This is a genomic window from Sulfitobacter sp. PR48 (genome assembly GCF_028807335.1).
GTDB lineage: Bacteria > Pseudomonadota > Alphaproteobacteria > Rhodobacterales > Rhodobacteraceae > Sulfitobacter.
Genome location: NZ_JARAMM010000001.1, coordinates 111,033 through 225,259, shown reverse-complemented (window position 1 = coordinate 225,259; position 114,227 = coordinate 111,033). Strand labels below are relative to the sequence as shown.

The 114,227-nt window shown below is 62.9% G+C and carries 96 protein-coding genes, 4 tRNA genes and 3 rRNA genes (1 of these 103 only partly in view); 67 read left to right on the top strand and 36 right to left on the bottom strand.

Annotated elements, in window-relative coordinates; genetic code table 11:
• Positions 1 to 85 precede the first annotated feature (85 nt).
• A complete protein-coding gene (locus PVW51_RS01080) occupies positions 86 to 838 on the bottom strand; it encodes a phosphate/phosphite/phosphonate ABC transporter substrate-binding protein (protein ID WP_274573261.1) in 753 nt (250 codons plus the stop codon).
• Between the two features lie 253 nt (positions 839 to 1,091).
• Here PVW51_RS01080 and PVW51_RS01075 point away from each other — a divergent pair, with 253 nt between their 5' ends.
• From PVW51_RS01075 to PVW51_RS01050, 6 genes are all read left to right on the top strand, one after another.
• On the top strand, positions 1,092 to 2,855 hold the full coding sequence (locus PVW51_RS01075) for a heparinase II/III family protein (RefSeq protein WP_274573260.1): 1,764 nt from the start codon (positions 1,092 to 1,094) through the stop codon (positions 2,853 to 2,855).
• Positions 2,856 to 2,866: 11 nt separating this feature from the next.
• Positions 2,867 to 4,453, top strand: a complete 1,587-nt coding sequence (gene purH / locus PVW51_RS01070; protein ID WP_274573259.1) for a bifunctional phosphoribosylaminoimidazolecarboxamide formyltransferase/IMP cyclohydrolase — start codon at positions 2,867 to 2,869, stop codon at positions 4,451 to 4,453.
• 13 nt (positions 4,454 to 4,466) lie between these two features.
• Positions 4,467 to 4,964 (top strand): signal peptidase II, encoded by a 498-nt coding sequence (gene lspA / locus PVW51_RS01065; protein WP_274573258.1) that lies wholly within the window; start codon positions 4,467 to 4,469, stop codon positions 4,962 to 4,964.
• Positions 4,965 to 5,014: 50 nt separating this feature from the next.
• Positions 5,015 to 5,536: a DUF3035 domain-containing protein gene (locus PVW51_RS01060; protein WP_269363533.1), complete on the top strand. Its 522-nt coding sequence runs from the start codon at positions 5,015 to 5,017 to the stop codon at positions 5,534 to 5,536.
• Between the two features lie 89 nt (positions 5,537 to 5,625).
• Complete coding sequence (locus PVW51_RS01055) at positions 5,626 to 6,966, top strand: M16 family metallopeptidase (RefSeq protein ID WP_274573257.1); 1,341 nt, start codon at positions 5,626 to 5,628, stop codon at positions 6,964 to 6,966.
• Positions 6,963 to 8,279 (top strand): M16 family metallopeptidase, encoded by a 1,317-nt coding sequence (locus tag PVW51_RS01050; protein ID WP_274573256.1) that lies wholly within the window; start codon positions 6,963 to 6,965, stop codon positions 8,277 to 8,279. The genes PVW51_RS01055 and PVW51_RS01050 overlap by 4 nt, the downstream gene beginning before the upstream one ends.
• 204 nt (positions 8,280 to 8,483) lie before the next feature.
• Here PVW51_RS01050 and PVW51_RS01045 read toward each other — a convergent pair whose 3' ends face one another.
• Genes PVW51_RS01045 through deoC form a run of 3 tightly spaced genes read right to left on the bottom strand, consistent with a single transcriptional unit; the run spans position 8,484 to position 12,134 of the window.
• Complete coding sequence (locus PVW51_RS01045) at positions 8,484 to 10,829, bottom strand: aldehyde dehydrogenase family protein (RefSeq protein ID WP_274573255.1); 2,346 nt, start codon at positions 10,827 to 10,829, stop codon at positions 8,484 to 8,486.
• A 9-nt stretch (positions 10,830 to 10,838) separates the two neighbouring features.
• Complete coding sequence (locus tag PVW51_RS01040) at positions 10,839 to 11,060, bottom strand: hypothetical protein (RefSeq protein ID WP_269363540.1); 222 nt, start codon at positions 11,058 to 11,060, stop codon at positions 10,839 to 10,841.
• Positions 11,061 to 11,120: 60 nt separating this feature from the next.
• Positions 11,121 to 12,134, bottom strand: coding sequence for a deoxyribose-phosphate aldolase (deoC, locus tag PVW51_RS01035; protein WP_114276151.1), 1,014 nt, complete (start codon positions 12,132 to 12,134; stop codon positions 11,121 to 11,123).
• Between the two features lie 167 nt (positions 12,135 to 12,301).
• On the opposite strand from deoC, the gene PVW51_RS01030 reads away from it, so the two are divergent.
• From PVW51_RS01030 to PVW51_RS01000, 7 genes are all read left to right on the top strand, one after another.
• Positions 12,302 to 13,783: a DUF4153 domain-containing protein gene (locus PVW51_RS01030; RefSeq protein ID WP_274573254.1), complete on the top strand. Its 1,482-nt coding sequence runs from the start codon at positions 12,302 to 12,304 to the stop codon at positions 13,781 to 13,783.
• Positions 13,780 to 14,475: a response regulator transcription factor gene (locus PVW51_RS01025; protein ID WP_274573253.1), complete on the top strand. Its 696-nt coding sequence runs from the start codon at positions 13,780 to 13,782 to the stop codon at positions 14,473 to 14,475. The genes PVW51_RS01030 and PVW51_RS01025 overlap by 4 nt, the downstream gene beginning before the upstream one ends.
• A complete protein-coding gene (locus tag PVW51_RS01020; protein WP_274573252.1) occupies positions 14,460 to 15,398 on the top strand; it encodes a HAMP domain-containing sensor histidine kinase in 939 nt (312 codons plus the stop codon). Before PVW51_RS01025 ends, PVW51_RS01020 begins: the two co-directional genes overlap by 16 nt.
• A gap of 150 nt (positions 15,399 to 15,548) precedes the next feature.
• On the top strand, positions 15,549 to 16,520 hold the full coding sequence (locus PVW51_RS01015; protein WP_443287253.1) for a metal ABC transporter solute-binding protein, Zn/Mn family: 972 nt from the start codon (positions 15,549 to 15,551) through the stop codon (positions 16,518 to 16,520).
• Positions 16,521 to 16,523: 3 nt separating this feature from the next.
• The gene (locus PVW51_RS01010) at positions 16,524 to 17,324 is read left to right on the top strand and encodes a metal ABC transporter ATP-binding protein (RefSeq protein WP_274573250.1); all 801 of its coding nucleotides are present in this window, start codon (positions 16,524 to 16,526) and stop codon (positions 17,322 to 17,324) included.
• Complete coding sequence (locus tag PVW51_RS01005; RefSeq protein WP_269363554.1) at positions 17,321 to 18,523, top strand: metal ABC transporter permease; 1,203 nt, start codon at positions 17,321 to 17,323, stop codon at positions 18,521 to 18,523. The genes PVW51_RS01010 and PVW51_RS01005 overlap by 4 nt, the downstream gene beginning before the upstream one ends.
• Positions 18,520 to 19,449: a metal ABC transporter permease gene (locus PVW51_RS01000; RefSeq protein ID WP_114276158.1), complete on the top strand. Its 930-nt coding sequence runs from the start codon at positions 18,520 to 18,522 to the stop codon at positions 19,447 to 19,449. Before PVW51_RS01005 ends, PVW51_RS01000 begins: the two co-directional genes overlap by 4 nt.
• Here the strand turns inward: PVW51_RS01000 and uraH are convergent.
• Positions 19,429 to 19,788, bottom strand: a complete 360-nt coding sequence (gene uraH / locus PVW51_RS00995) for a hydroxyisourate hydrolase (RefSeq protein ID WP_274573249.1) — start codon at positions 19,786 to 19,788, stop codon at positions 19,429 to 19,431. The genes PVW51_RS01000 and uraH overlap by 21 nt on opposite strands.
• A 498-nt stretch (positions 19,789 to 20,286) precedes the next feature.
• On the opposite strand from uraH, the gene puuE reads away from it, so the two are divergent.
• From puuE to PVW51_RS00935, 12 genes are all read left to right on the top strand, one after another.
• Complete coding sequence (puuE, locus tag PVW51_RS00990; RefSeq protein ID WP_274573248.1) at positions 20,287 to 21,702, top strand: allantoinase PuuE; 1,416 nt, start codon at positions 20,287 to 20,289, stop codon at positions 21,700 to 21,702.
• Positions 21,699 to 22,508, top strand: coding sequence for a bifunctional allantoicase/(S)-ureidoglycine aminohydrolase (locus tag PVW51_RS00985; protein ID WP_274573247.1), 810 nt, complete (start codon positions 21,699 to 21,701; stop codon positions 22,506 to 22,508). Before puuE ends, PVW51_RS00985 begins: the two co-directional genes overlap by 4 nt.
• The gene (locus PVW51_RS00980; RefSeq protein WP_274573246.1) at positions 22,505 to 23,008 is read left to right on the top strand and encodes an ureidoglycolate lyase; all 504 of its coding nucleotides are present in this window, start codon (positions 22,505 to 22,507) and stop codon (positions 23,006 to 23,008) included. The genes PVW51_RS00985 and PVW51_RS00980 overlap by 4 nt, the downstream gene beginning before the upstream one ends.
• Positions 23,009 to 23,054: 46 nt before the next feature.
• Positions 23,055 to 24,488, top strand: a complete 1,434-nt coding sequence (locus PVW51_RS00975) for a uracil-xanthine permease family protein (RefSeq protein WP_269363565.1) — start codon at positions 23,055 to 23,057, stop codon at positions 24,486 to 24,488.
• Between the two features lie 103 nt (positions 24,489 to 24,591).
• Entirely contained in the window at positions 24,592 to 25,818 is a 1,227-nt protein-coding gene (locus tag PVW51_RS00970) for a urate hydroxylase PuuD (protein ID WP_274573245.1), read from the top strand.
• Positions 25,819 to 25,870: 52 nt separating this feature from the next.
• Positions 25,871 to 27,715, top strand: a complete 1,845-nt coding sequence (mutL, locus tag PVW51_RS00965; RefSeq protein ID WP_274573244.1) for a DNA mismatch repair endonuclease MutL — start codon at positions 25,871 to 25,873, stop codon at positions 27,713 to 27,715.
• A complete protein-coding gene (locus tag PVW51_RS00960) occupies positions 27,712 to 28,980 on the top strand; it encodes a DNA recombination protein RmuC (RefSeq protein WP_274573243.1) in 1,269 nt (422 codons plus the stop codon). The genes mutL and PVW51_RS00960 overlap by 4 nt, the downstream gene beginning before the upstream one ends.
• 488 nt (positions 28,981 to 29,468) lie before the next feature.
• Positions 29,469 to 30,788 (top strand): NAD(P)/FAD-dependent oxidoreductase, encoded by a 1,320-nt coding sequence (locus tag PVW51_RS00955; protein ID WP_443287247.1) that lies wholly within the window; start codon positions 29,469 to 29,471, stop codon positions 30,786 to 30,788.
• On the top strand, positions 30,785 to 31,543 hold the full coding sequence (locus PVW51_RS00950; protein ID WP_274573241.1) for a DUF1365 domain-containing protein: 759 nt from the start codon (positions 30,785 to 30,787) through the stop codon (positions 31,541 to 31,543). The genes PVW51_RS00955 and PVW51_RS00950 overlap by 4 nt, the downstream gene beginning before the upstream one ends.
• Positions 31,543 to 32,790, top strand: coding sequence for an MFS transporter (locus PVW51_RS00945; RefSeq protein ID WP_274573240.1), 1,248 nt, complete (start codon positions 31,543 to 31,545; stop codon positions 32,788 to 32,790). The genes PVW51_RS00950 and PVW51_RS00945 overlap by 1 nt, the downstream gene beginning before the upstream one ends.
• On the top strand, positions 32,778 to 33,341 hold the full coding sequence (locus tag PVW51_RS00940) for a DUF3833 family protein (RefSeq protein ID WP_274573239.1): 564 nt from the start codon (positions 32,778 to 32,780) through the stop codon (positions 33,339 to 33,341). Before PVW51_RS00945 ends, PVW51_RS00940 begins: the two co-directional genes overlap by 13 nt.
• Positions 33,338 to 34,069: an SDR family NAD(P)-dependent oxidoreductase gene (locus PVW51_RS00935; protein ID WP_274573238.1), complete on the top strand. Its 732-nt coding sequence runs from the start codon at positions 33,338 to 33,340 to the stop codon at positions 34,067 to 34,069. Before PVW51_RS00940 ends, PVW51_RS00935 begins: the two co-directional genes overlap by 4 nt.
• 33 nt (positions 34,070 to 34,102) lie before the next feature.
• Here the strand turns inward: PVW51_RS00935 and PVW51_RS00930 are convergent, their stop codons facing one another.
• Together PVW51_RS00930 and PVW51_RS00925 are read right to left on the bottom strand one after the other, a co-directional pair.
• The gene (locus PVW51_RS00930) at positions 34,103 to 34,723 is read right to left on the bottom strand and encodes a glutathione S-transferase family protein (protein ID WP_274573237.1); all 621 of its coding nucleotides are present in this window, start codon (positions 34,721 to 34,723) and stop codon (positions 34,103 to 34,105) included.
• 13 nt (positions 34,724 to 34,736) lie between these two features.
• Entirely contained in the window at positions 34,737 to 35,390 is a 654-nt protein-coding gene (locus PVW51_RS00925) for a histidine phosphatase family protein (protein WP_274573236.1), read from the bottom strand.
• Positions 35,391 to 35,593: 203 nt separating this feature from the next.
• Here PVW51_RS00925 and fdhF point away from each other — a divergent pair, with 203 nt between their 5' ends.
• The gene (fdhF, locus tag PVW51_RS00920) at positions 35,594 to 38,362 is read left to right on the top strand and encodes a formate dehydrogenase subunit alpha (protein WP_274573235.1); all 2,769 of its coding nucleotides are present in this window, start codon (positions 35,594 to 35,596) and stop codon (positions 38,360 to 38,362) included.
• 127 nt (positions 38,363 to 38,489) lie between these two features.
• On the top strand, positions 38,490 to 39,686 hold the full coding sequence (locus PVW51_RS00915; protein ID WP_274573234.1) for a Zn-dependent hydrolase: 1,197 nt from the start codon (positions 38,490 to 38,492) through the stop codon (positions 39,684 to 39,686).
• 38 nt (positions 39,687 to 39,724) lie between these two features.
• On the opposite strand, the gene PVW51_RS00910 is transcribed toward PVW51_RS00915, so the two are convergent.
• From PVW51_RS00910 to PVW51_RS00900, 3 genes are read right to left on the bottom strand one after another with little or no spacing between them, the layout of a single operon-like run.
• Positions 39,725 to 40,198 (bottom strand): GNAT family N-acetyltransferase, encoded by a 474-nt coding sequence (locus PVW51_RS00910; protein ID WP_274573233.1) that lies wholly within the window; start codon positions 40,196 to 40,198, stop codon positions 39,725 to 39,727.
• A complete protein-coding gene (locus PVW51_RS00905) occupies positions 40,189 to 40,899 on the bottom strand; it encodes a response regulator transcription factor (RefSeq protein ID WP_114276177.1) in 711 nt (236 codons plus the stop codon). The genes PVW51_RS00910 and PVW51_RS00905 overlap by 10 nt, the downstream gene beginning before the upstream one ends.
• A gap of 2 nt (positions 40,900 to 40,901) precedes the next feature.
• On the bottom strand, positions 40,902 to 42,812 hold the full coding sequence (locus PVW51_RS00900) for a hybrid sensor histidine kinase/response regulator (RefSeq protein ID WP_274573232.1): 1,911 nt from the start codon (positions 42,810 to 42,812) through the stop codon (positions 40,902 to 40,904).
• Positions 42,813 to 43,005: 193 nt separating this feature from the next.
• On the opposite strand from PVW51_RS00900, the gene PVW51_RS00895 reads away from it, so the two are divergent.
• From PVW51_RS00895 to PVW51_RS00860, 8 genes are all read left to right on the top strand, one after another.
• Positions 43,006 to 44,979, top strand: a complete 1,974-nt coding sequence (locus tag PVW51_RS00895) for an AMP-binding protein (protein WP_269363592.1) — start codon at positions 43,006 to 43,008, stop codon at positions 44,977 to 44,979.
• A gap of 70 nt (positions 44,980 to 45,049) precedes the next feature.
• A complete protein-coding gene (locus tag PVW51_RS00890) occupies positions 45,050 to 45,868 on the top strand; it encodes an ABC transporter ATP-binding protein (RefSeq protein WP_269363593.1) in 819 nt (272 codons plus the stop codon).
• 53 nt (positions 45,869 to 45,921) lie between these two features.
• Entirely contained in the window at positions 45,922 to 46,929 is a 1,008-nt protein-coding gene (locus PVW51_RS00885) for a branched-chain amino acid ABC transporter permease (RefSeq protein ID WP_269363595.1), read from the top strand.
• A gap of 83 nt (positions 46,930 to 47,012) precedes the next feature.
• Positions 47,013 to 48,089, top strand: coding sequence for a branched-chain amino acid ABC transporter permease (locus PVW51_RS00880; protein ID WP_269363597.1), 1,077 nt, complete (start codon positions 47,013 to 47,015; stop codon positions 48,087 to 48,089).
• An 84-nt stretch (positions 48,090 to 48,173) separates the two neighbouring features.
• Positions 48,174 to 49,457: an ABC transporter substrate-binding protein gene (locus PVW51_RS00875; protein WP_269363599.1), complete on the top strand. Its 1,284-nt coding sequence runs from the start codon at positions 48,174 to 48,176 to the stop codon at positions 49,455 to 49,457.
• A gap of 71 nt (positions 49,458 to 49,528) precedes the next feature.
• A complete protein-coding gene (locus PVW51_RS00870; protein WP_274573231.1) occupies positions 49,529 to 50,365 on the top strand; it encodes an ABC transporter ATP-binding protein in 837 nt (278 codons plus the stop codon).
• Between the two features lie 95 nt (positions 50,366 to 50,460).
• Complete coding sequence (locus PVW51_RS00865; RefSeq protein WP_274573230.1) at positions 50,461 to 51,663, top strand: phenylacetate--CoA ligase family protein; 1,203 nt, start codon at positions 50,461 to 50,463, stop codon at positions 51,661 to 51,663.
• Positions 51,664 to 51,784: 121 nt separating this feature from the next.
• Complete coding sequence (locus tag PVW51_RS00860) at positions 51,785 to 53,437, top strand: ABC transporter permease (RefSeq protein ID WP_274573517.1); 1,653 nt, start codon at positions 51,785 to 51,787, stop codon at positions 53,435 to 53,437.
• Between the two features lie 32 nt (positions 53,438 to 53,469).
• Here the strand turns inward: PVW51_RS00860 and yghU are convergent, their stop codons facing one another.
• From yghU to PVW51_RS00845, 3 genes are all read right to left on the bottom strand, one after another.
• Positions 53,470 to 54,348: a glutathione-dependent disulfide-bond oxidoreductase gene (yghU, locus tag PVW51_RS00855; RefSeq protein WP_274573229.1), complete on the bottom strand. Its 879-nt coding sequence runs from the start codon at positions 54,346 to 54,348 to the stop codon at positions 53,470 to 53,472.
• A gap of 205 nt (positions 54,349 to 54,553) precedes the next feature.
• Complete coding sequence (gene ykgO, locus PVW51_RS00850) at positions 54,554 to 54,679, bottom strand: type B 50S ribosomal protein L36 (protein WP_005850168.1); 126 nt, start codon at positions 54,677 to 54,679, stop codon at positions 54,554 to 54,556.
• Positions 54,680 to 54,768: 89 nt separating this feature from the next.
• Positions 54,769 to 54,843: transfer RNA gene (locus tag PVW51_RS00845), tRNA-Val, on the bottom strand.
• 149 nt (positions 54,844 to 54,992) lie between these two features.
• Between PVW51_RS00845 and PVW51_RS00840 the strand changes: the two genes are divergently transcribed.
• Positions 54,993 to 55,853, top strand: a complete 861-nt coding sequence (locus PVW51_RS00840) for an N-formylglutamate amidohydrolase (RefSeq protein WP_274573228.1) — start codon at positions 54,993 to 54,995, stop codon at positions 55,851 to 55,853.
• A 4-nt stretch (positions 55,854 to 55,857) separates the two neighbouring features.
• On the opposite strand, the gene PVW51_RS00835 is transcribed toward PVW51_RS00840, so the two are convergent.
• The gene (locus PVW51_RS00835; RefSeq protein ID WP_274573227.1) at positions 55,858 to 56,361 is read right to left on the bottom strand and encodes an anthrone oxygenase family protein; all 504 of its coding nucleotides are present in this window, start codon (positions 56,359 to 56,361) and stop codon (positions 55,858 to 55,860) included.
• A gap of 82 nt (positions 56,362 to 56,443) precedes the next feature.
• On the opposite strand from PVW51_RS00835, the gene PVW51_RS00830 reads away from it, so the two are divergent.
• Complete coding sequence (locus PVW51_RS00830; RefSeq protein WP_274573226.1) at positions 56,444 to 57,046, top strand: TetR/AcrR family transcriptional regulator; 603 nt, start codon at positions 56,444 to 56,446, stop codon at positions 57,044 to 57,046.
• A 57-nt stretch (positions 57,047 to 57,103) separates the two neighbouring features.
• On the opposite strand, the gene PVW51_RS00825 is transcribed toward PVW51_RS00830, so the two are convergent.
• Entirely contained in the window at positions 57,104 to 58,357 is a 1,254-nt protein-coding gene (locus PVW51_RS00825; RefSeq protein WP_274573225.1) for a DNA polymerase IV, read from the bottom strand.
• 60 nt (positions 58,358 to 58,417) lie between these two features.
• On the opposite strand from PVW51_RS00825, the gene PVW51_RS00820 reads away from it, so the two are divergent.
• Positions 58,418 to 58,846 (top strand): NUDIX hydrolase, encoded by a 429-nt coding sequence (locus tag PVW51_RS00820; RefSeq protein ID WP_274573224.1) that lies wholly within the window; start codon positions 58,418 to 58,420, stop codon positions 58,844 to 58,846.
• Positions 58,847 to 59,079: 233 nt separating this feature from the next.
• Here the strand turns inward: PVW51_RS00820 and pyrF are convergent, their stop codons facing one another.
• Both pyrF and PVW51_RS00810 read right to left on the bottom strand, forming a co-directional pair.
• Positions 59,080 to 59,802, bottom strand: a complete 723-nt coding sequence (pyrF, locus tag PVW51_RS00815; RefSeq protein WP_274573223.1) for an orotidine-5'-phosphate decarboxylase — start codon at positions 59,800 to 59,802, stop codon at positions 59,080 to 59,082.
• A gap of 267 nt (positions 59,803 to 60,069) precedes the next feature.
• A complete protein-coding gene (locus PVW51_RS00810; RefSeq protein WP_274573222.1) occupies positions 60,070 to 60,384 on the bottom strand; it encodes an orotidine 5-phosphate decarboxylase in 315 nt (104 codons plus the stop codon).
• Positions 60,385 to 61,191: 807 nt separating this feature from the next.
• On the opposite strand from PVW51_RS00810, the gene clpB reads away from it, so the two are divergent.
• Both clpB and PVW51_RS00800 read left to right on the top strand, forming a co-directional pair.
• On the top strand, positions 61,192 to 63,807 hold the full coding sequence (gene clpB, locus PVW51_RS00805; protein ID WP_274573221.1) for an ATP-dependent chaperone ClpB: 2,616 nt from the start codon (positions 61,192 to 61,194) through the stop codon (positions 63,805 to 63,807).
• Between the two features lie 248 nt (positions 63,808 to 64,055).
• Complete coding sequence (locus PVW51_RS00800) at positions 64,056 to 64,484, top strand: hypothetical protein (RefSeq protein WP_274573220.1); 429 nt, start codon at positions 64,056 to 64,058, stop codon at positions 64,482 to 64,484.
• Positions 64,485 to 64,587: 103 nt separating this feature from the next.
• On the opposite strand, the gene PVW51_RS00795 is transcribed toward PVW51_RS00800, so the two are convergent.
• Positions 64,588 to 65,067 carry a fasciclin domain-containing protein gene (locus PVW51_RS00795; RefSeq protein ID WP_274573219.1) on the bottom strand — a complete coding sequence of 160 codons (480 nt, stop codon included), beginning with the start codon at positions 65,065 to 65,067 and terminating at the stop codon, positions 64,588 to 64,590.
• A gap of 337 nt (positions 65,068 to 65,404) precedes the next feature.
• Between PVW51_RS00795 and msrP the strand changes: the two genes are divergently transcribed.
• From msrP to PVW51_RS00735, 12 genes are all read left to right on the top strand, one after another.
• Positions 65,405 to 66,313, top strand: a complete 909-nt coding sequence (gene msrP, locus PVW51_RS00790) for a protein-methionine-sulfoxide reductase catalytic subunit MsrP (protein WP_269363623.1) — start codon at positions 65,405 to 65,407, stop codon at positions 66,311 to 66,313.
• A 94-nt stretch (positions 66,314 to 66,407) separates the two neighbouring features.
• Complete coding sequence (gene msrQ, locus PVW51_RS00785) at positions 66,408 to 67,022, top strand: protein-methionine-sulfoxide reductase heme-binding subunit MsrQ (protein WP_274573516.1); 615 nt, start codon at positions 66,408 to 66,410, stop codon at positions 67,020 to 67,022.
• An 877-nt stretch (positions 67,023 to 67,899) separates the two neighbouring features.
• Positions 67,900 to 69,361 (top strand): 16S ribosomal RNA (locus PVW51_RS00780).
• Positions 69,362 to 69,685: 324 nt separating this feature from the next.
• Positions 69,686 to 69,762 (top strand) — tRNA-Ile (locus PVW51_RS00775).
• A gap of 21 nt (positions 69,763 to 69,783) precedes the next feature.
• Positions 69,784 to 69,859 (top strand) — tRNA-Ala (locus PVW51_RS00770).
• Between the two features lie 451 nt (positions 69,860 to 70,310).
• Positions 70,311 to 73,163, top strand: a 23S ribosomal RNA gene (locus PVW51_RS00765).
• A gap of 186 nt (positions 73,164 to 73,349) precedes the next feature.
• A 5S ribosomal RNA gene (rrf, locus tag PVW51_RS00760) occupies positions 73,350 to 73,464 on the top strand.
• Together the 16S, 23S and 5S rRNA genes with 3 tRNA genes alongside form the textbook arrangement of a ribosomal RNA operon.
• 57 nt (positions 73,465 to 73,521) lie before the next feature.
• Positions 73,522 to 73,598: transfer RNA gene (locus tag PVW51_RS00755), tRNA-Met, on the top strand.
• Positions 73,599 to 73,760: 162 nt separating this feature from the next.
• Complete coding sequence (locus PVW51_RS00750) at positions 73,761 to 74,234, top strand: VOC family protein (protein WP_274573218.1); 474 nt, start codon at positions 73,761 to 73,763, stop codon at positions 74,232 to 74,234.
• A gap of 83 nt (positions 74,235 to 74,317) precedes the next feature.
• Positions 74,318 to 75,424, top strand: coding sequence for a class II histone deacetylase (locus tag PVW51_RS00745; protein WP_269363998.1), 1,107 nt, complete (start codon positions 74,318 to 74,320; stop codon positions 75,422 to 75,424).
• 9 nt (positions 75,425 to 75,433) lie between these two features.
• Positions 75,434 to 76,012 (top strand): nitroreductase family protein, encoded by a 579-nt coding sequence (locus PVW51_RS00740; RefSeq protein ID WP_269364000.1) that lies wholly within the window; start codon positions 75,434 to 75,436, stop codon positions 76,010 to 76,012.
• The gene (locus PVW51_RS00735) at positions 75,997 to 76,704 is read left to right on the top strand and encodes an EI24 domain-containing protein (RefSeq protein ID WP_274573217.1); all 708 of its coding nucleotides are present in this window, start codon (positions 75,997 to 75,999) and stop codon (positions 76,702 to 76,704) included. The genes PVW51_RS00740 and PVW51_RS00735 overlap by 16 nt, the downstream gene beginning before the upstream one ends.
• Here the strand turns inward: PVW51_RS00735 and PVW51_RS00730 are convergent.
• Complete coding sequence (locus tag PVW51_RS00730) at positions 76,664 to 76,957, bottom strand: DUF1467 family protein (protein WP_269364004.1); 294 nt, start codon at positions 76,955 to 76,957, stop codon at positions 76,664 to 76,666. The two genes, PVW51_RS00735 and PVW51_RS00730, sit on opposite strands and share 41 nt — an antisense overlap.
• A 3-nt stretch (positions 76,958 to 76,960) precedes the next feature.
• Complete coding sequence (gene mce / locus PVW51_RS00725) at positions 76,961 to 77,365, bottom strand: methylmalonyl-CoA epimerase (protein ID WP_114277344.1); 405 nt, start codon at positions 77,363 to 77,365, stop codon at positions 76,961 to 76,963.
• 151 nt (positions 77,366 to 77,516) lie between these two features.
• Here mce and PVW51_RS00720 point away from each other — a divergent pair, with 151 nt between their 5' ends.
• The gene (locus PVW51_RS00720) at positions 77,517 to 78,236 is read left to right on the top strand and encodes a response regulator (protein WP_274573216.1); all 720 of its coding nucleotides are present in this window, start codon (positions 77,517 to 77,519) and stop codon (positions 78,234 to 78,236) included.
• A gap of 45 nt (positions 78,237 to 78,281) precedes the next feature.
• Here the strand turns inward: PVW51_RS00720 and PVW51_RS00715 are convergent, their stop codons facing one another.
• Positions 78,282 to 79,007, bottom strand: coding sequence for a GNAT family N-acetyltransferase (locus PVW51_RS00715; RefSeq protein WP_274573215.1), 726 nt, complete (start codon positions 79,005 to 79,007; stop codon positions 78,282 to 78,284).
• A 260-nt stretch (positions 79,008 to 79,267) separates the two neighbouring features.
• Between PVW51_RS00715 and PVW51_RS00710 the strand changes: the two genes are divergently transcribed.
• On the top strand, positions 79,268 to 79,450 hold the full coding sequence (locus PVW51_RS00710; protein WP_274573214.1) for a hypothetical protein: 183 nt from the start codon (positions 79,268 to 79,270) through the stop codon (positions 79,448 to 79,450).
• Between the two features lie 15 nt (positions 79,451 to 79,465).
• Here PVW51_RS00710 and PVW51_RS00705 read toward each other — a convergent pair whose 3' ends face one another.
• Both PVW51_RS00705 and PVW51_RS00700 read right to left on the bottom strand, forming a co-directional pair.
• Positions 79,466 to 80,626, bottom strand: a complete 1,161-nt coding sequence (locus PVW51_RS00705) for a DUF1501 domain-containing protein (protein ID WP_274573213.1) — start codon at positions 80,624 to 80,626, stop codon at positions 79,466 to 79,468.
• 13 nt (positions 80,627 to 80,639) lie between these two features.
• A complete protein-coding gene (locus PVW51_RS00700) occupies positions 80,640 to 82,025 on the bottom strand; it encodes a DUF1800 domain-containing protein (RefSeq protein ID WP_274573212.1) in 1,386 nt (461 codons plus the stop codon).
• A 141-nt stretch (positions 82,026 to 82,166) separates the two neighbouring features.
• Between PVW51_RS00700 and PVW51_RS00695 the strand changes: the two genes are divergently transcribed.
• Positions 82,167 to 82,643 carry a hemerythrin domain-containing protein gene (locus PVW51_RS00695; RefSeq protein ID WP_269364018.1) on the top strand — a complete coding sequence of 159 codons (477 nt, stop codon included), beginning with the start codon at positions 82,167 to 82,169 and terminating at the stop codon, positions 82,641 to 82,643.
• A 37-nt stretch (positions 82,644 to 82,680) separates the two neighbouring features.
• Here PVW51_RS00695 and aspS read toward each other — a convergent pair whose 3' ends face one another.
• The gene (aspS, locus tag PVW51_RS00690) at positions 82,681 to 84,534 is read right to left on the bottom strand and encodes an aspartate--tRNA ligase (RefSeq protein ID WP_274573211.1); all 1,854 of its coding nucleotides are present in this window, start codon (positions 84,532 to 84,534) and stop codon (positions 82,681 to 82,683) included.
• Positions 84,535 to 85,207: 673 nt separating this feature from the next.
• Here aspS and PVW51_RS00685 point away from each other — a divergent pair.
• Positions 85,208 to 87,211 (top strand): S8 family serine peptidase, encoded by a 2,004-nt coding sequence (locus PVW51_RS00685; RefSeq protein ID WP_274573210.1) that lies wholly within the window; start codon positions 85,208 to 85,210, stop codon positions 87,209 to 87,211.
• An 8-nt stretch (positions 87,212 to 87,219) separates the two neighbouring features.
• Here the strand turns inward: PVW51_RS00685 and PVW51_RS00680 are convergent, their stop codons facing one another.
• Positions 87,220 to 88,416, bottom strand: coding sequence for a phosphatase PAP2 family protein (locus PVW51_RS00680; protein WP_274573209.1), 1,197 nt, complete (start codon positions 88,414 to 88,416; stop codon positions 87,220 to 87,222).
• A gap of 144 nt (positions 88,417 to 88,560) precedes the next feature.
• On the opposite strand from PVW51_RS00680, the gene PVW51_RS00675 reads away from it, so the two are divergent.
• Positions 88,561 to 90,135 (top strand): hypothetical protein, encoded by a 1,575-nt coding sequence (locus tag PVW51_RS00675; RefSeq protein ID WP_274573208.1) that lies wholly within the window; start codon positions 88,561 to 88,563, stop codon positions 90,133 to 90,135.
• Positions 90,136 to 90,143: 8 nt separating this feature from the next.
• Here the strand turns inward: PVW51_RS00675 and PVW51_RS00670 are convergent, their stop codons facing one another.
• Together PVW51_RS00670 and trpS are read right to left on the bottom strand one after the other, a co-directional pair.
• On the bottom strand, positions 90,144 to 92,282 hold the full coding sequence (locus tag PVW51_RS00670) for a matrixin family metalloprotease (RefSeq protein ID WP_274573207.1): 2,139 nt from the start codon (positions 92,280 to 92,282) through the stop codon (positions 90,144 to 90,146).
• A gap of 93 nt (positions 92,283 to 92,375) precedes the next feature.
• Complete coding sequence (gene trpS, locus PVW51_RS00665) at positions 92,376 to 93,395, bottom strand: tryptophan--tRNA ligase (protein ID WP_269364028.1); 1,020 nt, start codon at positions 93,393 to 93,395, stop codon at positions 92,376 to 92,378.
• Between the two features lie 73 nt (positions 93,396 to 93,468).
• Between trpS and PVW51_RS00660 the strand changes: the two genes are divergently transcribed.
• A complete protein-coding gene (locus tag PVW51_RS00660) occupies positions 93,469 to 94,155 on the top strand; it encodes a rhomboid family intramembrane serine protease (RefSeq protein WP_274573206.1) in 687 nt (228 codons plus the stop codon).
• 52 nt (positions 94,156 to 94,207) lie between these two features.
• On the opposite strand, the gene murJ is transcribed toward PVW51_RS00660, so the two are convergent.
• The 3 genes from murJ to PVW51_RS00645 all read right to left on the bottom strand — a co-directional run bounded on the left by murJ (position 94,208) and on the right by PVW51_RS00645 (position 99,842).
• Complete coding sequence (gene murJ, locus PVW51_RS00655) at positions 94,208 to 95,749, bottom strand: murein biosynthesis integral membrane protein MurJ (RefSeq protein WP_274573205.1); 1,542 nt, start codon at positions 95,747 to 95,749, stop codon at positions 94,208 to 94,210.
• A gap of 120 nt (positions 95,750 to 95,869) precedes the next feature.
• Entirely contained in the window at positions 95,870 to 98,650 is a 2,781-nt protein-coding gene (locus PVW51_RS00650) for a [protein-PII] uridylyltransferase (RefSeq protein WP_443287223.1), read from the bottom strand.
• Positions 98,651 to 98,657: 7 nt separating this feature from the next.
• Complete coding sequence (locus PVW51_RS00645) at positions 98,658 to 99,842, bottom strand: penicillin-binding protein activator (protein ID WP_274573204.1); 1,185 nt, start codon at positions 99,840 to 99,842, stop codon at positions 98,658 to 98,660.
• 89 nt (positions 99,843 to 99,931) lie between these two features.
• Between PVW51_RS00645 and rsmI the strand changes: the two genes are divergently transcribed.
• Genes rsmI through PVW51_RS00625 form a run of 4 tightly spaced genes read left to right on the top strand, consistent with a single transcriptional unit; the run spans position 99,932 to position 103,071 of the window.
• Positions 99,932 to 100,795, top strand: a complete 864-nt coding sequence (gene rsmI / locus PVW51_RS00640) for a 16S rRNA (cytidine(1402)-2'-O)-methyltransferase (protein ID WP_274573203.1) — start codon at positions 99,932 to 99,934, stop codon at positions 100,793 to 100,795.
• Entirely contained in the window at positions 100,792 to 101,169 is a 378-nt protein-coding gene (locus PVW51_RS00635) for a YraN family protein (protein WP_274573202.1), read from the top strand. The genes rsmI and PVW51_RS00635 overlap by 4 nt, the downstream gene beginning before the upstream one ends.
• A gap of 58 nt (positions 101,170 to 101,227) precedes the next feature.
• Positions 101,228 to 102,163, top strand: coding sequence for a glutathione synthase (gene gshB, locus PVW51_RS00630; RefSeq protein WP_274573201.1), 936 nt, complete (start codon positions 101,228 to 101,230; stop codon positions 102,161 to 102,163).
• Positions 102,160 to 103,071, top strand: a complete 912-nt coding sequence (locus tag PVW51_RS00625) for an alpha/beta hydrolase fold domain-containing protein (RefSeq protein ID WP_274573200.1) — start codon at positions 102,160 to 102,162, stop codon at positions 103,069 to 103,071. Before gshB ends, PVW51_RS00625 begins: the two co-directional genes overlap by 4 nt.
• Here PVW51_RS00625 and PVW51_RS00620 read toward each other — a convergent pair.
• Genes PVW51_RS00620 through cobU form a run of 4 tightly spaced genes read right to left on the bottom strand, consistent with a single transcriptional unit; the run spans position 103,052 to position 106,470 of the window.
• Positions 103,052 to 104,566 carry a YifB family Mg chelatase-like AAA ATPase gene (locus PVW51_RS00620; protein WP_274573199.1) on the bottom strand — a complete coding sequence of 505 codons (1,515 nt, stop codon included), beginning with the start codon at positions 104,564 to 104,566 and terminating at the stop codon, positions 103,052 to 103,054. The two genes, PVW51_RS00625 and PVW51_RS00620, sit on opposite strands and share 20 nt — an antisense overlap.
• Before the next feature lie 56 nt (positions 104,567 to 104,622).
• Positions 104,623 to 105,315: a glutathione S-transferase gene (locus tag PVW51_RS00615; RefSeq protein ID WP_274573198.1), complete on the bottom strand. Its 693-nt coding sequence runs from the start codon at positions 105,313 to 105,315 to the stop codon at positions 104,623 to 104,625.
• Between the two features lie 58 nt (positions 105,316 to 105,373).
• The gene (locus PVW51_RS00610) at positions 105,374 to 105,955 is read right to left on the bottom strand and encodes a histidine phosphatase family protein (protein ID WP_274573197.1); all 582 of its coding nucleotides are present in this window, start codon (positions 105,953 to 105,955) and stop codon (positions 105,374 to 105,376) included.
• Positions 105,952 to 106,470: a bifunctional adenosylcobinamide kinase/adenosylcobinamide-phosphate guanylyltransferase gene (gene cobU, locus PVW51_RS00605; RefSeq protein ID WP_338019726.1), complete on the bottom strand. Its 519-nt coding sequence runs from the start codon at positions 106,468 to 106,470 to the stop codon at positions 105,952 to 105,954. Before cobU ends, PVW51_RS00610 begins: the two co-directional genes overlap by 4 nt.
• Positions 106,471 to 106,568: 98 nt before the next feature.
• Between cobU and PVW51_RS00600 the strand changes: the two genes are divergently transcribed.
• The 5 genes from PVW51_RS00600 (at position 106,569) to PVW51_RS00580 (ending at position 112,826) form a co-directional block, all read left to right on the top strand.
• Complete coding sequence (locus PVW51_RS00600; protein ID WP_269364050.1) at positions 106,569 to 107,447, top strand: RNA polymerase factor sigma-32; 879 nt, start codon at positions 106,569 to 106,571, stop codon at positions 107,445 to 107,447.
• A 72-nt stretch (positions 107,448 to 107,519) separates the two neighbouring features.
• Positions 107,520 to 108,713, top strand: a complete 1,194-nt coding sequence (gene coaBC / locus PVW51_RS00595; RefSeq protein WP_274573196.1) for a bifunctional phosphopantothenoylcysteine decarboxylase/phosphopantothenate--cysteine ligase CoaBC — start codon at positions 107,520 to 107,522, stop codon at positions 108,711 to 108,713.
• A gap of 9 nt (positions 108,714 to 108,722) precedes the next feature.
• Positions 108,723 to 109,175, top strand: a complete 453-nt coding sequence (gene dut, locus PVW51_RS00590) for a dUTP diphosphatase (RefSeq protein ID WP_274573195.1) — start codon at positions 108,723 to 108,725, stop codon at positions 109,173 to 109,175.
• Positions 109,175 to 110,230: a HesA/MoeB/ThiF family protein gene (locus tag PVW51_RS00585; RefSeq protein WP_274573194.1), complete on the top strand. Its 1,056-nt coding sequence runs from the start codon at positions 109,175 to 109,177 to the stop codon at positions 110,228 to 110,230. The genes dut and PVW51_RS00585 overlap by 1 nt, the downstream gene beginning before the upstream one ends.
• Positions 110,231 to 110,810: 580 nt before the next feature.
• Positions 110,811 to 112,826, top strand: a complete 2,016-nt coding sequence (locus tag PVW51_RS00580) for a M3 family metallopeptidase (RefSeq protein ID WP_274573193.1) — start codon at positions 110,811 to 110,813, stop codon at positions 112,824 to 112,826.
• Positions 112,827 to 113,034: 208 nt separating this feature from the next.
• Here the strand turns inward: PVW51_RS00580 and PVW51_RS00575 are convergent, their stop codons facing one another.
• Together PVW51_RS00575 and rodA are read right to left on the bottom strand one after the other, a co-directional pair.
• The gene (locus PVW51_RS00575) at positions 113,035 to 113,967 is read right to left on the bottom strand and encodes a 2-hydroxyacid dehydrogenase (RefSeq protein ID WP_274573192.1); all 933 of its coding nucleotides are present in this window, start codon (positions 113,965 to 113,967) and stop codon (positions 113,035 to 113,037) included.
• 3 nt (positions 113,968 to 113,970) lie between these two features.
• Positions 113,971 to 114,227, bottom strand: partial view of a rod shape-determining protein RodA gene (gene rodA, locus PVW51_RS00570; protein ID WP_274573191.1) — the final stretch only. 883 nt of this gene lie beyond the right edge of the window; the window shows 257 of its 1,140 coding nt (coding positions 884-1,140); the start codon falls outside the window, past its right edge; it ends in the stop codon at positions 113,971 to 113,973.

Below are 114,227 nucleotides of genomic sequence, written 5' to 3'. Positions count from 1 at the left end.
AAAATGACATGTCATAATTTACGGAAAGTTAAGAGGAGCACCCGGCCCGGAAACACCCATTGCGGCGACCGCGCCGCAGCAGGCGTCAAACGTCGGCAGGCGGCGGGTTGGGGACAGCCAGGTAATCCCGTGAAGGGATCGCAACCATCCCTTTCAGCCCCAGCGCCGCGCGGTCCGGCTCTGACAGCGCCGCCATCGCCTCGGCCACTGCATCGAATATGGCAGAACCGTCCCTGCCGCGCGCGGTGATATAGGGCAGGCCGGGCGTCGGCTCTGTCCACGCCAGCACCCGCAACTGCGTTGCACAGGGCTCAAATTGCCGGATCAGCCGCCAGGTCACCGCGTCAAGCGCCGCAATATCGGCACGGCCTTCAGCCACGGCCCTGGCGGAATTCACATGCCCATGGCTCTGGCTGCGGTCCTGAAACCAGAAACCTGCCGTGCGCGCAGCGGCATGTATCGCGGCAAAGCCGGATTGCGACAGGGTCTGATTGTAGATGAACCTCGCACTGGCAAAGTCGGCCAGCGCAGCGCGGTCATCCCCGGCGCGCACCACGATGGCACTGCGGTAATACCCCGGCGGGCACCCCGTGACGCCGAAATCCGGCGTGCCGACCAGGGTCACCTTGTCATGCAGCTGCGTCCGGTAGGGCATGCCGCAGGTCTGGCTCAGCACCAGTTCAGGGTCGGTCCAGACCGCAAAGGCATCGGCGCTGTTGGACAGCGCGACCGGTGCGTCAATCCCGCGCCCGGCCAGTGCGGCGCGGATATGCGCCCAGTACCGCTCCAGCGCGGCATCGGTTTCAGGTCTGGCATACATCATCAGGCTGGCGATCATGTTGGCAGGTTAACCCCGTCGTCGCCCCTGCAACAGCCCAATTGTGACCAAGAGCGTTTCGGGAAAAGGTTGAATCGCAAATACCTTGCCACGTTTCGCGTTCTCGGGACATTTGCGATCCTTGTGCTCCAACCCTTCCCCGAAACGCTTTATCGCGCCGATCCCGCGACGCCCTGCCAAAAAGCGGTGACACCCGCCGGGTCAGCCGCTATGCTTCCCGCAAACGCCAGCAGAGCGTCAAGGGCAGCAAATCATGTTCAACATCCCCGGCCTGACCGCACGGAAAGAGCGGTTTCTCAACCGGTGGCACGCCCGTGCCGCAACCCGCACGCCTGCGCAGGTCAAGGGGTTTGTCTCTTCGCCCGAACCACGCACCATCGGCTCCTATGCCCGCGGGCGGCAGCTGATCGCCGGCAATTACCTTTTCGCGGGCACCCTGATCAACGCGCCGGACCGCACCCTGTGGCAGCTTGAGGTGCCGGATGCGGCCTATGCCGCCGACCTGCAGGGCTTTGCCTGGCTCGACGATCTGGCGGCCGTGGGCGACGGTCCCGCGCGGCAGGTCGCGCAGCGCTGGCTGTGGGACTGGATCGGACTTTACGGCAAGGGGCGCGGTCCCGGCTGGACACCGGACCTGACCGGCAGGCGGCTGATCCGCTGGATCAACCACGCGCTGTTCTGCCTGCGCGGGCAGGAATCCGATCAGAGCAGGGCCTTCTACCGCTCGCTTGAGCAGCAGACCCGGTTCCTGTCCCGCCGCTGGCATGGTGCCGCCCCCGGCCTGCCGAGGTTCGAGGCGCTGACCGGTCTGATCTATGCGGGCCTTGCACTTGAAGGTCAGGAAGCGCTGGCCGACCCCGCGATCAAGGCCCTGGCGCGCGAATGCCGCACCCAGATCGACGCCGAAGGCGGGTTGCCCACCCGCAATCCGGAAGAGCTGCTTGCCGTTTTCACCCTGCTGACATGGGCCGCCGCTGCGCTCAGCGACGCGGGCCGCAGCACGCCCAAGGATCATCTGGCCGCGATTTCCCGAATTGCACCCACCCTGCGGTCCCTGCGCCACGCCGATGGCGGTCTGGCCCGGTTCCACGGCGGCGGGCGCGGGCTGGAGGGCTGGCTGGACCACGCCCTTGCCGCGGCCAGGGTTCGAACCTCTCCGTCAGAGGGCCTGTCGATGGGCTATGCAAGGCTGTCGGGCGGGCGCACCTCTGTGGTGATTGATGCCGCTGTCCCGCCCAGCGGTGCCGCCTCCGGCAATGCCCATGCATCGACCCTCGCCTTCGAACTGACCTCCGGCCGCCGCCCGCTGGTGGTCAACTGCGGATCGGGGGCTTCCTTCGGGTTGGAATGGCGCCGTGCCGGGCGGGCGACCCCGTCGCATTCGGCGCTCTGTCTCGGCGGATATTCCAGCGCCCGCCTGTCCGAGCCGGACCGCCACACCGGGCGCGAGGCCCTGATCGACGGGCCGACCCATGTGCCGGTTGAAATGAGTTCCGCAGGCGACGGCATCCGCTTTCAGGGCGGGCACAACGGCTATGTGCGCTCGCATGGGCTGACCCTTGCCCGCACCCTGGAACTGACGCTGGATGGCCGGGGTCTCGCGGGCGAGGACATGCTGCTGGCGCTGGAGGACATCGAGAAACGGCGCTTTGACAAAGCGCTGGACCTTGCCGGGCTCAAGGGCCTGCGCTTTGACATCCGCTTCCATCTGCACCCGGATGTGGACGCGACGCTTGATCTTGGCGGCGCGGCGGTGTCGATGGCCCTGAAAAGCGGTGAAATCTGGGTGTTCCGCCATGACGGCACCCATAACCTCTCGCTGGAACCGGGTGCCTATCTTGAGACCACACGTCTCAAACCTCGCGCCGCACAGCAGATCGTGCTGTCCGGCATGGCATTTACATATGCCACCCGGGTCAGGTGGTCCTTGTCCAAGGCGCAGGAAACTGCGATTGGCGTCCGTGATCTTTCGATGGACGACCCATTGGCTGACAACACCGAACCGGACGAACAATAGGACCCTGCCAAATGCCTGATCTCTACCCCGTGAAACGCGCCCTCCTTTCCGTATCCGACAAGACCGGCCTGGTCGAACTTGGCCAGGCATTGGCCGCGCAGGGGGTCGAGCTGTTGTCCACGGGGGGCACCGCATCGGCGCTGCGCGACGCGGGGCTCACGGTCAGGGACGTGGCAGAGGTGACAGGCTTTCCCGAAATGATGGATGGCCGCGTCAAGACGCTGCACCCGGTGGTCCACGGCGGCCTGCTGGCGCTGCGCGACAATGACACGCATGTTGCGTCGATGAACGAACACAACATCGGCGGCATCGACCTGGTGGTGGTCAACCTCTACCCCTTCGAGGCAACCGTGGCCAAGGGTGCGGCCTATGACGAGGTGATCGAGAACATCGACATCGGCGGTCCCGCCATGATCCGCTCTGCGGCCAAGAACCACGGTTTCGTCAATGTCGTCGTGGATACCGAAGACTACGCCGCCCTCATCGCAGAGCTTGAGGCCAATGACGGCCAGACCACCTATGCCCTGCGGCAGCGCCTGGCGCAGACCGCCTATGCCCGCACGGCGGCCTATGACACCGCCGTCAGCACCTGGATGGCCGCGCAGATCGGCGAAACGCCGCGCCGCCGGACATTCGGCGGCACCCTGGCCCAGACCCTGCGCTACGGCGAAAACCCGCATCAGAACGCCGCCTTCTATACCGATGGCTCCGACCGTCCGGGCGTGGCGACGGCACAGCAGCATCAGGGCAAGGAACTGAGCTACAACAACATCAACGACACCGATGCGGCCTTTGAACTGGTCAGCGAATTCGACCCGGCACAGGGCCCGGCCTGCGCCATCATCAAACATGCCAACCCCTGCGGCGTGGCGACGGGCAAGACCATGGTCGATGCCTATACCCGTGCCTTCGACTGCGACCGCACCTCGGCCTTTGGCGGCATCATCGCGCTTAACCAGCCGCTCGACGGCGAAACCGCGGAAGCCATCAGCGGCATTTTCACGGAAGTGGTCATCGCCCCCGGGGCCGATGCCGATGCCATGCGCATTTTCGGCAAGAAGAAGAACCTGCGCCTGCTCACCACCTCGGGCCTTGCCCCGCGCGACGCGGCGGCGCTGGCGGTGCGGCAGGTGTCGGGCGGCTATCTGGTACAGGACAAGGACGTGGGCCGGATCACCCGTGACGACCTGAAGGTGGTGACCAAGCGCCAGCCTTCCGAGCAGGAACTGAACGACCTGCTCTTTGCCTGGACCGTGGCCAAACACGTCAAGTCCAACGCCATCATCTACGTGAAGGACGGCGCGACCGTGGGCGTCGGCGCGGGCCAGATGAGCCGGGTGGACAGTACCCGCATCGCCGCGCGCAAGGCGCAGGACATGGCAGAGGCGATGGGCCTCTCCGCACCGCTGACACAGGGTTCGGTCGTGGCCTCGGATGCGTTCTTTCCCTTCGCCGACGGTCTGATCACGGCAGCAGAGGCCGGGGCAACCGCCCTGATCCAGCCCGGCGGGTCGATGCGCGACGACGAAGTGATTGCCGCGGCAGACGAAGCCGGGCTCGCCATGGTCTTTACCGGCATGCGCCACTTCAGGCACTGAGAAGGAGGCACCGATGCGCAGTTTCGTCCTATTCACTGTGGTGGCCTTTCTGATCGACCAGATCAGCAAATACCTGGTCATTCACACCATGGAACTGGCGCGCATCCGGTCCATCGACGTGCTGCCGCCGCTGCTGAATTTCCGCTATGGCGAAAACAGGGGCATCAATTTCGGGCTGTTCGGCGGCGGGTCAGATGCCAGCCGCTGGATCCTGATCGCCCTGGCGCTGCTGATCTGCACGGCAGTGACAATCTGGCTGATGCGCTCCGCCCAGCCCCGGCTTGCGCAGATCAGCGGTGGTTTGCTGGTCGGTGGCGCCATGGCGAACGTGCTGGACCGGCTGATCTATGGCTATGTGCTGGATTTCCTCAACATGTCCTGCTGCACGATCAAAAACCCCTTTGTTTTCAACGTCGCGGATATTTTCATATTTGCCGGTGCCCTGGGCCTGATCCTGTTCAGCGGTGACGGCAAGACCGCCCCGCGCCGCCCGCGCAAAAAACCTAAGTGACATTGCCTGCCTGCCTGCGATATTGAAGGGCAGACCCAAAGGAGACGCCCATGCGCCGTATCGCTCTGATGATCCTGATCCCGCTGGCACTCTCGGCCTGTGCCAACAAGGGATTGCGTGACCTTCGGACAGAATCCAAGGGCCCGGACGAATTCATGCTGTCACCCTCTGCGCCGTTGCAGGAACCCGCCAACTACAGGGACCTGCCGCCGCCGACGCCGGGGCAGGCGAACCTGACGGACCGTTCCGCCAGAAATGAAGGCGTGGCCGCGTTCGGCGGCAACCCCCAGGCGCTGCAGGGGGGCGTGGACGGGCGCGATGGCGCCCTGGTCAACCACGCCAGCCGCCTGGGCGTGACACCGGGTATCCGGGGCATCCTGGCTGAAACCGATGCCCAGTTCCGCAAGCGCAAGGCACGGTTCACCCAGATCAGGATCGTGCCGGTGGACCGCTACCAGCAAGCCTACAAACGGCAGGCGCTGGACGCCGCTGCCGAGGCGGCCCGCTGGCGCCGCGCCGGTGCGCGCACGCCTTCCGCTCCACCGGAAGAACGGCGGTTCAACCCCAGCTAAGCACAGACCAGAACTCATTTATCCGTGAGTTGCCTTGAATACGGTGGCCGCCCGCGTATCTCTCCCATGTTGTTTTCAAAGGAGCGATCATGAAACGATTGCAACTTCTTGGCGCTGTTGCGGCGCTTCTCCTGCCGGGTCTGGCGCAGGCCAGGGACAACGAGGCGGTAACCACCTTTACACTCGATAACGGGATGGATGTGGTGGTGGTCGAAGACCACCGCGCACCGGTTGTGCAGCAGATGGTCTGGTATCGGGCCGGATCGGCGGATGAACCCAAAGGGTCGTCCGGCGTGGCGCATTTCCTGGAACACCTGTTGTTCAAGGCGACCGACAAACTTGAATCGGGTGAATTCTCGGCCACTGTCGCGGCGAACGGCGGGCGTGACAACGCCTTTACCAGCTACGATTACACCGCCTACCACCAGCGTGTCGCGGCGGACCGTCTGGAACTGATGATGGAGATGGAAAGCGACCGGATGCGCAACATCCGCCTGACGCCGGAAAACATCGCGACCGAACGGGACGTGATCATCGAGGAACGCAACCAGCGCACCGAAAGCAATCCCGGCGCGCTGATGAGCGAACAGATGAACGCGGCGCAATACCTCAACCACCGCTACGGCAGCCCCGTGATCGGCTGGATGCACGAGATGGAGGCGCTGGACCTCGATGATGCGCTGGCCTTCTACAAGACCTATTATTCGCCCAACAACGCGATCCTCGTGGTCTCGGGCGATGTGCAGCCCGACGCGGTGCGGGCCCTGGCCGAGAAATACTACGGCGTGATCCCCGCCAATCCGGACCTGCCCGAACGCCTCCGCACCCAGGAGCCGCCCCAGACTGCCGAACGGCGGCTGATCTTCCGCGATGCACGGGTGGCACAGCCCTATGTCAGCCGCTCCTACCTTGCGCCCGAACGCGACCCGGGCGCACAGGAAGAGGCCGCGGCCCTGACCCTGCTGGCCGAAATCCTGGGCGGCGGGACGACCTCCTTCCTGGCCGAGAAACTGCAATTCGACCAGCAGATCGTGACCTATTCCGGCGCCTTCTACCGGGGGGCCTCGCTGGATGACACGACCTTTGACCTCGTGGTCGTGCCTGCGGCCGGTGTCAGCCTGCAGGAGGCCGAAGACGCGATGGACAAGGCCCTTGCAGATTTCATGGAGACCGGCGTGGACGCCGAGCAGCTTGACCGGATCAAGCTGCAGATCCGCGCCAATCAGATCTATGCGCGCGACGACGCCGATTCCGTCGCCAACCGCTATGGTCAGGCGCTTGCCATCGGGCTGAGCGTGGAAGACGTGCAGAACTGGCCCGATGTGCTGGAGGCGGTCACCGCCGATGACATCATGGCCGCCGCGCGCAGTGTTTTCGACAAAAGACAATCGGTCACCGGCTGGCTGATGAAACCGGAGGTCACGCAATGAAACTGATTTATGGCCTGATCCTCGCGGTCCTGATGGCGCTGCCCGCCCGGGCAGAGGTGAACATCCAATCGGTCGAAAGCCCCGGCGGCCTGACCGCCTGGCTGGTCGAGGATCATTCGATCCCCTTCGTGGCGCTTGAACTGCGCTTTCGCGGCGGTGCCTCACTGGACCGGCCCGGCAAGCGCGGGTCCGTCAACCTGATGACCGCGCTGCTGGAAGAAGGGGCGGGCGACATGGATTCGCGCGCATTCTCCAAGGCTTCCGAAGCGCTGGCCACCTCCTTTGGGTTTGACGCCTCGCGCGATGATGTCTCGGTGTCGGCCCGTTTCCTGACCGAGAACCGCGCACCCTCCGTCGCGCTGCTGCGCGCCGCGCTCACCGAGCCGCTGTTCGACGAGGCCTCGATCGAACGGGTCCGGGGGCAGGTGCTGTCGATCATCCAGTCGGACGCAAAGGACCCCGATGACATCGCGTCAGAGACCTTTGACAGGATCGCCTATGGTGATCATCCCTATGCCAGTTCACTCAACGGGACGCTGGACAGCGTCGCGGCCCTGACCCGCGACGATCTGGTTGCGGCGCGCAAGGACGTCATGGCGCGGGACCGGGTGTACATCGGCGCGGTCGGCGACATCACGCCCGAAGAACTGGGCGCGCTGGTCGATGAGCTGCTGGGCGATCTGCCTGAGACCGGGGCGCCGATGCCGCCACGGGCGGATGTGACGATTCCCGGCGGCGTGACCGTGGTGGATTTTCCAACCCCGCAATCCGTTGCCGTCTTCGGTCAGAAGGGCATCGCGCAGGACGACCCGGATTTCTTTGCAGCACTCCTGCTCAACCACGTGCTGGGCGGCGGGTCTTTTGAAAGCCGCCTGATGAACGAGGTGCGCGAAAAGCGCGGCCTGACCTATGGGGTCTATTCCTATCTGGTGGCGCGCGACCTGGCGGAGGTCTACATGGGGTCGGTCAGTTCCTCGAACGACCGCATCGCCGAGGCCATCGAGGTGATCCGCGCCGAATGGGCCAAGGCGGCCGAGAACGGCATCACCCAGGAAGAGCTGGACGCCGCCAAGACCTATATCACCGGGGCCTATCCGCTGCGGTTTGACGGCAATGCGCCGATTGCGAACATCCTGGTGGGGATGCAGCTGCTGGGCCTGCCCATCGACTATATCGCCACCCGCAACGACAAGGTCGAAGCAGTGACACTGGCCGATGTGAAACGCGTGGCGGGCGAATTGCTGGACCCGGAAGGCCTGCAGTTCGTGGTGGTCGGCCAGCCCGAAGGGCTGCAATCCACCACCAGCAACTGAGCGGACGGCGCCGGCAAACTTTTTGAAAAGTTTGATCCGGAGTTTTTGAAAACTCCGTATAGCATCGCCCCGCGCGGCGCCCTGTCCGGAACGGAATGCCCCTGCCAGCCCTGCCTCACCACCTTCACTGCGCTGTCCGCCCTTGCGCACCCAAACTTTTTGAAAAGTTTGACCCGGAGTTTTTGAAAACTCCGGCACCGGGCCTCACTCGCCGTAGGGGATCCAGATGTTCTTGACCTCTGTCGCGGCCTGAAGGAAGGGTTTGCCTTCGCCGTCGCGCCCCATCCAGTCGCGGGCGAAGCCGTTGTTCACCCAGGTCCGCTTGATGTTCGAGGCGGCCCCTTTCTCCACCACCTTGCTGAATTCTGCCGCCCCGAAGGACCAGACCGCATCCACATCCATATGCCGCGCCATCGTGTCGGCGACATCCGCATGTGGCCCGGTCAGGATGTTCACCACGCCTGCAGGCACATCCGATGTCTCCAGCACCTGAACGAAATCCGTGGCCGCCAGCGGATAGGGTTCTGACGCGGCAAGGATCACCCGGTTGCCCATCGCCATGGCCGGGGCTATGACAGAGATCAGGCCCAGCAGCGGTGCCTCTGCCGGGCAAAGCGCCGCGATCACCCCCACAGGTTCCTTCATCGCCAGCGCCACGCCCCGGATCGGCACGCCATGCGCCTGGCCGTCGTATTTGTCGGCCCAGGCGGCATAGGTGAACAGCCGCCGGATGCAGGCCTCCACCTCTTTCGCGCCGGTCTTGCCCCCCTGCATCGCATCCAGGCGGGCCGCGAATTCATCTGCCCGTGCCGCCAGATTCTCGGCCATGTAATAGATGATCTGCGCCCGCAGATGGCCGCTGGTCTTTCCCCAGCCCCTGGCGGCCTGCGCCGCCTCCACCGCGTTGCGCAGATCCTTGCGGTTGGCGACGCCCGCATGCCCCAGCAGCGCGCCGTTCCGGCCCCAGACCGGGGTGGAGTAGCCACCGTCGGGCCGCGCCTGCTTGCCCCCGATATAGAGCTTTGCGGTCCGGTCGATCAGGTCCTGCGGCCCCCCTTCGCCGGTGTGGGGCTCGATCTCCTTCAGCGGTTTGGGCACTGTTTTGGGCCGCGTATAGGCTGCCAGCCCTTCCCAGCCGCCCTCGCGGCCAAAGCCGCTTTCGCGCACTCCGCCGAAACCGGCCGCGGCATCCATCAGGTTGGTGCCGTTGATCCAGACAATCCCGGCCGCCAGTTGCGGTGCCACATCCAGCGCCAGGTTGATGTTCTCCGACCACAGGGTCGCCGCCAGCCCGTAGCGGGTGTTGTTGGCCAGGCTCACCGCCTCCGCAGGCGTGCGGAAGGTGGTCGAGACCAGCACCGGGCCAAAGATTTCCTCCTGCATCAGCGTATCCGCCGGGTTCAGCCCGGTGATCAGCGTCGGCGGGTAATAGCAGCCATTCTCCGGCAGCGCGGTATCGGCGACAAAACGTTCCCCGGCGGTATTCGCCGCCACCATCTCGCTTACCGATTTCAGTTGCACGGGATCAACCAGCGTGCCCACGTCGATGCTCTTGTCCAGCGGGTCGCCCACGCGCAACCTGGCCATCCGCGCGCGCAGCTTGGCATAGAAGGCATCGGCCACCGGTTCATGCACCAGCAGGCGCGAGCCCGCGCAGCAGACCTGCCCCTGATTGAACCAGATTGCATCGACCAGCCCCTCGACGGCGCTGTCGAGGTCTGCGTCGTCAAAGACGATGTAGGGCGACTTGCCGCCCAGCTCCAGCGTCAGGGCCTTGCCGCTGCCCGCCGTCGCCTCGCGGATGCGTCGCCCCACAGCGGTGGACCCGGTAAAGGCAATCTTGTCGATATCGTCATGCGCCACGATCATCTCGCCCACGGCACCATCGCCCGTGACGATGTTCACCACACCCCTGGGCAGCCCCGCCTGACGGCAGATATCCGCGAACAGCAGCGCGGTCAGCGAGGTGTATTCCGCAGGCTTCAGCACCACGGTATTGCCCATCGCCAGAGCGGGCGCGACCTTCCAGGCCAGCATCAGCAGGGGGAAGTTCCAGGGAATGATCTGGCCGCAGACCCCCAGCGCCTGCGCCTCGGGCAGCTCGCTCTCCATCAGCTGCGCCATGCCCGCATGGTAATAGAAATGCCGCTGCGCCAGCGGCAAGTCGATGTCCCGCGCCTCGCGGATCGGCTTGCCGTTGTCGAGCACTTCGAGGACCGCAAAGAGACGGCTGTGTTTCTGCAGCAATCGCGCCAGCGCATAAAGATACCGCGCCCGGCCATGCCCGCCCAACTTCTCCCACTTCGGCTGCGCCCGGCGCGCCGCCTTCACGGCGGCGTCCACATCTGCCTGCGTGCCCTGTGTCAGGGTCGCCAGAACCTCGCCCGTCGCGGGGTTGGTGCTGTCGAACCCCTTGCCGGGGTCGGTAAAGGCCCCGTCGATGAAATGGCCAAAGCGGCTGCCCTGATCCACCAGCCAGGCCAGCGCGTCGGCTGCGGATTCCGGGGCGGGGCCGTAGTCCATGCTTTCGAAGATTTCGGGAATGGTCATGTCGTCACCTCAGAGAAGTTCGAAGTATTGCGCGGTCAGGAAAAGGCAGAAGATGGTTGCGAACTCGGTATAGAGCTTTCGTGCCACCACGCGCTGTGCCGGTGACATTCCGATGACGGAAAATCCCCACCGGCCCGGCTCAGCGACCTTCCCGACAAGCGCGCAGCAGCGGGCAAGGTATGCGATGAAAAACACCGTCAGGATCAATCCTTGCAGGCTCTCTTTCGTCATCCGCCGCCCTTTCCCGTTAATATTTCTTAGATGATTTCCGGAAGTTCCCCGAGGGGACCCCTAGCTGGTCGCGTGGCGGTAGCCCGCCGAATAATTGCCGGTGACGTGATGCTCCAGCTGCCGTTCAATGTCGTTCAGCAGCGATGACGCGCCAAAACGGAACAGATCGGGCTGAAGCCAGCGGTCGCCCAGTTCCTCCTTCATCAGCGCGAGGTAGGTGATCGCATCCTTGGCCTTGGAGATCCCGCCCGCCGGTTTGTAGCCGATGCGAACGCCGGTGCGCTCGTGGTAATCGCGGATTGCGCGGATCATCACCAGACTGACCGGCAGGGTGGCATTTACGCTTTCCTTCCCGGTGGAGGTCTTGATGAAATCGGCCCCCGCCATCATGCAGACAAGGCTGGCCCGCGCCACGTTGCGCAGGGTGCCCAGCTCGCCAGTGGCCAGGATCGCCTTCACATGCGCGTCGCCGCAGGCCTCCCGCATGGCGCGCATCTCGTCATAGAGCGCCTGCCAGTTGCCGGACAGCACATGGCGGCGCGAGATCACGATGTCGATCTCGCTGGCCCCGGCAGCGACGCTCATCTCGATCTCTTTCAGGCGCAGCTCGAAGGGCGACAGCCCGGCGGGAAAACCGGTGGAGACGGCGGCAACAGGAATGCCCGTGCCCGCCAGCGCCGCCACGGCGGGGGCGATCATCTCGTGATAGACGCAGACGGCCCCGGTGGTGATCGGGCCCATGCCCAGCGCCTTCAGCAGGGCGGGGGCGACGGGCTGGCGCGCCTTGGCGCACAGCCGCTCGACCCGGCGTGCGGTGTCGTCGCCCGACAGGGTGGTCAGGTCGATACAGGTGATGGCGCGCAGCAGCCAGGCCGCCTGATGCGCCTTCTTGACCGACCGGCGCGCGGGCAGGCTGGCAGCGCGGCGTTCGATCGCAGAGGTATTGGCGCGCGCGGCCAGCACCCAGTTCAGGTCCAGCGGCATCCCCGGATTGCGCGGCAGGGTCACCTGCGGCAGATGCGTCTGGCCGGTGCTCACGAGGGGTGTCTGGGACGGGGCGAGTGGCTGTGCCATCGGGGCTCTCCGGTTCGTGTCAGAGTGCGAAGGTGCCACGCCTGCGCCCCCTTTGGCAAGCGGTGCTGCCGCCACGTCTTCTGCGGGAAAACTGCACGAACCGACCCTTTGATCTGCACATCACGCAGGCATCAAGTCCCGGAACAAACAGAACGAGGGCAAGAGACATGAAGACTTTCCTGATCCGGGGGGTGCCGATGGCAATGCAGCAGGACGGATGGTGGCTGAACGCGCCACCGGCGGAACCGCCGCAGGGAAAGGCCCGCAGGGCACCGGGAACGCCCTGGCGCGCCGGTTTGCTGGTGATGCTGCTGGCGCTTGGTGATCTGCTGGTCTGGCAGGTCACGCCGGGGCTGTCGCTGGCGGTTTTCGCCGTGGCGATGGTCATCGCTGCTGTGGCCGCAGCGGGCCGGATGACGGCGCGGCGCGGCATGGTGGTGGGGGCGGGCAGCCTGCTGGCCTTCCTGCCGCTGGTCGAACTGGTGCAGCCGCTTTCCTTTGCCATTGCGGTCGCTGGCGGATCGGTGCTTTTCGCGGTGATCGCCGGGCTGCGACCGGGGCAGGTCGCCCGCGCCGCGCTGCGGCTCTGGCCCCTGGGGATGCGGCAGACGGTGCAGGACGGGGCCGATGCCCTTGGTCGTCCCGACGCCAGCCAGGTGCCCGGCTGGATACAGGGGGTTCTGAAACGCTGGTTCGTGCCGGCCTTCCTGGGCGGCGTCTTTGTCCTTCTGCTGCTGATGGCAAACCCGGTTGCCGACCGCTGGCTGGCCGATCTGACCCGGCATGAGCCTGCGCTTCCGGATGCCGACCGGGTCGGTTTCTGGCTGTGCCTGCTGCCGCTGGTCTGGACCGTCCTGCGCCTGCCCGCGATGCGCGAGCGGCTGGGCGCGGCACCGGAGCCCGCCCGCATGGGCCCGCGGCGTGAGGGGCTGATCAACCCCGGCTCGACAGTGCGCGCGCTGATCCTTTTCAACGCGGTCTTTGCGGTGCAGACGCTGCTGGATGTGGTCTATCTCTACGGCGGTGTCGGTCTGCCGGATGGGATAACCTATGCCCAATATGCCCACCGGGGGGCCTATCCGCTGGTGGTCACCGGGCTGCTGGCCGGGGGCTTTGCCCTGATGACCCGGCGCTGGGTTCTGGGTGACCGGGTCCTGCGCGTGCTTCTGCTGCTCTGGGTGGCGCAGAACGTGGCGCTTGTGGTGTCGTCGCTGGTGCGGCTGGACCTTTATGTCGGTGTCTACGGGCTGACCCACCTGCGGCTGGCGGCGGGCATCTGGATGGGGTTGACCGCGGCCGGGCTGGCGCTGATCTTCTGGCAGGTCTGCGCCGGGCGGAACAATGGCTGGCTGGTGCTGCGCGGCGGCGGCATGGCAGCGGCGGTCCTGTATCTTTGTGCCTTTGTCAGCTTTGACGCCATGGTCGCGCGCTATAACCTGAGCCATCCGGTGCGCCAGGACCGCGCCTATCTTTGCGCGCTGGGCGAGGCTGCGCGTCCGGTGATTGCCGGTTTCGAGCTGGCACAGCGGCGCAGCATCTGCCCCGGCACGCATCGCATCACCAGCCCGCGCGACTGGCGCGAATGGGGCTTTCGCAACGCGCGCGCGCGCAATAGCCTTGCCACCATCCAAGCAAAGGCCCTGCGATGACTGTACCCCATATCCTGATCGTCGACGACGACCCCCAGATCCGGACCGTGCTGCGCATGGCCCTGGACAAGGCCGGGATGACCAGCGACGCTGCGGGCGACGGGGACGAGGGGCTGACCAAGGCAAGGTCCGGGCGTTATGACCTGATCGTGCTCGACATCGGATTGCCGCAGATGGACGGGCTGGCCCTGTGCCGGACATTGCGCCGGACCGACCAGACCCCGGTGCTGTTCCTGACCGCGCGGGATGACGAGATCGACAGGGTGCTGGGGTTCGAGCTGGGCGGTGACGATTACGTCAGCAAGCCGTTTTCGCCGCGCGAACTGACCGCGCGGATCGCCGCCATTCTCAAACGCAGCGGCGGCAGGCCGGCGCAGACGCCGCCAGGCCATTCGCGCGGCGTGCTGACACTGGATCCCGGCCGTCACACCTGTGCCGTCGCAGGGCAGGTTGTCGCCCTGACCGCGCGGGAGATGGGCATTCTGGGCCACCTGATGGCCCGCCCCGATCAGGTGCTGCCGCGCCCGGCGCTGACCGATGCGGTCTATGGCGCGCATGTCCATGTGTCGGACCGCACGCTGGACAGCCACCTGCGCAACCTGCGCGCCAAACTGGCAGAGGCGGGTTGTGCGGATGCCATCGAAACAGTGCATGGCGTCGGGATCAGGATGGGGCCATGCCAAGGCAGGTGAGGCGCAAATGGCGGCCGCCCCTGGCGCTGATCGTGATCGGGGCAATGGCGGGGATCGTCGCGGTGCCGGTCCTTGGGCTGACCTATTTCCGGGTTGCGGGGAACGTGCTGGGCTGGGCGGAAACCGCCTGGCTGATCTTATGGGTGGCGCTGGCTTCGGCGGGGATACTGGGGTTTCTGCTGTGGCGGCTGGTGTTGCGCCCGGTGACAGCGCTGACAGCGCATGCCCGCGACATGAAGGCGGGCCGCGCTGGAAAGCCGCCCGCGCATTTCGGCACGCCGGAGTTTTCGGAACTGGGGCAGAGCGTGATCGACATGGGCGCCACATTGCACAGCCGCGCGGCCACGATGCGGGCCTATGCGGATCATGTCACCCATGAAATGAAATCGCCGCTGACCGCCATCGCCGGTGCCGCCGAACTGCTGGAGGACGCCACCGGGGAAGAGCGCAGGGCGCTGGTTGCCACGATTGCGGAGTCCGCCGCACGCATGGACCGCCTGCTGCGCGACCTGCGCCGCCATGCGGCGGCGGGCCTTGCGCGGGAGGGCGGTGAAGTGCTGCTGTCGGTGGCGGCAGGGCAGGTGCGGGGCGCTGTGGCAGAGCTGCGCCGGGACGGCATGGTGCCGATGCCGCAGGACGATCTGGCCGCGGTGCTGGAGCAGTTGATACAGAACGCGGTCAGCCATGGGGCGGATCAGGTCAGCCTTGACTGGGATGGCGGCAAACTGTCGGTCGCGGACAATGGCTCTGGCGTGGCACCGGGCGACCGGGACCGGATGTTCGATCCGTTTTTCACCACCACCCGCGCACAAGGCGGGACCGGCATGGGCCTTGCCATCGTGCGGGCGCTGATCGGGGCGCATGGCGGCACCATCACCCATGTGCCAACGCAGAAAGGCGCGGTCTTCGAGATATCCTTTTGAGGGGGGGGCTTGCGCCGAGGGTCAGCGCACCCTTGGGTTCGAGTCACTTTCGCGGGCATTCGGCATAGAAGCGAAAAGTTGAGATTGCGAATTACTTGCAACTGTATTGACTTAGTTGCGAATCAATCTCATATAGAAATCATGAAAAACATGATGACCAGATTCACCCCGACCCGCCGCGCCACCCTGTTGGGGGGGCTCGCCCTTTTCGCCACAGCACCTGCCCTGCGCGCAGCGGACGTGCTGGACGTTGTTGCCACGACCGGCATGATCGCCGATGGCGTTCGCCGCGTCGGCGGCGATGCCGTCACCGTCCGGGCCCTGATGGGGCCCGGCGTCGACCCGCATGGATACCGCCAGACCCGCAGTGACATTGTCGCGATGACACGCGCCGATCTGACCCTGTGGCACGGTCTGTACCTTGAGGCGCAGATGGAGCGGTTCTTTGAGGAACTGGGCGGCCAGCGCCGTGTCGTTGCAGTGGCCGAGGCCCTGGACAAGAGCAGGTTGCTGGAACATGCGGATTACGCAGGGCGCTATGACCCGCACGTCTGGATGGCACCCGATATCTGGACCGACGTGGTGTCCGAAATCGCCCGCGCCCTGACCGAAGCACGCCCCGACATGGCGGAAGAATTCGCCGCGAATGCCGTCGCCTACCGCGAAGAGCTTGCGGCGCTGTCGACCTATGCCGGTGAGGCCGTGGCCATGGTGCCGGAAGAGACCCGGGTGCTGGTCACGGCGCATGACGCCTTCAGCTATTTCGGACGGGCCTATGGGTTCGAGGTGATCGGCATTCAGGGCATTTCCACCAATTCGGAAGCCGGGCTGAACCGCATCTCCGAGCTTGTCGATGTGCTGGTTGACCGCAAGATCGGCGCTGTCTTTGTCGAGACCTCGGTTTCGGACCGCAACATGCGCGCGCTGATCGAAGGGGCGGCGGCACGGGGCCATGAGGTTGTCATCGGCGGATCGCTTTATTCCGACGCGATGGGGCAGGAGGGCACCTATGAGGGGACCTATATCGGCATGATCGATCATAACGTGACCACCATCGCCCGTGCCCTGGGGGCGGATGTGTCACCTGGCGGCATGACCGGCAGGCTGAGCAGCGGCAGCTGAGCCATGAGCATCAAACTCGCCACTGAACGTCACCCGCAGACCGGACAGACCAGCCGCGAGGACAGTCCGCTGGCGGTGCGGGGCATGACAGTGTCCTATGGCCAGAAACCTGCGGTCTTTTCCGTCGACATGACGGTGGAGCCGGGCAAGATGACCGCCATCATCGGCCCCAACGGTGCGGGGAAATCCACCCTGCTCAAGGCGGCGCTGGGCATTCACAAGCCGCTGGCGGGCACCACGACGGTGTTCGGCAAGCCCGTGGGCGCGCAACGGCACCGGATCGCCTATGTGCCGCAGCGGGCCAGCGTGGACTGGGATTTTCCCACCCGCGTGATCGACGTGGTGCTGATGGGGCTGTATCCGCAGCTGGGCCTGCTGGGCCGGGTCCGGCCTGCGCATCGCGCGCGGGCAGAGGATTGCCTGACCCGTGTCGGGATGGAGGATTTCGCCAGCCGCCAGATCGGGCAATTGTCCGGCGGACAGCAGCAGCGGGTCTTTCTGGCCCGTGCATTGGCGCAGGATGCGGACCTTTACCTGCTGGATGAACCCTTTGCCGGGGTCGATGCGGCCACCGAAAAGGCGATCATCAGCGTGCTGAAATCCCTGCGGGATGCGGGCAAGACGGTTGTGGCAGTGCATCATGACCTGTCGACCGTCACCGACTATTTCGACAATGTCTTTCTGATCAACACCCGCCGCATTGCGGAAGGGCCGGTGAAGACCACCTTTGTCACCGCGAACCTGCAGGACGCCTATGGCGGCCGGCTGGCGGGTGCGCAGATGGAAGCGCTGGCGCTGTCATGATCCGCGACGCGCTGCTGCTGCAACTTGGCTATAATGCGACCCTGGTGACTCTTGGCGCAACCCTGCTGGGGATGGCCGCAGGGGTTGGCGGGACGTTCCTGTTTCTGCGCAAGCGCGCACTGGTCAGCGATGCGATCAGCCATGCCACGCTGCCCGGGGTCGCGCTGGCCTTTATGGTGATGGTGACACTGGGCGGCACCGGCCGGAACCTTGTCGGGCTGCTGACCGGGGCGGCGCTCTCGGCGGCGGTGGGGCTGTTGCTGGTATCCTGGCTGGGCACGCGGACCCGGCTGGCCGAGGATGCGGCGATCGGCTCCGTCCTGTCGGTTTTCTTTGGCTTCGGGATTGTGCTGCTGACGGTGATCCAGACCATGTCGGCGGGTCAGCAGGCGGGCCTTGAAGGGTTCCTTCTGGGCTCGACCGCCGGGATGCTGCGCAGCGATGCGATGGTGATCGCGGTGTCGGCGGCGCTGACCCTGGCGCTGGTGATGCTGATGCGACGGCCGCTGACGCTGGCCTCTTTCGATCCCGAATATGCGGTATCCATCGGGCAGGACGTGCGCCGCACGGATCTTGCCATGATGGGGCTGGTGCTGGCGGTGACGGTTGTGGGGCTGAAGATCGTCGGGCTGATCCTGATCGTGGCCCTGCTGATCATTCCACCGGTGACCGCGCGGTTCTGGACCGAGCGGACCGATCATGTCGTGATGATCTCGGGCGCTGTCGGAGGGCTGTCGGCCTATGTCGGCGCGGCGCTGTCGGCGGCGATCCCGGCTGTGCCGACCGGGCCGATCATCGTGCTGGTGGGCTTTGCGCTGTTTGCCCTGTCGCTGCTGGTGGCCCCGGGGCGCGGCGTGGTCTCGGCGCTGGCCCGGCACCGGACCCATCAGCGGCGGGTGCATCTGCGGCAGGGGCTGCTGGCGATGGCGCAGGGGCAACCGATCTATGAGAACATGACGCTGCGGCTGTTGCACCGGCAGGGCTGGGCGCGGCCCGATGGCGTGCCCACCGAACTGGGCCGGGGCCGCGCCGCGCGGGCCTTGCGCGACGAGAGCCGCTGGCGGGTGATCCGCAGCGATCCCGCGTTCGAGGCGGCGACCGCGCAGGATGACGGGCTGACCGATATTGAAACCGTGCTGACCGCCGACCAGCTGGCCGAGGTGGATGCACGCATTCCCAGTGCGGAGGTGGTCGCATGAATGGCGCTGAATTTGTCCCGCTCAGCCTTGTGCCGCTGCTGACCGGCATCTGCGTGGCTGTCGCCTGTGCGCTGCCCGGCAACTTTCTGGTGCTGCGGCGTCAGGCGCTGATCGGGGATGCAATCAGCCATGTGGTGCTGCCGGGGATCGTCGTCGCCTTTCTGATCGGCGGCACGGTCAGCACCCTGCCGATGTTGCTGGGCGCTGCCGGGGCGGCGGTGATCGCCGTCGGCGCGATCGAGGCGGTGCGGCGGCTGGGCCGGATCGAAACCGGTGCCGCGATGGGCGTGGTCTTTACCACCATGTTCGCGGGCGGGGTGCTGTTGCTGGAGCAATCGGACACCTCGTCGGTGCACCTGGACGTGGAACATGCGCTTTATGGCAATCTGGAAAGCCTGATCTGGCTGGATGCGACCGGATGGTCCTCTCTGCTGGACCCGCAGGCGCTGGCCAGCCTGCCGGTGGAGCTGCCGCGCATGGCGGCGACGCTGCTGCTGGTGGCGGCCTTCATCGCGCTGTTCTGGCGGCCGCTCAAGATCAGTACCTTTGACGAGGGTTTTGCACGCACCATCGGGCTGCGGACCAGCCCGCTGGGTCTGGCGCTGGTGATCATGGCGGCGATTGCGGCGGTGGCGGCCTTTGACGCAGTGGGCAGTATCATCGTGATTGCCATGTTCATCTGCCCGCCCGCAGCGGCGCGGCTGATGACCAACCGGCTGGAGCATCAGGTGGCCTGGTCGGTGGGTTTCGCCACGCTTGCCGCGGTGCTGGGATATGTGCTGGCGGGCTATGGGCCGCTGTGGATCGGGATGCAGGACAGCGTCTCGGCTGCCGGGATGATCGCGACGGTTTCGGGGGTGATCCTGGCGGTGACCGCGCTGGTCGGTCCGCACCGGCTGCGCGGCTCAGCTGCCCCGGTAGGTTGAATAGCCGAAAGGCGAAAGCAGCAGCGGCACGTGGTAATGCGCCGCCGGGTCCGAGATGCCGAAACGGATCGGGATCTCATCAAGGAAACGCGGGCTTTCGGCGGCTGTGCCGATCCGGTCGAGATAGGCCCCTGCGGCAAAGACCAGTTCATAGGTGCCGGGAGCGAAGCCTTCGCTTGGCAGGATCGGCGTATCGGTGCGCCCGTCCGCATTGGTCTGCATCGCGGCCAGTTTGATCCGCGCCTCACCCTCCAGCCTATAGAGCGTGACCTCCATCGCGCGGGCGGGCGCACCCAGGGCCGTGTCCAGAACATGAGTGGTCAGATATCCGCCGGGCATCGGGGCCTCCTTGGCTGGAATGGGCTTTTTACGGCAGGATAGAGCGGTGGTACGCCGCGTCAATGCGGGGCCGAGCCGCCCGTTCCGGCCCGGATCTGCGGCGAATCCCGGGTGATTCGGGTTTTCTGGGCAAAGTGATTCGTTTTTCTTTGACCTGCGAATCATCCTTTGCCTATATAGGGCGTGAGAGGCAAAAACTGCACGCAAAGCGTGTATTCTTGAAGCTTTCGGAACGCCGTCTGGGGGACGCCACATTGTTTTTTGGGAATTCTGCGCTGTCGGATTCGACCCGCAAAAGCAAATGTACCCCGGCAGTCATTCAGGTTGGCCCGCGCCTAATAATCCCAGACTAACGCATAAACACAGGCTGCAGCAGTCAATCTGGCATCGGGCTGCATCCAAAGCGGATGCAGCCCGATTGCTTTTCCACGGCACAACAGAAATTGCGCGCCTGTCGGTATTTGTGCAGGGTGGGGAACACAGCATCAGGACGTTACCATGAACCGCTATCCGCGCGACTTTCAGGGCCATGGCCCCAGACCGGCCGATGCCAGGTGGCCCCGGGGCGCACGCATCGCCGTGCAATTCGTCGTGAATTACGAAGAGGGCGGCGAGAATTGCCTGTTGCATGGCGATGCCTCGTCAGAGGCTTTCCTGTCCGAGATCGTGGGCGCGCAGCCCTGGACCGGACAGCGCCACTGGAACATGGAAAGCATCTATGACTACGGCGCCAGGGCCGGGTTCTGGCGGTTGCATCGGCTGTTCACCGGCGCGGGCATACCGGTCACGGTCTATGGGGTGGCCAGCGCGCTGGCCCGGGCGCCGGGACAGGTCGAGGCGATGAAGGAGGCGGGCTGGGAAATCGCCAGCCACGGGCTGAAATGGATCGACTACAAGGATCATACCGTCACCGCGGAACAGGCCGATATGGACGAGGCGATCCGCCTGCATACCGAGGTTGTGGGCAGCGCGCCGCGCGGCTGGTACTGCGGACGCACGTCGATCAATACCGTGGCACTGGCGGCGCGCAGCGGTGCTTTCGACTACATCTCGGACACCTATGACGATGACCTGCCCTATTGGATGCAGGTCGGCGACCGCGATCAGCTGATCATTCCCTATACGCTGGATTGCAACGACATGCGCTTTGCCACGCCGCAGGGGTTCAATTCGGGTGACCAGTTCTATGCCTATCTGCGCGACACGTTTGACGCGCTTTATGCCGAAGGGGCGGAAGGTGCCGCCAAGATGATGAGCGTGGGTCTGCATTGCCGGCTGGTCGGGCGGCCCGGACGCATCCAGGCGCTGAAACGCTTTGTCGATTATATCAGGGGGTTCGAGGGCGTCTGGACCCCGCGCCGCATTGACATCGCGGCGCATTGGCACGCGGTGCATCCGCCAGAGCCGCGCGGGCCCCGGCCCAGCCAGATGGACCGTGACAGCTTTGTCGCGGCCTATGGCGGGGTTTTCGAACATTCGCCCTGGATCGCGGAACGCGCCTTTCAGCTGGAGCTGGGTCCGGCCCATGACACGGCGGCGGGCCTGCACAATGCGCTGGCGCGCATGTTCCGGTCGGCCAGCGCGAAGGAGCGTCTGGGGGTGCTGACGGCACACCCCGATCTCGCGGGGAAACTGGCCGCGGCCAGGCGGCTCACGGCGGAAAGCACGGCAGAGCAGGCCAGCGCCGGGCTGGATGCCCTGACCGATGCGGAACGCGCGCGGTTCGAAGCGCTGAATGCGGATTACGTGAGCAAACACGGCTTTCCCTTCATCATCGCGGTCAAGGATCATGACAAGGCTGGTATCCTGCGCGCTTTCGAGGCGCGGATCGCCAATGACACGCAGACCGAGTTTACAACCGCCTGCGCACAGGTCGAGCGCATCGCACGGCTGCGTCTGGAGGACATGTTTTGAGTTACGCATTCCCTCCCGGCGGGCTGCCGGACCAATCGGTCAACCCCGAAGGTGCCGCCGTTTTCACGCCTGCCTATGCGGTGCTGCCCGCGATCACCCAGCGCGATATCGTCACCAGCTATCTGCCGGGCTGGCGCGACATGCGGATGTGGGTGCTGGCGCGGCCCCTGTCGGGCTTTGCCGAGACGTTTTCGCAATATGCCGTGGAACTGCTGCCCGGCGGCGGTTCTGACACGCCGGAGGAGGAGGCGGAGGCGCAATCGGTGATCTTTGTCGCGCGCGGCGGGCTGACGCTGAACATCGACGGCCAGCGGCATGAGATGGGCGAAGGCGGCTATGCCTATATCCCGCCCGATACTGTCTGGACGATCTGGAACGATACCGATGCGGTGGCCCAGTTTCACTGGATCAGGAAGCGCTATCAGCAGGCCGAGGGCATCGAGATGCCGCAGGCCTTTGTCACCTCGGACAAGGAGGTGGCGCCGGTCGTCATGCCCGATTGCGAGGGGGTCTGGGCCACGACGCGTTTTGCCGATCCGGCGGACCTGCGCCACGACATGCACGTCAACATCGTCACCTTCCAGCCCGGGGGGCGCATCCCCTTTGCCGAAACCCATGTGATGGAACATGGCTTGTATGTGCTGGAAGGCACGGCGGAATACCTGCTGAACCGCGATTGGGTCAGTGTCGGACCGGGCGATTTCATGTGGCTGCGCGCCTTTTGCCCGCAGGCCTGTATCGCCACCGGCGAAGGGCCGTTCCGCTATCTGCTCTACAAGGATGTGAACCGGCACATGCCGCTATGAGCGCCCCGCGCGAGATTGTCGCGCAGGCGCTGACCGCTGCCGCCTTCGCGCCTTTCGGAGACCTGCTGGATTGCGCGGGCGCGCCGGACCGGTTGATCAACGCGGGGCTCTGCGGGCGCTACCACGACCGTGCCAGGCTGGATTTCGGGCCGGAGGGGCGCGCGGGGCTGAGCATTTTCAACGCGGTGCCGCGTGAGCTGCCCTATCTGCTGGACCTGCTGGAGCGGCATCCGGAGGGGTCGCAGGCCTTTCTGCCGATGACCTCGAACCCTTTCCTTGTGATCGTAGCACCGGATCTGGGCGACCGTCCTGGCGTGCCGCAAGCCTTTCTCACCGCGCCGCATCAGGGGATCAACCTGCACCGGGGAACATGGCACGGTGTGCTTACGCCTTTGGCGGGGCCGGGCATATTTGCCGTTGTGGACCGGATCGGGGGTACGCCGAACCTTGACGAGTACCCTTTGGACCGGCCCTATATTGTCAGGGCAAAGCCCGCGTAACGGATCGTCCCGTCAGAGGGCGACCTCTCCAACAAGGGACAACAGCATGACATCCACTTCCATCGGGACGCCGGAGCAACTGCGCGATCCTAATTATACCCCTGCTTTGACGCGGGCGATTCCGCTGGGCATCCAGCATGTGCTGGCGATGTTCGTCAGCAATGTAACGCCCGCCATCATCATCGCCGGTGCGGCGGGTTTCGGCTTTGGCTCCAACTCGCCCGATTTTCCGGAACTGCTGTATCTGATCCAGATGTCGATGCTGTTTGCCGGGGTGGCGACGCTGCTGCAGACCATCACCATCGGCCCGGTCGGTGCGGCGCTGCCGATCGTGCAGGGCACGTCCTTTGCCTTTATCCCGATCATGATCCCGCTGGTTGCGGGAAAGGGGGTCGACGGGCTGGCCGCCCTGTTCGGCGGCATTGTCGTGGGCGGGCTGTTTCATGCCTGTCTGGGGTTGTTCATCGGCAAGATACGCTTTGCCCTGCCGCCGCTGGTGACGGGGCTGGTGGTCACCATGATCGGCCTCGCGCTGGTGCAGGTCGGCATCCAGTATGCCGCCGGCGGGGTGCCTGCCATCGGCACGCCGGAATATGGCAGTCTGCTGAACTGGTCGGCGGCGCTGGTGGTGATCCTGGTCACCCTGGGGCTGAAGTTCTTTACCCGGGGGATGCTGTCGATCTCTGCCGTGCTGATCGGTCTGATCGTGGGGTATTTCTATGCCGTGGCGGTTGGCATGCTGTCGTTTGGCGGCGACCGGGGCGTGATCGCAAGCTGGAACAACGCCGCCTGGATCGCCCTGCCGGACCCGTTCCGCTATGGCTTTGAGCTGTCTGCGGCGGCGATCATCGGCTTCTGCATGATGGCCTTCATCTCTGCCATCGAAACCGTGGGCGACGTGTCCGGGATCACCAAGGGCGGCGCGGGCCGCGAGGCCACGGATACCGAGATCGCGGGTGCGACCTATGCCGATGGTCTGGGCACGGCCATTGCAGGCGTCTTTGGCGGGTTGCCCAATACCTCGTTCAGCCAGAACGTCGGCCTGATCGCCATGACCGGTGTGATGAGCCGCCATGTGGTCACCTGCGGTGCGGTCTTCCTGATCATCTGCGGGCTGGTGCCCAAGGTGGGCGGATTGATCCGCACCGTGCCGATCGAAGTGCTGGGCGGCGGTGTGATCGTGATGTTCGGCATGGTGGTCGCGGCGGGCATGTCGATGCTGTCCGATGTGGACTGGAACCGCCGCAACATGGTGATCTTTGCCATCTCGATCTCTGTCGGGCTGGGCCTGCAGCTGGAGCCGGGTGCGGTGCAGCACCTGCCCGACACCATGCGCATCCTGATGACCAGCGGGCTGCTGCCTGCGGCGCTGATCGCGATCATCCTCAACCTGGCCCTGCCGGAGGAACTGGCCGAGGAATCGACCGAAGAGGTGTCAGGCGGCCTTCAGGGTCATTCAAAGGGCAGCCTGCCGCATTAGCAAAGGGGGGAGGGGCAAGGCGCTGAGCCGCCCCTCCTCTTTTTGGCTCTAAATATCCAGGCGCAACCGCACCGCAATAACCCAGGTTTCCGAAAGAGCACCCATGTACGACCTTGCCACCATGTCCTCCTGGATCGAATTCGCGGTTCGCTGGACCCATGTGATTGTCGGGATTGCCTGGATCGGGTCCTCGTTCTACTTCATCGCGCTGGACCTCGGGCTGCACCGCGACCGCGACCTTGCCTCCGGTGCCGATGGCGAGGAATGGCAGGTGCATGGCGGCGGATTCTACCACATCCAGAAATACCTGGTCGCGCCGGACAGGATGCCGGGCGACCTGGTGTGGTTCAAATGGGAAAGCTATTCCACATGGCTCAGCGGTTTTGCCCTGCTGGTGCTGGTCTATTATCTGGGTGCCGAGTTCTATCTCGTTGATCCGGCGGTGATGGCGCTGTCCACCTTTCAGGCCATTGCCATATCGCTGGCCTCGCTGGCCTTTGGCTGGCTCGTCTATGACCGGATCTGCAAAAGCCGCTTTGGCGATGACAACACGCGGCTGATGATCCTGCTCTACGTGATCCTGGTCGGGATGGCCTATTTCTATACTTCCGTCTTTTCGGGCCGTGCGGCACTGCTGCATCTGGGGGCGTTCACCGCCACGATCATGTCGGCCAATGTGTTCTTCATCATCATGCCCAACCAGCGCATCGTGGTGGCCGATCTGCAGGCGGGGCGCACGCCGGATGCCAAATACGGCAAGATTGCCAAGCAGCGCAGCACCCATAACAATTACCTGACGCTGCCGGTCATCTTCCTGATGCTGTCGAACCATTATCCGCTGGCTTTCGCGTCGGATATGAACTGGCTGATCGCGTCGCTTGTGTTTCTCATGGGGGTGACGATCCGCCATTACTTCAACAGCGTACATGCCCGCAAAGGCGACCCGACCTGGACTTGGCTGGCCACCGCGCTGCTTTTCATCCTGATCATGTGGCTGTCCACCGAACCGATGTTCCGCACCGAAGAACCGGCAAAGGCGACAGGCCCCGCTGCCCTGCGCTTTGCCCGGGCCGAAGGCTTCGACCGGGTGCAGGACATCGTCACGGGCCGCTGTTCCATGTGCCATGCGGCAGAGCCGTCGTGGGAGGGGCTGCACTGGCCGCCCAAGGGGGTGCGGCTGGAGACGGAACATCAGATCGCCATGGCGGCGAAACAGATCTATTTGCAGGCCGGGCTGACCCATGCGATGCCGCCTGCGAACCTGAGCTATATGCAGGTGGCGGAGCGGGCAGAGATCGTGGCCTGGTACAAGGCCGCAACGACCCGCTGACAGCCGGTTTCCCACTGGCAGAATCGCGTGATCGCATGCTAGGTCTAGCGTAATGTCCCTGGCTCACCCCAATATAGCCGATAATCCCCCGGTCATCCGTCAGCTTGACGATGCCGCGATCAACCGGATCGCCGCCGGTGAGGTCGTCGAGCGGCCCGCTTCGGCGGTCAAGGAACTGGTGGAAAACGCCATCGATGCGGGCGCGCGGCGGATCACGGTGGAATATGCCGATGGCGGCAAGACCCTGATCCGGGTGACGGACGACGGTTGCGGCATCGCGCCGGGTGATCTGGCATTGGCGCTGTCGCGTCACGCGACCTCCAAGATTGATGGTTCGGACCTGCTGAACATCCACACTTTCGGCTTCCGGGGCGAGGCGCTGCCGTCGCTGGGTGCAGTGGGCAGGCTGTGCATCACCAGCCGCGCGGCGGGTCATGACGGGGCCGAGATCACCGTGGCCGGTGGCAAGCAGGGCGATATACGGCCAGCGGCGCTGAACGGCGGGACGGTTGTCACCCTGCGCGACCTGTTCCATGCCACCCCGGCGCGGCTGAAGTTCCTGCGCACCGACCGGGCGGAGGCGCAGGCGATCGGCGACGTGATCAAGCGGCTGGCCATGGCCGAACCCTTTGTCCGTTTCACCCTGCGCGATGTTTCGGGTGACGGGCCGGGCCGCGAGGTGTTCCGCGCCGATGCCGAACAGGGCGAGATGTTCGAGGCCCTGCATGGCCGTCTGGCGCAGGTGCTGGGCCGGGAATTTGCCGACAACTCCCTGCCCATCGACGCGCAGCGCGAGGGGTTGCACCTGACCGGCTTTGCCGCGCTGCCGACCTATTCGCGCGGCTCGGCGGTGGCGCAATATCTTTTCGTCAATGGCCGCCCGGTGCGGGACAAGCTGCTGGTCGGGGCGCTGCGCGGGGCCTACTTCGACTTTCTCAGCCGTGACCGGCATCCGGCGGCGGCGCTGTTCATCGACTGCGAACCGACATTGGTGGACGTCAATGTGCATCCCGCGAAATCCGAGGTGCGGTTTCGCGATCCGGGGCTGGCGCGCGGTCTGATCGTCTCGGCCCTGCGCCATGCGCTGGCAGAGGCGGGGCACCGCGCCTCCACCACCGTTGCCGGGGCGACCCTTGGCGCGATGCGGCCCGAACCCACCGGCGCGCGGGTCTATCAGATGGACCGGCCCAGCCTTGGCGCAAGGGGGGCGGCCCATCAGGCGCAGGCCCCTGCCGGCTTTGCCGAAACCGCAGGCATGTGGGGACGGGTGGAGACACCAGCCGAGCCCGTGACCGAAACCGCCGCGCCGGTGCCCGACTACCCGCTCGGCACAGCGCGTGGGCAGGTGCATGAGAACTACATCATCGCACAAACCGCCACAGGCATGGTGATCGTGGACCAGCATGCCGCGCATGAGCGGCTGGTCTATGAAAAGCTCAAACGCCAGATGGCGGAAAACGGTGTGGCGGCGCAGGCGCTGCTGATCCCGGAGATTGTCGAGCTGTCGGCAGGCGATTGCGCACGCTTGCTGGAGGTGTCGGATGACCTCGCGCGGTTTGGTCTGGGGATCGAGGCATTCGGCGGCAATGCCGTCGCGGTGCGCGAGACGCCTGCGATCCTGGGCACCGTCAATGCCCGCGCGATGCTGCTGGATATTCTGGACGAATTGGCCGACCAGAGCGACAGCAACATCCTGCAGGCCCGGATCGAGGCGATCCTGAGCCGCATCGCCTGTCACGGGTCGATCCGTTCGGGCCGCTGGATGCGGGCGGAAGAGATGAACGCCCTGCTGCGCGAGATGGAGGCGACGCCCCATTCCGGCCAGTGCAACCATGGGCGGCCGACCTATGTGGAACTCAAGCTGGCCGATATCGAGCGGCTGTTCGGACGCACATGATCGAGATTGGCGGCACAATCTACCATTGGAATGACCCGCTTGTGCTGGCTGTTCTTGGGGCGGCGGCGCTGGTCCTGCTGATCCTGATCCTGCTGATCGCGGCGGTGCGCGCGGCGGGCCGGACGGCGCGACTGGCTGCACCCCTGTCGCAGCAGATGCAGGTGCTGGGCGGTCATGTGCAACAACTTGGCGCGGGGCAGGAGCAGCTGCGCGGCGGTTTGCAGATGGTCTCCGACACCCAGGCCAATGCGCAGAGCCAGCTGATACAATCGGTGGAGGCGCGGCTAAATACCGTGCAGTTGCAGATGCAGGAGCGGCTGGCAGAGAATGCCGCACGGTCGCAGCGGTCGCTGACCGAAATGCAGGAGCGGATGAACCAGACCCTGCATGGATCGGCCAAGCAGACCACCACCAGCCTGACGCAATTGCAGGAACGTCTGGCCGCCATTGACAAGGCGCAGGACAATATCACCAAGCTGTCGGGCGATGTGCTGTCCCTGCAGGACATCCTGAGCAACAAGCAGACACGCGGTGCTTTTGGGGAAATCCAGCTGCGCGACATCGTGTCCAAGCAGCTGCCCTCGGACAGCTACAGCCTTCAGCACACGCTGCCCAACGGCAAGCGGGCGGATTGTCTGATCCATCTGCCCAACCCGCCCGGCCCCATCGTGATCGACAGCAAGTTCCCGCTGGAGGCCTATGAGGCGCTGCGCAACGCGAAAACCGACTGGGATCTGAAGAACGCCGTGGCGGCGATGAAGGTCGCGGTGAAGAAACACATCCGCGATATTTCCGAGAAATACATCGTCGAAGGCGAAACGGCGGACGGCGCGCTGATGTTCCTGCCGTCAGAGGCGGTCTATGCCGAGTTGCATGCCAATTTCCCCGAACTGATCCGCGAAGGTTTTGCCGCGCGGGTCTGGATCGTGTCGCCGACCACCTGCATGGCCACGCTGAACACCATGCGCGCTATTCTCAAGGATGCGCGGATGCGCGAACAGGCCGGCGCCATCCGCAAGGAACTGGGTGCGCTGCATGGCGATGTCGAGCGGCTGGTGACACGGGTCGGCAACCTTGACCGTCATTTCGGACAGGCGCGCAAGGATGTGGACGAGATCATGATCAGCTCGGAAAAGGCGTCCAAACGTGCAGGCCGCCTGCATAATTTCGACTTTGAGGAACTGGCCAAGGACGACGCCCCCGGCGTTGTCGTCCCGCTCGACAAGAGCAGACCCGGCCCGATCACAAACCCGTCAGAAACTTGAAGCCGCGCCAACCGGCCTAGGCTCTGGACCCATTAATTCTATATGCTCAGTTTGACAGATTTTTTCGTAGACTAGGAAAATCTGCGCAAGAATAATGGTTCTATTTCAAGCAGATGTGACGCCTCCTCTCGGGACATTGCTGCGCAATGCCCTGCCGGGCAATGGGCTGCGGGAAAATCCGTCAAACCCGAAGGGCGGTGATTTCACTTCATTTCAACGTCTTGGGTCGCTTGCAAATAGAACCACTATTGGCTGCACGCCCCAAACCATTGAAATTTCGTGAAATCGCCGCTGAGCATGTAGAATTAGTGGGTCCAGAGCCTAGTTCTCTTATCGTGGCGTTCTCAAAATGATTTCAGATACGCGCCGTGCCTTGCATGCGGGCTTTGCGCGCGCGCCGAACTTTTTTGCAACTCTTGGGCATCCAGCCTCGTACTTACTGCACGAATCCTTCACTACCGTAACAACTGACAGGAAATCATCACCTTATGCCATTTGAAGCTGTAGCAATGGAGCCGACGCGCGGCGGATCGCCCCGGCGCAGGATTGCCGTCATCGGCGCTGGTATCTCGGGCATGGGGGCGGCACACAGGCTGGCTGACAGCCACCACGTGACCCTGTTCGAAAGCGCGGCGCGGCTGGGTGGGCATGCCCGCACGGTGATCGCCGGCAAGAACGGGGATCAGCCGGTCGATACCGGGTTTATCGTGTTCAACTATGCCAATTACCCCAATCTCGCGGCGCTGTTCGATGAACTGGACGTGCCGGTCGTGAAATCGAACATGAGCTTTGGCGCTTCCATCGACGGCGGGCGGATCGAATATGCGCTGACCAGCCTGAACGCGGTCTTTGCGCAGCGGCGCAATGCCCTGAACCCGCGTTTCATCGCCATGCTGCGGGACATTTTCAGGTTCAACAAACATGCCACCCGCGTGGCCAGCGACCAGACGCTGACCATCAGCGAATTCCTGTCGGTGCTGGGCACGGGGCGCTATTTCAAGGACTACTACCTGTCACCTCTGTCTGGCGCGATCTGGTCGACGCCGACGGAAAAGATCATGGATTTCCCGGCCTACGCGATGGTTGATTTCTTTCGCAACCATGCGCTGCTGGGCTATTCCGGCCAGCACCAGTGGTACACTGTCCAGGGCGGCTCTTTGAGCTATGTCAGCCGGCTGGAGGCCGCGATGCGCGCCAGGCGCGTGGACATCCGGCTGAACGCGGCGGTGCAGGCCGTGCGCCGGTTGGAGCCGGGGGTGCAGATCAAGACCTGGGGCGGCGACTGGGAAACCTTCGATGAAGTGATATTTGCCACCCATTCGGACGATACGCTGGCGATGCTGGCAGATCCCGATCAGGCGGAGCAGGCCAGCCTTGGCGCGATCCGGTATCAGCCCAACGACATCACCCTGCATGCCGATGCCCGGATGATGCCCAGCCGGCGGTCCACCTGGGCCTCCTGGGTCTATACCGAAGACAGCAATACCACATCGGAGCGGATTGACCTGACCTATTGGATGAATTCGCTGCAGCCGATCCCGATGGAGGATCCGCATTTTGTCACCCTGAACACCAGGCGCAGGATCCGTGAGGAACTGATCTATGATCAGGTGACCCTGCGCCATCCGGTCTATGACCTGGCAGCGCTTGCGGCGCAGAAAAGGATCGCCACCACCAACGGCAACCGCAACACATGGTTCTGCGGTGCCTGGATGCGCAATGGTTTCCACGAGGACGGGCTGGCAAGCGCATTGGAGGTGGCCGACCGGATCGAACGGGGCGCCGCCCTGCCCATCGCCGCTGAATGAGGGGATCGGTCGATCATATCGTCGGTCAGACCTTTCACGGGCGCAAGGGGGCGACAAGGAACGCCTTTCGCTACGCCATCGACTACGTCTTGTGCGACGCGGAAACCGCACCGGAGACGCCGGGGCTGTTTTGCCGCAACGGGGCGGGGCTGACCTCGCTTCTCGACCGTGACCATGGCGGCGCGCCGCATCGGGGCCGTGGCGCAAAATGGGTGCGCGACGTGCTGGCGGCGCATCGGATCGGCGGCGTGCGCACCATCGAGATTCTGGCCCAGCCCCGGGTCCTCGGCTTTGTCTTCAACCCGGTCAGTTTCTGGCTTTGCCGGGATGATGCGGGCGCGCTGATCACGGTGATTGCAGAGGTGACGAATACCTATGGCGACCGGCATTGCTATCTGTGCCGGAACGAGGACCTTCGCCCGATCGCGGCGGAGGACCATCTGACATCGACCAAGATTTTCCATGTCTCGCCGTTCCAGCCGGTGGAAGGCACCTATACCTTCCGCTTTGACATCCGGGCGGACCGGATCGGCATCTGGATCGATTACACAGCCGGAAACGGCGGGCTGATCGCGACGCTGACAGGCAGGCGCAAACCGCTGACCAATGCGGGTATCCTGCGCGCGATCCTGCGGCGTCCGTTTGGCGCGCGGCGGGTATTGGCGCTGATCCACTGGCAGGCGGTCAAGCTGTGGTGGAAAGGCGCGACATTCCGTGCACGCCCCCTGCCGCCCGAGAAAGAAGTCAGCCGCTGATGCCGGTCCGGGCGCGGCGGCTTCCGTCTTATGCGCTTTTTGCGGCGCTGCTGTCGGCGGCCGGGCTGCCCGTCTATATCCATGCGCCGAAATTCTACGTTGACGAATATGGTGTCTCGCTTGCGGCGCTGGGGGCCGTGCTGTTCGGGTTGCGCCTGCTGGACGTGGTGCAGGACCCGCTGCTGGGAGGTCTGTCGGAAAGGATGCGCAGGCATCGCGGCGCGGCAGTGGCCATCGGGGCCTTCGTGATGGCCGCCGCCATGCTGGGGCTGTTTGCCGTGCCGCCACCGATCCTGCCCATCGCCTGGTTCGGAATCATGCTGACGCTGGTGTTTTCCGGTTTCAGCTTTCTGACAATCTGCTTTTACGCCCAGGGTGTGTCCAAGGCGGACAGCCTGCCGGGGCGCGGTCATCTGGCCCTTGCGCGCTGGCGCGAGACCGGGGCGCTGCTGGGCGTCTGTGTCGCCTCTGTCGCACCGGTGGGGCTGGGCGTGGTCATGGGGGCGCCCTTTGCGGGTTACGCGACCGGTTTTGCGGTGCTGGCACTGGCCAGCGTGCTTGCCATGAGCGGCGAGTGGCGCGATGCGGGGCTGCCACCTTCGACCGGGTTTGCCACCATCCTGCGCGACCCGGTGGCGCGGCAGCTGCTGCTGATCGCGCTGTTCAACGCAGCGCCGGTGGCGGTAACCTCAACCCTGTTCCTGTTCTATGTGGAAATCGCGCTGGAGGCGGCGGGCTGGGAAGGGCCGCTGCTGCTGTTGTTCTTCCTGTCCGCTGCCGGCGCGGCCCCGTGCTGGGGGCTGCTCGCCGAAAGATTCGGTGGCAGGCGGGTTTTGCTGGCGGCAATGGCGCTGGGGATCGTGGCCTTCGGAGGCGCGCTGTTTCTCGGGCCCGGCGATGTGGCCGTTTTTGCGGTGATCTGTATCGCCTCGGGCGCGGTGCTGGGCGCGGACCTGACCCTGCTGCCCGCGATGTTCGCAACACGCATGGCCAGGGTCTCGCCTTCTGCTGCCGAGGGGTTCGGGCTGTGGTCCTTTGTTTCAAAGTTCACATTGGCATTTGCCGCGATTGCCCTACTTCCATTGCTTGAGGGGGCCGGGCTGCGCACGGGTGACGCGTCCAGCCCCCCGCAGGCCACGCGGCTGCTGATCATTTTTTACGCCGGCGTGCCCTGTGCGCTGAAACTGATTGCGATCGGCCTGTTGAGCCGAATGAATGCGATTGAGGACATTTCATGGAAGCAATGATTTTCCTGTTGATTGGTGTGGCCCTGACGAGCATCGCGGTGCTGCTGCGCAGGCGGTTTGCCGAGTTTCCCGGTCAGCATCCCGAAGACTACAGCGAAGGGTTCCCCGCCTTCGACATGCAGCACCACCTGAACGGCGAGATGATCTGCGAAGGTGTGATCTTTGGCCCGCTGGGACGCGTGACCAGTTCTTTCGTGGCGGATTTCGACATCCGGTGGGAGGGCGAGACTGCCGTGATGACAGAGCGATTCCGCTACAACGACGGCAGCGTTCAGGACCGGACATGGCATATCGTCCTGAAGGACAACGGTGCATTTACGGCCACGGCCGAGGATGTGCCGGGGCATGGCGCGGGCAGCGTGACCGGGTCTGCGGCGTTGATCCGCTATGACATCATCCTGCCCCCCGAAAGCGGTGGTCACCGGCTGCGCACGGTCGACTGGATGTATCTGACACCCGACGGAACCATCGTGAACCGCAGCCAGTTCCGCAAATACGGGATCAAGGTGGCAGAGCTGATCGCCACCATCCGGCCAAAGGAGAGACGATGACGGGGTTTCAGTCGAAACGATACTGGCTAGTGGGTGCGAGCGGCGGGCTGGGTGCCGCTTTGGCGCAAAAGCTGAGCCGCGCAGGGGCCGAGGTGATCGTTTCCGCCCGGTCCGAAGGCAAGCTCGCTGCGCTGGTTGCTGAATTGCCCGGCAAGGCCAGTTTCCAGACTGTCGATGTCACGGACGCAGAGAGCGTGAAGGCGGCGGCAGAGGCCGTGGGGCAGATTGACGGCATCGTCTATCTGGCCGGTGTCTATTGGCCCTTTGGTGCGCGGGACTGGAACGCGGAACAGGCAACCGCCATGGCAGATGTGAATTTCACCGGGCTGATGCGTGTCATGGGGCAGGTGGTGCCGGGGATGGTGGACCGCGATTCCGGACATATCGTCATCACCTCCAGTCTCACGGGGTTTCGCGGATTGCCCGGCTCCATCGGCTATACCGCGTCCAAGGCTGCCACCATGTCGCTGGCCGAATGCATGTATGCCGACCTGCGCAAGACCGGCGTCCGGGTGCAGGTGGTCAACCCCGGTTTCATCAGGACCCAGCTGACCGAAAAGAACAATTTCCGGATGCCCTTCATCATGACGCCTGAAGAGGCCGCGCAGCAGGTGATCGAACATATGGGCACGGACAGGTTCAAGAAGAGCTTTCCATGGCTTTTCTCGACCCTGTTCCGCATCAGCCAGTTCCTGCCCGACTGGCTGTATTTCCGCATTTTCTCCTAGTGCAGCGCGGCGCAGTTCAGGTGTGCCTTGCTGTCAGAGCATCCCCTTGGCGCGTATGGTCCTGACGCTTTCGCGGCTTTCCATCCGGGCCAGAAAGGCCTCGATCCGGGGGAAGTCGGCGACCGTGACGCCATCACCCGCCAGCCAGTTGCAAACGATGAAAAGATAGGGGTCGGCGATGGTCAGCGCATCCCCGCAGACATAATCGCCGCGCAGGCATTCTGCTTCGACATAGGCGGCGCAGGCGGCCATGGTCTGCGGCACCTTTGCCTTCATGTCGTCAAAGCTGGATTGGGCATCGGCCCAGCGACTGCCCCGCATCTTGTGGGCATGGGCGACATGCATGGTTGAGGCAAGGTAATACATGACACCGCGCATATGGGCCGCTGATTGCGCATCCGCGGGCAGGAGCCCCGCCTGTGGTGCAAGGGCGGCAATATAGTCCAGCAAGGCGCCGGTTTCGGTCATCACCGTGCCGTCATCGCCGATCAGCGCCGGCACCCGGCCCTTGGGGTTGATCGCCAGGTAAGGTTCCCTGGTCTGTTCCGCATTGGCGAAATCGACCTTGACGCCTTCATAGGCGAGCGCGGCTTCTTCCAGGCCGATGGCCACTGCGATGGAAATCGTGCCGGGAGCGTAAAAGAGTTTCAGCATGAGATGCGTCCTTTCAGATATGGGTTTGGGCACTGCGGCGGTCTGGCCTGTCCAGATGCGGCACCGCGTTGAACAGCACCGGAGACCAATGGCCGCCGATGGGAAAGAGCCGGTGCATGGAGGTATGCATGATCGCCAGCGCGATGCGCGCCATCGCCGGGATGCCAAGGCCCATGGCCTGGGCCATCACCATGGAAATCAGCCCGCCCGAGGTCACCACCAGCGCGGGCCCGTGACCGGAAGCAATCTCTTGCAGGGCGTCTTCGATCCGGGTGTGGAAACTGTCCCAGGTTTCCGGCGCCTCTTCGATCATGCCGTCCTGCCAGTGCTGGAACACGGTGGGCAGATGCGAGGTAAAGGCCCCCTGTTCGGTCGGAAAGGCGATGCCGTGCTGCGCCTCCAGCAGCGAGGCAAGCGTGAAATACTCCAGCTCGTTCAGGCGGGGGTCGCGGATGGGTTCCAGCCCGGTGCCCATGCCTTCGGCGGTCTCGATGTGCCGGGTGAGCGTGCCGGTGTAGAGCCGCGTGTGATGGGTTTCGGTCTGGCGCAGGTGATCGCCCAGCCAGGCGGCCTGTTCATGACCAAGCGGGCTGAGCTTGTCATAGCTCAGCTCGTCCTTGGCGCCGGAATTTGCCTGACCGTGACGGATAAGGGTGATGTGGGACATGGGACACCTGCCTGTTTCTGCCTTGATAGGCGAGCAGCGCGCCACTGGAAAGCGCGGTATGGGTATTTGGCCGCGTGATGGGGAAACCATGACGCCTGTCGGAAACACCGGGTGGCGCAAAACCGGGGGGGTGTGTCGGGATTGGGACTCCTGACCTGCACCGGATTTCGTTATAGGTTGGGGGCGCATGCGAGGAGACGGCAATGGCTGAGAAGATCACATTCACACTCGACGGCAAAACCGTGGAGGCCGAGGCGGGCTTGACGATCTGGGAAGTCGCCAACGGGCGCGGCCTGAAGATCCCGCATCTGTGCCACAAGCCCGCCCCCGGCTACCGCCCCGATGGCAACTGCCGCGCCTGCATGGTCGAGATCGAGGGCGAGCGCGTGCTGGCGGCAAGCTGCATCCGCGAACCTGCAGAGGGCATGGTCGTGACCACCAACAACGCGCGTGCGGAAAATGCGCGCAGGATGGTGGTGGAGCTGCTGATGGCAGATCAGCCGGAACATGACGTCAGCCACGACAAGTCCAGCCACCTGTGGGACATGGCCGCGATGAACGGGGTCGAAGCCAGCCGCTTTCCCAAGCTGGAAGAAGGCCGCATCCCGCTGCTGGACGACAGCCATGTGGCGATGAGCGTGAATCTGGATGCCTGCATTCAATGCGGGCTTTGCGTACGCGCCTGCCGCGAAGTGCAGGTGAACGACGTGATCGGCATGTCGGGCCGCGGCCATGATGCCTATCCGACCTTCGACATGGCCGATCCGATGGGCGCCTCCACCTGCGTGGCCTGCGGCGAATGTGTGCAGGCCTGCCCCACCGGCGCGCTGATGCCCGCCACGGTGGTGGATGCCGATCAGGTGGGTGATTCCGCAGATTTCGATTCCGAGGTGGACAGCATCTGCCCCTTCTGCGGTGTCGGCTGCCAGATCTCGCTCAAGGTCAAGGATGGCAAGGTCAAATACGTCGAGGGCATCAACGGCCCCGCGAACGAGGGGCGGCTCTGCGTCAAGGGCCGGTTCGGATTTGACTATATCCACCACGATCACCGCCTGACCAAGCCGCTGATCCGCCGCGAGGACGCGCCGCCCAAGGGGCTGAACGTCGATCCCGGCAACTGGTCACAATTCTTTCGCGAAGCCAGCTGGGACGAGGCGCTGGATTTTGCCGCCAAGGGTCTGAAGGACATCGGCGGCCGGGGTGTGGCTGGCTTTGGCTCGGCCAAATGCACCAATGAGGAGGCCTATCTGTTCCAGAAGCTGATCCGCCAGGGCTTTGGACACAACAACGTCGATCACTGCACCCGGCTTTGCCATGCCTCCAGCGTGGCGGCCCTGATGGAGAACGTCGGTTCCGGCGCGGTGACCGCAACCTTCAACGAGATCGAGAATGCGGATGTGGCGATTGCCATCGGCTGCAACCCGATCGAGAACCACCCCGTTGCCGCGACCTATTTCAAGCAGTTCACCAAGCGCGGTGGCAAGCTGATCGTGATGGACCCGCGCGGCCAGGCGCTGAAACGGTTCTCCAGCCATATGCTGCAGTTCCGGCCCGGCACCGATGTGTCGATGCTGAATGCGATCATGCATGTGATCGTGGAGGAAGGGCTTTACGACCAGCAGTATATCGAAGCCTACACCGAGAACTGGGAGGCGGAGAAAGAGCACCTGAAGGATTTCACCCCGGAGAAGATGGCACCGATCTGCGGCATCGACGCCGAGACCCTGCGCGATGTGGCACGGACCTTTGCCGGGGCGAAGGCGGCGATGATTTTCTGGGGCATGGGTGTCAGCCAGCACATCCACGGCACCGACAACTCGCGCTGCCTGATTTCACTGGCGCTGATGACCGGGCAGGTCGGGCGGCCCGGCGCGGGCCTGCACCCCTTGCGGGGGCAGAACAACGTGCAGGGCGCGTCGGATGCGGGGCTGATCCCGATGTTCCTGCCGGACTACCAGTCGGTCATGGATGACGGCGTGCGTTCCGCCTTTACCGATGTCTGGAAATCCGGGGATTTCTCGGCCGAGAAGGGGCTGACCGTGACCGAGATCATGGATGCGGTGCATGACGGCGATATCCGGGGCATGTATGTGCTGGGCGAAAACCCGGCAATGTCCGACCCGGATGTGGAGCATGCGCGCGATGCGCTGGCCAAGCTGGAACATCTGGTGGTGCAGGACATCTTCATCACCGAGACGGCGAATTATGCCGATGTGATCCTGCCCGCCAGCGCCTTTGCGGAGAAATCGGGGACCGTGACCAATACCAACCGGCAGGTGCAGATGGGCCGGGCGGCGGTGGCCCCTCCGGGCGAGGCGCGCGAGGATTGGTGGATTGAGGTGGAACTGGCAAGGCGGCTGGGGCTGGGCTGGTCCTACGACAGCCCGGCGGATGTTTTTGCCGAGATGAAGCTGAACATGCGGTCGCTGAACAACATCACCTGGGACCGGCTGAGCCGCGAGAATGCGGTGACCTATCCGTCGCTGAGCGAGACCGATCCGGGGCAGGCCATCGTCTTTGCCGATGGGTTCCCGCGCCCCGATGGCCGCGCGCGGTTCACGCCTGCCAGCATCATCGCGCCTGACGATGTGCCGGATGCGGATTATCCGATGATCCTGACCACGGGGCGTCAGCTGGAGCATTGGCACACCGGGTCGATGACCCGCCGCGCCACCGTGCTGGACGGGCTGGAGCCGGAGGCGAATTGTTCGCTGCACCCCAGCACGCTGCGCAAGCTGGGGGTTGCCCCGGGCGAGCACGTGCGCCTGAGCACCAAGCGTGGCAGCATCGAGATCATGGCCCGCGAGGACCGGGCGGTGTCTCCCGACATGGTGTTCCTGCCCTTCGCCTATGTCGAGGCGGCAGCAAACATCCTGACCAACCCGGCGGTGGACCCCTATGGCAAGATCCCCGAGTTCAAGTTCTCTGCCGTGAAGGTCGAGGCGGTGACGGGCGCTGTCGCGGCGCAGTGAACCTGCCGCAGTGTTGATCGGCTGGTGCGCGCCCTTGCGGGCGCGCATGCGATTTTATCCTTGCTGATGAGGGGCGCTGCCCCTCAAACTCCCCGGGAATATTTGCAGCCAAAAAGAGGAAAATACTATGAAGATCAATGCGGAGAGATTTCTGGCGGACCTTCATGCGCTGCGGGAATTTGGTGCCTCGGGTGTGGGCAAAGGGGTGGTCCGGCCCGCCTATACGCCGGCCGATCTGGCCGCGCGGCAGTGGCTGGCGGGGCGTTTCGAGGACGCCGGGTTGCAGGTGGCCATGGACGGGATGGGAAACCTCTTTGGCCTGGCTGAGGGGCCTTCGCTGCTGATGGGGTCGCATTCGGACAGCCAGCCGGAGGGCGGCTGGCTGGATGGTGCGCTGGGTGTCGTGGCGGCGCTGGAAGTGGCGCGGGCCAGCCGGGAAGCGGGGGGACCGGCCATATCGGTAGTCTCTTTCCAGGATGAGGAAGGGCGCTTTGGCGTCACCACCGGGTCGGCGGTCTGGTCGGGGCATCTGTCGCAGGCGGATGCGGATGTGCTGACGGATCATGCGGGTGTCACGCTGGCCGATGCGCGGTCGGCGATGGCCGGGATGGTCACCGGGCCGGTGGACCCGTCGCGCTTTACCGGGTTCATCGAGATGCACATCGAGCAGGGGCCGACGCTGGATTCTTCCGGCGAGCAGATTGGCGTGGTCTCTGACATCGTGGGCATTCGCGACATGAAGGTGACCTTCGAAGGCCAGCAGAACCATGCGGGCACGACCCCGATGCATCTGCGCAAGGATGCTTTCCAGGCGGTCTCGGCGTTCAATACCCTGCTGGAAGAGCGGTTTCGCAATGTGGTGACCCCGGCGACGGTCTGGACCATCGGGCATGTGTCCCTGCATCCCAATGCTTCCTCCATCGTGCCGGGAAAGGCTGTCTTTTCAATGCAGTGGCGCGACGGTGACAGGGACCGGCTGGCCCGGATGGAGGCGATCATCCGCGACACAGCGCAGGAAATCGCGGAGACCCGGGGCATGGCATTGTCCTATGGTCCGCTGTTGGGACTGGCGCCGGTGCGGATGGATGCGGGGCTGCGGGGGGCGCTGGAGGCCGGGGCGGAGGCGGTGGCGCCGGGGCAGTGGCGGGTGATGCCCTCGGGTGCGCTGCATGACGCCACGAATGTGTCGCGGCTGATGCCGGTAGCGATGCTTTTTGTCCCATCAATCAATGGGATAAGTCATGCCTTCGAGGAGGATACCGCCGAGGGTGACCTGGTGGCCGGGGTTGCGGTTCTGGCGCGGGCTGTGGCGGAACTGGGCTGACACAGGCGCTGCACAAGCTGTACACAGCCCGTGCACCGTCAGCCGCCCACGGATTTGCGGAATGTGATCGAGGTGGGCCGCGTGTAACCGGGATGCGCGGTTCGGGCGATTTCAGCATATCCGGCTGCGGCAAAGAGGGCGTGATTCTCGACCAGTTCGACACGGCTTTGCAATTCGACCGCCCCGAGGCCGAGGTCGCGGGCACGGTGCTCTGCATGGTCGAGCAGGCGGCGCGCGTACCCTTGTCGGCGCGCATCGGGATGGACCGCCAGTTTCCCCAGATAGAGCAGCTGCGGCCTGGGGGTCAGGATCACACAGGCCAGGGGCGGCGTGCCGAGGGACCAGATTTCGCTGGTGGCGGCATCATCGTTCAATCCGGCCAGGGTCATCCGCAGCATCGAGGAGGGCGGGTCGATGCGGCCCTCCATCGGGGCAAAGCAGTTCCGGATCAGATCGAGGATCGCGGCCAGTGCCGGGTCATCCGGCCCGTGCCGCTGCGGTGTCAGCCCCATGTGACATCACCCAGAAAGATGTAGCCCGCGCCATAGATCGTCTTGATCAGCTGCGGGTTCTTGGGGTCTTCGCTGAGCTTGGTGCGCAGGCGCGAGATGCGCACATCCATTGCCCGGTCAAAACTTTCGGAGGCGGCGCCGCCCAGGCTTTCCTGCATCTGCGCCCGGCTGATCAGACGTTTGGGGCTGTCGAGGAAGAGGCGCAGGACCTCGCCTTCGGCATGGGAAAACGGGGTTTCCGCGCCTTCGGCATTTTCCAGCACGTAGCGGTCGAAATGTGCGGTCCAGCCGTTGAAACGGGCGGTGTCACCGGCCTGGGGGTTGGGCCGGGTGCTGCGCAGGCGGGCGCGGATGCGCGCGACCACTTCCGCCGGATCGAAGGGTTTGATGATGTAATCGTCCGCACCCAGTTCCAGCCCGGTCACACGGTCCTGCACTTCGGCCCGGCCCGAGATGATGATGACGATGGCGCCCTGTTCCAGCGCCAGCCGGTGAACCAGCGTCAGGCCATCGGTGTCGGGCAGGCTGAGGTCCACCAGGCAGACATCCGGGCGGTGCCGGGACAGCGCCGCCTCGAAGGCGCGGGCGCGGCCGAAGCTGAGGGTGTCGAACCCCGATTCCTCCAGCGCCTCAGCCAGCATGGTACGGATTTCGGGCTCGTCATCGAGGATGGTAACCAGGGGGCGTTCCTTGGCAGTCATGGTCATGTGCCTTTTTGCAGGGTCGGCTGGATCAATGCGGCCAGGTCCTGTTCCGCGAAGGGTTTGCGCAGCACCGGTGCAAGGCGCTGGGCCGCCACGAACATCTCGTGATCGCCGGGCAGGGAGGTCATCAGGCAGAGCGGTGTGGTGCCGCCTATCCGCTGGGCAAGGTCGATGCCGGTGGCTTCTCCGACCAGCTGGATGTCGGAGAGGACAAAGGTGATATCGGGCAGGTCGGCCAGCAGGGCCGTGGCCTCGTCCGCGCTGGTGGCTTCGATCACCGATTGTCCCAGACCGGTCAGCATGTCCCGGACGGAGGCGCGGATGGCGTCGTGATCCTCCACCAGCAGGACCAGCCCGCCGGTGGCGGGGATCGCCACCCGGTAGGGCAGGCGCAATGTCACCTGCGCCCCGCCGTTTGCCACGTTGGACAGGCGCAGGTTGCCGCCTGCCGATTTGGTCATGTCATAGACCATGGGCAGGCCCAGCCCGGAGCCTTCGCTGCCCTTGGTGGTAAAGAACGGGTCCAGGCCGTGTTCCAGCGCCGAGGGCGAAAAGCCCGGCCCGCTGTCGGTGACGACCCATTCGACCCAGGTGTCATGGACCAGACGCTGGGTCACCTCGATCCTGCCGCTGGTGCCGATGGCGTCGCGGGCGTTCAGGATCAGGTTCAGCAGGCTGTCGGTCAGACGGCCCCTGTCCAGCAGGGCCATGGTGCCCGGCGCTTCGTTCACGGTGGTGAGGCTGACCTTGGCGGGCAGGGTCGGTGCCGCCAGCGTTTGCAGATCGGCGATCAGGCTGTCGAGGTCGATGGAGACCGGGCGCAGGGTTTCGGGCCCCGTCATATCCGCGATGGAGCTGAGCAGCGCGCCGCCACGGCGGGCGGCGGCCAGGGTGCCGTCGATCAACGCGGCGGCCTCTGCCGGCATGGCCGAGAGGCGGCCCAGCTTGGATTGCAGGCCAAGGATGATGGTCAGCAGGTTGGAAAAATCATGTGCCAGACCGGAAATCATCTGCGCGGCCAACTCGCGTTTGCGGGTCTGTTGCAGGGCTTCGCGGGTCTGGGTTTCCTCGGTGATGTCCATCGACATGATATATGCGCCCTTCTGCCCGTCGGGGGTGAAGGAGCCGCGAATCCGCCGCGCGCTTTCCTGATGGGTGAATTCGACGATGGCGGGTTCCCCGGCCAGCGCCCGGTCGAGCGCGGGTTTGATCCGGGCATAGGCGGACTCGCCCAGTGCCGTGGAGATATGAAGCCCGATGATGTTGCGGGGCCGTCCGGGCATCACGCTGCTGAGGCGGCGGTTGGAATAGGTATAGCGCCCGTCGGGTCCGACATGGGCGATATGGGCGGGCATCATTTCCGTCGTGAGGCGGGTGCGGGCCTCGCTTTCGGTCAATTGGCGCTTGGTCTCTTCCAGCGTGGTGATCATCGCGGCGCGTTCGCGGTTGGTCTGCGACAGCTGCTCTGCATGGGCCAGCACCTGATCGGAGAGCGCCCCGGCGCGGGCGCGCAGCAGGGCTTCCTGGGTCTTGGCGGCGGTGATGTCGGTATAGACCGTGACCCAACCGCCCTGGGGCAGCGGCGATCCTTCGACAGAGATGGTGCGCCCGTTGGCGCGGGTGCGTTCCATGTAATGCGGCTCGAAGGCGCGGGCCTGTTCCACGCGTTCCTGCACGAAGGCGTCGATGTCGGCGACCTCGCCGTATTCGCCACGGGCAGCAAGGTGGTGGATGGTCTCGCGAAAGCTTGCCCCCGGGGTGACCAGCGAATCTGGCAGGTTGAACATATGCTGGAAGGGGGCGTTGCAGACCGCCAGTTGCAGGTTGGAATCGTAGATTGTCAGCGCCTGTGCGATCAGGTTCAGGCCTGCTGTGGTCATCGCCTTGGTCTGGTCGTCGGTGATCTGCATGGCCCCTCCTTCATTCGACGTAGCACCGGGATCAGGTTGAGGCCAAGACGAATTCGCTGCTGTTACAATTCGAAAGGATTGAGAAAACATCGGGAAAAAGTTGACCTTCAGGGTCAAAGCCGCACCTTTATCGGGTGGTAGAATCGCGCAAAGCGATCACGCCGCCGATGGGTGGCACTGGGAGGATTATAATTTGGCCAAGCCGCTGACGCGCGCCGACGGACCCGCATCCGTTCCGGCTCTTTTGCATCGAAATGCGCAGGAGTTTGCGAACGCGCCTGCGTATCGCGAAAAGGAATACGGGATCTGGCAAAGCTGGACCTGGGCCGAGACGCGGGACGAGGTCGAGGCGCTGGCGCTGGGCCTGATGGAGTTGGGCATCAATGAGGGCGATTTCATCGCCATCATCGGGCGCAACCGGCCTTATCTGTACTGGGTGATGATGGCCGCGCAGATGGTGGGGGCGGTGCCCGTGCCGCTGTATCAGGATTCCAACGCCGAAGAGATGGCCTATGTCATGGACCATTGCGGTGCCCGCTTTGCGGTGGTGGGCGATCAGGAGCAGGTCGACAAGATCATCGAGGTGCAGGACCAGCTGACCGGTTTCGAGCAGATGATCTATCTCGACCCGCGCGGTTTGCGCAAATACGACCATAGCGCGCTGACCCAATACAGTCGCGTACAGGAGATGGGGCGCGAGAACCGCGAGAAACACATCAAGGAGATGGAGGCGCGGCAGGCCAGGCTGGATTACGACAGCACCGGCGTGATGCTTTATACTTCCGGCACGACGGGCAAGCCCAAGGGCGTGGTCCTGTCGAACCGCAACATCATCGAGACGGCCAAATCCTCATGCGCCTTTGACGATCTGCGGCAGTCGGACGATATCCTGGCCTATCTGCCGATGGCCTGGGTCGGCGATTTCATCTTTTCGGTGGGTCAGGCGCTTTGGGCCGGGTTCTGCACGAACTGTCCGGAATCGGCGGATACGATGCATGTGGACCTGCGCGAGATCGGGCCGACCTATTACTTTGCCCCGCCGCGCGTGTTCGAGTCCCAGCTGACCAGCGTGATGATCCGGATGGAGGATGCGAGCCGCTTCAAGAAATGGCTGTTCGATACCTTCATGGCCCATGCCCGCAAGGTGGGTCCCGCGATCCTGGACGGCAAGGAGGTCGGCATCTGGGATCGGCTGAAGTACCGGCTGGGCGAGATCATGGTCTATGGTCCGCTGAAGAACACGCTGGGGTTCAGCCGGGTGCGCGTGGGCTATACCGCCGGTGAGGCCATCGGGCCGGAGATCTTTGATTTCTACCGGTCGCTGGGGATCAACCTCAAGCAGCTATACGGCCAGACCGAAGCCACGGTGTTCATCACCGCGCAGCCCGATGGCGAGGTGCGCAGCGATACGGTTGGGGTGACCTGCCCCGGTGTGGAGTTGCGGATCGCGGAGAATGGCGAGGTCTTTTACCGCTCGCCTGGTGTTTTTGTCGAATATTACAAGAACCCCGAAAGCACGGCGGACACCAAGGATGCCGAAGGCTGGGTGGCCACCGGTGACGCGGGTTTCATCGAGGAAGGCACCGGCCACCTGCGCATCATCGACCGGGCCAAGGACGTGGGCAAGATGGCGGACGGGAGCCTGTTCGCGCCGAAGTATGTCGAGAACAAGCTGAAGTTCTATCCCAACATCCTTGAGGCCGTTGTCTTTGGCAACGGGCGCAATGAATGCACCGCCTTCATCAATATCGACCTGACGGCGGTGGGCAACTGGGCGGAACGCAACAACATCGGCTATGCCTCTTATCAGGAGCTGGCGCGGCATCCGAAGGTGATGGATACGATCCAGTCCCATGTGGAGGAGGTCAACGCCAGCATCGCCGAGGATGAGATGCTGTCGGGCTGCCAGCTGCACCGCTTTGTGGTGCTGCACAAGGAGTTGGACGCGGATGACGGGGAGCTGACGCGGACCCGCAAGGTGCGGCGCAAGATCATCGCCGAGAAGTATGACGACATCATCCGCGCGCTTTACGACGGCTCCGGGACGGTCAGCACCGAAACCGAAGTCACCTATGAGGATGGCCGCAAGGGCAGCATCAAGGCGACGCTGGAGGTCCGTGATGCGAAGGTATTCGCGGACAACCGCAAGAAGATGGCGGCGGAATGATGGCGATACGAGGCGCGCGCCCGCCATCCCATGCGTGGTGCAACTTGAAACAGAATGAAGGGGACAGGGTGTGAAGGACTCAGCGGACAGTTACCAGACCGCCGACGGCCGCACCATCGGCCCCGTGGTGATGGAGATGAAGAACATCACCCTGCGGTTCGGCGGGGTGGAGGCGATCAAGGACATTTCCTTTGACATCCGCGAGGGCGAGATCCGCGCGATCATCGGGCCGAACGGGGCCGGCAAATCGTCTATGCTGAACGTCATCTCCGGCTTCTATGTCCCGCAGGAGGGCGAAGTCTGGTACAAGGGCGCGCGCCGCCCGGTCATGAAGCCCTATCAGGTGGCCGAACAGGGCATTGCGCGGACCTTTCAGAACATCGCCCTTTTCGAGGGGATGAGCGTTCTGGACAACGTGATGACAGGGCGTTTGCCGCATATGAACACCGGCCTGTTTTACCAGTCTTTCTGGAAGGGCAAGGCCGAGCGTGAAGAGATCGAGAACCGCGAAGTTGCGGAAAAGATCATTGATTTCCTTGAGATTCAGGCGATCCGCAAGACGCCGGTCGCGCGTTTGCCCTATGGTTTGAAAAAGCGGGTCGAACTGGCCCGCGCGCTTGCCGCAGAGCCGTCGATCCTGCTGCTGGATGAGCCGATGGCGGGCATGAACGTGGAGGAGAAAGAGGACATGAGCCGCTTCATCCTGGATGTGAACGACGAATTCGGCACCACGATTGCGCTGATCGAACACGACATGGGCGTGGTCATGGACCTTTCCGACCGGGTGGTGGTGATGGATTACGGCAAAAAGATCGGGGACGGCACCCCATCCGAGGTGCGCAACAACCAGGACGTAATCGACGCCTATCTGGGGGTGGCACATGACTGATTTTGCGGAAGCGATCCGCGCCTTCGGGACGCAGATTTACGGAGGGCTGATCAATGCCTGAGCAACTTGCCTTTACAATCGAGGTTTTCCTCAACGGGTTGATGGCCGGGGTGCTTTATGCGCTTGTCGCCCTTGGTTTCGTGCTGATCTACAAGGCCTCGGGCATCTTCAACTATGCCCAGGGGGTCATGGCGCTGTTTGCGGCGATGACGCTGGTGGGCATCCAGAACGGGCAGGTGCCCTTTGCCCATCTGATCAATGCGATCTTTGGCACCGATGTGCACAAGTTCGGCTGGACGGTTCATAGTTTCCTGGCGATCCTGCTGACGGTCATCGTGATGATCGCACTGGCCTGGGCGGTGCAGAAGTTCGTGTTCAAACATCTTGTGGGGCAGGAGCCGATCATCCTGTTCATGGCGACCATCGGTCTGGCCTATTTCCTGGAAGGGGTCGCGGACCTGATGTGGGGGTCCGAGCTGAAGGCGCTGAACGTCTGCGCGGCGGACGGCGTCTGCCTGCCGCAGGGGCTGAACCTGTGGATCGACGAGACCACCTTCAATGCCTTCGGATACGGCTTTTTCATCGACAACCTGGATATCGTGGCCTCCATCGTAGCCGCCATTCTGGTGATCGGGCTGGTGATGTTCGCGCAATACACCAAGCAGGGCCGCGCCATGCGGGCCGTGGCGGACGACCACCAGGCGGCGCTGTCGGTCGGGGTGTCGCTGAACTTCATCTGGGTGCTGGTCTGGTCGCTGGCAGGGTTCGTGGCACTTGTCGCCGGGATCATGTGGGGCGCGAAGTCGGGCGTGCAATTCTCGCTGTCGCTGATCGCGCTGAAGGCCTTGCCGGTGCTGATGCTGGGCGGTTTCACCTCGATCCCCGGTGCCATCGTCGGCGGGCTGATCATCGGAGTGGGCGAGAAGCTGTTCGAATTCCTGATCGGCGCACCCTACCTTGGCGGGGCGACCGAGAACTGGTTCGCCTATATGTTGGCGCTGCTGTTTCTGGTGTTTCGCCCGCAGGGGCTGTTCGGGGAGCGTATCATTGAACGGGTTTGATCATACGGCGGTGCGCAATGAATGCGCACCCTACATCAGCAACGTAGGGTGCGCATTCATTGCGCACCACAGGAGGGTTGACCATGTTCTACCGTGAAGCAGGTGATTTCCGGACAACCTATGCCGAGGATCAACAGACCTTTCCGATCAAGTTCGACCGGTATCGCTATTACCTCGTGCTGTTCATCGCCATCTGCGTGATCCCCTTTGTCATCAATGACTATTGGGCCAACTCGCTGCTGCTGCCCTTCCTGATCTATGCCATTGCGGCGATCGGGCTGAACATTCTGGTGGGTTATTGCGGGCAGGTCAGCCTGGGCACCGGCGGGTTCATGGCGGTAGGGGCCTATGCCTGTTACAAGCTGATGACGGCGATGCCCGATGTCAGCATGTTCATCCACGTGCTGCTTGCGGGGGCGATCACCGCCGCTGTGGGCGTGCTGTTCGGCCTGCCGTCGCTGCGGATCAAGGGGTTCTACCTGGCGGTGGCGACACTGGCGGCGCAGTTCTTTCTGGTCTGGCTCTTCAACCGGTTTCCGTGGTTCTACAATTATTCCGCCTCCGGCCAGATCAACGCGCCGGAGCGGGATGTATTCGGCATTGTCATCACCGGCCCCAATGCGGAAGCCTGGGCGACCTATGCGTTCTGCCTGATCTTCACGATTGTCAGCGCCATCGTGGCGCGGAACCTGACGCGCGGCTCGGTGGGGCGCAAGTGGATGGCGATCCGTGACATGGACATCGCCGCCGAGATCATCGGGGTGAACCCGCTGCGGGCCAAGCTGACGGCCTTTGCGGTATCGTCGTTCTTCATCGGCGTCTCGGGGGCCTTGTTCTTTTCCATCTACCTGGGCGCGGTCGAGGTTGGTGAGGCCTTTGGCATCCAGAAATCCTTTCTCGTGCTTTTCATGATCATCATCGGGGGGCTGGGCAGCATCTTTGGCAGTTTTGCCGGGGCGGCCTTTCTGGTCCTGTTGCCGGTGCTGCTGAAGGTGGTGGGCGTGGACTGGCTGGGATGGCCGACGGACATCGTCGCACATCTGCAGCTGGTCATCGTGGGGGCGCTGATCGTGCTGTTCCTGGTCGCGGAGCCGCATGGCATTGCGCAGCTCTGGCGCGTGGCGAAAGAGAAACTGAGACTGTGGCCCTTCCCGCATTAGCGGGCGGTTGCTGAAACGAGGCGGGGCGAAACCCGGCCCTGAGAACGTAACAAGTCGGAATTTATCCAAGGGAGGAAAACACCGATGACATACAAACTAGGAACTCTGGCCGTTGCAGGCCTGATGGCGGCAAGCCCCGTGATGGCGGATCTTGTCTTTCCATCGCTGAGCTATCGCACCGGTCCTTATGCGGCGGGTGGTATCCCCTTTGCGGACGGATATGCCGATTACTTTACCATGCTGAACGAGCGTGACGGCGGCATTGGCGGGGTGAAGACCAGCGTCCCTGAATGCGAGACGGCATATAACACCGAAAAGGGTGTGGAATGCTACGAATCGCTGAAAGACAGTGGCGGGCTGGTTTATCAGCCCCTGTCGACAGGGATCACCTATCAGCTGATCCCCAAGACCACGGCGGATGACATCCCGATGCACACCATGGGCTATGGCCGGACCTCGGCCGCCAATGGCGCGGTCTTCACGCATACGTTCAACTACCCCGCCAACTACTGGAACGGTGCCTCGGGTGCGATCAACTATCTGCTGGCTGAAAACGGCGGTGACTTGAACGGCAAGAAGATCTCTCTGGTCTATCACAACTCGGCTTACGGCAAGGAGCCGATCCGCACGCTGCAGGAACTTTCGAAAAAGCATGGCTTCGAGTTCACCGAAGTGCCGGTCGATCACCCGGGCCAGGAGCAGAAGTCCCAGTGGCTGCAGATCCGCCGCGACAAGCCTGACTATGTGATCATGTATGGCTGGGGCGTGATGAATCAGGTGGCGGTACAGGAAGCGGCCAACATCCGGTTCCCGATGGAGAATTTCATCGGCATCTGGTGGTCCGGTTCCGAAAACGACGTGCTGGCGGCGGGTGCTGCGGCCGATGGCTACAAGGCGCTGACGTTCCACGGTGTGGGCAGCGACTTCCCCGTGTTCGACGACATCCAGACCTATGTGGTGGACAAGGGGCTCGCGGCGGGGGCCGGCGACCAGATCGGCACGGTGCTGTATAACCGCGGTCTCTATGCGGCGATGCTGGCAGCCGAGGCGGCCAAGACCGCGCAGGAAATCCATGGCACGGCGGACATCACCCCGGCGATGATGCGCGATGGCATGGAGGCGCTGAAGATCACCGAAGAGAAGATGACCGAACTGGGCCTGCCGAACTTTGGCCCGACCTTCGACGTCTCCTGTTCCAACCACGGCGGCACCGGCCTTGTCGGAGTGACGCAATGGGATGCCACAGCCAAGGAGTGGAAGCTGATCTCTGATTTTGCGCCCACGGACATGGATGTGATCGGACCGCTGATCGAAGAGGACTCTGCCGCTTACGCTGCCGAGAACAACATCGAGCCGAGCTGCGGCTAAGACGCAATTCCCGGCCCGCGCCGATGTGCGGGCCGGGAACCACTCCCGATCCTGTTGGAAAGACGAAACCCATGCTGGACGACACCAATACCGCCGATGTGGCCGTGGACAACGTGCTGGAAGTCAACAACATCGAAGTGATCTACAACCATGTGATCCTCGTGTTGAAGGGCGTGAGCCTGAACGTGCCCAAGGGGGGTATCACCGCCCTGCTGGGCGGCAACGGCGCGGGCAAGACCACCACGCTCAAGGCGATTTCGGGTTTGCTGGCCTCCGAACGGGGCGAGGTGACCAAGGGGTCGATCAGGTATCGCGGCGCGCCGATCCATCACGCGGACCCGGCCGAGACGGTCAAGAAGGGTGTCGTGCAGGTGATGGAGTGGCGGCATTGCTTCGAGCATCTGACGATCGAGGAAAACCTGCTGACAGGAGCCTATACCCGCAGCGATGGCGCCGCAGCGATCAATGCCGACCTTGAAATGGTCTATGATTATTTTCCACGTCTCAAGGAGCGCCGCCGCAGTCAGGCCGGCTATACTTCGGGCGGGGAACAGCAGATGTGTGCGGTGGGCCGTGCGCTGATGTCCAAGCCCGAAACCATCCTGCTGGATGAACCTTCGATGGGGCTTGCGCCGCAACTGGTCGAACAGATTTTCGAAATCGTGAAATCGATCAACGAAGAGCAGGGCGTGACCTTTCTTCTCGCCGAACAGAACACCAATGTGGCGCTTCGGTTTGCGCATTACGGCTATATCCTGGAATCCGGTCGCGTGGTGATGGACGGCCCCGCCGCCGATCTGCGCGAGAACCAGGATGTGAAGGAATTCTACCTTGGTCTGTCGGATGAGGGCCGCAAGAGCTATCGCGATGTGCGGTCCTACCGGCGTCGCAAGCGTTGGCTGTCCTGATGTGCCACGGGCGACTTGCCCGGTGAATTGTGGATCAACCGAAACGTAAGATGGGCGCGGCCCATCGCAACAGTCGAAGAACAAGGGTCAAAGTCATGTCAGCTTCCCATTTCGATGATCTCGAAATCCGCAGTGCGGATGAGCGGGCGGCGGCACAGGCCGCGCGGCTGAAAGAGATCCTGGCCGGGATCACCGATGCGCCGGAAGACTGGCGCGCCGATGCGGCTGCTGTCGGCGGGCCGGAGGATCTGCCGAAGCTGCCGGTATTGCGGAAATCCGACCTGAGCGGCTGGCAGAAGGCAAGGCCGCCCTTTGGCGGGATTGCGGTGCGCAACGCAACCCATGTGTTCCAGTCGCCCGGCCCGATCTATGAACCGGGCGGCAGCTCTGCCGACTGGTTCCGCATGGGGCGTTTCCTGCATGCGGCGGGGCTGGGTGCGGGCGACATCGTGCAGAACTGCTTTGGCTATCATCTGACGCCTGCGGGCCATATGTTTGAAAGCGGCGCAAGGGCGGTGGGCGCGATGGTTCTGCCTGCCGGTGTGGGCCAGACCGAATTGCAGGTCACGGCGGCACGGGACGTGGGCACAACCGCCTATGCCGGGACCCCCGATTACCTCAAGATTATTCTGGAAAAGGCGGATGAAATGGGCGTGGCCCTGGACATCACCAAGGCCGTTGTCGGCGGCGGCGCGCTGTTCCCCTCGCTGCGCCAGTACTACATCGACCGGGGGATTTCCTGTCTCCAGTGCTACGCCACCGCCGATCTGGGCAACATCGCCTACGAAAGTGCGGCGATGGAGGGCATGATCGTGGACGAGGGGGTGATCGTCGAGATCGTGACACCCGGCACCGGCGATCCAGTTCCGGCGGGGGAGGTCGGCGAAGTTGTGGTGACCTCGCTCAACCCGGATTATCCGCTGATCCGTTTCGCCACCGGCGATCTGTCGGCGGTGATGCCGGGCGCGTCGCCTTGCGGGCGCACCAATATGCGCATCAAGGGCTGGATGGGCCGGGCCGATCAGACCACCAAGATCAAGGGCATGTTCGTCCGCCCCGAGCAGGTGGCGGCGCTTGTCGCCCAGCATGACGAGATCCGCAAGGCGCGCGTGGTGGCCAGCCGCACAGGCGAGCAGGACGTGATGACAGTCCATATCGAAAGCGCGGGGGGGGACCCGGAGGCCTATGCGCAATCGGTGGCCAATCTGCTGAAGCTGAAAGGCAAGGTGGTGATCGTCGATCCTGACACGCTGCCCAAGGACGGGCTGGTGATCGAGGATCAGCGCAGCTACGACTGATCTGTTTTCCGGCGGGTGTCCTGAATGCCGACAGCAGATTGTTCCGGCAGAGGTGCGGCGCGGGGCTGGCAATCCTGACTGAAATCATCGAAATAGGGCCATGGCCCAGAGCACCAGCCAGATGACCGCGAAACGCCCTGCCCCGACAGACCGGGCGCGGGGTCTGGCCTTTGGCGCGGTGCTGGTTGCTGTTGTTTGCGCGCTGCCGATGCTGGCGGTGCTGATTGCGGCGCTGAGTGGGGGCACGGATACGGTGCGGCACCTCCTCTCGACCGTGCTGGGGGCCTATAGCTGGACCACGTTCAAGCTGGTTGTGATGGTGGCGGCGGGCACCTTTGCGGTGGGGGTCGGCGCGGCCTGGCTGGTGACCATGACACGCTTTCCCGCCGTGCGGTTCCTTGAGATCGCGCTGGTGCTGCCGCTGGCCTTTCCGGCCTATGTGCTGGCCTATGCCTATACCTTTGTGCTGGATCATCCGGGCATCGTGCAAAGCACGCTGCGTGACGTGACCGGCTGGGGGCCGCGCGACTATTGGTTCCCGGATGTGCGGTCTTTGGGCGGCGCGGCGGTGATGCTGATTCTGGTGCTTTACCCCTATGTCTACCTGTTGGCGCGGGCTGCGTTCCTGCAGCAGAGCGGGACGACATTTCTGGCGGCGCGGGCGCTGGGCTCTTCCGCCTTTGCGGCATTCTGCAAGGTCAGCCTGCCACTGGCGCGTCCGGCAATTGCCGGTGGCGTCCTGCTGGCGGTGATGGAGACCATCGCGGATTTCGGCACTGTGGCCTATTTCGGCGTTCAGACCTTTGCCACGGGCATCTATACATCGTGGTTCTCGCTTTATGACCGGGCCGGGGCTGCGCAGCTGGCGCTGTGCCTGCTGTCGGTGGCCCTGTTGCTGGCGATGCTGGAGCGGGTGCAGCGGGGCAAGGCGAAATATCATGACCCGGCACGGCGCGCGCCCGGCATGCCCCCGATCGAGCTGCGCGGCTGGTCGGGGATCGGCGCGCTGGTGCTTTGCGGGGTGCCGGTGGTTTTTGGTGCGCTGCTGCCCATCGTGATTCTTCTGGTGATGGGCCTTGGCTCGGAGCAGGACCTTCTGAGCCCGCGCTACTTGGGTTTCATGCGCAATTCGGTGACGCTGGCGGGGACGGCGGCGCTTGTCACTGTGGTGGGCGCGATCTGCGTGGGCTTTTTCCGCCGGTTGCGTCCGGGGCGGCTGTCCCAGGGGGCGGCCTATGTGGCGCGGCTGGGCTATGCGGTGCCGGGCGGGGTGATCGCGGTGGGGCTGATGGTGCCCTTTGCCGCCTTTGACAATACGCTGGACGCCTGGATGCGCGCGACCTTCGGCATTTCCACCGGCTTGCTGATCACCGGGTCGATCTGGCTGCTGGTGGCGGCCTATATGGTGCGCTTCATGGCGGCGGCGCTGGGCGCCTATGAGGGCGGGCAGGCGATGGTTCACGCCAATATGGACGCCGCCGCGCGGTCATTGGGCGAAACGCCGGTCGGCACGCTGCGCCGGGTGCATCTGCCGATCCTGGCGCCCAGCCTGCTGACCGCGCTGCTGATCGTCTTTGTCGATGTGATGAAAGAACTGCCCGCCACCCTGATCATGCGCCCGTTCAACTATGACACGCTGGCGGTGCAGGCCTACCGGCTGGCCAGTGACGAGCGGCTGGGCGGCGCTGCCGTCCCCTCGCTGGTGATCGTGGCGATGGGGCTGCTGCCGGTGATTCTGATCTGCCGCCAGGTGGGCCGGGGGCGGCGCAGGTAAGGCGCATCGGGCTGCACCTTACCGCTGTGCCTTCAGTCCTTGGCGGCCTCGATCTTGTCCTGGGTCCTGGTCTCGAAATCGCTGGCGTCGTGGCGTTCCCGCAGCTGCATGGACAGGTCATCGCCAAAGGCGCGGTTGACCATCCGGCCACGTTTGACCGCCGGGCGTGCGTCGATGGTTTCGGCCCAGCGCAGCACATTCCTGTAAGAGGTCACATCGAGGAATTCGGCCGCATCATAAAGCCGTCCCAGCACAAGCTGCCCGTACCAGGCCCAGATCGCCATATCGGCGATGGAATAGCTGCCTGCCATCCATTCGTTCTCGGCCAGATGCCGGTCGAGCACATCGAGCTGGCGTTTCGCCTCCATCGTGAAGCGGTCGATGGGGTATTGCCATTTCTCCGGCGCATAGGCGTAAAAATGGCCGAAGCCGCCGCCAAGATAAGGCGCGCTGCCCATCTGCCAGAACAGCCAGGACAGCATCTCTGTCCGGTCCGCCGGGTTTTCGGGGATGAAGGCACCGAACTTTTCCGCCAGGTGCATCATGATCGACGCAGATTCGAAGACCCGCTGCGGCTTGTCCCCGGAGTGATCCATCAGCGCGGGAATTTTCGAATTCGGGTTGGCCGAGACGAAACCGGAGGTGAACTGGTCACCTTCCATGATGTTGATGATCCAGGCGTCGTATTCCGCGCCTGTGTGACCGGCTGCCAGAAGCTCTTCGAACAGGACGGTGACCTTGACGCCGTTGGGCGTGGCCAGCGAGTACAGCTGGAAGGGATGTTTGCCGACCGGCAGGTCCTTTTCGCTGGTGGGGCCCGCGACGGGGCGGTTGATGCTGGCAAAACGCCCGCCGCTTTCGGCGTCCTGGGTCCAGACCTTGGGCGGTGTGTAGGTTTTCATCTCGGCCATATGGGTTCCTTCTCTTCGGCGGGCGCACGGCGCGTGCACCTTGTGGATTGGCCGTAAGGTGGGGCTTTGACCCAGTGAGGGCCAGAGGAAAAATGCATTCCGCCGCAAACATGGTTGTGATCCCGGCGCGTGGCAGGGGGCGGCCGGCCAAGAAAAAAGGCTGCCCCGAAGGACAGCCTTTCTGAATGGTAACTGCTGGCAGATCTCAGCCCTGGCGGGCTTTGAACCGGCGTTGGGTCTTGTTGATCACGTAAACGCGGCCTTTGCGACGCACAACGCGGCAATCACGGTGCCGGTTCTTGAGCGAGCGGAGCGAGTTGCGAACTTTCATGTCCTTCTCCATCTTTCTGTCTGGCGCGAACCAGCGCCGGGTTGCGGGCAGCCCGACACGCCAGAGGCGGTCAGACCAGTGAAATTCGGTGGTGGGCGATACTGGGATCGAACCAGTGACCCCTTCGATGTCAACGAAGTGCTCTACCGCTGAGCTAATCACCCACACTGAAACACGGATTATATACGGCCCCAAACAAAATGGGGCGCGAAAACCCGCGCCGTGAGGGGTGCTATAAAAGGAGTCGGGCACATGATCAAGGGCTTTTGGCATCGCAAGTTTCTGCGCTATGTTGATCGCGAAAGGGGGCCGTATGCCGAAGTCTGCCTACGAAGTTTTTCACCCGGAGCGCAACCGGTCCTGCGTGGTCTTTGCCTCGCCGCATTCCGGGCGCGATTACCCCTGGTCTTTCCTGCGTAAAACGGTGCTGGACGAACATGCGATCCGGTCGTCGGAAGATGCTTTTGTGGACATGCTGTTCGACTGCGCGCCGCGTTACGGTGCGACTTTCATCAAGGCGGGCGCGCCGCGCGCCTTTGTGGATCTGAACCGGTCCAACGACGAGCTGGACCCGGCGCTGATCGAAGGGGTGCGCAGGCAGGGGCATAACCCGCGGGTGGCCTCCGGCCTTGGTGTCATCCCCCGTGTCGTGTCGAACGGGCGGGCAATCTACCGGGGCAAGATCACCGGTGCCGAGGCGGAGCGTCGCATCACGCAATATTGGCAGCCCTATCATGACATGGTGCAAAAACTGCTGGATGCCGCGCATCAGCGGCATGGCCAGGCGGTGCTGCTGGATTGCCATTCCATGCCGCATGAGGCGATGGATGGGGTGGCCCGGTCAGGTATGCGCCGCCCTGACGTGGTTCTGGGGGACCGGTTCGGGGCTTCTGCTGGGGGCGAGGTCGTGGACCGGATAGAGGCGGCTTTTGCTGACGCCGGATTCGTGGTGACCCGCAACACGCCCTTTGCGGGGGCCTATATCACCCAGGCCTATGGCCGCCCGTCACGCGGGCAGCATGCGGTTCAGGTCGAAATCGACCGCTCGCTTTACATGAACGAGGCGCTGATCCGGCCCAATGGCGACTTTGACACGGTGCGCGCTGCCCTGCAGCAGGTGGTGGGGGAAGTGGCGCAGATCGGCCAGGGCCGGTTGCCGCTGGCCGCCGAATAGCCGTTCAGGTCTTTTTCCCGACTGACAGCATCGCCATGCCAAGGCAGAGCGTCCCCAGACCGGTTGCGGCGGTCCGCAGCTGATTCCAGAACTGCCATTCCGGTGAATAACCCTGCCAGATCTGGCGCGCTGTTTCGATATCTTCGGGGACGGGGACAGCGCCAAGGGCTTCGTTCATCGGGACATTCACCGCCATTGTCAGCAGGACGCCCGGAAAGGTCACCAGCAGTGCCGCGCCAAGGCACCACCCGGCGGCGGCCCGCTGTGCAGCCACAAAGAGAATCACGGTTGTGACGGCCAGCACGACGGGCGTGCCAAAGAAAGCGGGGGCAAAGACCGCGTTGCGCACCGAGGCATTCATGGCCTGCATCGCGGCGATTGCGGTGCGGGGGTCGGCCTGATCCAGCCCCCACATGGTCGAGCAGACCCAGGCGTAGAAAAAGCCGAAGAGCGCGCTGCAGAGCAGCAAGGAGAGCAAAAGCAGGGGGCGGGAAACTGTGTTGGTCATCTGAATATCCGTATTGATGTGTACGCCTTTACATATCCGTATCTTAATGTACGTTTATTTGTCAAGCAGACGGGGGCATTCGATGCGTGACGACAAACGCCAGGCGCGCATGCGCGAGATTGAGGCAGTGGCCTATGAGCTTCTGGCCGAGCAGGGGTATGACGGAACCTCCATGCTGGCGGTGGCGAAACGGGCCAGGGCGTCGAACGAGACACTTTATCGGTGGTACGGCGACAAGAAGGGATTGTTCGCCAGCATGGTCCGGGCAAATGCCGACGCGGTGCGCGCGGCACTTGATCACGTGGAGCCAGCGGGGCTGTCGCCGCTGGACAGGCTGCACCGGCTGGCGCCGGTCCTGTTGGGCATGTTGCTGGGGGAGCGCGCGATTTCGCTGAACCGAGCCGCTGCGGCGGATGCCACAGGAGACCTGGGGCGCGCCATTGCCGAGGGGGGACGCGAGAGCATCCTGCCCCTGCTGGCCGGTGTGATGGAAGAGGCGGTCGCAGCAGGGGAGGTGGTGCCGCCGAAGGTGGGGGATATCGCGCCGCTGTTCATGCATCTGCTGGTGGGCGATCAGCAGATCAGGCGGGTGATCGGGACCTTGCCCGCCCCCGGTGAGGCGCAGATTGCGGCGCAGGCCAGGATTGCGATGGCCCAGTTCATCGCGCTCTGTGCCCCGTGCTGAGGTTAATCCGCTGAACGGCGGGGCCTGAGCCCAGCGCAGCGGCCTCGGGCGCGCGGATCAGCGCAGGGCGCGCCCCTTTACGATTGCCTTCTCGCCAAAGCGGGAGCGGATGCTGTCGGTGGCGCGTTCCGCGCGGTTGCGTTTATCGGCCTGCGGGTCCAGCAGGTCTCCGGCCAGATCGGCGCCCTCGGGCGTGCCAAGGTCGGAGATCCCGACACCGATCAGGCGGAAAGGGCCGGGGTCACCCAATTGGTCAAAAAGCGCGCGGGCATGGCGATAGATGCGGTCCGCAAGCTGGGTATGGTCGGGGAGCGAGACGCGGCGGGTGAGAATCTTGAAATTCGCGTGTTTCAGTTTCAGCGTGACGATGCGCCCGGCCATGCCCTTGGCCTTGGCCCGGTCGGCCACCTGCACCGACAGCCGCCAGATGTGGCCATCCAGAATATCGGCATCGCCTGTGTCTTCGCCAAAGGTGGTTTCCTTGGAGATGGATTTGACCGGTTCATGGGCCGAGACCCGGCGATGGTCCTGGCCGCGCGCCAGGTGCCACAGCCTTTCGCCCATGCCGCCGAAGCGAAGGATCAGATCCTGCTTTTCCCAACGCAGAAGGTCGGAAAAGTTGCGCACACCGGCCTTTTCCAGCGCCGCCTGGGTGACCGCACCGACCCCCCAGATCATGCTGACCGGTTTGTCGCGCAGGAAATCTGCGGTTTCCGCCTTGCCGATGACGGAAAAGCCGTGCGGCTTGTCGAGGTCGGAAGCGACCTTGGCCAGAAACTTGTTGTGGCTCAACCCGATGGAGCCCGTCAGCCCCAGTTCGGTTTTCATGCGACGGACCAGCCGCGCCAGCATGACCGCAGGGGCCGCGCCATGCAGGCGTTGGGTGCCGGTCATGTCGAGAAAGGCTTCGTCCAGGGAAAGCGGCTGAATGGCCGGGGTCAGTTCCTCCATCATGACGCGAATGGCACGGGAGGCTTCGACATAGGCCGCCATCCTGGGTTTGATGATGATCGCCTCCGGACAGAGTTTGAGCGCCTGGAACATCGGCATCGCGGAGCGCACACCGCGAATCCGCGCGATGTAGCAGGCGGTGGAGACCACCCCACGCCGGCCGCCGCCGATGATGACAGGTTTGCCCGCCAGCGCCGGATTGTCGCGCTTTTCCACCGAGGCATAGAAGGCATCGCAATCCATATGCGCGATGGTCAGTTCCATGAGTTCGGGATGGGACAGCACACGGGGGCTGCCGCAGCTGGTGCACCGCGTCACGGCAGGTTGTTCTTTCAGGCAATCACGACAAAGACTCGCCATCTTGGCACACGGATGAGAATGGTTATGTAGCCAATGTAGCGGGTGAGCGAAGGAAAGAACATGGGGCAGGACGAAGGCTTTGACGGTGCCAAGCTTGCGCTTTTCATCGGCGCGAAACTGGCTGTGATCCTGCGCGACGATATCCCCGGCCTGCCCTTTGCCGGATATTGGGACTTGCCCGGTGGCGGGCGCGAGGGGGATGAAACACCCCTGGAATGCGCCCTTCGCGAGTGTCGCGAGGAGCTGGGATTGACGGTGCCCGAGGGTGCGGTGACATGGCGGCAGCGTTTTACCGAGGACGGACAGGTCAAATGGTTCTTCGTGGCAGGCCTGCCGGACCGGGCGGCGCAGGATGTCATTTTCGGGGACGAAGGGCAGCGATGGACGCTGATGTCGTCTGACGCATTTCTGGCGCATCCCAAGGCCGTCCCGGCATTTCAGGCACGCCTGCGACTGTTCCTGAAGCGCGAGGGCGTTTCAGGTCTTTGAAATTATTTGGATTTTCAAGACAAAGCCCCCCGCCTTCTGCAGCGGGGGGGAGTTGACGAACTTCAGGAAGAACCAGTTCGTCGGGGAGTATCACCTGACCTTAGGTTAACATGGCAAGCAGGGGCCACATAGTCGGGAATTCCTGACCGGACAGTCAGCAAGCCTGATGTTGTCATTTATGTTACAGTCATCGGTTGAATTTCAGGCGCTGCCGCCAACCATTCAAGGGCAGTTCAGGAGGGGGCGTTGGGTCTGGCCGCCTGTGGGCTTTTCATCTCGGCGAGGATTTCAAGCGCCGCGTCGCGGGGGTCAGGCACCGCCCAGATCGGGCGGCCGACCACCACATGATCCGCGCCTGCGGCGATCGCCTGCGCCGGTGTCATGATGCGTTTCTGGTCGCCGGGCGCACTGCCGAAGGGGCGGACGCCGGGGGTCACCACCAGCTTGCCCTCCGCTTCGGGCAGGGCGCGCACAAGGGCCGCCTCGTGCGGGGAACAGATGATGCCGTCTGCACCTGCTTCGAAGGCATTTGCGGCGCGGGTCTGCACCAGATCGGGGATGGCGCCGTCGCGGATCAGGGCGCCGTCAAGATCGGCCCGGTCCAGCGAGGTCAGGATCGTCACCGCGAGGATCTTTGTGTCATGCCCGCCAGCCCCTTCGCGGGCGGCAGCGACAACATAGGGATCGCCATGCACGGTGAGGAAATCGAGTTCGAACTGCGCCAGGCCACGCACGGCGGCTTCGACGGTTGCGCCGATGTCGAAAAGCTTCATGTCCAGAAAGATGCGTTTGCCGTGCTCCTGCTTGAGCTCGTTTGCGAGCGCGAGACCGCCGCCGGTCAACATGCCCAGCCCGATCTTGTAGAAACTGACGGCGTCGCCCAGTTCTTCTGCGAGGGCAAGCCCCGCAACAGCATTGGGAACATCGAGGGCTACGATCAGGCGGTCATCTGTCATCTGGCTTCCTTGGGTGATGCGGGCAAACGTCTGGGTCGTAGTCGGTTTGACCGGAAGCTGTCCAGTGAAAAGAGCGGGCCGGCGCGCGCCGGTGCTGCGGAAGGCAAAAAAAAACCCGGATATGCTTGCGCGATATCCGGGTCAGTATGTCAGAGACAGTGCAGGCAGGCATAGGTCTCTGATGGTGGGGCGGCTGCATGGACAGAATATGCAGCGGTGCCCCGCTGTCCGCGCGGAAAGGCAGGTGTCGCGCGGATGGCTGTGAAATCAGGCGGCGCGGTTGCCGGGGTAGGCAACCAGGCTTTCCAGCCAGCGGCGCGGGTCGAACCGGGGCCGACCGGCACGTTGCCGGGCAGTGCGGTGAGCCCGTTCCGAATAGAGACCGGCACCTTGCCGGTCCCGGCGGATGGCCTGTTTTTTCAAACCTTCGGCCGCCTGTTCGAAAGACATGGTGATGGGCGCATTGATGGCGCAGGCATATTTGCGCGCGGTTCCGTCACGATGGAGAGTGACAAGCGCCTCGAACGTCTGTTCGGCGGCGTTGTAGATCACATCTGACAGTTGAATGCTTGGATTCTGCATGAAGATTACCTCACAAGGCCTTGATCGTTGTCGCAGGGGTTGGTGCTGCTTTAGACAACAACGATTATGTTGCGAAATGGTTGCATGAATTCCGGAAAATGCTGTGAATAAATTGGAATAATCTTTTTATTACAGTCGGCTATCCCGGTATGGAATTTTTCATTTCTGCGGAATTTGTCGCAAATTGGGCAGATTGCTGCTGTTCCCCTGGTGCGCCGCCTGTCCGCAGGCGCATTGGCCCTGCCTGCGCTTCATGTCTCCCGGCATCTGACAGGTTCTATCGAACGTTGTGCCAGGCAATTCTGGCCCAATCCGGCCCTTCGACGCGGGGTGAGCGAGGAACCGCTTTGCGGGACGAAGCGGACGTCCACCAAAGCCCGGAGTCAAGGTGCGCAGCACCGCCGGGCAGCGCCCGACCGCCCCATGGGCGGGCGCTTTCTCACCGTATTGCGGTTCATCATCCCCACGCCAAAGATTAGAAATAAAGTGGCACCCACGGACGTTCCGCTGCCCACCCGCGGTCAGGCGCTGCCCTGTGTGGTTAAGTCACTTTGGACTCAATCCTGCTCTTCGCTGCATTTTTCACAAATGACCGCTTGGCCCCTACCTCCCATCGGACATAACGCCGCGCTCCGGGCCAGCGATGTGACACAAAAGCCGGTATTGCCTGACACCTGACAGTTTCATTGTGGTGAGCGCCTCTTGAATCCGGTGTCCGGATCCCCAAATTCTAACCGAGGTCCCGAAGGACGCGTGCCGCTGAGCCGGGCGCATCCGCCATGGGGCGCTTAACAAGAGGAGAGAACCATGGACTTGAGCAAGTTCACGGAAAGATCGCGCGGCTTCATTCAGGCGGCGCAGACAATTGCCATCCGCGAGAGCCATCAACGGCTTACTCCCGAACATATTCTGAAAGCACTGCTGGACGATGATCAGGGCTTTGCGGCCAATCTGATTTCGGCGGCAGGCGGTAACGTCAAGCGCGTGACCGAGAACCTCGCGCTGGCGATGGGCAAGCTGCCCAAGGTTTCGGGCGATGCGGCCCAGGTCTATCTGGACAATACAACCACGAAAGTGCTGGCCGAGGCTGAGGCGCTGGCGAAGAAGGCGGGCGACAGTTTTGTCCCGGTGGAACGTCTGTTGATGGCGCTTTGCATGGTCAAATCCGCGGCGAAAACCGCGCTGGAAGCCGGTCATGTCTCGGCCCAGGCGCTGAACACTGCCATCAATGATGTCCGCAAGGGCCGCACCGCGGATACCGCGAGTGCGGAGGATGGATATGAGGCGCTGAAGAAATACAGCACCGACCTGACCGCGCGGGCCGAAGAAGGCCGGATCGACCCGATCATCGGCCGCGACGAGGAAATCCGCCGCACGATGCAGGTCCTGTCGCGCCGGACCAAGAACAACCCGGTTCTGATCGGTGAACCCGGTGTCGGTAAGACCGCCATTGCCGAAGGACTTGCCCTGCGGATTGTCGATGGCGATGTGCCCGAATCCCTGCGCAACAAGCGTTTGCTGGCGCTGGACATGGGGGCGCTGATTGCAGGTGCCAAATATCGCGGCGAGTTCGAGGAGCGTTTGAAGGCGGTTCTGACCGAAGTCACCGAAGCTGCCGGGGAAATCATCCTGTTCATCGACGAGATGCACACGCTGGTCGGTGCGGGCAAGGCGGATGGGGCGATGGATGCCTCGAACCTGCTGAAACCTGCGCTTGCGCGGGGTGAATTGCATTGCGTTGGTGCCACCACGCTGGATGAATACCGCAAATATGTGGAAAAGGACGCAGCGCTGGCGCGGCGTTTCCAGCCGGTCATGGTGCAGGAGCCGACGGTGGAAGATACCATTTCCATCCTGCGCGGCATCAAGGAGAAATACGAGCTTCACCATGGTGTGCGGATCAGTGACTCTGCCCTCGTGGCCGCCGCGACGTTGAGCAATCGCTACATCACCGACCGGTTCCTGCCGGACAAGGCGATCGACCTGATGGACGAGGCCGCCAGCCGTCTGCGCATGGAAGTCGACAGCAAGCCCGAAGAGCTGGATGCGCTGGACCGCCAGGTCCTGCAATTGCAGATCGAGGAAGAGGCGCTGAAGCTGGAAGACGATCAGGCTTCCAAGGACCGGCTGGAGACCTTGCAGAAGGACCTTTCCGATTTGCAGGAGAAGGCCAGTGGCATGACAGCCGCCTGGCAGGCCGAGCGTGACAAGCTGGCCGGCGCCCGCGACATCAAGGAAAAGCTGGACCGCGCCCGCGCGGATCTGGACATCGCCAAGCGGGAGGGCAACCTCGCCCGCGCGGGGGAGCTTTCCTATGGCGTGATCCCGCAGCTTGAGAAGGATCTTGAGGCTGCTGAATCCAGCGAAGATGGCATGATGGTCGAAGAGGCCGTGCGCCCCGAGCAGATCGCAAATGTGGTGGAGCGCTGGACAGGTGTGCCTGCGGGCAAGATGCTGGAAGGCGAACGTGACAAGCTGTTGCGCATGGAAGACCAGCTTCATGCGCGGGTCATTGGCCAGAATGCTGCGGTCAAGGCGGTGGCGAATGCCGTGCGCCGTGCGCGTGCCGGTCTGAACGACGAAAACCGCCCCCTGGGCAGTTTCCTGTTCCTCGGGCCGACGGGTGTGGGCAAGACCGAGCTGACCAAGGCGGTGGCGGAGTTCCTGTTCGACGATGACAACGCCATGGTGCGTATCGACATGTCCGAGTTCATGGAGAAGCATAGCGTTGCACGGCTGATCGGCGCGCCTCCGGGTTACGTCGGCTATGACGAGGGCGGTGTGCTGACCGAGGCGGTGCGGCGCAGGCCCTATCAGGTGGTGCTGTTCGACGAGGTCGAAAAGGCGCATCCGGATGTGTTCAACGTGCTGTTGCAGGTGCTGGACGACGGGGTGCTGACCGACGGGCAGGGCCACAGGGTCGATTTCAAGCAGACGCTGATCGTGCTGACATCGAACCTGGGCGCGCAGGCGCTGAGCCAACTGCCCGATGGCGGAGACATGGCACAGGCCAAGCGTGACGTGATGGATGCGGTCCGGGCGCACTTCCGGCCGGAGTTCCTGAACCGTCTGGACGAGACGATCATCTTCGACCGGCTGAGCCGCGAAAACATGACCGGTATCGTCGAGGTGCAATTGCAGCGGCTGCTCCGGCGGCTGGCCGGGCGCAAGATCGCGCTGGATCTGGATGAGAGCGCCAAGAAGTGGCTGGGCGATGAAGGCTATGATCCGGTCTTCGGGGCACGGCCGCTCAAGCGGGTCATCCAGCGGGTGCTGCAGGACCCGCTGGCAGAGATGATCCTGGCCGGTGACGTGCGCGACGGGGACAGGATCACCGTCACCGCAGGAGCCGATGGCCTGATCATCGGGGACCGGGTTGCGGCCAGCAATCGGCCCAAACCGGACGATGCGACGGTGCATTGATCCGCACTATAATATATGCAGGTAAAATATATGCAGGTAAAAAAGGCCGGGGTTTTCCCGGCCTTTTTTGTCGGTAGCCCGGTCGGCGACAGGGCAGGAATCTCGTTTGTGCCCATCTGCTGTTGCGGTTGTGCCGCAGGCAAAGCAGCAACGCATCAAGCTGTTTTTCATTTGCCGGTCGAATTGCTAGGTCCGCAGGGAGGAATTGCAGCGGATCCCCCATGCAGATGCAGCAGAAAGGCAGACCCATGAGACCATTAGGTATACTGGGGCTGCTGAGCCTGGCCGCATGTGGCGATCTTCCGGGCCCTTCGGTTCCTGCGCAACCGGGCCAGAACCTGCAATCGGCGCGTCAGGCGGTCTATGCCTGCTCCGCAAATGCGGCGCGGGGCGGTCAGAATGCTGTCGTCAGCAGCTATGTCGGGGGCGTGTTATTCGGCGGCGTGCTTGTGGGCCCGATCATCGTGGCGTCCAATGAAGGGAATATCCGTGCCCATGGCGAGGCGGGCGCGGTGGACCGTTGCCTGAATACGCGCGGTTTCGAGCGGCGCGATCTTACACCGGCAGAAGTTCAGGCGCTGAACAGATTGTCTGGCACCCGGCGCCATCAGCTGTTGGATCACCTGATCTCGGGCCAGTCGCTTGAGACATTCAATGCTTCCGCCGGATACGCCTGACGCAGGTCATGCCTGACGCAGGTCACGCCATGTTCAAAGGGTCGCTTTGGCGGCCCTTTTTCGTGCGCACCCGCCGGGATTGTCCGGTGGATGTCTCCTCGGATCAAGGCATCAGCACCTTGTCGATGACATGGATCACCCCGTTCGCGGCTTCGAAGTCGGGGGTGACAATCGTGGCATCATTGACCATGAGCCCATTGTCGAGGTTGATCGTGACGGGCGAGCCCTCCAGCGTTTCGATATTCATCCCGGTCTGAAGGTCAGCGGACATGATTTTGCCCGCGACGACGTGGTAGGTGAGAATGCTTGTCAGAACGTCCTGGTTTTCGGGCAGCAACAGGGTGTCCACAGCGCCGTCTTCCAGATCGGCAAAGGCGTCGTCACCGGGCGCAAAGACGGTATAGGGGCCGTCGCCTTTCAGGGTTTCGAGCAGGCCGGCCGTCTCGGCGGCAGCCAGCAGGGTGCCGAAAGTCCCGGCCTCGGTTGCGGTATCGACGATGTCTTTCTTGTTGTCGGCAGCAAAGACGGGTGTTCCGGCAAGCGCGGCAGCAGCGGTCAAGGCAAGTAGTGTTCTGCGGTGCATGATGGTCTCCTCCTGCTATCTGGTGTCACAGAATAATGTGAGGCGGTCCGTCGGAAAGAAAAGCCGGGGGTTTTCGCCGGTGGCGTGAGGGCGCGCATTGAAACATGGGGCGCGTGCGCTAAGCGGGACGGATGCGGTGCGACCACTCAACTCAATGTGAAACCGGGACGCGGTTTTGTGATCTCTGCCCGCAGCGCCGCAGGCGCTGGCCGTTTCTGCCGGGCGGAGCAAAGCTGACAATTCGGTGTTCTGGGTGAAATGAACCGCGAAAGTCTTTGGTGCATGGGCCTTGTAACCCTAACTCTGTTGTATGTGGAGTTGAGAGTAGGAGAGCCCGATGGCCCATCGTTGGATCAATACGCTGAAAGAAAGCGACGTCACCCCGGAGGCGGCGTTTCTGAACCGCAGGCAATTGATGGCGGGTGCGGTTGCGGGCGTCGGGCTTGCCGGGATATCCGGCGGGCGGGTGCGAGCCGAGGGAGAGCTGCAACCGAACAGCTACGAGGACATCACCAGCTACAACAACTATTATGAGTTCGGCACCGGCAAGGGCGATCCGGCCCGCAATGCCGGAACCCTCACGACCAAACCCTGGACGGTGAAGATCGACGGTCTTGTGGACAAGCCCGGCGACTACAACTTTGAAGACATCATGAAGGCGATGACCATCGAGGAACGGATCTATCGCTTCCGTTGTGTCGAGGCCTGGTCGATGGTGGTGCCATGGGACGGGTTTGAGCTGGCGGATCTGCTGGAGATGGCGGGGGTTCAGTCCGCTGCGAAATACGTGGCCTTCGAGACGGTCCTGCGCCCCGACGAAATGCCCGGCGTGCGGTTTCCGGTTCTGGACTGGCCCTATGTCGAGGGGCTGCGCCTGGACGAGGCGATGCATCCGCTGACGATCATGGCGACCGGCATCTATGGCAAGGACATCCCGAACCAGAACGGCGCGCCGCTGCGGCTGGTGGTGCCGTGGAAGTATGGCTTCAAGTCGATCAAGTCGATTGTGCGGATCACGCTGACAGACAGCGAACCGCCGACAAGCTGGAACAAGGCCAATGCCCGTGAATACGGATTCTACAGCAATGTGAACCCGGAAGTGAGCCACCCGCGCTGGTCACAGGCGACAGAGCGTCCGCTGGGCGGAGGGTTGTTTGCCGGTCGCCAGGACACGCTGATGTTCAATGGCTACGGCGACGAGGTGGCCAGCCTTTATGAAGGCATGGATCTGGCGAAAAACTTCTGATGGCAAACCCGGTCGGCAGGGGAGACGGGATTTTCGAAAATCCCGGTCCGAATTCTTTGAAAAATTCGCCACGCCGGGTGGCCCTGTGAAAGTCATCATCGACGGCATCAACAGCTTCGCGCGGCGCATCCCGACATGGGTTGTATATAGTGCGTATCTGATTCCCGCCGTCTGGCTGTTCTATCAGGGGGTCTACGGGGGGCTTGGCCCCGATCCGGTCAAGGCGCTGGAGCATGAGCTGGGCAAGACCGCGCTGCAGCTTTTGATCATCGGTTTGTGCATCACGCCGCTGCGCCGGTTTACCGGCCTGAACCTGATCAGATTCCGCCGGGCGATCGGTCTGCTCGCCTTTACCTATGTCGTGCTGCATCTGCTGGTCTGGGCATTTCTGGATGTGCAAAGCCTGTCGCGGGTTGCACAGGACATCATAAAGCGCCCCTACATCACCATCGGCATCGCGGCATTTGTCCTTTTGCTGCCCCTGGCCGCCACATCGAACAATTGGTCGGTCCGCAAACTGGGCCCGGCGTGGCGCAAGCTGCACAAGCTGACCTACCTGGCCGTGATTCTGGGCGGTATCCACTACATCTGGCTGGTGAAGGGCATTCAGATTGAGCCCCTGGTCTATATGGCCGTGATTCTGGGGCTTCTGTCGCTGAGATTGGTCAAAACCCCGAAGCGCGGACCCGCTGCCCGGCCAAATCGGTGAATCACCGGGGCTCTCGGGGCTGATTGCTGGCCGGTCGCCGGAGATTCTGCACTGATTCCACCATGGTTGCCCGCCGAACGGGCACTTTTTGAAAGAAATTTTGGCCTGTCACGCGAGTCGGCGCCCGATTTTCGGTGAATCCCCCCTCCGATTCACACCCGACCCAGCATTCGGCCGGGTGAATCGCATCCGACTCGCGGGTGAATCGGCAAATCAGGGGCAAATTTGTTGGCGCAAACAGGGTGAGTCTGCGTCCCGCTTGGGGGTAAGCCTGTGGATAACGCTATATATGGGAATCCGGAGGCCCTGCTTCGGTGATGCCGCAGGCGATAAAGCGACCGCAGGCAAAGTAATTCGAAAAAAATGAGATCATAACACTCTGTTTCTAAACTACATTCTGAGAGTGTAGCAAAAATTTCGCATTTCTCGAAAAAAGGGGTTGCGGGTATCCGCTACTAACCGTAGAACCCCCCTCACCGGCGGCGCAGAGATGCACCGGCGGGACGTCAGACGGGCCGGACGGAAGCGGAAACGCGGACGGATGGAAACGAGGCGGACAAGAAATATCAGAGGTATTTGGGCGGGGCGCGCCAGGAAGTTAGGGCGCATCTCAGTCTCTTTTGTCTCTACGCTCTTTGAAATTGATAGTATCTGAAGAGATATGTGGGCGGTTTGGTTCATTCGATGGATCAACCTCTTCATATCGCGCTACTAGACTTCGGTCGATGATGTAGTGTCAGCTTCACTGTTTGGACGGCTTCTGGTTACTTTGGTAACTGCAAGCACAACAAACAGAAAAGACGCCTGTGGTATTCAGTAAGTACTGCAGGTCGATGTGCAGAGGTTCGACGTCAAGGATAAGCAAGCAATTGCTTTTCAACTTGAGAGTTTGATCCTGGCTCAGAACGAACGCTGGCGGCAGGCCTAACACATGCAAGTCGAGCGCACCCTTCGGGGCGAGCGGCGGACGGGTTAGTAACGCGTGGGAACGTACCCTTTTCTACGGAATAGCCTCGGGAAACTGAGAGTAATACCGTATAAGCCCTTCGGGGGAAAGATTTATCGGTAAAGGATCGGCCCGCGTTAGATTAGATAGTTGGTGGGGTAATGGCCTACCAAGTCTACGATCTATAGCTGGTTTTAGAGGATGATCAGCAACACTGGGACTGAGACACGGCCCAGACTCCTACGGGAGGCAGCAGTGGGGAATCTTAGACAATGGGCGCAAGCCTGATCTAGCCATGCCGCGTGTGTGATGAAGGCCTTAGGGTCGTAAAGCACTTTCGCCAGGGATGATAATGACAGTACCTGGTAAAGAAACCCCGGCTAACTCCGTGCCAGCAGCCGCGGTAATACGGAGGGGGTTAGCGTTGTTCGGAATTACTGGGCGTAAAGCGTACGTAGGCGGATCAGAAAGTAGGGGGTGAAATCCCGAGGCTCAACCTCGGAACTGCCTCCTAAACTCCTGGTCTTGAGTTCGAGAGAGGTGAGTGGAATTCCAAGTGTAGAGGTGAAATTCGTAGATATTTGGAGGAACACCAGTGGCGAAGGCGGCTCACTGGCTCGATACTGACGCTGAGGTACGAAAGTGTGGGGAGCAAACAGGATTAGATACCCTGGTAGTCCACACCGTAAACGATGAATGCCAGTCGTCGGGCAGTATACTGTTCGGTGACACACCTAACGGATTAAGCATTCCGCCTGGGGAGTACGGTCGCAAGATTAAAACTCAAAGGAATTGACGGGGGCCCGCACAAGCGGTGGAGCATGTGGTTTAATTCGAAGCAACGCGCAGAACCTTACCAACCCTTGACATCCTGTGCTAACCCGAGAGATCGGGCGTTCACTTCGGTGACGCAGTGACAGGTGCTGCATGGCTGTCGTCAGCTCGTGTCGTGAGATGTTCGGTTAAGTCCGGCAACGAGCGCAACCCACATCTTTAGTTGCCAGCAGTTCGGCTGGGCACTCTAAAGAAACTGCCCGTGATAAGCGGGAGGAAGGTGTGGATGACGTCAAGTCCTCATGGCCCTTACGGGTTGGGCTACACACGTGCTACAATGGTAGTGACAATGGGTTAATCCCAAAAAGCTATCTCAGTTCGGATTGGGGTCTGCAACTCGACCCCATGAAGTCGGAATCGCTAGTAATCGCGTAACAGCATGACGCGGTGAATACGTTCCCGGGCCTTGTACACACCGCCCGTCACACCATGGGAGTTGGTTCTACCCGACGACGCTGCGCTAACCTTCGGGGGGCAGGCGGCCACGGTAGGATCAGCGACTGGGGTGAAGTCGTAACAAGGTAGCCGTAGGGGAACCTGCGGCTGGATCACCTCCTTTCTAAGGATGTTTCTAGCAGATTTTAAGTGATACCAACGCGCTCAAGTGGCGAAGCGGTAGCGCATAAAACTCATGAAACACTTAGCAGGACAGTAAACAAAACTGTCCATATTCGGGACATCGCAAGATGTCCTTCGGACCGGGCCGTCCTCATATCTCTTCAGCAAGCGCCTCACGCAGTGGGGCGCGTCGCCCTGACAGGGTATCGCGCAGCGATATCCCCGGAAGGGTTGCAATGCGGGTCCGACCCGCCTGGCGCAACTCGCGCATTGCTTCGCAATACGCTGTTTGCGCGACGTCGATTTTGCCTGGGCAAAATCAACTGGGTCGGTAGCTCAGGTGGTTAGAGCGCACGCCTGATAAGCGTGAGGTCGGAGGTTCAAGTCCTCCTCGACCCACCAGTATCCCGAAAGGGTTTTGATGGGGCCTTAGCTCAGCTGGGAGAGCGCCTGATTTGCATTCAGGAGGTCAGGAGTTCGATCCTCCTAGGCTCCACCATTTACTACTAGTACTGATTAGATCAGCAAGCGCGCTATGGCGCGTTTGCTCGTCCAATCGGACGCTGGTGAGTTCCTTCGGGAGCGCACCAAATTGACATCGTAAAGAGAGATACAATAACAACACTGTTTGGTTGTCCCGCGTAAGGGAATGACCTCGGTTTGGTGCGGCGGACCATGTCTTCGGATGTGGGCCAAAGCGAGCGTTTGCAAGGCTGTTTCCTCGGCCGACCAAGCGTATGCCTGCCGAAAAGAACGTGTTGTCCAAGTCAAGTACACTAACCAGAGACATGACGCTGCACCCTGCACGGGCTGCGGCTATCAGCATGTCTCGTTGTCCAGACGATAGTCTGGGCGGGAAAAAGTATGCTTTTGAACCAGGATAAGGAGGATCAGTTTCTTACCAGCTTCTGATCGTCGCGCGGGACGCAAGTCTTGCTTTTTCTGGATCAAATCAAGCGCGAAAAGGGCGTTTGGTGAATGCCTTGGCAGTAAGAGGCGATGAAAGACGTGATACTCTGCGATAAGCCATGGGGAGCCGAGAATAGGCTTTGATCCATGGATCTCTGAATGGGGCAACCCACCTGATACTGTGTTATTGTTACCCGCTTCGGCGGCGATCAATAATGCGGTAAAACAGGTATTTCTAGACTGAATACATAGGTTTAGAAAAGCAAACCCGGGGAACTGAAACATCTAAGTACCCGGAGGAAAGGAAATCAATTGATACTCCCCTAGTAGCGGCGAGCGAACGGGGACCAGCCGAGCCATGAGTGTGGTTAGAATGCGTTGGAATGCGCAACCAGAGTGGGTGATAGTCCCGTATAAGAAGCATGATTGGACGTATTAAGTAGGGCGGGACACGTGAAATCCTGTCTGAAGATCGGAGGACCACCTTCGAAGGCTAAGTACTCCTTACTGACCGATAGTGAACCAGTACCGTGAGGGAAAGGTGAAAAGCACCCCGACGAGGGGAGTGAAACAGTACCTGAAACCGAACGCCTACAATCAGTTGGAGGGGCTTTACGCCCTGACAGCGTACCTTTTGTATAATGGGTCATCGACTTGGTCTCACGAGCAAGCTTAAGCCGTTAGGTGTAGGCGCAGCGAAAGCGAGTCTTAATAGGGCGTCGAGTTCGTGGGATCAGACCCGAAACCGAGTGATCTAGGCATGGCCAGGTTGAAGGTAAGGTAACACTTACTGGAGGACCGAACCCACATCCGTTGAAAAGGATCGGGATGAGCTGTGCCTAGGGGTGAAAGGCCAATCAAACTCGGAGATAGCTGGTTCTCTGCGAAATCTATTTAGGTAGAGCGTCATCCGAATACCCTCGGGGGTAGAGCACTGGATGGGTAATGGGGCCCCACAGGCTTACTGATCCTAACCAAACTCCGAATACCGAGGAGTACTAGATGGCAGACACACGGCGAATGCTAACGTCCGTCGTGAAGAGGGAAACAACCCTGACCTCCAGCTAAGGCCCCTAATTCATGGCTAAGTGGGAAAGCAGGTGAGACGGCCAAAACAACCAGGAGGTTGGCTTAGAAGCAGCCATCCTTTAAAGATAGCGTAACAGCTCACTGGTCTAATTAAGCTGTCTTGCGGCGAAGATGTAACGGGGCTCAAGCCATGAGCCGAAGCTGAGGATGCATTTATTGCATGGTAGCAGAGCGTAGTGTGACATAACTCCTATCCCCTTCAGCGTTGGTGCGCAGTAAATGCGCACCCTACGTTGAGGAGGGTAAGGAGTTTTCTGTGAAGCTGGCGCGTGAGCGATCCGGTGGAGAGATCACTAGTGAGAATGATGACATGAGTAGCGACAAAGAGTGTGAGAGACACTCTCGCCGAAAGTCCAAGGGTTCCTGCTTAAAGCTAATCTGAGCAGGGTAAGCCGACCCCTAAGGCGAGGCCGAAAGGCGTAGTCGATGGGAACCAGGTTAATATTCCTGGGCCAGATGGAAGTGACGGATCTCGAGGGTAGTTCATCCTTATCGGATTGAATGGGCTGCTTAGAGGTTCCTGGAAATAGCTCCATCGCTAGATCGTACCCTAAACCGACACAGGTGGACTGGTAGAGAATACCAAGGCGCTTGAGAGAACTATGTTGAAGGAACTCGGCAAAATACCTCCGTAAGTTCGCGAGAAGGAGGCCCGGTTCCTAGGCAACTAGGGGCTGGGGGCACAAACCAGGGGGTGGCGACTGTTTATTAAAAACACAGGGCTCTGCGAAGTCGCAAGACGACGTATAGGGTCTGACGCCTGCCCGGTGCCTGAAGGTTAAAAGGAGGGGTGAGAGCTCTGAATTGAAGCCCAGGTAAACGGCGGCCGTAACTATAACGGTCCTAAGGTAGCGAAATTCCTTGTCGGGTAAGTTCCGACCTGCACGAATGGCGTAACGACTTCCCCGCTGTCTCCAACATAGACTCAGCGAAATTGAATTACCTGTCAAGATGCAGGTTTCCCGCGGTTAGACGGAAAGACCCCGTGCACCTTTACTACAGCTTCACACTGGCATTAGGCCGAACATGTGCAGGATAGGTGGTGGGCTTTGAAGCCGGAACGCTAGTTTCGGTGGAGCCTCCCTTGAGATACCACCCTTGTTCTGCTTGATGTCTAACCGCGGTCCGTTATCCGGATCCGGGACCCTGTGTGGCGGGTAGTTTGACTGGGGCGGTCGCCTCCTAAATCGTAACGGAGGCGCGCGAAGGTTGGCTCAGAGCGGTCGGAAATCGCTCGTTGAGTGCAATGGCAGAAGCCAGCCTGACTGCAAGACTGACAAGTCGAGCAGAGTCGAAAGACGGCCATAGTGATCCGGTGGTCCCAAGTGGGAGGGCCATCGCTCAACGGATAAAAGGTACGCCGGGGATAACAGGCTGATACTGCCCAAGAGTCCATATCGACGGCAGTGTTTGGCACCTCGATGTCGGCTCATCTCATCCTGGGGCTGGAGCAGGTCCCAAGGGTACGGCTGTTCGCCGTTTAAAGAGGTACGTGAGCTGGGTTTAGAACGTCGTGAGACAGTTCGGTCCCTATCTTCCGTGGGTGTAGGATACTTGAGAGGAGTTGCCCCTAGTACGAGAGGACCGGGGTGAACGATCCACTGGTGGACCAGTTGTTATGCCAATAGCAGTGCTGGGTAGCTATGATCGGACAGGATAACCGCTGAAGGCATCTAAGCGGGAAGCCCCCCTCAAAACAAGGTATCCCTGAGAGCCGAGGTAGACCACCTCGTCGATAGGCCAGAGATGTAAGCGTGGTAACACGTTCAGTTGACTGGTACTAATTGCTCGATAGGCTTGATTTGATCCAGTAGAAGCAAGACTTCTGCCAATCACATCAAAAGCATACACATACATTAGCTGTACTGACTTGGACATCAACACAGCCGTTCCTTCCGGAATGGCAAAAGAGCGGGAACGCGCATCCAAGAATGCGCCGCCTCCCGCCCGAAACCTTCCCATCGCGGAAGGCTCGTAGAGGATTTGTTTGGTTTGGTGATCATAGCGCGAGCAAAACACCTGGTCCCATCCCGAACCCAGCCGTTAAGTGCCGTAGCGCCGATGGTACTGCGTCTTAAGACGTGGGAGAGTAGGTCATCGCCAAACCTAACAAGTCCTCTAATTTGTATCTCTCTTCGATGATCAGATAACTCGACTTAGTGGCGCGGGATGGAGCAGCCCGGTAGCTCGTCAGGCTCATAACCTGAAGGTCGTAGGTTCAAATCCTACTCCCGCAACCAAGTCTTTTCCGAAATATCCGCCATTCAACGTCGCTTTATGCGGCGTTTTTGTTGTTTCAACGGCGGTCTTTCCTCAGATTTGCACAAATGGTCTGCGTTTCTGGGTCTCGTAACGCCCACGCGCATCTCCTATCTGTTGAGAAAGACAGGAAAGGAATCGCCATGACAGATCACGCAACCATCGGTCACATACACCTTCGGGTCAGTGATCTTGACCGCGCCATCGCGTTTTACCGGGATATTCTGGGGTTCGAGATCACCCAGAAGTTCGGCAATAGGGCTGCCTTTCTGTCGGCGGGCGGCTATCACCATCACATCGGCCTGAATACCTGGGAGAGCCTGGGCGCCACACCGCCGCCGCCGGGGCATACCGGGCTTTATCATTCGGCATTTCTCTATCCGGACCGGGCCAGCCTCGCGGCCGTGCTCAAGCGGGTGGTCGACGCGGGCATTCCACTGGACGGCGCTGCGGATCACGGGGTGAGCGAGGCCATCTATCTGCGCGATCCTGATGAAAACGGGGTCGAGATCTATCGTGATCGGGCGCAGGCAGACTGGCCCCGCGATGCCGCAGGAAAACTGTTGATGGTCAATGAGCGGCTTGACGTTGCCGCCCTGCTGGCCGAGGCACCCTGAGCCCCAATTGATCAGGCGTCCACGATGGACAATCCCGTTCCGCTGCGCCAGTTTCGGCGCAAGGTTTCTGGAGGGAAAGTATCATGGCTACTGGATTTTACTGGCACGAACGCTGTTTCTGGCACGCGGGCGGCAATTATGCCCTGACATTGCCGGTGGGCGGGCTGGTACAGCCGCAGGTCAGCGGTGGACTTCCCGAAAGCCCCGAGACAAAGCGCCGGTTGAAAAACCTGATGGATGTCACGGGGTTGAGCGCGGAACTGGTTCAATGCAGTGCGCCGGAAGCGGACCGCGAAACCCTCGAACGGGTTCATCCCGCGCAATACCTGGATAAATTCAAGGCGGTATCTGACGCCGAAGGGGGCGAAATCGGTCATCATGCGCCCTTCGGTCGGGGTGGTTACGAAATTGCGACCCTCTCTGCGGGTCTGGCCTGCGCCGCGGTTGAGGCGGTGGCAACGGGAAAGCTCGACAACGCCTATGCGCTGACGCGCCCGCCGGGCCACCATTGCGAGCCTGACAGCCCGATGGGTTTTTGCCTGCTCGCCAATATCGCCATCGCCGTCGAGGCCGCGATCGCGCGGGGCGATGTGAAACGTGTCGTCGTGCTGGATTGGGATGTGCATCACGGCAACGGGACGGAAAAGATCTTCTACGACCGCGACGACGTGCTGACGATTTCGCTCCATCAGGAAGGTAATTATCCCGCCACAACGGGCAAGATAACGGATCGGGGCAGGGGCGCCGGAGACGGTGCCAATATCAACCTTCCGCTGCACGCGGGGTCAGGTCATACAGCCTACCTGCACGCGATGGACCGGGTTGTGATCCCCGCAATCGAGGCTTTCAAGCCCGACCTGATCATCGTCGCCTGCGGTTTTGATGCCTCCATGGTTGACCCGCTTGCCCGGATGCAGGCAACCTCGGCAACCTTTGCTGAGATGACCCAGCGGATCAAGGACACGGCGGCCCGCCTTTGTGATGGCCGCCTTGTGCTGGTTCATGAAGGGGGGTATTCCGAAGCCTATGTGCCGTTCTGCGGCCATGCCACCATCGCGACACTTGCGGGCAGTGCCATCACGGCACCGGACCCGATGTTGTCAGCATTCAACATCCGCCAGCCTTCGCCAGCCTTTGATGCCTTCCTGCGCCAGTCGATAGACGACATGGCGAAAACACTAGGACTCTGAGGACCGAATATGCCCATCGCCAATCCCGACGCCCTGAATTTCCTGCAGACCCGGCGGTCGCGCCCGTCAAAGACATTGGGTCTGCCCGTGCCGGATCGCGCAGCGCTGATGCCGCTGTTGACAGCCGCCGCCCGGACGCCGGACCATGGCAAGCTGGAACCCTGGCGCTTTATCGTGCTGGAGCGGGGCGCGCTGCAAAACCTTGCCGAGGTGGCAGGGCAGCGGGGCCAGGAGCTGGGCCTGGCGCCAGAGCAGATTACCAAGGGCCGCAGCCAGTTCGACGACGGGCAATTGGCGGTTGTGGTGATCGAAGTGCAAAGACCGTCCGAGAAAGTGCCCGCAATCGAGCAGACCTATTCGGCGGGGGCGGTATGTCTGTCGCTGTTGAACGCGGCGCTGGCCAGTGGCTGGGGCGCGAATTGGTTGTCCGGTTGGCCCTCGCATGATCGGGGCTTCATGCGCGATGGTCTGGGGCTGGAAGATCACGAACGGATCGCCGGGATCATTCACATCGGGACGGAGACTTCCACCCCCCCGGAACGGCCGCGCCCCGAAATAGAGAGCATCACGACATGGCTATCGGACTGATCGTCAATTCATTCTTCCTTGCACTTGGACAGCTGAGCGACCCGCGGTTTCGCCGGGTCTTTCTGCTGGGTGTGGTGCTGTCGCTGATGCTGCTGATCGGTTTCACCGCCGGTTTTGCCTGGTTCACCGAAGCGATCACGCCCGATGAGATCTGGCTTCCGATCCTGGGCGAGGTTCAGTGGATTGATGATTTCCTGTCCTGGGGCGCCGCGTTCCTGCTGATGTTCCTGTCGGTGTTCCTGATGATCCCGGTCGCCTCGGCGATCACCTCGATGTTCCTGGACGAGGTTGCGGATGCGGTGGAGGCGAAACATTTCCCGGAATTGCCCCGCGCGCATTCGGTATCCTTTGGCGATGCCCTGCGCGATACGGTGAATTTCCTTGGCGTGCTGCTGGCCGCGAACATCTTTGCCATCGTGCTTTATCTGATGTTCCCGCCCTTTGCGCCGCTGATCTTCTGGGCAATGAACGGGTTCCTGCTGGGCCGTGAATATTTCACGATGGTGGCGATCCGCTGGGTCGGCAGGGTCAAGGCAAAGGCGCTGCGCCGACAGCACATCGGCACGATCTGGGTGGCAGGCACGCTGATGGCGATGCCCTTGTCAGTGCCGCTGGTGAACCTGCTGATCCCGATCCTGGGGGCTGCGACCTTTACCCATCTGTACCACGGCCTGACCATGCGCCGGCCCTGAACCAGGTTTCCACATCCGCGATACTGATCCATTCCGACAGGATCACAGTGGCTGCCACGGCCCAGATGACCACCGCGATGGCAGTGGTCCACAGCGCCTTTTTCCCAAGGTGGTGATGTTCCGGCGCACCGGCATGGGTGCCCGGCACGATGTCGTTCAGATCGCCCTGGGTCTGCACCCGGATCGGCAGGATGATCAGGAACATCATCGCCCAGATCACGACAAACAGGACAATGCCCGAGGTGATACCCATGGTTCAGACCTGCTCCAGCTCGACCAGGGCACCATTGAAATCCTTGGGATGCAGGAACAGAACCGGTTTCCCATGTGCGCCGATCTTCGGTTCCCCCGTGCCCAGCACACGCGCGCCGGTGGATTGCAGGTGATCGCGGGCAGCGATGATGTCATCAACCTCGTAGCAGATGTGATGAATGCCGCCTGACGGATTCTTGTCCAGAAACCCCTGGATCGGAGAGTTTTCCCCAAGTGGATAGAGCAATTCGATCTTTGTGTTGGGCAGTTCGATGAAGATGACGGTCACGCCATGGTCGGGCTCGTCCTGCGGTGCGCCGACATTGGCCCCAAGCGCATTGCGATACTGATCCGCCGCTGCCTCCAGGTCTGGAACAGCAATGGCCACATGGTTCAAACGTCCGATCATGTCAGGTATCCTTCCGGTTTGCCTCTGCCTTATGGCCCCAAGCCGGGGCGAGGGCAATGTGACACCTGCGCGCGGCGGCGGTCCTGCGGTGTTAACGGCGCATTAGCCATCGCTGGATATTCTCTGAGTCGTTATCGGATTGGAGACGACAATGGACAGCATCGATCCCTTCACCGCCCAACTTCCGCAACCCACGGCAGCACGCCCCTTGCTGGGCCTCACGGTTCTTGTGATCGAGGACAGCCGCTATGCCTGCGACGCGATGCGCCTGCTTTGCCTGCGGTCGGGTGCGCGGATCAGGCGGGCCGATTGCCTGCGGTCGGCCCGGCGGCATCTGCAGGTCTACCGCCCTTCGATTGTCGTCATCGACCTTGGCCTGCCCGATGGCAATGGCACCGACCTGATTGCGGAACTTGCGGTCAGCCAGCCCCGGGTGCAGGCACTGCTGGCGATGTCCGGCGACACCTTCCTGGAGGGGGAGGCGATGGCTGCGGGGGCGGACGGGTTCCTTGCCAAACCGCTTGTCTCGATCGCGGATTTTCAGGAAAAGATATTGTCCCTGCTGCCCGAAGAGCGTCACCCGCAGGGGCCGCGCGTTCTGGACAACGCCGTGGTCATTCCCGACCGCATCGCATTGCAGGACGATATGGCCCATATCGCCGAGGTGCTGGAGGACCCGCCCGATGACCATGCGCTGGATTACGCGGCGCAGTTCCTGACCGGTGTTGCACGGCTTGCAGAGGACAAGCCGCTGGAAGATGCGGCACATGCGCTGGCCGCGAAAAGAGCATTGGGAGAGGCCGTCGCCTCCGAGACGGCAATCCTCGCTGGCCTCATTCAGCATCGCCTGACCGACAAGCTCGCGATTTAGCCGGAGTGGGGCCGGGGCCTGCAAACCCCATGGCAAAGCCCGCGCTCAAAGCGCGGGATCGCTGGCGGCGCGGACAAGGCCGGTCAGGTCGCCCAGGCTTTCGCGCTGCTGACCGTTCTTGTCGAAATTGGCCGGGGCAAGCCAGGCTTCGAAGGCTTCTTTCAACGCGGGCCATTCGGAATCAATGGCGGCAAACCAGGCGGTATCGCGGTTGCGCCCCTTGACCACCGCAGCCTGACGGAAAACCCCCTCATAGCTCAGCCCAAGCCGTTGCGCAGCCCGGCGGGAGGGCATGTTCAACGCGTCACATTTCCATTCATACCGCCGATAGCCTGCTTCAAAGGCCCATTTCATCATCAGGTACATGGTTTCGGTGGCCGCCCGGGTGCGTTGCAGCGCCGGGCTGAAGTTGATGTGCCCCACCTCGATTGAGCCGGCGGCCGGGGTGATGCGCAGATAACTCGCCACCCCTTCCCAGGCCCCGCTCTCCAGATTGCGGATCGCGTAGAAAAACGGGTCCTGCTGGCCCTCATGTTCCCGCGCCCAGCGATGATACTGCGCGGCCGATGAAAATGGCCCGTAGGGCAAATAGTCCCATACCGCGTCATGCTCCGCATAGGCGCGGTAGAGCAGGGCGGCGTGAACATCTGCCGACAGCGGGGCGAGCCGCGCATAGCTGCCGGTCATGGTGTCGCCCGAAGGACGCGGCGGCGGCGTCCAGTTCGGTACAGGCGGCCCGACAGGCCGCGAAGGGGAAGAAACGTCAGTCATGGCAAAACGATATGCGCAGCAAAGACATTGGGAAAGAGGATAATGCGCTGGCCGGACCGTCCAGAGCAGCTTTGCCGGGGCTGGTCCCGCGCCGTGGGATCCGGCCAGGGATGTCTCCGTTTCTTGCCCCGCGCCGTGGGATCCGGCCAGGGATGTCTCCGTTTCTTGCCCCGCGCCGCAAAACCTGCACGGTGACAGCCTAATATCGCCTTATTGCCCTGCTGAAATGGCAGGAATGCAGCACAAACCATGGACGCCAGATGTTTCCGGCCAAACGTGACAAGACAGAAAAGAAAGAGGCGGCCCCCCGCAAGGTGGACTGGATTGTCCTTACGGTTTCGCTTGTCGGGTTCCTGATCGTGGTTGCCGCGTCCATTCAGGCGGGCGAGGCGGGATTGGTCGCCAGCCTGGGCCACTATGTGACGGCTACGGCAGCCTTCTGACACCCCCGGTTGGCATTATGCCAAAAGCCCGGGGTCGCTGCCCATATCCAGCCCGGGAAAGACGCTGTTTTCCAGAATATTGCCGTTCACGCCGGTAATGCCCCGCAGCATCCAGGCCGCCGTGGCGCGGACATCGCCGGTTGGCATCAGGTCGCGCCGTTCGTAAAGATCGGCCTCTTCCAGCCCGGGCCAGCGGGTGCTGACCTGCCCCCCCCTGATCGCGCCCCCGGCGAGGATCGCCAGCCCCCCGGTGCCGTGATCGGTGCCACCGGCCCCGTTTTCGCGGGCGGTGCGCCCGAATTCGGTCATGGCGAGGATCGCCGTCTTGCCCCAGATATCTGCGCCAAGCCCGTCTTTCAGGGCCAGAATGGAGTCCTGAAGCGTGGCAAGGCTGCGCGGCAGGACCCGGCTCTGGGCGCGGTGGGTGTCCCAGCCGCCAAGGGAAAAGGCCGCGATGCGCGCGTCGCCCCGCAGCCTGCCTGCCGCGTAACGGGCGATCTGGTGATGGGCGCGGCCACCTTTGTCATCCATCCCGGTCTCTGCCAGCATTTCCGCTTCGGCCAGAGCTCTGTGCAAGGCCGGGTCTTCCTCCATCACCAGGGCGGCCAGCCGCATGGCTTGCGGGCTGATTTTCAGATTGGCCTCCGGTGCCCAGTTCGAAACCGGTGCAGCGCCCTCCAGCACCGGCAGGGGCGTTGTGCCGATGGCATAGGCCGTGTCCCGCCCCGCACCTGGTATCTGCTGCAACAGCCGGTTCAGCCAGCCATCGCGGGTGCCATCGCCCAGTTCGGCGGTGCCTGCCTCCAGCAGGTCCTGGCCATCGAAATGGCTGCGCTTGTCGCGGTAGGGGGTGGATACGGCATGGACGAAGCTCAGCTCCTGCTGCCGCCAGAGCGGCATCAGCCCGGCCAGCGCGGGGTGCAGGGCAAAGTAACCGTCAAGATCCAGCGCGCCGTCAGTCCGTAGGCCGGGCCGCAAAGCGGCATAGGCCGGGTCGCCCATCGGCCGCACCACATCCAGCCCATCCATGCCGCCGCGCAGGATGATGACAACGAGGCGGGTGTCCCAGGGCGCCTGGGCAAAGGTCATCCGGGTCAGCAAGGGGCTGGCGGCCAGCGAGCAGCCGATGGCGGTTGCGCGGGTCAAAAGCTGTCTGCGGGAAAGCCGGTGTGTCATCGTGATCCCCTTTCTAGCGCCGCTGCAGCGCAGGCGAGACAAGCACCAGCCCGATCCCGACGGCGCGGGTCTCGGCAGCGGCGGTTGCGAATTTCAACGGCTCCGGGGCATCCGGGCCCAGGGTGCTGCGCAGGAACGCCGCCGGTTCCGGCAGGTCGCCAAGCAGGCGGGATGGCACCGTCATCGCCCATTCCAGCCGGGCGGCGACGCCTTGCGGCGTGACCCATGCGCCATCGGCCTCCGGCCAGCCATCGGGCCCCGACGGGCTCTGCCAGTCCTGACCCATGACATTCAGCGGGCCGAGGAACCAGTTGCGGGTCTCTTTGGGTTTCAACGCCTGAATGCGGTCCGGCGGCACTGCCAGCGCCCGCAGGGCGGTACTGACGTATTCCAGCGGTGGCCGCATGTTTGTCGCGGGCATCTGCCAGGCCAGCGGGTCACTCAGCAGCGCCTCGTAAAGCGCCATCAGATCGCCGCCACTGTCCAGGTAGGCCGTTGTCAGCCGCGCAACCAAGTCTTCGGGCGGGGTATCGGCAACGAAATGCACCGCCAGTTTGGTGGCGAGGTGGCGCGCCGTATCGGGATGCAGGGCAAGATCGTTCAGCGCATCGCGGATCGGCGTCATGTCCTTGCGGTCGCCATAGGTCTTGCCCAGCACGGTTTCGGTGCCCGGCTCCGCCCAGCCCTTGCGATAGACAAAGGTATAGTCACGCGTGCGGGTCAGGCCGGTCAGCAGTTCGGCCATCTGCCGCACATCGGCCTGATCATAGGCGGAACCGACGCCCAAAGTATGCAGTTCCAGCAGTTCGCGCGCCAGGTTTTCGTTCAGTCCCCGGCGGTTGCCGTCGTGCTGCGCTCGCTTGCTGCCCGGTCCCATGGAGGTGGTCTGGTCCAGGTATTCCAGCATTATGGGATGGGTGATGCAGGCTGTGAGCAAATCGACAAAACGGCCTGAAACATGGGGCCGCACCGCTTCCTCCGCATAGGCGGGGACCGCCTGTTTGAGCATGGAGAACTTTCCCTGCACGGTGAAATGATCCGCCCAGAAGGCGACCAGCCGCTCGCGGAAGCTGTCAGTGCCATGGATGCGCCGCAGCTGCATCTGCCCGAAGGACCGCAGCCGTTCCCGGATGAAATCATGCACGATCGCATCCGATTTCTTGCGGGCCACCGCGGCCTGTTCGGGGCTGGTGGTTTCCTTGCGGGCGAAGGCATCAAACCGCATCTTGACGATATGGGCGTCCTGAAACGGGCGAAACCCGGGGATCGGGAATTGCCGGGCCATCACATCTTCACCGCGCAGCATGTCGAGCATGGCCGCAACAGAGGCAGGCGGCGCGACGAGGGGCGATGCGCCATAGCCAAAGCGCCTTTCGGCAAGATGTGGTGAAAAGCCCATGTCGTCTCCAAACCGGCCCTTTCACCAAGATAATACGTCACGGTTGCTTTTGCATCCCTGGCATTTGACCACAGGCCGAATTTGGCCGGGAACCGCGCCCAATCTAAGCGCGTTGGGCCGCGATGACCGAAAGGAACCACCATGCCCACAATCTATGATGCGATCAAAGCCGATCACGACCTGCACCGCAGCCTGCTGCAGGAAATCGGGGAAACAAGCGGCGCCAGCACAGAGCGTCAGAACGCCTGGAGCAGGTTTTACCATGACGTGAAATCCCATGCCGCCGCGGAGGAAGAGACCTTCTATTCCAAGCTGATCTCAAAGACCTGGGGCCAGGACGCCGCGCGTCATTCGGTGCATGAGCACCAGCAACTGGATGACCTGATGGAAGAGCTGAACGAGATGGACATGTCCTCGCCAGGCTGGCTGACCAGGTTCAAGACGCTCAGACACGACTACGAACATCACATGGATGAAGAGGAAGACGAGGTATTTTCCCGCGCCAGGGAGGTCATCGATGCCGAGGAGATCGAAGGTTTCGGCACCCGTTTCGAGGCCCGCAAGAAGCAAGAGCGCGGGCTGATCGAGGAAAAGAAGGAAGATTCGCTGGAGGATTGACGAAAAAGGGCTGCAACAATGTGCAGCCCTTTTCAGCCTACTCCTGCGGGATCACCCTCAGCCCCAGTTCCATCAGCTGGTCGCTGGTGGGCTCGCTGGGTGCGTTCATCATCAGGTCTTCGGCGCGCTGGTTCATCGGGAACAGGATCACCTCGCGGATGTTCTGTTCCTCGGCCAGCAGCATGACGATCCGGTCGATGCCCGCCGCACAGCCGCCGTGGGGCGGGGCGCCATATTGGAAGGCGTTGACCATGCCGCCAAAGCGCTTGCGCACTTCCTCTTCGCCATAGCCCGCAATCTCGAAGGCCTTGAACATGATTTCGGGCTTGTGGTTCCGGATCGCCCCCGAGACCAGTTCATAGCCGTTGCAGGCCAGGTCGTACTGAAAGCCCAATACCTCAAGCGGATCGCCCTGTAACGCCTCCATCCCGCCCTGCGGCATGGAAAAGGGGTTGTGTTCAAAGTCGATCTTGCCGGTTTCGGCGTCCTTTTCGTAGATCGGGAAATCCACGATCCAGGCAAAGGCGAAGCGGTCTGTATCGGTCAGGCCCAGTTCCTCGCCGATGATGTTGCGGGCGCGGCCCGCGATGGCCTCGAAAGTCTTGGGCTTGCCGCCCAGGAAGAATGCGGCGTCGCCGACACCAAGGCCCAGCTGCTGGCGGATCGCCTCGGTCCGTTCGGGGCCGATGTTCTTGGCCAGCGGGCCTGCCGCTTCCATGCCACCTTCGACTTCGCCGGATTTCAGCTTGGCCTGGGCTTCCTTCACGGTGATGCCCAACTCCTGTGCCACGGCATCCGCCGTTTTCTCGCGCCAGAAGATGTAGCCCATGCCGGGCAACCCTTCCTTCTGGGCAAAGGCGTTCATCCGGTCGCAGAACTTGCGGCTGCCGCCCTTCGGTGCGGGGATCGCGCGGACCTCGGTGCCTTCCTGCTCCAGCAGCTTGGCAAAGATGGCGAAGCCGGAACCGGCGAAATGATCGCTGACCACCTGCATCTTGATCGGGTTGCGCAGGTCGGGCTTGTCCGATCCGTACCAGAGTGCCGCATCCTTGTAGGAAATCTGCTCCCAGGTCTGGTCGACCTTCTTGCCACCGCCGAACTCTTCGAAGACGCCGGCGATCACGGGCTGGATGGTGTCGAATACGTCCTGCTGCTCGACAAAGGACATCTCAAGGTCGAGCTGGTAGAAGTCGGTGGGCGACCGGTCGGCGCGCGGGTCCTCGTCGCGGAAACAGGGTGCGATCTGGAAATATTTGTCAAAGCCCGAGACCATCAGCAACTGCTTGAACTGCTGCGGGGCCTGGGGAAGGGCATAGAACTTGCCCGGATGCAGGCGCGACGGCACGAGGAAGTCGCGCGCACCTTCAGGCGAGGACGCGGTGATGATCGGTGTCTGGAACTCCTTGAAGCCCTGATCCCACATCCGCTTGCGGATCGAGGACACCACGTCAGAGCGCAGCACCATGTTGTTCTGCATCTTCTCGCGGCGCAGGTCGAGGTAGCGGTAGCGCAGGCGGGTTTCCTCGGGGTATTCCTGATCGCCGAAAACCTGCAGGGGCAGGTCGCCGTTCACCTTTCCCAGCACTTCGATGTCACGGATATAGACTTCGATCTCGCCGGTGGGGATCTTGGCGTTTACCAGACCTTCCGCGCGGGCCTTTACCAGCCCATCGATCCGGATACACCATTCAGAGCGGACCTTTTCCACCTGGGCGAACACGGGGCTGTCGGGATCGCACAGCACCTGGGTGATGCCATAGTGATCGCGCAGGTCGATGAACAGCACGCCGCCGTGATCGCGCACCCGATGGACCCATCCGGCAAGGCGCACGGTATCACCTTTGTTCGCAAGGTTCAGATCGGCGCAGGTATGGCTGCGATAGGCGTGCATGTGCGGTCCCCCTCAGGGCTGAATGAATTGGCGCAGGTACACCTTTTGCCGCCCCGGAAGTCAAGGGCGCGACGGGTTCCGCCTCCCGTTTTTGCGGGGGATTGCGCTGCGTTGTGCCGCGGGCATGCGGCCAGCACCGGAATATGCCGGAAAATATAATAAGGCCGGGTCGATCCCAGGGGGCGACCCGGCCTTGCCCGACGGGGAGGTGTCGGGGGTATTGCGTTTATGAGCCAATTCTCATGGCGCGCGATACCAACTCTTTAACGGTGCGGAACAAAGCCCCGCGCCGGTCATGTCCGGCGTAACTGCCGCCGATGCACGGTGGCAGCGAAACCTTACCCTGATCGCCCTTTGCTCCCCGGAAGGGGAAGGTGGCGCACACAGGATGTAATGCACCCTGCGCACGCCAGGCGATCACGACCCAAGCGGCATAAAATATAAAGCGCAGCCACCGAACACTCACCCGGACATTTTGCGCTGTCCGGGATCACTGCGGCAACTTCACCCCCACACGGGTCACAAACACCAGCCTAGACAGCCAGGTTCAGTCTAGCCGGGCGGTCGTGAGTTGCACGTTAGTAAACCGTTAATATTTGCGAGGGTCACCTGAGCGCTTGACCCGTGGCAATCCGCGCGCCCAAACTCCAAAGAGGGGTGATCCGGGGGTCAGATGACACAAACGCTTCAAGATTATTTCTGGGACGGATACCTTCATTGGGCCGATCTGATGGACCGGGCGGTCGAGGGGCCGGCCCCTTCGCTTGAACAGGTCGCGTCGGATACGGGTATGGCGGTCTACGAACCGGCATTCGTGCAGGTGAGAGAATGTTTATGCCCCGCGTCGCGCAGTCAGGTGGAGGGGGTCCTGCAGGCTGCCGACCTGTCTGCCGGGGCCAGCCTGCTGGCGCTGCCCGAACTGCTATTTCTGTCCGGCCAGGATCTGGCCTTTGACATCAATGACCTGCTGATCGGCCTTGAACATGCACTGTTTGCAGATGCGCCGCTTGAGTTCTTTTTGTATCGTCCGATTGCCCGCAGCCTGGCAGAGCACCAGCAATACGACAGTATTTTCGAGGTGATCGACCTTGGCGCACCGGCCTTGTACCGCCCTGCACCGGCCCCCTTCATGGACATGGCGTCGCAAGGTGCTATTGGCCAGCCCTTGCCCCAGGCAGAGGTGATCGGTGCGGTCATCGACAATGACATCGGTTTTCTGAACACGACCTTTCGCCATCGCGACGGTCCCGAGGCAGGCAACACCCGGTTCGAGGCGGTCTGGCTGCAGTCGCGCGAATGTCTGGCCAGCACGCCACTGCCGCCGATCAACGCGGTGCAGCTTGGCCGTGTCCTGCGCAAGACCGAGATTGACGCCATGATCCACGGTGATCCGCGCGATGAGGTGCGCATCTACGGCGACATCAACGATGCGCTGCATGTCTGGGACCCGTTTCGCCGCCCCCCGCCTGTCGAAAGCCATGGCACCGCGGTCGCCGATCTGGCCTATGGCCAGGACATGTGCGCATCGGACAACCCCTGCGCCGTGCCCCTGATGGCGGTGCAATTGCCACCCGAAGCGGCGGTGGACACCACCGGCAGCTACAGCGAGAGCTATATTGTTCAGGGGGTTCGGTGGCTTTGCGCCGAGGCGCGCAGGCGGGCACCGCAGGCCAGGCTGGTGATCAACATCAGCTATGGCGTGCTGGCGGGGCAGAAGGATGGCGGCAAGTTCATCGAGGCGCAGATCCACCGCGAGATCACCCTTGCGGAGGCGCTGGGCCAGCAGGTGCATGTCGTCTACGCCTATGGCAACAGCCTGAACGCGCAGCAGGTGGCGCGGGTCCAGATCGCGCCGGGCGCGACCTCTGATCCGCTGGTCTGGGTGATCCAACCCGACGATCCGGTCCCGAATTTCCTTGAGATACGGACCCTGAGCAGCGCAGGCACGCCGCATCTGACCAGCCTGCCCGAGGGTTTGCGGATGACGGTCACCGCGCCGGACGGTGGTCAGGTGATACAGGCCGCGCCTGCGCCCGGTGCGGCGGTGCCGCCGTTGGGGGCTGCCCGGAGCGGCGCACCCGCGCGGCTGTACCACGCGCCGGAACGGGTGGTTAGCGGGCGTCCGGATTGCCTGGGGTTCTACAACCTCGCCATCGCGCCGACGCGCCGGATTGATCCTGATCTGCCGATCGCGCCTGCGGGCGACTGGCGCATCACCATCACCAACACCACGACGGTGCCGGTCGATCTGGTGCTGCAGGTGCAGCGTGGCGATACCGCGCCGGGGTTCAACATCGGCGGGCGGCAATCGTTCCTGGAGGGGTCAGCCGTGCCCGTTGTCCATGACGGCCATCCCGGCTGGGACGTCCTGGCCCCGCTGACCAACGAGGGAACCTGCAGTGCCTATGCCAGCGCCAGCCACCCGCGCATTCACACGGTCGGGGCGCAAAAGGATGTATTGGGGCAGGTGACGGCAGCGGATTATGCATCGCGCGGCGCGCTTTGGGCCGGGTCGGGTGCCGAGACCCAAAATCGCGTGGTGGATCAGGTGTTCACCTTTGGGCAGCGCACGACCGGCACCTATTCCGGCACCGGCTCGCGGCTGTCGGGGTCAAGCGGCGCTGCCGCGATCCTGAGCCGTGAATTGGTTCAGGTCGGCATGCCGCCGACCACCTAGGCGCGTTGTCAGAAATTCGCGATCCGCATTTCTGCCCGCGCCCGTGCCCAGATGTCCCGCAACAGCGGCGATACAATCGACCCGTCCACCGCAACCGAGGCCGGGGTGTGATCAAAGGCTTTCTGCGGACCCGAAAAGGCAAGCGTGTCAAAGTTGAAGTCGCGTGCCGCGATATTGGCGGTCTCAAGCCGATAGGCCCCGGTCTGCGCAGCACCGCTGAGCGCATTCACCAGATATTCACCAATTGCCATACCCATCGCGGCCCCGGCAAAACTGTCCGCAGGGAAATGGACACCGGCAATGGTGCGGTTCTCGGCGATCCTCGCGGCCAGCCGCATGAGCAGGCTTGCCTCGGTCGGCGGCTGGGTGGCGGCAAAGGCGGATTGCGCTGAATAGGGCGCATTGCCGGGCGTGTCCGTGGACAGCGCATGAAGAACGGTGGCCACGGCAAAGGCCTCCACCGAATGGCCGCTGGGAAAGCTGGCGTGGCTCGGCGGCTGGATGATCGGCTGGACAAAACCCGACATCTCGTTCGGGCGTGTCGCGGACAGATGCAGCTTGACCGGCATTTCGATATAGGTGCCAAAGCGCAGGATCGCGTCCAGCAACATCAGCGTCCAGGGGGTGCGGTTGTCGTCCAGCGCCATCAGCGCCCCGAAAAAGCTGAGCGTGTCGGTCTGCTGCACATGGATCTCGTCAAACCGCTCGTCCCGCAACGCGGCACTGCTTTTCACAAAGCGCATCTGGCCCCGGAGATAGGCATTCAGAACCTCGCGGAACGGCGTCTGGGGATCGGCCCCCTGTGGCAGGGGCAATGTATAGATTGGGGTGGCTGCACCGGCCTCCTGCAGGACCACCTCTGTCGGGGCGTTCAGGACAAGCGGGGCAAAGAGGTGATCGAGGTTGTAGTCGATGATGTGATTGCGGAAAAACCCCTCGTGGCGTTCAAACGCGGCAAGGTCGGGCGACAGCGCAGGCAGGTTGGTTGTGGGGGCAGAGGTGCGTGGCCGGTGCAATGTTGCGTCCCATTGGCGGGTGATCCCTTCGAATGTGGACATCAGCGCGGCACTGACCTGTCCGCTGGTCTCGCCCCCCGCAAAGAAGATGCCGTCACGGCCATTGCGCCCGTTCCGGCCATTCCTGCCGTTCCGCCCGTTTCTGCCATTTCGACCGTTCCGGCCATTAAGCGCGCTGAGACCTGTCATACCACCCCTCCGAGAACCGTTGTATTCAATACAGCCTGCGCTTAGTCTCGGGTCAACAGACAGCGTGGAAACGGGCCTTTATTAACGGTTTTTTCACTGCGTCTGACGGGGGTTACACGCAGGGCGGGAGCCTGGGGCAGAGTCATGACGGTTGTACGGATCAGATTGCGGGGTGATTTCTGCATTTCCTCTCCGACGGGGGATGCGCTGACCCCAAGGGGAAAGAAGGCCATGGGTCTGCTGGCGATGCTTGCCAGCAGCGACAATCACACTAGGTCGCGGCGTTGGCTGGAAGACAAACTGTGGAGCGATCGTGGCAGCGAACAGGCACGGGGCAGTCTGCGCACCACCCTTGTGGACATCCGCAAGAACCTTGGCGAATTTGCCGAAATCCTCGGATCTGATCGCACGTCGGTCTGGCTGGAACAGGACCGGATCGAAACCGACATCGACAATACCGAAAGCACGCGCGAGTTTCTCGAAGGTCTTGTCATCCCCGATCCCGAGTTCAACGACTGGCTGATGCAGCAACGCATGATGCTGCGGCGGAGCGGGGCCAACCGGTCGGACGCGCAATTGCCGGGGCGGGTGACGATCCAATGCGGCGAACCCTGGAACCAATCCTCGACCGGCAATGCCAAACAGCAGATCGTGAACGATCAGGTCGGCAAGATCATCAGCGAATTTATCGCCGCTTCGCGCCGCACGATCACCGAAACCAATGCCGATCTGGTGATCCGCACCAGCATCGAGGAAGAGGACGGCGGTGCCGCGATCCTTGTCCAGGTCATCGACCCGCTGATGGACGAAATCGTGCATTCCGATCATTGCTTTGCCGAGGATCTGAACAATTTTCTGCGCAGTCAGGAGGTTTTGGGCCGGTTCTGCTGGAACGTGGCGGACCTGACGCTGGAAAAACTGCCCGGCCTGCGGCGCGATCAAAGTCCGCTGGCGATGCGGTCGGGTCATGTGCAGAAGGCACTGCGCAAGGTTCTGACCTTTGATCCTGTGGAAATGCAATCCAGTCTTTCGGTGCTGGACATCGCGAATGACGAAATGGATGCAGGCCTTTACCTGGCGCTCAAGGCCTGGGCGATGACCTCCATGATCATGGAGGGCTTTCTGGTCGAGGACGCAGCGACGCTTGAGGAAATCTCCGCGCTGCTGACCCGGGCAGAAGAACTGGCGCCGGGTGATGCGATGATGGCGGCGGTCAGCGCAAACGTGCAGGCGATCCTGTTCGAGCGGCATGACAGTGCCGTCAATCTGGCCCGGCGCGCGCTGCGCGAAAACCCCAACAACCTGTTTGCCCTGCAGGCCATGTCCGTGGGCCGCATCGCCCAGGGGCAGCTGGATCAGGCCTATGAACTGTCGCGCCAGAGCAAGTTCATCTCTGCCCTTTCCAAGTTCGAGGCCATGTGCAACCTGCACCATTCGCTGCTGTGTATTTCCCTGCAGCGGACCGAAGAGGCGGTTGCAAGCTCCAAGCTGGCGGCGGAAAGGTCACCCGCGTACCGGGCGCCCCGGCGGCAGTTGATCGGCCTGCACGCGGCGCAGAACAGGGCTGCCGACAGCCTGAAACAGGTCAACGAGCTGAAAACGATCGAGACCAATTTCAGCATCGAACGCTATCTGTTCGATCAAAGCTATCCGTCAAATACCCTGCGCAAGTCTGGTTATCTGGACCGCGCGCGCCAGTCTTTGGTCGGGCGCAAGTAAAGCCGCCGTCAGTACAGGAAATCACCCCGATCCAGATCGGCCCGGTCCACACCCAGCAGGATGATGGAACTGTCCACGCCGGTGACAATCTCGACCGAGTTGCCGACCTGGGTGGCCCCCCGCATGACGTCGACAAAGGCGCGGATGCTGGCAATGCCGGAAAAGTCGATCACCTCAAGGCCGCTGTTGGCATCGAAGTCGATGATCGTGTCATGGCCGTGGCCCTCTTCGAACACGAAGGTATCGCCGTTGAAATCGCCGCGCAGCAGATCATTGCCCGCGCCCCCCGTCAGAGTGTCGAATCCCGCATTGCCGTAAAGCGAATCGTTGCCGATGCCGCCCTGGATGTCATCGTTGCCCGAGCCGCCCAGCAGGCGGTCGTCGCCTTCGCCCGCCAGCATGGTATCGTTGCCGTCCTGGCCCAGCAGCGCGTCACCGGAGGACCCGCCGTCCAGCAGATCGTTGCCCGCCTCGCCGAACAGCCGGTCAAAGCCATTGCCGCCCAGCAGCGTATCGTTGCCCGCGCCGCCAAACAGGTTATCGGCCTGGTTGCCGCCATCCAGGTAATCATTGCCATCGCCGCCATTGAGCAGGTCAAAACCGGCTTCACCAAAGATCGTGTCGTTGCCGGCCTCGCCAAACAGGCCATCGACAGTGCCACCGAAGTTCGCGCCGCCCCGGATCAGATCGTCACCGTCGCCACCGAACACACGGTCCGCAGAATCGCCTGCAAAAAGCGTGTCGTTGCCCGCATCGCCGTAGATGTTGTCGAACCCGTCTTCACCATAGATCAGGTCGTTGCCGGTCCCCCCGCGCAGCAGGTCCGCGCCGAAGCCACCGTTGATGAAGTCATCGCCCTCGTCGCCCAGAATCGTGTCGAATCCGCCGTCGCCCAGCAGGGTATCGGCCATTTCGCCACCCAGGATCTGGTCGTTGCCGACACCGCCGCGCAGGGTGTCGTTGCCGCTGTCCCCTTCGATCTGGTCATCGCCATATCCGCCCTCGATCAGGTTGTCGTGACGGGACCCTTCCAGCGTGTCATTGCCCGCACCGCCCAGGATATTGGTAAAGCCGTAAAGGACATCGCTGCCGATATCGTCGCCTTCGGCATAGCCCGACAGGAAGTTGCTGGTCTCAAACCGGTCAATGTCGACGAAGATATTGGCCAAAGCACCGGAGTAGTCGAGCAGATCGACGAATGTATAGTCCGAGGAGCCAAGACCACCCATAAGGGTGTCGTTGCCTGCGCCCCCCACGATTGTGTCGTTGCCATTGCCCCCCCGGATGTCGTCATTGCCGCTGCCGCCGTCGATCCGGTCATTGCCGTCCGCACCGTCGATCCGGTCGTTTCCACCCTCGCCGGACAGGGTGTCATTGCCCGCGAAACCGCCGATGGTATCGTCCCCGGCCCCTGCCGCGATCACATCGTCCAGGCTGGTCCCGGTAATGGCAGAAGCGGCATTGCCCCATCCCTGGGTCACGCGCATGTTGCCCTCGTTGAACGCGAAGCTGGTGATGCCGCCCGTGGTTGACGGGGTGAAACCGGGCCCGCCGTACAGATGCTGGGCCGCCTCCACGTCAAAGATGCCCAGTCGGTTCACGGCACCCCGGTTGTAGCTCATGATGGTGTAAGTGCCATTGTCATAAGCCGCGTCCAGGACCAGATCGCCGCTGAACGGGTGTTCCATCCCGATGGCATGACCGATCTCATGCGCGATCAGCCCCCAGCTCATGTTCCCTGCGCGGCCAGTGTTGATGAACACATCCCCGCCAATGTCGGATTCATAGGCGCCGTATTGCCCGATGGTCCGGCCCGGGTAGTAGGCATAGCCGGAAAAGCTCCCCTGGCCGGGGTCCAGGTTGAAATTGTAATTGGCAAACCGCATGTCGCCTTCGCCGGAGTCAACCTCGACAAAGATGATGCCGGCGGCCGCGGCCCAGGCATCCATTGCCGAACGGGCCAGCGCCTGCTGAGCGGCTGAAAATTGCTGGAAACTATCGACGTATTCCTGTGAAAACCCCCGATCAAGCAGATAGTCCTGTGCCATGGTTTCAAAGGAATAGGTCACCACCGTGGGCGTCGCCGCCTCGCCTGACCAGGTGGCACCTGAAAGGATCGCGGTATAATTATCAACAACTGTCGGCATAACGATTCTCTGAACAAAAAAACGAATATGCGTCAGGTTAGCAGCGGAGTGCCGCTCAAGGAACCTTAAGTTTCAGGTGCCGACGGTGCGGTGTCAGCCGACCATCCCAATGATTTCATATGTTTTTTTCAGGATGGGTGCGGTGATTTCGCGGGCTTGTTCCGCGCCCCTGGCAAGGATCCGGTCAATCTCTGCCGGGTCATCCATCAGGCGCGCCATCTCGGACGAGATCGGCGCCAGCTTGGCAACCGCCAGATCGGCCAGCAACGGCTTGAAGGTGCCGAACTGTTGGCCACCCACCTCTGCAAGCACCTGATCGACGGATTGCTCCGAGAGGCCGGCATAGATGTTCACCAGGTTGCGCGCCTCCGGCCGGTCGTCCAGACCCTTGGCTTCGGAGGGCAGGGCATCGGGGTCGGTCTTGGCCTTGCGGATCTTTTTGGCAATGGCATCAGCATCATCGGTCATGTTGATGCGGCTGGCGTCGGAGGGGTCGGATTTCGACATTTTCTTGGACCCGTCGCGCAGCGACATCACGCGGGTCGCGGCCCCTTCGATCACCGGTTCGGTGATCGGAAAGAAATCGACGCCGTAGTCGTGGTTGAACTTGGCCGCGATGTCGCGGGTCAGCTCAAGATGCTGTTTCTGGTCCTCGCCCACGGGAACATGGGTGGCGTGATAGACCAGGATGTCGGCGGCCATCAGTGCCGGATAGGCGAACAGCCCCAGCGAGGCAGCCTCCGCATTCTTGCCGGCCTTGTCTTTCCACTGGGTCATGCGGCCCATCCAGCCCATCCGGGCCACGCAGTTGAAAATCCATGCAAGCTGGGCGTGTTCCGGGACCTGGCTCTGGTTGATCAGGATGGATTTCTCGGGCGAGATGCCGCTGGCGATGAAACCTGCCGCCAGTTCGCGGGTATTGCGGCGCAGGACCTCGGGTTCGAGGAACTTTGCGGTGATCGCATGCAGATCGACCATGCAATAGATCGTCTCGAAATCCTCGTCCTGCATCGACACGAACCGTTTGATCGCACCCAGATAGTTGCCCAGCGTCAGGCCGCCGGAGGGCTGAATCCCGGAAAAGACGCGCGGGGTAAAGGATGTCTCGGGCATGGTTGACCTCTGGGGCTGGAAAAGGCGGTGGGCACGGCTTACTCATGGGGGCCAATGCCGTCAAGGAGCGCCCATGTCCGCACCCGATTTCCAGCCGCCCGTGAACCCCTTGCCTCCGGTGGTGATCCTGTTCTTCCTTGCCATCGCCGGGGTGGAGGCGGGGCTGTCACTGGGCGAGGCCGGGCTGATCGGCGGGCCGGGGGCCGTGGGCTGGCGGCTGGGCCTGATCCGCGACTACGGCTTTTCCGGCCAGATCTTTGACTGGATGATCGCAAACGGGCAATTCCCGCTGTCCGAGGTCAAACGGCTTGTGACCTATTCCTTTGTCCATCTGGGGTTCACCCATGGCATCTTTGCCATGGTGCTGCTGCTGGCGCTGGGCAAGATGGTGGCCGAGGTCATGGGGCAGGTGGCCTTTGCGGTCATTTTCGTGCTGTCGGGGGTTGGCGGCGCGGTTGTCTACGGGCTTTTGCTGAATGATCCGATGTGGCTGACCGGGGCTTATCCCAATGTCTACGGGCTGATCGGGGCCTATTCCTTTGTCCTGTGGCGGTCGCTGGCCGGGACCGGGGCCCAACAGGCGCGGGCGTTTACCCTGATTGGCATGCTGATGGCGCTGCAATTGCTCTGGGGTGTGTTTTTCGAGGTCGGCACCCTTTGGGTGGCCGAGCTTGCTGGGTTCTTCTGCGGCTTCGCCTTGTGTTTCCTGCTGGCACCGGGGGAATGGGCGCGGATGCGCGCGGGCCTCAGGCGGAGGTAATCGTTGCGCCGTCAGGTTTCGATGTTTCCGGCGTAAGGAATTAAAACCAGCGTCATCCCCGCTGGACCGCGCGCTTGAATTCGGACAGCCTGAACGCACCGATCAGATGGCCGATGCCAAAGTAGCTGACCGCGCCGACGGCAATCAGCACCACAAGCGTCAGGCCGCGCCACCAGGGGATGCCAAAGAACGGCTGGAACGCGACATTGGCCGCCCAGAGGCACAGTCCCATTGCGGCGGAAGCGGCCAGTACGCGCCAGATACGTTTGTGAAACCGGGCGTCGAATTGCGCGGCTTCGCCATAGCCGCGGGCGCCGATCGCGAGACAGGCGAACATGACCCAACCGGCAAGGGTGGCGGCGATGGCGGGGGAAATCCAGCCGACGACGGGGGCCAGCCCGATGGCCAGCGCGGCATTGACCACCATGGCCACGACGGCAAAGTAGAAGGGGCGGCGGGTGTCTTCGCGGGCAAAGTAGATCGGTTGCAGGATCTTTTGCAGGACAAAGGCAGGCAGGCCCAGGCCATAGATCGTCACGGCGGTGGCGATGGCGGCACTGTCGTCCACGTCCGACGCACCGCGCTGGAACAGGACCGTCACCAGCGCCAGGGGCACCACCACCAGCGCCACGGCGGAGGGGATGGTCAAAGCCAGGGAGATTTCGGCGGCCCGGCTCAGCGCACCGCGCGCGCCCGCATCATCGCCCGCCCGCAAGCGGCGCGACAGGTCCGGCAGCAGGACCACGCCGACGGCGATGCCGACGACCCCCAGCGGCAGCTGGTACAATCTGTCCGCGGCAAAGAGCCAGGACACGGCGCTGTCATATTGGCTGGCCACCAGCTGGCCGACCACCAGGTTGATCTGCATCACGCCGGAAGCCAGGGCAGCGGGCAGGGCAATGACGATCATGCTGCGCATTTCGGGCGTCCAGCGGGGGCGTCCGGGGCGCAGGGCAAAGCCGGCGGCAGCGGCGGCGCGCCAGGTCAGGAAAAGCTGCGCAAGACCCGCGACCGGGATCGACCAGATCAGCCAGTTCACCACGACCCCGCCGGTGAGCGCACCGATGGCCATCGCGGTGATGACAAAGATGTTCAGCAGCACCGGGGCCGCGGCCGCCACGGCAAAGCGGCCGGTGGCATTCAGGATGCCTGAAAACAAGGCCGAGAGCGACATGCACAGGATGTAGGGAAAGACGATCCGCCCGAAGCCCACGGTCATGTCGAACCGCGCATCCCCCACGAAACCTTCGGCAGTGGCCCAGACCAGCGCGGGCATGAAGACCATGCCCAGCCCGGTCAGAATCAGCACCACCATGCCCAGCCCGTTGAAGGCATCGCGGGCAAAGCGCCCTGCACCTTCTTCGCCTTCCAGTTTCTTGGCGAACATCGGCACAAAGGCCGCATTGAACGCGCCCTCGGCAAAGAAACGGCGGAACATGTTGGGCAGCCGGAAGGCCGCGACAAAGGCATCCATCACCGGCCCCGGCCCGATGAGCGACAAAAGCAGCACTTCGCGCAGGAAGCCCAGCACCCGGCTGAGCAAGGTCCAGATACCCACGGTGAAAAAGCCGGACATCAGGCGGATGGGTTTCATGGCGGCCTCGGAGAATTGCGTTGCATTTTGCCTATCCCTTGCTTGCGTGCCGCGCAATGGGGCGGCTTGTGCAGGAAATCGGGAGTTTTCCCGCAGAGTTCGCAACGGCGGGGCCGGCCCCTATTTCTCGGCCCGTTCCGCGCCTTCCGCAATCGCCTCGCGCAGGCGCTTTTCCAGCATCTTCTGCTTGGCAACCGTGTGGTATTTCAGGCCGAACATGTCCTTGACGTAAAAAGTATCGACCACCTGCGCGCCATAGGTCGCGATCACGGCATTGGCGATATAGACGTTTGCCCCCGCCAGGGTGCGCGTCAGATCATAAAGCAGGCCGGGGCGGTCGCGGGTGTCGACCTCGATGATCGTGTAGATTTCCGACCCCTCGTTGTCGAAAGTGATCGACGTGGGCACGCGAAAGGCCTTTTCGCGCTTCTTGACCTTGTCGCGGGATTTCAGCGCCTCGCGTGCCACGACCTCGCCGCGCAGGGTCTTGGCGATCATCTGGCGCAGGCGGGGCAGCTTGGAGGCCTCATAGGCGTTGCCCTCCGCATCCTGAATCCAGAAGGCATCGGTGACGAAGCCGTCCTTGGTGGTGTAGCTGCGGGCGTCCACGACATTGGCCCCGACCAGGGCCAGCGCCCCGGCCAGTCGCGAAAAGATGCCCGGATGGTCGGCCATGACGAAACAGGCACGGGTGGCGTCGCGGTCTTCGTCCGGGTGCAGGTCGATGCGCACGTCGCCGTCGCCGATGTCACGCAGCATTTCGGCAAAGGCGACATGGGCGGTGACGTGCAGGCCCTGCCAATAGGGCGGATAATGCCGCGCTTTCTCGGCCTTGAGGTCCTTGGCGGGCCAATCCGCCAGCGCCTCGCTCAGGGCCTTGCGGGCCTCGGTGCCGCGGTTTTCGCGGTTGATGTCCTCAAGCCCGGTTTGCAGCCCGCGTTTCGTCTGGCGGTACAGCGCGCGGATCAGAACCGCCTTCCAGTTGTTCCAGGTGTCGGGCCCCACGCCGCGGATGTCGCAGACCGTCAGCACGCAGAGCAGGTCAAGCCGCCGCACCGTCTGTACCGCCTTGGCAAAGTCGCGCACGGTGCGCGGGTCGGCGATGTCGCGCTTTTGCGCCATGTCGGACATCAGCAGGTGATAGCGCACCAGCCATTCCACGGTATCCACATCCGCCCGCGACAGCCCCAACCGGGGCGCGATCTTGCGCGCCATCTTGGCACCCAGCACCGAATGGTCCTCGGGGCGGCCCTTGGCGATGTCATGCAGCAGCAGAGCGGTATAGATCACCTTGCGATTCACCCCCCGCTTGAGGATGGAGGAGGCGACCGGCAGTTCCTCTACCAGCTCCTGCTTTTCGATCCGGGCCAGGTTGGCGATGCACTGGATGATGTGTTCGTCTACGGTATAGCTGTGGTACATGTTGAACTGCATCATCGCGACGATGGGTTCGAATTCGGGGATAAAGGCGGCCAGCACGCCCAGCTCGTTCATCCGCCGCAATGCGCGTTCGGGATTGCCGTGTTTCAGCAGCAGATCAAAGAAGATGCGCTGCGCCTCGGGCGTTTCGCGCATGTCGTCATCGATCAGGTGCAGGTTTGCCTTGATCAGGCGCATGGCATTGGGATGGATCAGCATGCCGGTGCGCAGACCTTCCTCGAAGATGCGCAGCATGTTCAGCTTGTCCGACAGAAAGGCCTTGTCGTCCGAGATGGCGATGCGGTTGTGCACCACCTCATAGCCTTCCTTGATCTTGGGGCGGCGGCGGAAGAACCGTTCCAGCAGCGGTTCCGCCTTGACGTGGATCGCCTCCAGGCTGGACAGGAAGATGCGGGTCAGGTCCCCCACCGCCGTGGCGTGGCGGAAATAGGCCTGCATGAAAACCTCGACCCCGCGCCTGCCGCTGGTGTCCTGATAGCCCATCGCCTCGGCCACCTGGACCTGCACGTCAAAGGTGAGCTGTTCGGTGGCCCGCCCGGCGAGCAGGTGCAGATGCCCCCGCACCGCCCAGAGGAAATCTTCCGCCTCCCGGAAGGTGTTGTATTCATCGGGGCGAAACACCCCCTTGTCCACCAGGTCCGAGATCCGGTCGACGTGATAGATCAGCTTGGCGATCCAGAACAGTGAATGCAGGTCGCGCAGGCCGCCTTTGCCTTCCTTGACGTTGGGCTCCACCACATAGCGTTGTCCCTGCTTGAGGTGTCGCTTGTCCCGTTCCTCCAGCTTGGCTTCGATGAAATCGCGGCCTTTGCCGTCGAAAAGATCGCTGGCCAGCCTGGTATCGAGTGCCGTTGCCAGCTTGCGGTCACCGGCGATATAGCGGTGCTCCAGCAGGGCGGTCTGGATGGTGTAGTCCTCGGCACCCAGCCTGATGCAATCCTTGATGGTCCGGGTGGCATGACCCACCTTCATTTTCAAGTCCCACAGGATATAGAGCACGCTTTCCACGACGCTCTCGGTCCAGGCGGTGGCCTTGTAGGGGATCAGGAAGAGCAGATCGACGTCGGAAAACGGTGCCATTTCCCCGCGCCCGTAGCCGCCAACCCCGATCACCGAAAGGCGCTCGCTCTCGGTCGGGTTGGGTTTGGGATGCAGGTGGCGCGCCGCGACATCCAGCGTGGCGCTGACCAGTTGATCCGTGAGATAGGTATAGGCCCGGGTCATGCCGCGGGCGTCGAAGGGGGCTGCGGCAAAACTGCGCGCGATTTCAGCCCGTCCGTTTACCTGTACCTCCCGCAGCACCTGCACCGCTGCCGCGCGGCGGGCGCCGGGTTCTGCACCCGTGCAGGCTTCATCCAGGGCAGCATGTACCGCCCCGGCATCGAAAATAAGTTCGGGCGCGCAAATCAGGCGCGGATCGGTATCCGCGCCTGTCGCTTTTGTTGAAAGGGAAGTTGGCACTTTCGGATCAGGAACCCGCGCCGCCAAACGCCTTGGGCGCGGGATCGAGGATCACAACCGATTTGTCGCGGATCGTAGCGACGGCCAGCCCACGTTCATTGGTGCCGTCCGCGCGCAGGCGGAAGATGCCGCTTGCCCCCCGGAACCCCGCACCCTGGGTCAGGGACGCACCGGTGAGCGCCGTGGATTTGCCGGTCTTGACCAGGGCACCGATGGCCGCAATCCCATCAAATGCCAGTCCGGCCAGAGGATGCGGGTCAGACCCGTATGCAGCGCTGTATTTCTGGCGGAACACCCCTGTCGCGCCGGGGTCGGGCAGGGCGAACCATCCCCCCTGAACCCCTGGCAGGGCAAGGGTTGCAGGCGGAATGTCCCAGCGTGTCAGGCCGATGAACTGTGTTGTGGGGGCCTTTATGCCGGCCTCGGGCAGCAGTTGCGCATAGAGCGGCAGGGCACTGGCCGAAGAGGTCGTCAGGAACAGCGCATTGGCATTGCCGCTGTCCATGGCCGCCTTGACCCGCGGCACCGAAGCGATGACGGATTCCTGGCTGAGCGCATAGTCCACGGTCCCCGCGAGGGTCGCACCGTTTGCAGCAATCGCCCGCTGGATCGCATCACGCCCCAGTTGCCCGGCGACATCCTGCCCGTGCAGGATCACGATCCGGTCCTTGCCGTTGCGCTTGGCATGGCCGACCAGCCGGTTCGCGGTGGATTCAAAGGTTGGCCCGAGCACAAAGACGTTGCCGCCGGCGATGGTCGTGTTGTTGGAGAACGACAGCACGTTCACGCCCTGGGAGGCCACCGCAACCCCGGCGGCATTGGCGGATTCGCCATAGACCGGCCCGAGAATGATCTTGGCCCCTTCGGAGACGGCCTGGGATGCCATGCTGGCGGCAGTGCCTGCATTCCCGGCAGTGCCGTAGACGCGCAGGTCCACCTTGACGCCGTCCAGGTCCCGGATCGCCAGACGTGCCGCGTTTTCAAGGTTCTGCGCAAGCAGGTTGTCGCTGGCCGAACCGCCGCGCGGGACCAGCAGGGCAACCGGGATCGGTGCACTTGTATCAACCTTGGGTCCGCCGGTGTTTGCCAGCCCGCCGATGGCCATCGGCTCACAGGCGGCCAGGACCAGGGCAAAAAGGGCCAGGATCAGCAGCCGCAGCTTCTTGCGGCCTGCATCGAAAAAAGCAATCATGTCGAACTCACTCTCCGGGTGGTCAGGCGGCGTCGGGACGCCGGTGTTTTACCTAAGCAATCATAGAGAGTGCGAAAGGCGGGTCCAGCGTGAATTACCTCAAAGCCGCTTTGTCGGCGGGTTTATACTTTGTCGGCGTCCCGATCGGGACGGCGCGCGATATCACCCTGCGCGCGCTCGACGTGCTGGCCAGTGCGGATGTGCTGGCAGCGGAAGACACCCGCAGCCTGCGGCGGCTGATGGATATTCACGGCGTGCCACTGGCGGGGCGGCGCATTGTCGCGATGCATGATCACAGCGGTGCGGCTGTGACCGACAAGCTGCTGGCCGCGATCCGCGCCGGGAAGTCGGTGGCCTATGCCTCCGAGGCCGGCATGCCGCTGATTGCCGATCCGGGGTTCGAATTGTCCCGTGCCGTGGCCGAGGCCGGGTTGCCGCTGACCTGCGCACCGGGGCCATCCGCACTGCCCACGGCGCTGGCGCTGGGCGGATTGCCGACGGATGCGTTCTTTTTTGCGGGGTTCCTGCCCAATGCCGCAACCGCGCGCAAGGCTGCGCTGGAGACCCTGCAGGAGGTGCCGGGCACGTTGGTGTTTTACGAATCACCAAAGCGGCTGGGGGCCATGCTGCGCGATGCGGCGGAGGTGCTGGGCCCGGACCGGAAAGCGGCCGTCTGTCGGGAACTCACCAAGAAATTCGAAGAGGTGCAGCGCCATCCCCTGGAAAAACTGGCGGAAATCCACGCGGAGTCCAACCCAAAGGGCGAGATCGTGGTGCTGGTGGACCGTGCCCGTTCAGGAACTGTTAGGGAAATTGACCTAGAAACGGAATTGAAAGGCGCATTGTCGGAAATGTCGATGCGCGATGCGGTCGATATGGTGTCGCAGGCGCATGGATTGCCACGGCGCAAGGTGTATCAGGCTGCCCTGGCGATGGGAAAGGATGACACATGACCGGTTCTGCCAGAACCCACAGGGGCGCGATGGCTTTTGAGGCGGGGGTCGCGGCGGAAAACCGGATTGCGCAGGACTACGAAAGGCGCGGCTTTGCCCTGGCGCGCAGGCGGTGGCGCGGCAAGGGCGGGGAGATTGATCTGATCCTGCGTGACGGTGACGGGCTGATCTTTGTCGAAGTCAAACAGGCACGTGATTTCGACCGCGCCGCACAAAGCCTCTCTGCCCGCCAGATGCAGCGCATCTTTCTGGCCGCCGAAGAATTCCTTGGATCAGAACCTGCGGGCACCCTGACCGAAACGCGGTTTGACGTCGCGCTGGTCGATGCACAGGGACAGACCCGGATCATCGAAAACGCCTTTGGTCACGGCTGACCCATTGCACCCGCCGTCCCGCTGCGCCATCTAAGAGGCAAGCAGCAGGGATTGACCGATGAAAATTGCCTTTCAAATGGACCCGATCGGGGATGTGAACATCAACGCGGACAGCAGTTTCCGCCTTGCCGAAGAAGCACAGGCACGGGGGCATGAGCTGTTCTTTTACGGGCCCGATCAACTGGCCTACCAGGAAGGGCGGATCACCGCGCGGGGGCATGATTTCACCGTTCAGCGTGTGCAGGGCGACCATGCGCAGCTTGGCCCCCTGCGGGAGGTCGATCTGGCAGAATATGATGTGGTCTGGCTGCGGCAGGACCCGCCCTTTGACATGCATTACATCACCTCGACACATCTGCTCGACCGGCTCAAGGGCACCACGCTGGTGGTCAACGATCCCTTCTGGGTGCGCAATTATCCCGAAAAGCTGTTGGTGCTGGATTTCCCCCAGCTCACTCCGCCCACGACGATTGCCCGCGACCTTGAAACCATCAAGGCGTTCAAGGCCAAGCATGGTGATATCATTCTCAAGCCGCTTTACGGCAATGGCGGGGCCGGGGTCTTCCGGCTGGATGAGAAGGACCGCAACCTGTCCTCCTTGCACGAATTGTTCACCGGTTTCTCGCGCGAGCCGCTGATCGTGCAGAAGTTCCTGCCCGCAGTGTCCAGGGGCGACAAACGGGTCATCCTGGTCGACGGGGAGGCCGTGGGCGCGATCAACCGGGTTCCGGCAGAAGGTGAGACGCGGTCGAACATGCATGTGGGCGGCCGCCCCGAAAAGATCGGCCTGACCGAGAGAGACCGCGAGATTTGCGCCACCATCGGGCCGCTGCTGAAGGAAAAGGGGCAGATATTTGTCGGGATCGACGTGATCGGCGACTACCTGACAGAGATCAACGTGACCTCACCCACCGGGATACAGGAGCTTGAGCGGTTTGACGGCGTCAACATCGCCGGCAAGATCTGGGAGGCGATCGAGGCGCGGCGCGCATGAGCCTGCTGCGGCCAGTCCTGAACAGCTATCTGCGGTTGGTGGAAAAGCCGCGCCTGGCGCGGGCGGAGGGGCCAGAACAGATGCGCGTGAACCTGGAAAGGCAGGCGCGCTATTTCTTTCACGCCCCCCGTGGCACGCAAAAACAATGGCAGGTCCTGCAGGCGGCGGGCCGCCAGGTCGAGGCGCTGGAGGTCGTGCCGCGCATTCTGACCTCTGACTCTGTCATCCTCTATATCCACGGCGGCGGGTTCGTCTTTGGCAGCCCGCGCACCCATGCGGCGATGCTGGGCAAGATCGGGCAATTGACGGGGATGCGTGCGGTCTTGCCGCGCTACCGTCTGGCACCGGAGGCTCCCTTTCCCGCTGCAGCCACCGACGTGCGCACCGCCTGGGATGGGTTGATCGCCAGCGGGGTCAAGCCGGCCCAGGTGATTGTCGGCGGCGACAGTGCCGGGGGTGCGCTCGCGCTGGGTCTACTGGCCGAACTGGCGGGGGCGGGCGCGGCGCAACCCGCCGGGGTCTTTTGTTTCTCGACGCTTACCGACCTGACCTATTCGGGCGCGAGTTTCCGCCAGAACGCGCAGGCAGAGGCCGTTCTGGTTGCAGACCGCGCTGATGAAATGTGCCGGATGTATCTGGGAAACCACCCGGCAGAGGATCCGGCGGTCAGCCCGCTGTTTGCGGATTTTGCCGGGGCGGCACCGGTCTGGCTGACGGTGGGCGACACCGAAATCCTGCGCGACGATTCACGCCGGATGGCGGCACGGTTACGCGAACAAGGTGTCGATGTCTGCTTTACCGAGGTCCGCGACCTGCCCCATGTCTGGCCGATCCTGCACAACATCCTGCCGGAAGCCCGGGCGAGCCTGCGCGACCTGGCAGTGTGGATCAGCCAGCGCCTGGATTGACCAGGCGAAAGCTGACCGCCTCGGCGATATGCGGCTTGCGCACGCTTTGTGCGCCGTCGAGGTCGGCAATGGTGCGCGCCACCCGGATCACCCGGTGATAGCCCCGTGCCGACAGGTGAAACCGTTCCGCCACCTTGGTCAGCAGCGCGCGCGCCTCTGCGTCGGGGGTGGCGATCTGTTCCAGCATGTCGCCCTCGGCGTCGGCGTTTACCCGCATCTCGGCGTGATCCTTGAAACGGGCGGCCTGGGTGGCGCGGGCAGCAGCGACACGGGCGGCCACATCGGCGGAACTGTCGCCGCTGCCGGGCAGGTCCAGATCGGTGAAGGCGACGGGGGGCACATCGACCCGCAGATCGAAGCGGTCCATCAATGGCCCCGAGATGCGGCCCATGTAATCCTCCCCGCATTGCGGCACCCGCGCACAGGCGCGCGCTGGATCGCTGAGATAACCGCATTTGCATGGGTTGGCGGCGGCCACCAGCATGAACTTGCAGGGATATTTCACATGTGCATTGGCCCGCGCGATCATCACCTCCCCGGTCTCGATCGGCTGGCGCAGGGTTTCCAGCACCATGCGGGGAAATTCGGGAAATTCGTCCATGAACAGGACGCCGTTATGGGCCAGCGAGACTTCGCCCGGTCTGGCCTGCCGCCCGCCGCCGATGATCGCGGCCATCGAGGCGGTGTGGTGCGGTTCGCGAAACGGACGCGCGCGGGAAATGCCGCCCTCGTCCAGCAGACCGGCGAGGGAGTGGATCATCGACGTGTCCAGCGCCTCTGCCGGGGTCAGGGGCGGCAGGATGGAGGGCAGCCGTGCGGCCAGCATGCTCTTGCCCGAGCCGGGCGTGCCCACAAACATCAGGTGGTGCCGCCCGGCGGCGGCGATTTCCAGCGCCCGTTTGGCCCTCTCCTGTCCCTTGACGTCGCGCATGTCGCGGCCCTGTGGCGGTGCCGAAACCTCGCCCGGTTCGGCAGGGGGCAAGGGGGCCTGGCCGGTATAATGGCGCACCACGTCGCCCAGGGTGGGCGCCGCGATGACCTGGGTCTTGCCCACCCAAGCGGCTTCCGCCCCCGATCCGGCGGGGCAAAGCAGGCTGCGGTCCTGTTCTGCGGCGGCCATGGCGGCGGGCAGGGCCCCCACCACCGGCACCAGCGTGCCGTCCAGTGACAATTCGCCCAGGGCAACGACGGTCTGCACCACGTCGTCGGGCAGGATATCCAATGCGGCAAGCAGCGACAGCGCAATGGGCAGGTCGAAATGGCTGCCCTCCTTGGGCAGGTCGGCGGGGCTGAGGTTGACGGTGATCCGCTTTGACGGCAGCGCGATGGCCATCGAGGTCAGCGCCGTGCGCACGCGGTCGCGGGCTTCGGACACCGCCTTGTCCGGCAGGCCGACGATGGAAAAGGCCGGCAGGCCTGCCGTCACGGCGCATTGCACTTCCACCATGCGCGCCTCGACCCCCTGGAAGGCGACGGTATAGGCGCGTGAAACCATCTCTTATCCCTTTGGCAACCTTGGTTAAGGGATAGGGAGGGGTGGTTTAAGAAGAGTTAACGCGGCTCATCGCCCGGCCATGGCGCGGTTTCGGTACCCATGTCGTAGGGAAAGGGGTCGTAGGTGGTTTTCAGCCCTTCCGCACGCCAGGCCTTGAAGGCCGGGTCACTGATCGCAATCTCGCAATAGCGGCGCGCCGCCTCGGACACCGGCAGGTCATAGCCGATGATGCGCGCGGCCACCGGGGCGTAAAACACATCGGCCAGCGAGTACCGCCCGAAAAGCCATTGCCCCCGCAGGTCCGCATTGCGCATGGCGTGGGTCCAGAGGGTTTCGATCCGGTCAAGGTCCGCCTGCACGGCGTCGGTGACCACGAAGCCCTTGTTCACATGCTGCAACTGCATCGGGCAGGCCCCGCGCAAGGCGGTGAAACCGGATGTCATCGCGGCACAAAGCCAGCGCGCCGTGGCGCGGGCTGCCGCGCCGTCGGGCCACAGGCCCGCCTCCGGGTGCCGTTCGGCCAGTGTTTCGGCCATGGCGAGGGTTTCGCCGATCACGGTGCCCTCAGGCGTGCGCAGGACCGGCACCAGTTTCGCCGGGGCAAGGGCCGCCAGCTCATCCGCCATCGTGCCGCTGTAAAGGCCCACCATATGGGCCTTGTAGGGCAGGTTGAATTTTTCCAGCATCAGCCAGCCCCGAAGGGACCAGCTTGAGAAGGTGCGATCGCCGATGAAAAGGTCATATGTCATGCCGCCACCTAGCCCTGATGTGAAAAGCGGAGCAAACGCAATTTTGTGCGGCAGGTGATCACGGGCAGTGATTGATGCGGCGCAACTGCCAGGTTTCCGCCTCGTAATGCAGTTCGGTCACCGACAGGTTGTCGATCTTGTGGGCCATTGCCGCATTGGCGGTGACGCCCATGGCACGCTGAACCTGGGTCAGGATCACGCCGAAATGCGCCACGGCGATGATATGTGCGTCAGGGTGGCTGGCGTTCAGCGCGTCGACGGCTTTGCCCACGCGGTCCGCGGCGGCATTCCAGCTTTCGCCGCCGGGGGGGGCCACATCGCCGGGGGTTTCCCAATAGGCGCGGGAAAGGTCCGGGTCTGTGGCGGCGACTTCGGTGAAATGTTTTCCGTCCCAATCCCCGAAATTCAGCTCGCGCAGGTCGTGCCGATGCGGCAGACGCCTGTGGCCTGGCATCTCAAGCGCATCGGCGGTGGTGATCGAACGGATCAGATCGGACGACACGACAAGCGCCCGTTCCGGCAGGAAGGCGCTGAGCCGCGCGATGCGCGCCCTGTCGGACAGGTCCGCAGGGACATCGCGCCATCCTACAAAGGTCTTTTCATGGGTGGGACCGTGCCGGACCCAATGCCAGGTGGTCATGGCAAATGGCCTTTCAGGACCAACGGCAACCCGGCCGTCACCTGCACCACCAGTGCCGCTTCCTGCGCCAGCGCGATATTGAGCCGCCCCTGCGCTTCGCGGAACTGCCGGGCCAGTGCGTTGTCGGGCACGATGCCGTGACCAACCTCGTTGGAGACGATGACCCAGGGTGCAGCGCAGCAGCGCAGGGCGGTCAAAAGCGCCTCCCGCGCCGGGACAAGGTCCGAACCCTCCATCATGTGATTGCTCAGCCACATGGTCGCGCAGTCAATCAGGACGCATTCATCACCCGTCACCCCGGCCAGCGCCGGGGCCAGATCAAGCGGCGCTTCGATGGTGCGCCACCGCGCATCGCGCCGCTTTTTGTGAACCGCCACCTTTTGTGCCACCTCATCATCAAGGATCCGGCCGGTCGCCAGATAAACCATTGGCCGACCGTCATTTTCCAGAAACGCTTCGGCCCAGGCCGACTTGCCGGACGCGGCCCCGCCTAGGACGAGAGTGGATTGGGTCAAGATTTTTTCCTTTAATTCGGAACTATGGCGCCGGGTCATGCGTACCTTTGTCAAAGGCCGGTCTCAAGGCTTGCCATGTTTTCAGGGGGTATTTGAATATGACAACGCAAACGGCCAGAGAATTTTCCCTCACCCGGACCGCCATGAAAGCGGAACTGCTGGACGCAGAAACCGAGCTGAAGCTGGCATATGCCTGGCGCGACCAGCGGGATGAAGCGGCCCTGCATCGTCTGATCACAGCCTATATGCGTCTGGCCGTTTCCATGGCGGGCAAGTTCAAGCGCTACGGCGCACCGATGAACGACCTGATCCAGGAAGCGGGCCTGGGTTTGATGAAGGCGGCGGACAAGTTCGACCCGGATCGCGGGGTGCGGTTTTCGACCTATGCGGTCTGGTGGATCAAGGCCTCCATCCAGGATCACGTGATGCGCAACTGGTCGATGGTGCGCACCGGTTCCACCTCCTCACAGAAATCGCTGTTCTTCAACATGCGCCGGGTTCAGGCCCGGCTTGAGCGTGAGGCCTCGGCGGCGGGTGAAACACTGGACCGGCATCAGCTGCGCCAGATGATCTCGACCGAGATCGGCGTGCCGCTGCATGACGTGGAGATGATGGAAGGGCGGCTGTCCGGTTCTGATTATTCCCTGAACGCGACCCAATCGGCAGAGGATGAGGGCCGCGAGTGGATTGACGCGCTGGTGGATGAAAGCGCGCAGGCGGCAGAGCGGGTCGAAGACAGCCACGACACGGCGCAGCTGCGCACCTGGCTGGTGGTTGCGATGCAAGAGCTGAACGACCGCGAGCAGTTCATCGTGCGTGAAAGAAAGCTGCGCGATCAGCCGCGGACGCTGGAAAGCCTGGGCGACGAGTTGAGCCTGTCGAAAGAACGCGTGCGCCAGCTGGAAGCGGCCGCATTTGTCAAAATGCGCAAGTCGCTGGAAGGGCAGTCGCGCGAGGTCATGCATTTCCTGAACTGACCGTCCGGGGCTGGCACATTCCCGGGCTGCCGCTTATGGTCCCAGCCAGGCGCGATCTGGCAAGGGGATATCATGCTGGCAGGCAAACACATTCTGCTGATCATCGGTGGTGGCATCGCCGCGTTCAAGTCGCTTGACCTGATACGCCGCCTGCGCGAACGCGGGGCAGAGGTGACGCCGGTCCTGACCGCTGCCGGGTCCGAGTTCGTGACCCCCCTGTCGGTATCTGCACTGGCGGGAAAGCCGGTGTTTCAGGCGCTTTTCGATCTGAACGACGAGGCCGAGATGGGGCATATCCAGCTCAGCCGCGTGGCCGATCTGGTGGTTGTTGCACCCGCAACAGCCGACCTGATGGCAAAGATGGCGCAGGGCCTTGCCAATGACCTCGCCTCCACCCTGCTGCTGGCCACCGATACGCCGGTTCTGATCGCGCCGGCGATGAATGTCCGCATGTGGCAGCATCCGGCAACCCAGCGGAATATCGAAACCCTCATGGCGGATGGGATCGGCATGGTCGGTCCCAATGCTGGTGACATGGCCTGTGGCGAATTCGGGCCGGGCCGCATGGCCGAGCCGCTTGAGATCGTGGCCAACATCGAGGCGCGGCTGGCCGATGGGCCGCTCAGGGGGAAACGCATTCTGGTGACCTCGGGGCCGACCCATGAACCCATCGACCCGGTGCGCTATATCGCCAACCGGTCCTCCGGCGCGCAGGGGGCGGCGCTGGGCCGGGCGCTGGCGGCGCTGGGCGCACATGTCGTCTTTGTCACCGGACCTGCCGATGTGCCCCCGCCCGAGGGGGTCGAGGTGATCCGCGTCCAGACCGCTTTGCAGATGCTGGAGGCGGTGCAGGGGGCCCTGCCCGCCGATGCCGCAATCTTTGCCGCCGCCGTGGCCGACTGGCGGGTCAGTTCGGCCAGCGACCGAAAGCTGAAAAAGTCGAAGGATGGCCTGCCCGAACTGAGCTTTGCCGAGAATCCAGACATCCTCAAGACCGTCAGCCGGATGCCCGAAGGCCGGCCCGGTCTGGTGATAGGCTTTGCCGCCGAGACCAACGATGTCGTCGACAATGCGACGGCCAAGCGCGCGCGCAAGGGCTGCGACTGGATCCTGGCCAATGACGTATCCCCCGAAACCGGCATCATGGGGGGCGATGAAAACGCGGTCACGCTGATTTCCGACGCGGGCGCGGAGGTCTGGCAGCGCATGGGCAAGGATGCTGTTGCCCGCAAACTGGCAGCGCGTATCGCGCAGGCACTGGGTTAGGATACACCGATGGTCACGATTACACTGCGCTGGGCCAAAGGGGCCGATCAGACACTGGGCCTGCCCGCCTATGAATCCGCCGGGGCTGCCGGTGCGGATCTGCGCGCCAACCTGCCAGCGGGGCCGGTGACATTGTCCCCTGCGGGCCGCGCGTTGATCTCCACGGGGTTGCATATGGCCATCCCGGAAGGGTTCGAGGTGCAGATCAGGCCGCGATCAGGCCTGGCGCTGAAACATGGGCTGACCCTGCCCAACAGCCCCGGCACGATTGACGCCGATTATCGCGGCACGGTCGGGGTGATCCTGCTGAACACCGGGACAGAGGCCTTTGAGGTGACCCACGGCATGCGGATCGCGCAGATGGTGGTGGCCCCGGTGGTGCAGGCGGCTTTCAGGGTCGGGGAAACCCTGGATGATACCGCGCGGGGTGGTGGCGGTTTTGGATCCACGGGACTGAGCTGATGTTACTGGTTGCGGTCATGGCTGCCGCGATCTGGTTCGGTGGCGGCGTGATTGGCGCGCCGCGCAAGCTCCGGCTGATCCTGCTCGGCCTGCTGTACCTCGCGGTCCTGGGCATCCAGGTGACCTTTCCCGCCACCCATCCGCTGGCGGTGAATACCGGTGGCAGTGCCGCGCTCTGGCTGCTGCTGGGCGGTGCCGTGGTGATCTTTCTGGCCTACCGCGCGCTGATCCGCATGTTGCGCCAGCGCGCAGAGGGCAGAACAGCCATGCCGGACAGCGCGAAATCCACCGGTACCTTCACCGACACCGAGCTGAACCGATATGCCCGCCATATTGTCCTGCGCGAGGTTGGCGGTGCCGGTCAGAAGGCCCTCAAACATGCGCATGTGCTGGTCATCGGGGCCGGCGGTCTGGGCGCGCCGGTGCTGCAATACCTTGCCGCCGCAGGTGTCGGCACCATCGGCGTGATCGACGATGATCGGGTGGAAAACGCGAACCTGCAACGCCAGGTGATCCACCCGGACAATGCCATCGGCATGCCCAAGGTCTTTTCTGCGCAAAAGGCGATGCAGGCGCAGAACCCATTTGTCACCGTACGCCCCTATCACCGCCGCCTGACCGCGGAAATCGCCGATGAGCTGGTGGCTGAATATGATCTTGTGATCGACGGCTGCGACAATTTTGAAACCCGCTATCTGGTCAACGCCGCCTGCGTGCGGGCCGGGGTGCCGCTGATCTCGGGGGCGCTCAGCCAGTGGGAGGGGCAGCTTTCGGTGTTTGACCCGGCGCGGGGCGCGCCTTGTTACCAATGCATTTTCGACAAGGCACCGGCGCCGCATCTTGCCCCCTCCTGCGCCGAGGCCGGGGTGATCGGGCCGCTGCCCGGCGTGGTGGGCGCGATGATGGCGGTGGAGGCGATCAAGCTGATCACCGGGGCGGGCACGGCCGCGCGGGGGCAGATGGTGATCTATGACGCGCTCTTTGGCGAGAACCGCAGCATTGCGGTGCAACGCCGGGCGGGATGCCCCACTTGCGGCAGGGCTGCGGAAAGCTGACAGCGGGCAACATCAGCTGACATTGCTGCCGGTGCATTGTATCTGCCGCCCCCGCGTCCTAGTCACCCGGAATCAAAGTTCGGCTCATTAAATGCAGCCCTCAACGGCAGGTTCGCACCCGGCACCGAGGGCGGCCCTCCATTTTGCGAGGCATTTCCATTTTTCCATACTTCTCAGCATCTTGCGAGGTCGGAATTTCGCACCCGCCCTGGGGGGCGGGGTCGGGTGCGAACCGGATCGCAAGCGATCCGGGGCCAGTGGGAAATGATGCGCATTTCGTTTCCGCAATACTAGGGCCTGTGGACGTTCATCTTCGACTACCCGTTTCAGTCCAAAATTGCCCATTTCCGCGTTACAGCGTCCCGCTTTTACTTTAAGGCAAATCACATCGCCAATGTCCCGAGAGTGCGTAGCGCGGCAGGGTATTGGCGCTTCAATTTCAAGGCGGGGCGCGCAAAGAGAGCTTGAAATAGCTGGCTATTCCTGCGCTCTCTTGCCTGGAACTGAGCAATTTTGGACTGAAACGGGTGGGCGAAGACAAATGTCCACAGGCCCTAGCTTGAGCGCAAAGGAGATCCCCATGACAAACCCGCTGCTGCAAGACTGGCAAACCCCCTTTGGCCTGGCCCCTTTCGACCGGATTTCCGACGAAGATTTCGCCCCCGCGCTGGAAGCGGCGCTGACTGCCCATAATGCCGAGATTGAGGCAATCGCGCAGAACCCGGATGAGGCGGATTTTGCCAATACAATTGAGGCGCTGGAAGCCGCAGGCGGGGCGCTGGACAAGGTGCTGGGCGTGTTCTTTACCGTGGCGGGGGCCGACAGCACGCCCGTGCGGGAAGAGCTGCAACGCGACTTTTCACCGAAGCTGGCGGCGCATTTCTCCGAGATTTCCGCAAACAAGGCGCTGTTTGCCAGGGTGGCCGCCGTCTGGGACAGGCGCGACAGCCTGACGCTGAGCGATGAACAGGCACGGGTGCTGATGCTGACACATCGCGGCTTTGTCCGTTCCGGTGCCGCGCTGGAAGGGGCGGAGGAAGCGCGGATGAAGCAGATCAAGGGCAGGCTGGCGGTGCTGGGCACCCAGTTCACCCAGAACCTGCTGGCGGATGAGCGGTCGTGGTTCATGGAACTTGCCGAGGAGGATCTGGCCGGTCTGCCCGATTTCGTCGTCGACGCCGCCCGCGCGGCAGGGGAGGAAAAGCGCGCTTCCGGCCCGGTTGTGACCCTGTCGCGGTCTCTGATCGTGCCCTTCCTGCAATTCTCCCCCCGCCGCGATCTGCGCGAAAAGGCGTTTCGCGCCTGGGAGGCGCGGGGCGCCGGTGGGGGCGAGACCGACAACCGCGCCATCGCAGCCGAAATCCTGGCCCTGCGCGAGGAGCGCGCCAAGCTGCTGGGCTATGAAAATTTCGCGGCCTACAAGCTGGAAACCGAAATGGCCAAGACGCCCGAGGCCGTGCGCGGCCTGCTGATGGAAGTCTGGGAGCCTGCCAGGGCGCAGGCCAATGCGGATGCCGAGGTGCTGACCAGCATGATGCATGCCGATGGCGTGAACGGTGACCTGTCCCCCTGGGACTGGCGTTATTACGCAGAGAAACGCCGCGCAGCGGAGCATGATCTGGACGAGGCCGCGTTGAAACCCTACTTCCAGCTGGACCGGATGATCGACGCGGCCTTTGACTGCGCCACCCGGCTCTTCGGTCTGGAATTCGCACCTCTCGACGTGCCGCTCTATCACCCGGATTGCCGGGCCTGGGAAGTCACCCGAAAGGGCGAACATATCGCCGTGTTCATCGGGGATTATTTTGCCCGTGGGTCAAAGCGGTCGGGGGCCTGGTGTTCGGCCATGCGCGCGCAGGCGAAATTCCCCAAGGTGCAAAGCCCGGTGGTGATCAACGTCTGCAATTTCGCCAAATCCGATCCGGCGCTGCTGTCCTATGACGATGCGCGCACGCTGTTTCATGAATTCGGCCATGCGCTGCATCAGATGCTGTCGGATGTGACCTATGAATCGGTCAGCGGCACCTCCGTGGCGCGCGATTTTGTGGAACTGCCCAGCCAGCTTTACGAACACTGGCTGGAGGTGCCCGAAGTGCTGGGCAAATTCGCGACCCATGCAAGGACCGGGGCGCCCATGCCCGGGGAGATGCTGGACAAGGTGCTGGCCGCAGCGACCTTCGACATGGGGTTCCAGACGGTCGAATATCTGGCCTCGGCCCTTGTCGATCTTGCATTTCACGATGGCGCGGCACCCGACGATCCGATGGCGCGGCAGGCCGAGGTGCTGGCAGGCATCGGCATGCCGGAGGCAATCCGCATGCGCCATGCAACACCGCAGTTCGCCCATGTCTTCTCGGGCGATGGCTATTCCAGCGGCTACTACAGCTACATGTGGTCAGAAGTCATGGATGCGGATGCCTTCGAGGCTTTCGGGGAAGCGGGCGGCGCCTTTGAGCCGGGCATTGCGGCAGCGCTTGAGCAGCATATCCTTTCCACCGGTGGCAGCCGCGATGCGGCGGAGCTTTACGTCGCGTTCCGGGGCCGGTTGCCGGGGGTTGAGGCGCTGCTGCGGGGCCGTGGGCTGATCGCGGGTTGAGAGGGTGCCGCGCTGCGGGTCTCACCAAACCCAGGGTTTCGGATCCGTCCTTGCGCGACCCCGTGCTGACAGGCCGCCAACCTCTTGCCAAGGATAATCGGCGTATCCCCGCGTTGCGGGGCCCCTCGTCGATTTTCCTTGGCAACCGGCTGTCGCCCTGTCTGTCCGGTCGCACGCAAGGGCGGCTCCGAAACCAGGGACCTGTCGATCAGTAGCCCAGGTCCCGGTCGACGAGATTGAGAAATGCTTCGCCCGACTCGCCGCGCCGGATGTTTTCGGCGACGGATTGCGCGGCTGTCGTGGCCCGCGTTTCGGCAGCGATATGCGGCGTGACCGTGACGCCCGGATGCGCCCAATAGGGATGGTCCTGCGGCAGGGGTTCGGTGCGGAAGACGTCCAGTGTGGCATGGGCGATCTGCCCGCTGTCCAGCGCCTCAATCAGGGCGTCATCGTCGATCAGCGGGCCGCGGCCGGGATTGATGATGAAGGCGCCACGCGGCATCAGGGCCAGGGTTTCGCGGTTCAGCGTATTTTCGGTGGCGGGGGTGTCGGGCAGCAGCAGCACGGCGATTTCGGCGCGGCCAAGCGCCTGTTTCAGCCCCTCTTCGCCATGCAGGCAGGTGACACCGGCGACCTCTCTGGGGCTGCGCGACCATCCGGTCACCTGAAAGCCGATCTCGGCAAGCAGCTTCGCCGCAGCACTGCCCAGGGCACCGAGGCCCAGCATCACGACGGAACGTTCCTGGGCAAGGGGGGGGGTGCGTGGCTCCCAGCGGGCATCACTGCGGGTGATGTCCGTGTCCAGGCCGAGGTGATAGCGCATTACGTGGCCGGTCACCCATTCCACCATGCCCTTTGTCAGGCCGGGATCGACCATGCGCGCCAGCGGGATCTTCAACGTGTCATTGCCGACCACGTTTTCCACTCCGGCCCAGAGGTTCAGCACCGCCTTGGCGCGGGTATAGGGGGTGAAATCCTGCAGGTCGCTGTTCGGGGCATAGACGATGTAATCCACCTCGGCGGGCGGGATATCCATGCTGAGCCGCGCATCGAGGCCCGCGTCGGCAAGCGCCCTGCGCAGGGGCTGTTCATAGGTTTCCCACCGCTCCGATTTCGCGGCGAAAAGGACATTGATGGTCATGGGTTACCTCGGTCTGTGGACATGGGCGGATTGCACGAGACCAAAGGCCAGCAGCAGCACCAGCATGGCTGATCCGCCGTAGCTGACCAATGGCAGGGGCACGCCGACCACCGGCGCCAACCCCATCACCATCGACATATTGACCGCAAAGAACAAAAAGAAGTTCAGCGCGATGCCCAGGGTCAGCAGGGAAGAGAACCGGTCCTTGTTCAGGATCGCGGTGACCACGCAGAACAGGATGATCATCGCATAGAGCCCCA

Bases quoted from the DNA above. Each gene is read 5' to 3' on its own strand.
- PVW51_RS01080 (WP_274573261.1), bottom strand. From the start codon at position 838: ATGATCGCCAGCCTGATGATGTATGCCAGACCTGAAACCGATGCCGCG.
- PVW51_RS01075 (WP_274573260.1), top strand. From the start codon at position 1,092: ATGTTCAACATCCCCGGCCTGACCGCACGGAAAGAGCGGTTTCTCAAC.
- purH (WP_274573259.1), top strand. From the start codon at position 2,867: ATGCCTGATCTCTACCCCGTGAAACGCGCCCTCCTTTCCGTATCCGAC.
- lspA (WP_274573258.1), top strand. From the start codon at position 4,467: ATGCGCAGTTTCGTCCTATTCACTGTGGTGGCCTTTCTGATCGACCAG.
- PVW51_RS01060 (WP_269363533.1), top strand. From the start codon at position 5,015: ATGCGCCGTATCGCTCTGATGATCCTGATCCCGCTGGCACTCTCGGCC.
- PVW51_RS01055 (WP_274573257.1), top strand. From the start codon at position 5,626: ATGAAACGATTGCAACTTCTTGGCGCTGTTGCGGCGCTTCTCCTGCCG.
- PVW51_RS01050 (WP_274573256.1), top strand. From the start codon at position 6,963: ATGAAACTGATTTATGGCCTGATCCTCGCGGTCCTGATGGCGCTGCCC.
- PVW51_RS01045 (WP_274573255.1), bottom strand. From the start codon at position 10,829: ATGACCATTCCCGAAATCTTCGAAAGCATGGACTACGGCCCCGCCCCG.
- PVW51_RS01040 (WP_269363540.1), bottom strand. From the start codon at position 11,060: ATGACGAAAGAGAGCCTGCAAGGATTGATCCTGACGGTGTTTTTCATC.
- deoC (WP_114276151.1), bottom strand. From the start codon at position 12,134: ATGGCACAGCCACTCGCCCCGTCCCAGACACCCCTCGTGAGCACCGGC.
- PVW51_RS01030 (WP_274573254.1), top strand. From the start codon at position 12,302: ATGAAGACTTTCCTGATCCGGGGGGTGCCGATGGCAATGCAGCAGGAC.
- PVW51_RS01025 (WP_274573253.1), top strand. From the start codon at position 13,780: ATGACTGTACCCCATATCCTGATCGTCGACGACGACCCCCAGATCCGG.
- PVW51_RS01020 (WP_274573252.1), top strand. From the start codon at position 14,460: ATGCCAAGGCAGGTGAGGCGCAAATGGCGGCCGCCCCTGGCGCTGATC.
- PVW51_RS01015 (WP_443287253.1), top strand. From the start codon at position 15,549: ATGATGACCAGATTCACCCCGACCCGCCGCGCCACCCTGTTGGGGGGG.
- PVW51_RS01010 (WP_274573250.1), top strand. From the start codon at position 16,524: ATGAGCATCAAACTCGCCACTGAACGTCACCCGCAGACCGGACAGACC.
- PVW51_RS01005 (WP_269363554.1), top strand. From the start codon at position 17,321: ATGATCCGCGACGCGCTGCTGCTGCAACTTGGCTATAATGCGACCCTG.
- PVW51_RS01000 (WP_114276158.1), top strand. From the start codon at position 18,520: ATGAATGGCGCTGAATTTGTCCCGCTCAGCCTTGTGCCGCTGCTGACC.
- uraH (WP_274573249.1), bottom strand. From the start codon at position 19,788: ATGCCCGGCGGATATCTGACCACTCATGTTCTGGACACGGCCCTGGGT.
- puuE (WP_274573248.1), top strand. From the start codon at position 20,287: ATGAACCGCTATCCGCGCGACTTTCAGGGCCATGGCCCCAGACCGGCC.
- PVW51_RS00980 (WP_274573246.1), top strand. From the start codon at position 22,505: ATGAGCGCCCCGCGCGAGATTGTCGCGCAGGCGCTGACCGCTGCCGCC.
- PVW51_RS00975 (WP_269363565.1), top strand. From the start codon at position 23,055: ATGACATCCACTTCCATCGGGACGCCGGAGCAACTGCGCGATCCTAAT.
- PVW51_RS00970 (WP_274573245.1), top strand. From the start codon at position 24,592: ATGTACGACCTTGCCACCATGTCCTCCTGGATCGAATTCGCGGTTCGC.
- mutL (WP_274573244.1), top strand. From the start codon at position 25,871: ATGTCCCTGGCTCACCCCAATATAGCCGATAATCCCCCGGTCATCCGT.
- PVW51_RS00960 (WP_274573243.1), top strand. From the start codon at position 27,712: ATGATCGAGATTGGCGGCACAATCTACCATTGGAATGACCCGCTTGTG.
- PVW51_RS00955 (WP_443287247.1), top strand. From the start codon at position 29,469: ATGCCATTTGAAGCTGTAGCAATGGAGCCGACGCGCGGCGGATCGCCC.
- PVW51_RS00950 (WP_274573241.1), top strand. From the start codon at position 30,785: ATGAGGGGATCGGTCGATCATATCGTCGGTCAGACCTTTCACGGGCGC.
- PVW51_RS00945 (WP_274573240.1), top strand. From the start codon at position 31,543: ATGCCGGTCCGGGCGCGGCGGCTTCCGTCTTATGCGCTTTTTGCGGCG.
- PVW51_RS00940 (WP_274573239.1), top strand. From the start codon at position 32,778: ATGGAAGCAATGATTTTCCTGTTGATTGGTGTGGCCCTGACGAGCATC.
- PVW51_RS00935 (WP_274573238.1), top strand. From the start codon at position 33,338: ATGACGGGGTTTCAGTCGAAACGATACTGGCTAGTGGGTGCGAGCGGC.
- PVW51_RS00930 (WP_274573237.1), bottom strand. From the start codon at position 34,723: ATGCTGAAACTCTTTTACGCTCCCGGCACGATTTCCATCGCAGTGGCC.
- PVW51_RS00925 (WP_274573236.1), bottom strand. From the start codon at position 35,390: ATGTCCCACATCACCCTTATCCGTCACGGTCAGGCAAATTCCGGCGCC.
- fdhF (WP_274573235.1), top strand. From the start codon at position 35,594: ATGGCTGAGAAGATCACATTCACACTCGACGGCAAAACCGTGGAGGCC.
- PVW51_RS00915 (WP_274573234.1), top strand. From the start codon at position 38,490: ATGAAGATCAATGCGGAGAGATTTCTGGCGGACCTTCATGCGCTGCGG.
- PVW51_RS00910 (WP_274573233.1), bottom strand. From the start codon at position 40,198: ATGGGGCTGACACCGCAGCGGCACGGGCCGGATGACCCGGCACTGGCC.
- PVW51_RS00905 (WP_114276177.1), bottom strand. From the start codon at position 40,899: ATGACTGCCAAGGAACGCCCCCTGGTTACCATCCTCGATGACGAGCCC.
- PVW51_RS00900 (WP_274573232.1), bottom strand. From the start codon at position 42,812: ATGCAGATCACCGACGACCAGACCAAGGCGATGACCACAGCAGGCCTG.
- PVW51_RS00885 (WP_269363595.1), top strand. From the start codon at position 45,922: ATGCCTGAGCAACTTGCCTTTACAATCGAGGTTTTCCTCAACGGGTTG.
- PVW51_RS00880 (WP_269363597.1), top strand. From the start codon at position 47,013: ATGTTCTACCGTGAAGCAGGTGATTTCCGGACAACCTATGCCGAGGAT.
- PVW51_RS00875 (WP_269363599.1), top strand. From the start codon at position 48,174: ATGACATACAAACTAGGAACTCTGGCCGTTGCAGGCCTGATGGCGGCA.
- PVW51_RS00870 (WP_274573231.1), top strand. From the start codon at position 49,529: ATGCTGGACGACACCAATACCGCCGATGTGGCCGTGGACAACGTGCTG.
- PVW51_RS00865 (WP_274573230.1), top strand. From the start codon at position 50,461: ATGTCAGCTTCCCATTTCGATGATCTCGAAATCCGCAGTGCGGATGAG.
- PVW51_RS00860 (WP_274573517.1), top strand. From the start codon at position 51,785: ATGACCGCGAAACGCCCTGCCCCGACAGACCGGGCGCGGGGTCTGGCC.
- yghU (WP_274573229.1), bottom strand. From the start codon at position 54,348: ATGGCCGAGATGAAAACCTACACACCGCCCAAGGTCTGGACCCAGGAC.
- ykgO (WP_005850168.1), bottom strand. From the start codon at position 54,679: ATGAAAGTTCGCAACTCGCTCCGCTCGCTCAAGAACCGGCACCGTGAT.
- PVW51_RS00840 (WP_274573228.1), top strand. From the start codon at position 54,993: ATGCCGAAGTCTGCCTACGAAGTTTTTCACCCGGAGCGCAACCGGTCC.
- PVW51_RS00835 (WP_274573227.1), bottom strand. From the start codon at position 56,361: ATGACCAACACAGTTTCCCGCCCCCTGCTTTTGCTCTCCTTGCTGCTC.
- PVW51_RS00830 (WP_274573226.1), top strand. From the start codon at position 56,444: ATGCGTGACGACAAACGCCAGGCGCGCATGCGCGAGATTGAGGCAGTG.
- PVW51_RS00825 (WP_274573225.1), bottom strand. From the start codon at position 58,357: ATGGCGAGTCTTTGTCGTGATTGCCTGAAAGAACAACCTGCCGTGACG.
- PVW51_RS00820 (WP_274573224.1), top strand. From the start codon at position 58,418: ATGGGGCAGGACGAAGGCTTTGACGGTGCCAAGCTTGCGCTTTTCATC.
- pyrF (WP_274573223.1), bottom strand. From the start codon at position 59,802: ATGACAGATGACCGCCTGATCGTAGCCCTCGATGTTCCCAATGCTGTT.
- PVW51_RS00810 (WP_274573222.1), bottom strand. From the start codon at position 60,384: ATGCAGAATCCAAGCATTCAACTGTCAGATGTGATCTACAACGCCGCC.
- clpB (WP_274573221.1), top strand. From the start codon at position 61,192: ATGGACTTGAGCAAGTTCACGGAAAGATCGCGCGGCTTCATTCAGGCG.
- PVW51_RS00800 (WP_274573220.1), top strand. From the start codon at position 64,056: ATGAGACCATTAGGTATACTGGGGCTGCTGAGCCTGGCCGCATGTGGC.
- PVW51_RS00795 (WP_274573219.1), bottom strand. From the start codon at position 65,067: ATGCACCGCAGAACACTACTTGCCTTGACCGCTGCTGCCGCGCTTGCC.
- msrP (WP_269363623.1), top strand. From the start codon at position 65,405: ATGGCCCATCGTTGGATCAATACGCTGAAAGAAAGCGACGTCACCCCG.
- PVW51_RS00750 (WP_274573218.1), top strand. From the start codon at position 73,761: ATGACAGATCACGCAACCATCGGTCACATACACCTTCGGGTCAGTGAT.
- PVW51_RS00745 (WP_269363998.1), top strand. From the start codon at position 74,318: ATGGCTACTGGATTTTACTGGCACGAACGCTGTTTCTGGCACGCGGGC.
- PVW51_RS00740 (WP_269364000.1), top strand. From the start codon at position 75,434: ATGCCCATCGCCAATCCCGACGCCCTGAATTTCCTGCAGACCCGGCGG.
- PVW51_RS00735 (WP_274573217.1), top strand. From the start codon at position 75,997: ATGGCTATCGGACTGATCGTCAATTCATTCTTCCTTGCACTTGGACAG.
- PVW51_RS00730 (WP_269364004.1), bottom strand. From the start codon at position 76,957: ATGGGTATCACCTCGGGCATTGTCCTGTTTGTCGTGATCTGGGCGATG.
- mce (WP_114277344.1), bottom strand. From the start codon at position 77,365: ATGATCGGACGTTTGAACCATGTGGCCATTGCTGTTCCAGACCTGGAG.
- PVW51_RS00720 (WP_274573216.1), top strand. From the start codon at position 77,517: ATGGACAGCATCGATCCCTTCACCGCCCAACTTCCGCAACCCACGGCA.
- PVW51_RS00715 (WP_274573215.1), bottom strand. From the start codon at position 79,007: ATGACTGACGTTTCTTCCCCTTCGCGGCCTGTCGGGCCGCCTGTACCG.
- PVW51_RS00710 (WP_274573214.1), top strand. From the start codon at position 79,268: ATGTTTCCGGCCAAACGTGACAAGACAGAAAAGAAAGAGGCGGCCCCC.
- PVW51_RS00705 (WP_274573213.1), bottom strand. From the start codon at position 80,626: ATGACACACCGGCTTTCCCGCAGACAGCTTTTGACCCGCGCAACCGCC.
- PVW51_RS00700 (WP_274573212.1), bottom strand. From the start codon at position 82,025: ATGGGCTTTTCACCACATCTTGCCGAAAGGCGCTTTGGCTATGGCGCA.
- PVW51_RS00695 (WP_269364018.1), top strand. From the start codon at position 82,167: ATGCCCACAATCTATGATGCGATCAAAGCCGATCACGACCTGCACCGC.
- aspS (WP_274573211.1), bottom strand. From the start codon at position 84,534: ATGCACGCCTATCGCAGCCATACCTGCGCCGATCTGAACCTTGCGAAC.
- PVW51_RS00685 (WP_274573210.1), top strand. From the start codon at position 85,208: ATGACACAAACGCTTCAAGATTATTTCTGGGACGGATACCTTCATTGG.
- PVW51_RS00680 (WP_274573209.1), bottom strand. From the start codon at position 88,416: ATGACAGGTCTCAGCGCGCTTAATGGCCGGAACGGTCGAAATGGCAGA.
- PVW51_RS00675 (WP_274573208.1), top strand. From the start codon at position 88,561: ATGACGGTTGTACGGATCAGATTGCGGGGTGATTTCTGCATTTCCTCT.
- PVW51_RS00670 (WP_274573207.1), bottom strand. From the start codon at position 92,282: ATGCCGACAGTTGTTGATAATTATACCGCGATCCTTTCAGGTGCCACC.
- trpS (WP_269364028.1), bottom strand. From the start codon at position 93,395: ATGCCCGAGACATCCTTTACCCCGCGCGTCTTTTCCGGGATTCAGCCC.
- PVW51_RS00660 (WP_274573206.1), top strand. From the start codon at position 93,469: ATGTCCGCACCCGATTTCCAGCCGCCCGTGAACCCCTTGCCTCCGGTG.
- murJ (WP_274573205.1), bottom strand. From the start codon at position 95,749: ATGAAACCCATCCGCCTGATGTCCGGCTTTTTCACCGTGGGTATCTGG.
- PVW51_RS00645 (WP_274573204.1), bottom strand. From the start codon at position 99,842: ATGATTGCTTTTTTCGATGCAGGCCGCAAGAAGCTGCGGCTGCTGATC.
- PVW51_RS00635 (WP_274573202.1), top strand. From the start codon at position 100,792: ATGACCGGTTCTGCCAGAACCCACAGGGGCGCGATGGCTTTTGAGGCG.
- gshB (WP_274573201.1), top strand. From the start codon at position 101,228: ATGAAAATTGCCTTTCAAATGGACCCGATCGGGGATGTGAACATCAAC.
- PVW51_RS00625 (WP_274573200.1), top strand. From the start codon at position 102,160: ATGAGCCTGCTGCGGCCAGTCCTGAACAGCTATCTGCGGTTGGTGGAA.
- PVW51_RS00620 (WP_274573199.1), bottom strand. From the start codon at position 104,566: ATGGTTTCACGCGCCTATACCGTCGCCTTCCAGGGGGTCGAGGCGCGC.
- PVW51_RS00615 (WP_274573198.1), bottom strand. From the start codon at position 105,315: ATGACATATGACCTTTTCATCGGCGATCGCACCTTCTCAAGCTGGTCC.
- PVW51_RS00610 (WP_274573197.1), bottom strand. From the start codon at position 105,955: ATGACCACCTGGCATTGGGTCCGGCACGGTCCCACCCATGAAAAGACC.
- PVW51_RS00600 (WP_269364050.1), top strand. From the start codon at position 106,569: ATGACAACGCAAACGGCCAGAGAATTTTCCCTCACCCGGACCGCCATG.
- coaBC (WP_274573196.1), top strand. From the start codon at position 107,520: ATGCTGGCAGGCAAACACATTCTGCTGATCATCGGTGGTGGCATCGCC.
- dut (WP_274573195.1), top strand. From the start codon at position 108,723: ATGGTCACGATTACACTGCGCTGGGCCAAAGGGGCCGATCAGACACTG.
- PVW51_RS00585 (WP_274573194.1), top strand. From the start codon at position 109,175: ATGTTACTGGTTGCGGTCATGGCTGCCGCGATCTGGTTCGGTGGCGGC.
- PVW51_RS00580 (WP_274573193.1), top strand. From the start codon at position 110,811: ATGACAAACCCGCTGCTGCAAGACTGGCAAACCCCCTTTGGCCTGGCC.
- PVW51_RS00575 (WP_274573192.1), bottom strand. From the start codon at position 113,967: ATGACCATCAATGTCCTTTTCGCCGCGAAATCGGAGCGGTGGGAAACC.